We start from the raw sequence: 115,343 nt of genomic DNA, 5'->3' as shown, positions 1-115,343 counted from the left end.
CGGGGCGGCGGCCATGGGTAACCGCGGACGGCCCCGCGCGAGCCACCGCGCCGACACCCGGCTGCCCACCGGCACCCGCCCGACGGACGGCGGCCGGTCCCTCCCGGGGCGCGCCGAGCGCCGACGGCTGGCCCTGAAGGTCAAGCGCAAGCGCCGGCGCTCGGCGGTCAAGGAGGTGCCCCTCCTGGTCACCGTCGCCCTGGGCATAGCCCTGGTGCTCAAGACCTTCCTGGTCCAGGCGTTCGTGATCCCCTCCGGCTCCATGGAACAGACCATCCGCGTCCAGGACCGGGTGCTGGTGGACAAGCTCACCCCGTGGTTCGGCTCCCGCCCCCAGCGCGGCGACGTGGTCGTCTTCAAGGACCCCGGCGGCTGGCTGCCCCAGGAGGAGCAGCAGCAGGGCGAGGACCCGGTCGTCGTCAAGCAGGTCAAGCAGGTACTCACCTTCATCGGCCTGCTGCCCTCGGACGACGAACGGGACCTGATCAAGCGGGTCGTCGCGGTCGGCGGCGACCGGGTGGTCTGCTGCGACCAGCAGGGCCGGGTCACCGTCAACGGCATGCCGCTGAACGAGACCTACCTCTTCCCCGGGGACGCCCCCTCGACGATCGACTTCGAGGTCACCGTCCCCGAGGGCCGCCTCTTCGTGCTCGGCGACCACCGCTCCGACTCCGCCGACTCCCGTTTCCACCTGACCGAGGAGGGGCAGGGGACGGTGGCCGAGGACTTGGTCGTCGGCCGGGCCGTCTACATCGCCTGGCCGCTCGACCACTGGAGCCGGCTGGGGGACGAGGAGCCCTTCGCCGCGGTCCCGCCCGGGAATGGCGCCCGGGCGGCCGCGGAGGCATCGTCGAATAGTGTGTCCTCCCAGGATCTGAACGGAATGGTCCTGCTCCCGACCCCTGCGGAACTCCCGCTCGTTATGGGAGTGGTGGGCCTGTTCCTTGTATGGAGCAGGCGGTTCGCACGGAGTGAGGAGTGGATGTGGGGGACGTGGCGGTCGGCGCGCGGTCCGGGCACGGCGATCCCGAGGAGAGGCCCGGGGCGTTCCCCGAGCAATCCTCGGACGGCGGTGGCAGGACGGCTCCGCCGGACAGCGGCGACGACGAGCCGGAGGGCAGCGGCACGGGACAGCACGGTGGTACGGGACAGCACGGTGGTACGGGACAGAAGAAGCAGCGATCCTTCTGGAAGGAACTGCCGCTTCTGATCGGTATCGCGCTGCTCCTCGCGTTGCTGATCAAGACCTTCCTGCTCCAGGCGTTCTCCATCCCCTCGGATTCGATGATGAACACCCTCCAGCGCGGCGACCGCGTGCTGGTGGACAAGCTCACGCCCTGGTTCGGATCGGAGCCGGAGCGCGGTGAGGTCGTCGTCTTCCACGACCCGGGCGGCTGGCTGGTGGGTGAGCCCACCCCCGAGCAGAACGTGTTCCAGCAGTTCCTGTCCTTCATCGGCCTGATGCCCTCGGCCGAGGACAAGGACCTGATCAAGCGCACCATCGCGATCGCCGGCGACACGGTGGAGTGCAAGAAGGGCGGGCCGGTCAAGGTCAACGGCAAGGCCCTGGACGAGCCGTACCTCTACCCCGGCAGCTCCGCCTGCGACGACGCGCCCTTCGGCCCGTTCAAGGTCCCCGAGGACCGGATCTGGGTCATGGGCGACAACCGCCAGAACTCCCAGGACTCCCGGTACCACATGGAGGACGCCAACCGGGGCTTCGTGCCCGTGGACGAGGTCGTCGGCCGGGCGGTCGTGGTGGCGTGGCCGCTGAACCGCTGGGCGACCCTGCCCGTCCCGGCCACCTACGACCAGCCGGGGATCAACGCGGCCGCCGCCCTGGCGCCGCCGGTGCTCGGTCTCGCGGGCGCGGTGCCGCTGGTGCTGTGGCGCCGCCGGTGCCAGGCAGCGGGCTGAGGCGCTTCCGCAGGTCCCCGGCCGGGCCCGGGCCCGGCCGGGGCGGCCCGCGTTCAGGGCGAGGGCCGGTCGGCCCGGTTCCCGGCGGGCCGGGGCCGGGGCCGGCGGACGACTGCCGGGCGGGGCCTCTCCTGAGCTGATCGAGGGGCTGACCGTTCGCGTACCGCCGGGTAGGGTGCGATGCCGGACCGCACTTCCTCCGGGCCCGTCCCGGGGTGACATCGGAGCTGGGGAGCGCTGGTGAGCCGTACACAACAGGACGCCGAGGCCCGGGGCCGGCTGGGCAACGCGCTCTCCGGTATCGCCGTGGCGGTCGGCTGTGTCCTCTTCCTCGGCGGCTTCGTCTGGGGCGCGGTCGTGTACCAGCCCTACACGGTGCCCACCGACTCCATGGTCCCCACGGTGAACGTGGGCGACCGCGTGCTCGCCCAGCGGATGGACGGCGCCGACGTCCGCCGCGGTGACGTGGTGATCTTCCGCGACGAGGAGTGGGGCGACCTCCCCATGATCAAGCGGGTCGTCGGGGTCGGCGGCGACGAGGTCGCCTGCTGCGGCGACGGAGGCCGCCTGACGGTCAACGGCGAGCCGGTCGACGAGCCCTATCTGCGGGCCGAGGGCCCGGCGGCCGAGACGTTCACGGCCAAGGTCCCCGAAGGCCATCTGTTCCTCCTCGGCGACGACCGCCGCACCTCGCTGGACTCCCGCTCCCATCTGGAGCAGGCGGGCGACGGCTCGGTCCCGCGCTCGGCCGTCGACGGCCGCGTGGACGCCATCGCCTGGCCCCTCGGGGGCGGCGCGATCGACCGGCCCGCGGCCTTCGCCGAGCTGCCGGGCGGGGTGTCGCAGCCCGGCCCGGTCCGCCTGGTCGTGGCGACGATCGCGGTCGGGGTGGTGCTCATCCTGGGCGGGTCCGCCTACGGGCCGATCGCGGCCCGTGCGGCCCGGAAACGGAGCCGCAGGACGGGGCCGGCACGTGCCGCCTGAGACCCCGCAGGCGCCGGTGGTGCGCCGGGTCGCCCGGGTCGTCCTGCTGGACCCGGCGGACCGCATCCTGCTGATCCACGGCTTCGACCCCGCGGACCCGGCAAGCGACTGGTGGTTCACCCCCGGCGGCGGCCTGGAGGGGGACGAGTCCCGCAAGGAGGCGGCGCTGCGCGAACTGGCCGAGGAGACCGGGATCACCGAGGTCGACCTCGGGCCCGTGCTGTGGCGGCGGCAGTGCTCCTTCCCGTTCGACGGGCGGCGCTGGAACCAGGACGAATGGTACTTCCTGGCCCGTACGACCCGCACCGAGGCCGCCCCGGCCGGGCTGACGGAGCTGGAGCGCCGCAGTGTCGCGGGCCTGAGGTGGTGGACCTCCGCCGAACTGCTGGCGGCGCGTGAGACGGTGTACCCGACCGGACTCGCCGAGCTGCTCCGCACGCTGCTCGACGAGGGGCCTCCGAGTGAGCCCGTGGTCCTCGCCCCGGAAATCGCCTAGGGGCGCGGGGCGCTGGAGCACAATAGGGAGACGCAAGGCTGAAGGGGAACATGCCATGAGCGCCGAGGACCTCGAGAAGTACGAGACCGAGATGGAGCTGAAGCTCTACCGGGAGTACCGAGATGTCGTCGGGCTGTTCAAATACGTGATCGAGACCGAGCGCCGCTTCTACCTCACCAACGACTACGAGATGCAGGTGCACTCGGTCCAGGGCGAGGTCTTCTTCGAGGTCTCGATGGCGGACGCCTGGGTCTGGGACATGTACCGGCCCGCTCGTTTCGTGAAGCAGGTCCGGGTCCTCACGTTCAAGGACGTGAACATCGAGGAGCTCAACAAGAGCGACCTGGAGCTGCCGGGCAGCTAGGAGGTGTCCGGCCCGGTCCTGCTCGGCGGCCGGCCCGGCCCGGTCGTGCCCGCTGCTGGTCCGGGCGGGTCGTGCCCGCTGCTGGTCCGGGCCGGTCGTGTCTGTTGCCGGTCCGGCCAGGTCCTGTCCGCTGCCGGGCCGGACCATCGCCGGTTCCGGTCGCACGTTCCGGTCGCCGGTTCACTCGTCCGGGTGGCGGAGTTCTCCACAGGGGCCGGGTTGTCCACGGGTTTGGACCAAGATCCACTCGGTGGGCGGCGGGCGGTCAGAGTCGGTGCCGGAGGTGGTGCCGACATGAACGCCACGAGGGCACTGGGACGGTACGGCGAGGACCGGGCGGCACGGCTGCTGTCCGGATCGGGAATGCGGCTGCTCGCGAGAAACTGGCGGTGCGGCCGCGCCGGTGAGATCGACATCGTCGCCCGGGACGGCGACACACTCGTCGTCTGCGAGGTCAAGACCCGCAGAGAGAGCGCGTACGAGCATCCGATGGCCGCGGTCACCCCGGCCAAGGTCCGGCGGCTGCGGCGGCTCGCCGACTGCTGGCTGGCGCGCCACGGGGACGCGCCACCGGGTGGGGTCCGCATCGATCTGGTGGGCGTCGTCCTGCCGCGTCGCGGGGCCGCCGTCGTAGAGCACGCCAGGGGGGTGGCGTGATGGGCTTCGCACGCGCCTGCTCGGTGGCCCTCGTCGGGGTCGAGGGCGTGGTCGTCGAGGTACAGGCCGACCTGGAACCGGGCGTCGCCGCGTTCACCCTCGTCGGGCTGCCGGACAAGAGCCTGGTGGAGAGCCGGGACCGGGTGCGGGCCGCGGTGGTGAACTCGGGCGCGGACTGGCCGCAGAAGAAGCTCACCGTGGGGCTCAGCCCGGCGTCCGTTCCCAAGAGCGGCTCCGGTTTCGATCTCGCGGTCGCCGCCGCCGTGCTCGCCGCCGCCGAGCGGATCGACCCGCGGCAGATCGCCGACCTGGTCCTCATCGGGGAACTGGGGCTGGACGGCCGCGTCCGGCCGGTGCGCGGGGTGCTGCCCGCCGTCCTCGCGGCGGCGGAGGCGGGATACGACCAGGTCGTGGTGCCGGAGCAGACCGCGGGCGAGGCCGCCCTCGTGCCCGGGGTCTCGGTGCTCGGCGTCCGCAGCCTGCGCCAGCTGATCGCCATCCTCTCCGACGAACCGGTGCCCGACGAGGAGCCGGTCGAGCCGGGGCGGCCCGACCCCGCCCTGGCGGGCCTGCTGGTCCCCGGCGCGGGAGTGGGCACGGGAGTGTCCCCGATGGACCGGGCCACCGGCCCCGACCTGGCCGATGTCGCCGGCCAGCACGCGGCACGCACCGCGCTGGAGGCCGCGGCCGCCGGCGGGCACCATCTGCTGCTCTCCGGGCCGCCCGGCGCGGGCAAGACCATGCTGGCCGAACGCCTGCCCGGGATTCTGCCGCCGCTCGGCAGACAGGAGTCCCTGGAGGTCACGGCCGTCCACTCGGTCGCCGGACTCCTCCCGCCCGGGGAGCCCCTGGTCCGTGCCGCGCCCTACTGCGCACCGCACCACTCGGCCACCATGCAGGCCCTGGTCGGCGGCGGGCACGGGCTGCCGAGACCGGGGGCCGTCTCCCTGGCGCACCGGGGCGTCCTCTTCCTCGACGAAGCCCCGGAGTTCACCGGCAAGGCACTGGACGCGCTCCGGCAGCCCCTGGAGGCGGGCCATGTGGTGGTGGCCCGGAGCGGGGGAGTGGTGCGGCTGCCCGCGCGCTTCCTGCTGGTCCTCGCGGCGAACCCCTGCCCCTGCGGGCGGCACACGCTGGTCGGCGCGGGCTGCGAGTGCCTGCCCTCGATCGTCCGGCGCTATCAGGCGCGGCTCTCCGGCCCGTTGCTGGACCGGGTGGACCTGCGCATCGAGGTGGAACCGGTGAGCCGGGCCGATCTGCTCGGCCCCGGCGGGCGCGGGGAGTCCTCGGCGGAGGTCGCCGGCCGGGTGCGGGAGGCCAGGGAGCGGGCGTCCGCCCGCCTCGCGGACACCGGCTGGACGATGAACGCCGAGGTCCCGGGCCATGTCCTGCGGACCCGGTGGACGGTCGCGCCCGGAGCCCTCGCGGCCGCCGAGCGGGATGTCGAGCGGGGGCTGCTCACGGCCCGGGGGCTGGACCGCGTCCTGCGGGTCGCCTGGACGCTCGCGGACCTCGCCGGGCGGGACCGGCCCGACGCACGGGACGTGGCCCACGCCCTCCAGTTGCGCACCGGGATCGCCCGGGGTGTCCCCGACCTGGCCGGGGCCCCGCGATGATCCGCCGGAGGGGTGCGGGGCCGGGGGTTCGTCGCGGGCGCCGGAGGGGTCCGGCGGCGGCGTGCCCGGCGGCGTGGCTCGCGAAGCCGGGCCCGGGCGTCGGTCCCGGTGCCGCTTCCGGTTCCGGCGGGGCTTCCCGTGCCGGTGCCGGTGCCGGTGCCGGCCCCGGCGCGGCTTCCGGCCCGGGAGGGGGTCCGCCATGACCGCCGAGGCCCACGGGCCGCCTCCCCCCGGACCGGGCACGGAGCACGTCGCCCGGGCGGCCGTCCCACCCGGACCGGCCTTCGGGGCGGACGAGGAAGGCGCCGACCGGGCGCACGCGCCGGCGCACTCCCCACCCGACGCGGAGCGGGTCGCCAGATCAGCTCTGACGGAGATCCTGGAGCCCGGCGACGCGCGAGCAGGCCGCTGGCTCAGGGACCTCGGCGCGGAGGAACTGCTCGCCCGGCTGCTGCCCGGCCGCGCGGGGGAAGGGGCCGGGCTGCCGGGGCTTACCCGGGAGCGGTCCGCCGGGCTGCGGGCACGCGCCGCCGGGGTCGTCCCCGGCCGGAGCCTCGCCACCGCCCGCGCCTTCGGCGGCCGGTTCCTCGTCCCCGGCGACCCCGAGTGGCCGACCCAGCTCGACGACCTCGGCGACGCCCGCCCGATCGGGCTCTGGGTGCGCGGGAGCCCCGACCTGCGCAGATGGGCGCTGCGGTCCGTCGCACTGGTCGGCGCGCGGGCCTGCACCCCGTACGGCGCGCACATCGCCGCGGAGCTGGCCGGCGGACTGGCCGAGCGGGGGTGGGTCGTGGTGTCCGGTGCCGCGTACGGGGTCGACGGCGCGGCGCACCGGGGCGCGCTCGCCGCCGGGGGTGTCACGGCCGCGGTCCTGGCGTGCGGGGTCGACGTCGCCTATCCCCGGGGCCACGGGGAGCTGATCGACCGGATCGTGCGCCAGGGCCTGGTCCTCGGGGAGCTGCCGCCCGGGCAGCACCCCACACCCAGCAGGTTCGTCCTGCGCAACCGGGTGATCGCCGCCCTGACCAGGGGCACGGTGGTCGTCGAGGCCGCGCGCCGCAGCGGCTCGCTGGTCACCGCGCGCAGCGCGCAGCGACTGGGCCGCTTCACCATGGGCGTCCCCGGCCCGGTCACCAGCGCGCTCTCCGCCGGGGTGCACGAGCTGCTGCGTGGCGAGGCGGTCCTCGTCGGGGGCGCGGCGGAGGTGGTCGAGCTGGTGGGGGAGATCGGCGAGCTGGCCCCGGAGCACACCGGTCCCGTGCTGCCCCGGGACCTGCTGGACCCGGTGAGCCGGAGCGTGCTGGAGGCCCTTCCCGGCCGGGGTGGGGCCGGGGCCGAGGAGGTCGCGCGGGCGGCCGGGACAGGGCCCGACGAGGCGCTGGCCCGGCTGTACGAACTGCACTCCCTGGGGTTCGTCGAGCGCAGCGGGCGGGCGTGGCGGCTGGCACCCCGGGCGGATCGGTGCTCGAACACCCGGCGAGGCGGTGCTTGACCTGGAGCATTCGGGTGAAAAGGTGAGGGGCGATGGCCCTCCCAGTCGTGCGTGTGACGCCGCGGGGGCCGGTGCGCGGCGCATCGGCCCCTATTCGAAGGTGTGGGCGAGGGCGCATACCCCCATCGGTCCGATCCGCGCCCGCTCGCCCACCGCGACGGCGCAGTCACGCTACGCTCGCGATTTCCGGCCTCGGCCGCCTCACCCGATTTACCGTCCACAGCAGAACGGCTCAAGGCAACGCATGCCCCAGCACACGTCCGGGTCCGACCGCGCGGTAGTGCCCGCTGCTGCCCGTGCCGCCGTGCGGCCCTCGGCTCCCTCGTCGCTGGAGGAGCTGTGGCGGTCGTACAAGGCCACCGGCGACGAGCGGCTGCGGGAGCAGCTGATCCTGCACTACTCCCCGCTGGTCAAGTACGTGGCCGGCCGCGTCAGCGTGGGGCTCCCCTCCAACGTCGAGCAGGCGGACTTCGTGTCCTCCGGGGTCTTCGGGCTCATCGACGCCATCGAGAAGTTCGACGTCGACCGGTCGATCAAGTTCGAGACGTACGCGATCACCCGTATCCGCGGTGCCATGATCGACGAACTCCGGGCGCTGGACTGGATTCCGCGCTCGGTACGGCAGAAGGCCCGCGCGGTCGAGCGCGCCTACGCCACGCTCGAAGCGCAGCTGCGGCGCACCCCGTCGGAGGCCGAGGTCGCGGCCGAGATGGACGTGACGGTCGAGGAACTGCACTCGGTTTTCAGTCAGTTGTCGCTGGCCAACGTGGTCGCGCTGGAGGAGCTGCTCCATGCAGGCGGCGAGGGCGGCGACCGGCTCAGCCTCATGGACACCCTGGAGGACACGGCCGCTGACAACCCGGTGGAGGTGGCCGAGGACCGCGAACTGCGCAGGCTGCTCGCCAGGGCGATCAACACCCTGCCCGACCGGGAGAAGACCGTGGTCACGCTCTACTACTACGAGGGCCTGACCCTCGCCGAGATCGGCCATGTGCTGGGCGTCACCGAGAGCCGGGTGAGCCAGATCCACACCAAGTCGGTCCTCCAGCTGCGGGCGAAGCTGGCCGACGTCGGACGCTGAGCCCCACGGAGGCGGCGGCATCCGTAAAGTGGAGGGGTGCCCAGGATTCGAGCGGCCTCCGTGGCCGAGCACCGGACGATGCAGCGAGGCGCCCTGCTGGACGCCGCGCGCTCCCTCCTGTCCGAAGGTGGTACCGAGGCGCTGACCTTCCCCGCGCTGGCCGAGCGCACGGGTCTCGCGCGGTCCTCCGTCTACGAGTACTTCCGCTCCCGCGCGGCGGTCGTCGAGGAACTCTGCGCCGTCGACTTCCCCGTCTGGGCGGCCGAGGTGGAGGACGCGATGGCCCGGGCGAGCACGCCCGAGGACAAGGTCGAGGCGTATGTGCGGCGCCAGTTGGAGCTGGTCGGGGACCGGCAGCACCGTGCGGTCGTCGCGATCTCCGCGAGTGAACTGGACGCTGGGGCGCGGGAGAAGATCCGCGCCGCGCACGGCGGCCTGATCGCCATGATCGTCGAGGCGCTCGGCGAACTCGGGCAGCGCGAGCCGCGCCTGGCCGCGATGCTCCTCCAGGGCGTGGTGGACGCGGCGGTCCGCCGGATCGAGCTCGGCGCGGCGGAGGACCCGTCCACCATCGCGGACGCGGCGGTCGCGATGGCCCTGCGGGGCGTCCGGGGCTGACGGCCTCCGCCCCGCCGCCCCGGGACTCAGCCCACGGTGAGCACCGGCAGCAGACGGGACGGGGCACGGCGCAGCATCCACGGCGGCAGCAGGGACAGCGGGTCCAGATACGCGTCCCCGCGCAGCAGGCCCCAGTGCAGACAGCTCACGGGGCAGTGGGTGCCGCCCGGCTCCAGCGTGGCGACGGCCTGTCCGGCGACCACCTCGTCGCCGGCGGCGACGAGCGGGCGCACCGGTTCGTAGGTGATCCGCAGTGGCGGGTCCCCCGTACCGGTGAGCGCGATGCTCAGGACGCCGCGCCCCGCGACCCGGCCCGCGAACACGACCCGCCCCCGGGCGGCGGCGCGCACCGCCGTGCCCGGCCCGGCGGCGAGATCCACGCCCCGGTGCCCGGCCGCGTACGGCGACGAGGGCGGGTCCCACCCCCGCACCACCACGGGCCTCGGCGCCCCGACGGGCCAGCTCCGCCCCGTCCCGCCGTCCGCGCGGCCCGCCGCCGGGGCCGACCGCTCCCGGACCGTGCCCGGCGGGCGCGTCGCGGAGTGTGCCAACGCCTCGCCCGCGTCCGGACGATGCCCGGCGGCGGGCCGTACCCGCCCCTCGGCCGGACCGGGGCCGTACCGGATGCCCGCCCCGTCCGGGCCCGGTACCGGCGGCTCGCCCCGGCCCACCGCATGAGCCGCGCCCGGCTTCCCCGGCGCGAGCGGTCCCGTCCGCGCCCGCTCCGCGTCCGCGCGCGGGACCTGCCCGGCGGCGGGCCGCGCGGCAGGGGCCGCCTGCCGGGGGAGCCACCCGTCCGTGCGGGTGCCGTACCGGGTGTCCGCCCCGGCCGGAGCCGCCACGGCCGGCGGGCCGTCCCCGCCCATCGCGGGAGCGGGCCCCCGCGCCGGCGGCCCGGTCACCCCCGCTCCCACCACCAGCAGCCCCAGAGCCACGGCCACGGCCGCCGCACACGCCCGCCGCACGGCGACCCCGTGCCGACTGCGGCTCCGGGCCCGGGCACCCGCCCCGTCCAGCCGCCGCCCGGCCCGCGCCCCGCGCGCACCCCCGACGCGCGGGTCCAGGGCGTCATCGGCTCCCGCTCCAGGGGCGCCCCCGCACGCGTCTTCGGCCGGGGCGCCCGTCCCGCACGCCCACCGGCAGGCCCGCGCCCCGCGCGCGGCCAGGGCTGCGACCCCGCGCGCACCCCGCGCTCGAGCGCCCGCGACGCGCGCACGCCGCCCCACGGGGGCGGCCCCGCGCGTAACCGGGGCGCGGGCGCCCGGTCCAGGAACAGGGCGTCCGTCAGGGCGATCCGGCGGCGCAGCGCAGCAGTTCATGCCTCCACCGTGGCGGAACCCGCCCCCGCACCAGCCCGGGCTGTGGACAAGGGGAGCGTTGTGGACAGCGGCGTCACCCGGGGGTCTTCGGGTCCCGTACACTTCTTACGGCGATCCGGGTCACCGGGTCGACTTCGCACGCCCCGCCACCGGTCCCTTCGCGGACGGTGGCCGCGCTCCTCGGTCCTTCTGTGGCACGGCGCGTTGGGGCGTCAGGACACAACCGAGAATCCAAGGAGATACGGCCATGGCCGTCGTCACGATGCGGGAGCTGCTGGAAAGCGGCGTCCACTTCGGTCACCAGACCCGTCGCTGGAACCCGAAGATGAAGCGCTTCATCTTCACCGAGCGCAACGGCATCTACATCATCGACCTGCTTCAGTCGCTGTCGTACATCGACCGCGCCTACGAGTTCGTCAAGGAGACCGTCGCGCACGGCGGCTCCATCATGTTCGTCGGCACGAAGAAGCAGGCCCAGGAGGCCATCGCCGAGCAGGCGACGCGCGTCGGCATGCCGTACGTCAACCAGCGCTGGCTGGGCGGCATGCTCACCAACTTCTCGACCGTCTACAAGCGTCTGCAGCGCCTCAAGGAGCTGGAGCAGATCGACTTCGACGACGTCGCCGCCTCCGGTCTCACCAAGAAGGAGCTCCTGGTCCTCTCGCGTGAGAAGGCCAAGCTGGAGAAGACCCTCGGTGGTATCCGCGAGATGCAGAAGGTGCCGAGCGCCGTCTGGATCGTCGACACCAAGAAGGAGCACATCGCCGTCGGTGAGGCGCGCAAGCTCCACATCCCGGTCGTCGCGATCCTCGACACCAACTGCGACCCCGACGAGGTCGACTACAAGATCCCGGGCAACGACGACGCGATCCGCTCCGTCACCCTGCTCACCCGCGTGATCGCCGACGCCGTCGCCGAGGGCCTCATCGCCCGCTCCGGCGCCGCCACCGGCGACTCCAAGCCGGGCGAGAAGGCCCAGGGCGAGCCGCTCGCCGAGTGGGAGCGCGACCTGCTCGAGGGTGAGAAGAAGGCCGACGACGCCGAGGCCCCCGCCGCGGAGAAGCCGGCCGAGGCCGCCGCCGAGGCTCCGGCCGCCGAGGCCCCCGCCGCCGAGGCCGAGCAGGCCTGACCCGCGGGACCGGCCCGCACGGACCGGTCGACGACGGCGGGGGCACACGATGCCCCCGCCGTCCACCCGTAGATCCGCCCGGTCCGCACGATCCACCGGGCCCGGGTCTTTCGCAGATCTCAGACCGATCTCACAGACTTCGAGAGAGAAACCCAGACTCATGGCGAACTACACCGCCGCTGACGTCAAGAAGCTCCGCGAGCTCACCGGCGCCGGCATGATGGACTGCAAGAAGGCCCTGGACGAGGCCGACGGCAACGTCGACAAGGCCGTCGAGGCGCTGCGCATCAAGGGCCAGAAGGGCGTCGCCAAGCGTGAGGGCCGCTCCGCCGAGAACGGCGCCGTGGTCTCCCTCATCGCCGACGACAACACCTCCGGTGTCATCGTCGAGCTGAAGTGCGAGACGGACTTCGTCGCCAAGGGCGAGAAGTTCCAGGCCGTGGCGAACTCCCTGGCCGCTCACGTCGCCAAGACGGCCCCGGCCGACCTGGAGGCCCTGCTCGCCTCCGAGATCGAGCCCGGCAAGACCGTCCAGGCGTACGTGGACGAGGCCAACGCCAACCTCGGCGAGAAGATCGTCCTGGACCGCTTCGCGCAGTTCACCGGCGGCTACGTGACCGCGTACATGCACCGCACCATGCCCGACCTGCCCCCGCAGATCGGTGTCCTCGTCGAGCTCGACAAGGAGAACGCCGAGGTCGCCAAGGGCGTCGCGCAGCACATCGCCGCCTTCGCGCCGAAGTACCTGTCCCGTGAGGACGTCCCGGCCGAGGTCGTCGAGTCCGAGCGCCGCGTCGCCGAGGAGACCACCCGCGCCGAGGGCAAGCCCGAGGCCGCCCTCCCGAAGATCGTCGAGGGTCGCGTCAACGGCTTCTTCAAGGAGGCCACCCTCCTCGGCCAGCCCTACGCCCTGGACAACAAGAAGACCGTCCAGCAGATCCTGGACGAGGCCGGCGTCAGCCTGAAGCGCTTCAGCCGCATCAAGGTCGGCATCTGAGTCCGTACACGACGGACACCGGACCCCGGTAGGGTCTGAGGCAGTCGTCCGCGCCCGCGCCGGACGACCGCAGATCTGACGAGGAGGCCATTGCCGTACGGGAAGCCGCAAGGACCCCAGGGCAATGGCCTTCTTCGTATGTGCACGAGGAGATCCCCATGAATCAGGGCGCCGCTACAGGCGACGACAACCACGGCAAAAAGGCCGGCCGCTTCATGCTGAAGCTGTCCGGAGAGGCGTTCTCCGGCGGCACCGGCCTGGGCGTCGACCCCGACGTCGTGCACGCCATCGCACGCGAGATCGCCGCGGTCGTCCGCGACGGCGCGGAGATCGCGATCGTGATCGGCGGCGGAAACTTCTTCCGCGGCGCCGAGCTCCAGCAGCGCGGCATGGACCGGGCGCGCTCCGACTACATGGGCATGCTGGGCACCGTCATGAACTGCCTCGCCCTCCAGGACTTCCTGGAGAAGGAGGGCATCGACTCCCGCGTCCAGACCGCCATCACCATGGGCCAGGTCGCCGAGCCGTACATCCCGCTGCGCGCCGTGCGCCACCTGGAGAAGGGCCGCGTCGTCATCTTCGGCGCCGGTATGGGCATGCCCTACTTCTCCACCGACACCACGGCCGCCCAGCGCGCCCTGGAGATCGACGCCGAGGCCCTGCTCATGGGCAAGAACGGCGTCGACGGCGTCTACGACTCCGACCCCAAGGCGAACCCCGACGCGGTCCGCTTCGACGCCCTGGAGTACGGCGAGGTCCTCTCCCGCGACCTCAAGGTCGCCGACGCCACGGCCATCACGCTCTGCCGTGACAACGCCCTGCCGATCCTCGTCTTCGAACTCCTCGCCGAGGGCAATATCGCCCGCGCGGTGAAGGGTGAGAAGATCGGCACGCTCGTGAGCGACCGCGACACCCGGGTCTGATCCCCGGGCCCCGGGGGGCGACTTCCGGGGATGGACAAAGTCCTGCCGGTCGGACACCGTGCAGGGAACACGCGACGCAGGTTCCGACGGCCCAGTGGGATGCCGGGCCCAACTCAAGACACGCAGGAGCAAGTGGTGATCGAAGAGACCCTCCTCGAGGCCGAGGAGAAGATGGAGAAGGCCGTCCTGGTCGCCAAGGACGACTTCGCCGCGATCCGTACCGGACGTGCGCACCCGGCGATGTTCAACAAGATCGTGGCGGACTACTACGGTGCCCTGACCCCGATCAACCAGCTCGCCTCGTTCTCGGTGCCCGAGCCGCGGATGGCGGTCGTCACGCCGTTCGACAAGTCCGCGCTGCGCAACATCGAGCAGGCCATCCGCGACTCCGACCTCGGCGTCAACCCGAGCAACGACGGCAACATCATCCGTGTGGTCTTCCCGGAGCTCACGCAGGACCGCCGCAAGGAGTTCATCAAGGTCGCCAAGACCAAGAGCGAGGACGCGAAGATCTCGATCCGCGCCGTCCGCCGCAAGGCCAAGGAGACCATCGACAAGTTCGTCAAGGACGGCGAGGTCGGCGAGGACGAGGGCCGGCGTGCGGAGAAGGAGCTCGACGACACCACCGCGAAGTACGTGACGCAGGTGGACGAGCTGCTCAAGCACAAGGAAGCCGAGCTGCTCGAGGTCTGATGAACGACTCTTCCTGGGGGGCCTCCGCCGGCGCGGGATACGCCGGTGCCTGGCCACCGCCCGACCAGGGGCCCCTCCCGGCGGGTCCTGCCCGCGATGGGCACGACGCACAGCAGACTCGGCCCATGCCCATCGTGCCGGACTTTCCCGACGCAGGGAGAGACGCCCAGTCCGCAAACCGCCCCGGCGGCCGTCACGGCCGCCGCGGGGGCCCCGAGGAGGGAGCCGCCCGGCTCGGCGGCCCCCTGTTCCGTGACGACGATCCGCAGGAGCCCATGTCCACCCCGCCGCCGGCCGCGCACCCGTCCCCGCCGGCCGCGCCGCGGCCCTCCGGGGGTCCGTCGCAGCCGCCGCAGGACGAGGCCCGGCAGCACGCTCAGCAGCCGCCGCCCCCGATGCCCGCGCACCCGACGGGCAAGAAGCGGGCCGGCCGGGACCTGCGGGCGGCCATAGGGGTCGGCGTCGGGCTCGGCGCCGTGATCGTGGCCTCGCTCTTCTTCGTCAAGGCCGTGTTCATCGGCGTGATAGCGGTCGCCGTCGTCGTCGGGCTGTGGGAGCTCACCACCCGCCTGGAGGAGCGCAAGCAGATCAGGGCGCCGCTGGTGCCCCTCGCCGTCGGTGGCGCGGCCATGGTGGTGGCCGGCTACCTCCGGGGGGCGGAGGGCGCCTGGGTGGCCATGGCGCTCACCGCGCTCGCCGTCCTCGTGTGGCGGATGACCCAACCGCCCGAGGGCTACCTCAAGGACGTCACGGCCGGCGTCTTCGCCGCCTTCTACGTCCCGTTCCTGGCCACCTTCGTGGCGATGATGCTCGCCGCCGACGACGGCCCGCAGCGGGTGCTCACCTTCCTGGTGCTCACCATCGTCAGCGACACCGGCGCGTACGCGGTCGGCTGGCGCTTCGGCAGGCACAAGCTCGCCCCGCGCATCAGCCCCGGGAAGACCCGCGAGGGGCTGCTCGGTGCCGTCGGCTTCGCGATGGCGGCGGGCGCGCTGTGCATGCAGTTCCTGGTGGACGGCGGCGCCTGGTGGCAGGGCCTGCTGCTGGGTCTCGCGGTGGCGGCCAGCGCGACGCTGGGCGACCTCGGCGAGTCGATGATCAAGCGCGACCTGGGCATCAAGGACATGGGCACCCTCCTCCCGGGCCACGGCGGCATCATGGACCGCCTCGACTCCCTCCTGCCGACCGCGCCCGTGGTCTGGCTGCTCCTGGTGATCTTCGTCGGCACGGGGTGACCTGCGCTTCTTCGGCTGGGGGCCCGCCGCCCACAGGGCGGCGGGCCCCCATTCTCATCTCTGCGACACTGGATGAACCATGCCTAAGCCCGGAGAACTCACTTTCGTCGCGCCCCGCGGAGCCAAGAAGCCGCCGCGGCACCTCGCCGACCTCACGCCCGCGGAGCGGAAGGAGGCCGTCGCCGCGATCGGCGAGAAGCCGTTCCGCGCCAAGCAGTTGTCGACGCACTACTTCGCCCGGTACGTGCACGACCCCGCGCAGTGGACCGACATCCCCGCCGCCGCCCGCGAAAAGCTCGCCGGGGAGCTGCTGCCCGATCTGATGTCGGTCGTCCGCCACATCTCCTGCGACGACGACACCACCCGCAAGACCCTCTGGCGGCTGCACGACGGCACGCTCGTCGAGTCCGTGCTGATGCGCTACCCGGACCGGGTCACCATGTGCATCTCCTCGCAGGCCGGCTGCGGGATGAACTGCCCGTTCTGCGCCACCGGCCAGGCCGGGCTGGACCGCAACCTGTCCACGGCCGAGATCGTGCACCAGATCGTCGACGGCATGCGTGCCCTGCGGGACGGGGAGGTCCCCGGCGGCCCCGCCCGGCTGTCGAACATCGTCTTCATGGGCATGGGCGAGCCGCTTGCCAACTACAAGCGGGTCGTCGGAGCCATCCGCCGGCTCACCGACCCCGAGCCGGACGGCCTCGGCCTCTCCCAGCGCGGGATCACCGTCTCCACCGTGGGTCTGGTGCCGGCCATGCTGCGCTTCGCCGACGAGGGCTTCAAGTGCCGTCTCGCCGTCTCCCTGCACGCCCCCGACGACGAGCTGCGCGACACCCTGGTGCCGGTGAACACCCGCTGGAAGGTCCGTGAGGTCCTCGACGCGGCCTGGGAGTACGCGGAGAAGTCCGGCCGCCGCATCTCCATCGAGTACGCGCTGATCCGGGACATCAACGACCAGGCCTGGCGCGGCGACCTCCTCGGGCGCCTCCTCAAGGGCAAGCGGGTGCACGTCAACCTGATCCCGCTCAACCCGACCCCGGGCTCCAAGTGGACCGCGTCCCGTCCCGAGGACGAGCGCGCCTTCGTCGAGGCGATCGCCGCGCACGGCGTCCCGGTCACCGTCCGGGACACCCGCGGGCAGGAGATCGACGGGGCGTGCGGGCAGCTCGCCGCCCAGGAGCGCTGAGGCCCCCGGCCGGCCGGGGCCCGGCGGAGGTGGCTGATACTGTGCGCCCTGTACGTTCGCACAGATGAACAGTGGCTGAGCGGACGACCCCGTCCGCGCCGAGCACGGTGCGGACGGCCGACAACGAAACATTCCGACAGGGGAGCGCACCACAGCGCTGAGAGTGCGGCACGGCCGCAGACCCTCGGACCTGATCCGGGTCATACCGGCGTAGGGAGTCAGCACACCATGAACAGCCAGCTTCGCCGTGCCGTCGGCACGGCCCTCGCCGCCGCCCTCGGCATCACCTCCCTCGCGGCCTGCGGCAGCGGCTCCGAGGACAGGGGCGGCGGCAACGGCGACGGGGCCGGGTCCAAGACCGTCACCCTGGTCACCCACGAGTCCTTCGCGGCCTCCGAGGCCGTCCTCGAGGAGTTCACGGAGCGGACCGGCTACACCGTGAAGATCCTCAAGAGCGGGGACGCCGGCACCGCGCTCAACAAGGAGATCCTCACCAAGGGCTCCCCGCAGGGCGACGTCTTCTTCGGCGTCGACAACACCCTGCTCTCCCGCGCCCTCGACAACGACCTGTTCACGCCCTACGAGGCGAAGGGCCTGGACCGTGTCGCGCCCGAGGTGCGGCTCGACGGGGACGAGCACCGCGTCACGCCCGTCGACACCGGTGACGTCTGCGTCAACTACGACAAGAAGTACTTCGCGGACAGGAAGCTCGCCCCGCCGAAGACCTTCGCCGACCTCGCGAAGCCCGCGTACAGGAACCTCCTGGTGGTCGAGAACGCCGCCACCTCCTCGCCCGGCCTCGGCTTCCTCCTCGGCACCGTCGGCGCCTTCGGCGAGGACGGCTGGCAGGACTACTGGAAGAAGCTGAAGGCCAACGGCGTGAAGGTCGTCGACGGCTGGGAGCAGGCGTACAACGAGGAGTTCTCCGGCTCCGCCGGCGGCAAGAAGGCTGGCGCCGACCGTCCCCTCGTCGTCTCCTACGCCTCCAGCCCGCCCGTCGAGGTCCTGTACGCGGAGCCGCAGCCGAAGGAGGCGCCCACTGGCGTCGCGACCGGGACCTGCTTCCGGCAGATCGAGTTCGCGGGCCTGCTCGACGGCGCGAAGAACGAGCAGGGCGGCAAGGCGCTCCTGGACTTCCTGGTCTCCACGACCTTCCAGGAGGACATGCCGCTCAACATGTTCGTCCACCCGGTCGTCTCCGACGCGAAGCTGCCCGAGCTGTTCACCGAGCACGGCGTGGTCGTGGACGAGCCCGAGACCGTCGCGCCCGCCACGATCGCCGGCAAGCGCGAGCAGTGGGTCCGGTCGTGGTCCTCGCTCGTCCTGAAGTAGACCCCGCCAGGGACCCGGGCCGGGGCCCGGTCCGCGAGCCCGGACCCGGGCCGGGCTCGCTCCGGGGGAGCGCGGCCCGGCTCGCGCTGATGGCCGGGCCGGTCGCGTTCTTCGCGGTCTTCTTCGCCTACCCGGTCACCGCCATCGTCGGCCGTGGCCTGCGCGCGGACGGGGCCTGGCACCTGGACCGGATCGGCGAGGTGGTCACCCGCCCGGACATCCTGTCCGTGCTGTGGTTCACCACCTGGCAGGCCCTCGCCTCCACCGCGCTCACCCTGCTGATCGCCCTCCCCGGCGCCTACGCCGTCGCCCGGCTCGACTTCCCCGGCAGACGACTGCTGCGGGCGGTGATCACCGTGCCGTTCGTGCTGCCGACGGTGGTCGTCGGCACCGCCTTCCTCGCCCTCGTCGGGCGTGGCGGGTTGCTGGACGAGCTGGCGGGCGTCCGCCTGGACACCACGGTCTGGGCGATCCTGCTGGCGCACGTCTTCTTCAACTACGCCGTCGTGGTGCGCACGGTCGGCGGGCTGTGGGCCCAGCTCGACCCCCGGCAGGAAGAGGCCGCGCGGATGCTGGGCGCCGGGCGGCTCCGGGCCTGGCGGACGGTCACGCTGCCCGCGCTGGCCCCCTCGCTGGCGGCGGCCGCGCTGATGGTCTTCCTGTTCACCTTCACCTCCTTCGGCATCGTGCAGATCCTCGGCGGGCCCACCTTCGCCACCCTGGAGGTGGAGATCTACCGGCAGACCGCCGACCTCCTCGACCTGCCGACCGCGGCCGTCCTGACCCTGGTGCAGTTCGCCGCCGTGGGCGTGGTCCTCGCCGTGCACGCGTGGACCGTCCGCCGCCGGGAGAGCGCCCTGCGGCTGGTGGACCCCGCGCGCACCGCGCACCGGCCGCGCGGCGCGGCGCAGTGGGCGCTGCTGGGGGGCGTGCTGGCGACCGTGCTGGTGCTCCTCCTCGCCCCGCTCGCCGTGCTGGTCGAGCGGTCCTTCGACACCCCCGCCGGCTACGGCCTGGACTACTACCGGGCGCTGACCGAGGTCGACTCCCGGGGCGGTGTCTTCCTCGTCCCGCCGATCGAGGCGGTCGCCAACTCCCTCTGGTACGCGCTGGCCGCGACCGCGATCTCCGTCACGGTCGGCGGGCTGGCCGCCGCCGCGCTCACCCGGCGGGCCGGACGGCTGGTTCGCGGCTTCGACGCGCTGCTGATGCTGCCCCTCGGCGTCTCCGCGGTGACCGTCGGCTTCGGCTTCCTCATCGCCCTCGACGAACCGCCGCTGGACCTGCGCGCCTCCTGGATCCTGGTGCCGCTGGCCCAGGCCCTGGTCGGGGTGCCGTTCGTGGTGCGGATCATGCTGCCGGTGCTGCGGGCCGTGGACACGCGGCTGCGGGAGGCGGCGGCGGTGCTGGGGGCGTCCCCGCTGCGCGCCTGGCGGGAGGTGGATCTGCCGCTGGTGCGGCGGGCGCTGCTGGTCGCCGCCGGCTTCGCGTTCGCCGTCTCGCTGGGCGAGTTCGGGGCGACGGTGTTCATCGCCCGCCCCGACAACCCGACCCTGCCCGTCGCCGTCGCCCGGCTGCTGGGGCGTCCCGGGGAGCTCAACTACGGGCAGGCGATGGCCCTGTCGGTGATCCTGATGGTGGTCTGCGCCGTCGCCCTGCTCCTCCTCGAACGCATCCGTTCCGACAAGACCTCCGGGGAGTTCTGATGGCGCTGCTGGAACTGGCGGACGTGACCGTGCGGTTCGGCGGGCGGACCGCGCTCGACGCGGTGGACCTGGAGGTCGCCGAGCACGAGACCGTGTGCGTCCTCGGGCCGAGCGGCAGCGGCAAGTCGACACTGCTGCGGGTGGTCGCGGGCCTCCAGCGGGCGGACGCGGGGCGGGTGCTGCTCGCCGGGGCGGACCAGGCCGGGGTCCCGGCGCACCGGCGCGGGGTGGGCCTGATGTTCCAGGACCACCAGCTCTTCCCGCAGCGGGACGTGGCCGGCAACGTGGCCTTCGGGCTGCGGATGCACGGTGTCCCCCGGGCCGAACGGGCCCGCCGGGTGGGGGAGTTGCTGGAGCTGGTGGGGCTGCCCGGTGCGCAGGGGCGGGCGGTGGCCGCGCTGTCCGGGGGCGAGCAGCAGCGGGTGGCGCTGGCGCGGGCGCTGGCCCCGGAGCCCAGGCTGCTGATGCTGGACGAGCCGCTGGGGCAGCTCGACCGGGGGCTGCGGGAGCGGCTCGTCGTCGAACTGCGCGGTCTGTTCGGGCGGCTGGGCACCACGGTGCTGGCGGTCACGCACGACCAGGGCGAGGCGTTCGCGCTCGCGGACCGGGTGGTGGTGATGCGGGACGGGCGGATCGCCCAGGCCGGGACGCCGACCGAGGTGTGGCAGCGGCCCGCCTCCGCGTTCGTGGCCCGGTTCCTCGGCTTCGACAACGTGGTGGCCGCGCGGGTGACGGGCGCGGCGGCGGCCACGCCCTGGGGCGAGGTCCCGGTCCCGAAGGAGGCGCCGCAGGGGGAGCGGACGCTGCTGGTGCGTCCCTCGGGTGTCCGGCTGACCGGTCCGGCGGCCGGGCTCCCGGCCGCGGTCGAGGCACGGACCTTCCGCGGCAGCCGCGTCGCCGTCCGCCTCCGCCCGGAGACCGGTCCCGTGCTGGAGGCCGAGTGCACCCTGCGCGACGCCCCGGCGGAGGGCGCGGTGGTGGGGGTCCGTTTCGACCCGGAGGACGTGGTGGTCCTCGACCACGGGTGAGCCGGCCCGAGCCCCGGCACACACGCGCCCCGGCCGCCGGTGGCGAGACCGGGGCCGGGGCGCGGGATCGGGGGGCGAGGACGAGCGCGGGCGGTCAGCCCGTCAACGGCGCCGCGGCGAGGGCGGCGACCGCCCAGGTCAGAGGGACGAACAGCAGGAGCAGCGCGCCCACCCGGACCGCCGCCGCACGGCGCAGCGCCGTCGGGGAGGCGCCCATCCGCAGCAGCGCGGCGTTGGTCGCCTCCCGTGACCGGCGCGCTTCGAGGGCCGCCGTGAGCAGCGTCGCGCCGGTGCAGGCGGCGACGAGGACCGCGCCGAGGACGGTCAGCGGCCCCCAGGGACTCCCGGGCCCGCCGTAGACCGTCGCCGCGGCCAGCCCCGCCGAGGCCACCGCGCACACCACGCCCAGCGGGCGGCCGATGCGGCGGGCCTCCGACATCAGGATCCTGCCCGCGAGCAGCCGGGTCGCACCGGGCCGGAAGGCCTGGAGGAACCGCCCGCACAGATGGGTCAGGGCCGGCCCGGCGAGCCAGAGCCCGAGCGCGGTCAGGCACCAGCCGCCCAGGACCGCTGCGGGCAGGTTCTCGGCCTGTCCGGGCAGCGGAACGGTCCGCCCGCCCGGCCGCCCGCCCGCGTACGCCTCGACGGCGAGCCCGGCGGCGACCAGCGCCACACCCCAGGGCAGCCCGGCCGGCGCGGTCGGCGGCGCCTCCCGGACCGCGTCCCCGGTGTCCTCGGCCTCCCCGGGGGCCGACGCGCCCCCGCCGCCGGGCCGCAGGGCGAGCGCCGCCGCGCCCGAGGCGGTCAGCGGGACGAGCGCCAGCAGGAGCAGCGCGGCCCCCAGCGGAAGCGATTCGCCCGCGGCGAGCAGGTCGGCGGCCGCCCCGTCGAACGGCAGCCCCGTCAGATCGCCCCGCAGATGCAGGAAGAAGAGCAGGGCCACCGCGCTGCCGAGGGTCGCGGCCACGGCGGTGGTCGCCGCCGCGACCGCCGTGAGCCGTGCCGGGCCCAGCCCGACCGAGGAGAGTCCGGGCCGCGGCCGGGTCCCCGGGTCGGTGCGGGCGACGGCGACGGCGAAGTACACCGTCGCGGCGAGCGGGACGAGGCACCACAGCAGGCGCAGGGCCGCCCCCGGGTCGCCGGGGTGGGCGAGGGCGTACGCCAGCGCGCACAGCAGCAGGAAGCCCACGCCCGCCGACGCGGCGGCGACCATCAGCCGCCGCAGCTGGACGAGGGCGTGCGCGCCCCGGGCTAGACGGAGAGCGAGCACGCGGCCCGGCCCTCCGCCTCGTCGGCCGGGGTGAGGCCGGCGCGCCGCCCGTCGGCCAGGGTGATCACCCGGTCCGCGAGCCCGGCCGTCTCCGCGTCGTGGGTGGCGAGCACCATGGTGATGCCGTGCGACCGGGCGGCGGCGGTGACGGTCCGCAGGACATGGGCGGCGTCGGCGGAGTGCAGCGCCGCGGCCGGCTCGTCGGCGAAGAGCACGGCGGGTGTGGCCACCAGGGCCCGGGCCACCGCGACCCGCTGCTGCTCGGCCCGGACCAGGGCGTGCGGGCGCTTCTTGGCGACGGCGCCGATGTCGAGCCGGTCCATCCACTCCAGGGCGGCCGCCCGGGCTGCCCGACGGGAGTCGCCGCGCAGCAGCAGCGGCAGGGCCGCGTTCTCCCATGCCTTCAGTTCGGGGACGAGGACCGGTTCGGGGTCGATCCAGCCGAAGCGGTCGCGGCGCAGCCGCTCCCGGTGGAGCGGGGCCATGGTGTGCACGGGGGAGCTGTTGAACCACACCTCGCCCTGCTGCGGGACGAGTTGGCCGGACAGGCACTTCAGCAGGGTCGTCTTGCCGCTGCCGCGAGCGCCGTGCACGGCGAGGATCTCGCTCTCGCGCACCCCGAGCGAGACGCCGACGAGCGCCGGCGAGCCGCGGTGGGCGTGGTGCAGGGAGCGAGCCCAGATCACATCGTTGTCCGGCGGGGCCACCATCGCGTACTCCTCGGTTCTCATCAGATTTCCGGCCCCCCGTACGGGGGAACGAAGACAGGTCCGATGGGTCACTGGGCACGCTAGGGAGTCGCCGCCGGGGTCCGGGGAAGCACGCGGCCCGGGGGCCGTCCATCTCACTCGGATGGACGGCCCCCGGGCCGTGGCGGGGCGCCGGAGCCGGGGAGGGTGTGCTCCGGGCCCGGGTCCCCGGGGAGACCGGGAAGGTCTTGAGGGGGACCGGGGGGTGGTCCGCCCGCGCCGGCGGGGCCGCGCCGGCGCGGGCGGACGCCGTGGTGGGCGTGGTCGGCCGGGCGCGGGGCCCGGGCCGCGGCCGGGTCAGAGCTTGGTCCACGCCTCCGTCAGGACCCCGCGCAGGATCTGCTCGATCTCGTCGAAGGTCGACTGGTCGGAGATCAGGGGCGGGGCGAGCTGGATCACCGGGTCGCCGCGGTCGTCGGCGCGGCAGTACAGGCCGGCGTCGAAGAGGGCCTTGGAGAGGAAGCCGTACAGGACGCGCTCGGTCTCCTCGTCGGTGAAGGACTCCTTGGTGGTCTTGTCCTTGACCAGTTCGATGCCGTAGAAGTACCCGTTGCCGCGGACGTCGCCGACGATCGGGAGGTCGTACAGCTTCTCCAGGGTGGCCCGGAAGGCGTCCTCGTTGTCGAGGACGTGCTGGTTGAGGCCCTCCTTCTCGAACAGGTCGAGGTTGGCCAGGCCGACGGCGGCGGAGACGGGGTGGCCGCCGAAGGTGTAGCCGTGCAGGAAGGTGTTGTCGCCCTTGTAGAACGGCTCGGCGAGGCGGTCGGAGATGATGCAGGCGCCGATCGGGGAGTAGCCCGAGGTCATGCCCTTGGCGCAGGTGATCATGTCCGGTACGTAGCCGAACTTCTGGCAGCCGAAGACGGTGCCGAGGCGGCCGAAGGCGCAGATGACCTCGTCGGAGACGAGGAGCACGTCGTACTCGTCGCAGATCTCGCGGACCCGCTGGAAGTAGCCGGGCGGGGGCGGGAAGCAGCCGCCCGCGTTCTGCACGGGCTCCAGGAAGACCGCTGCGACGGTCTCGGGGCCCTCGAAGAGGATCTGCTGCTCGATCTGGTCGGCGGCCCAGCGGCCGAAGGCCTCGGGGTCGTCGCCGAAGAGCGGGGCGCGGTAGATGTTGGTGTTCGGCACCTTGTGCGCGCCGGGGACCAGCGGCTCGAAGGGGGCCTTCAGGCCGGGGAGGCCGGTGATGGAGAGGGCGCCCTGCGGGGTGCCGTGGTAGGCGACCGCGCGGGAGATGACCTTGTACTTGGTCGGCTTGCCCTTGAGCTTGAAGTACTGCTTGGCAAGCTTCCAGGCGGTCTCGACCGCCTCGCCGCCGCCGGTGGTGAAGAAGACCTTGTTGAGGTCGCCCGGCGCGTGGTGGGCGAGGCGCTCGGCCAGCTCGACGGCCTTGGGGTGGGCGTAGGACCAGACCGGGAAGAAGGCCAGCTCCTGGGCCTGCTTGTAGGCCGTCTCGGCGAGCTCGTGGCGGCCGTGGCCGGCCTGGACGACGAAGAGGCCGGCGAGGCCGTCGAGGTAGCGCTTGCCCTTGTCGTCGAAGATGTAGGTGCCCTCACCGCGCACGATGGTGGGGACGGGGGCGTTCTCGTACGACGACATGCGGGTGAAGTGCATCCACAGGTGGTCGTAGGCGGACTTTGAGAGGTCGCTGAGGTCCTGGCTCACGGCTATCGGGTTCCCCACATGTAGGTCTGCTTCTTGAGCTTGAGGTAGACGAAGCTCTGGGTGGAGCGCACGCCGGGGAGCGCGCGGATCCGCTTGTTGATCACTTCGAGCAGGTGGTCGTCGTCCTCGCAGACGATCTCGACCATCAGATCGAACGAGCCCGCGGTCATCACCACGTACTCGCATTCGGCCATGGCCGTGAGCGCGTCGGCGACCGGGTCGAGGTCTCCCTCGACGGTGATGCCGACCATCGCCTGCCGTCGCAGACCCACGGTGAGAGGGTCGGTGACGGCGACGATCTGCATCACGCCCTGGTCGAGCAGCTTCTGGACGCGCTGCCGGACGGCCGCCTCGGAAAGGCCCACGGCCTTGCCTATCGCGGCGTACGGACGGCGACCGTCCTCCTGGAGCTGTTCGATGATCGCGAGGGAGACGGCGTCGATCGTCGGCGACGATCCGCTGCCGGTCCCGTTCCTGGAGTCTGCGCTACGGCTGGCCACGACCTCACTCTGCACCGGGACTCGTCGGTCTCGCAACCCCGAACCGATGAAATTCGTTGAATCGTGCTCTCGATCTGACTGAATCCGAAGTCGGGGAGGGGTGGGCCTGTTGAAAACGTCGGGACTCGGATTAGGGTGGGTGTGTCTCACCCATCGGACATCTCACAGGAGGGGTGGCAACAGTGACCACCGAGCTGCGTCGTCTGCGCAACTACATCAACGGGGAGTTCAAGGACGCCGCCGACGGCCGGACCATCGACGTCGTCAACCCCGTCACCGGGGAGGCGTACGCCACCTCGCCGCTGTCCGGTCAGGCCGACGTGGACGCGGCCATGGAGGCCGCCGCCGCCGCCTTCCCCGCGTGGCGCGACACGACCCCCGCCGAGCGCCAGAAGGTCCTGCTGAAGATCGCGGACGCCTTCGAGGAGCGCGCCGAGGACCTGATCGCGGCCGAGTCGGAGAACACCGGCAAGCCGCTGGAGCTGACCCGCACCGAGGAGATCCCTCCGATGGTGGACCAGATCCGGTTCTTCGCGGGTGCCGCGCGGATGCTGGAGGGCCGCTCGGCGGGCGAGTACATGGAGGGCCTGACCTCGATCGTCCGCCGTGAGCCGGTGGGCGTCTGCGCGCAGGTCGCGCCGTGGAACTACCCGATGATGATGGCCGTGTGGAAGTTCGCGCCGGCGCTGGCGGCGGGCAACACCGTCGTGCTGAAGCCGTCCGACACCACCCCGGCCTCCACCGTGCTGATCGCCGAGATCATCGGCGCCATCGCGCCCAAGGGCGTCTTCAACGTGGTCTGCGGCGACCGCGACACCGGCCGCCTGATGGTCGAGCACCCGACCCCGGCGATGGCCTCCATCACCGGTTCGGTACGCGCCGGCATCCAGGTCGCCGCCTCGGCCGCCAAGGACGTCAAGCGCGTCCACCTGGAGCTGGGCGGCAAGGCCCCGGTCGTCGTCTTCGAGGACACCGACATCCCCAAGGCCGTCGAGGACATCTCGGTGGCGGGCTTCTTCAACGCCGGCCAGGACTGTACGGCTGCCACCCGGGTCCTGGTGCAGGAGTCCATCCACGACGAGTTCGTGGCCGCCCTCGCCAAGGCCGCCGCCGAGACCAAGACCGGCGCCCCGGACGACGAGGACGTGCTCTACGGCCCGCTGAACAACGCCAACCAGCTCGACCAGGTCTCCGGCTTCGTGGACCGCCTCCCGGCCCACGCCAAGGTCGAGGCGGGCGGCCACCGGGTCGGCGACAAGGGCTACTTCTACGCCCCGACCGTCGTCTCCGGCCTCAAGCAGGACGACGAGATCATCCAGAACGAGGTCTTCGGCCCGGTCATCACCGTCCAGTCCTTCACGGACGAGGCGCAGGCCCTGGAGTGGGCGAACGGCGTCGAGTACGCGCTCGCCTCGTCCGTGTGGACGAAGGACCACGCGCGGGCGATGCGGATGTCGAAGGCGCTGGACTTCGGCTGCGTCTGGATCAACACGCACATCCCGCTGGTCGCGGAGATGCCGCACGGCGGCTTCAAGAAGTCCGGCTACGGCAAGGACCTCTCCGCGTACGGCTTCGACGACTACACGCGCGTCAAGCACGTGATGACGTCCCTGGACGCGTGAGCCGCCGGCCGGCGGCGGTGTGAGGGGCCCGGGGAGCACGCTTGCTCCCCGGGCCTCTTCGCGCGGGGCGGGCCGGCCCGGCGCGCGCGCCCGCGCCGACCACGCGGCCCGGGAGCAACACCCGCACCCGGTGTGCCGTGGGGCCCGGCGGCGACCGGTTCCCGTCCGGCTCGACAGGCTGTCGCCCGGCGCCCGCAGGGGTCGACGCAGCGTCCATTGCCGCGCCCCCGCGCCCGGCGACATCCTGCGGGCGTGACGGTGATCCGGAAGCACCCCCTGCCCGCTCCCTCCCGCCGGTCCCTGCTCCGCGCCCTCGGCGCGGGCGGCGCCGGTCTCGCGCTCGCCGGCTGCGGGGTCCCGCCCGCACGGGTGGCGCCCGCGGACCGCGCCCGCGCCGACCTCTCGGGGCGGGAGCGCCGGGTGGACTTCGCCAACTGGCCGCTCTACATCGACACCGACGAGGAGACCTCCCGCCGGCCCACCCTGGAGGCGTTCAGCCGCCGCACCGGGATCGCGGTCCGCTACTCGGAGGAGATCAACGACAACGACGAGTTCTTCGGCAAGATCAGCCCGTCCCTGATCAACCGTCAGGAGACCGGCCGGGACCTCGTCGTCGTCAGCGACTGGATGGCCGCGCGCTTCGTCCGGCTCGGCTGGGTGCAGGAGATGGACCGCGCACGCCAGCCGAACGTCGCCGCCCACCTCGACCCGCAGCTGCTCTCCCCGGCGTTCGACCCGGGCCGCCGTTCCACCGTGCCCTGGCAGAGCGGTATCACCGGCATCGCCTACGACCGCCGCCGCCTCGGCCGGGAGATCCGCGCCACGGCCGACCTGTGGGCGGCCGACCTGCGCGGCCGGGTGACCTTGCTCTCCGGCCTCGACGAGGCGTTCGCCCTGCTGATGCGCGGGGACGGGGTCGACATCACGCGCTGGCGCGCCGAGGACTTCCACCGGATGTGCGAGCGCGTCGAGAAGCTGGTGAGGGCCCGTCACATCCGCCGCTTCACCGGCAACGACTACATCAAGGACCTCTCCACCGGCGACGTCCTCGCCTGCCAGGCGTACTCCGGCGACGTCATCCAACTCCAGGCCGACAACCCGGACATCGAGTTCGTCGTCCCCGAGGAGGGCGGCGAACTCTGGGCCGAGAGCCTGATGATCCCGAACCTCGCCCGCCACAAGCGCAACGCCGAGGCGCTGATCGACCACTACTACGACCCCGAGGTCGCCGCCGGACTCGCCGCCTGGGTCAACTACGTCTGCCCCGTCCCGGCCGCACGCGACGTCCTCGCCGCCTCCAGGGACCCCGACACCGCCGCCCTCGCCGAGGACCCCCTGATCTTCCCCGACTCCGCGATGCGCTCCCGTCTCGCCATCGCCCGCGACATCACGGCCGACGAACGCGCGGAACTGGCGGGGCGCTGGAACGCGATCGTGGGGTTGTGACCGGCGGGTGCCGGCCGGTCAGGCCCTCCGGCCGCCCCGGTCCAGCAGGTTCCCCAGGACGTCCACCCGGTTCGTCGTGATCGAGTCGGCACCCGCGGCGAGCATCCGGCGGAGGGTGCGGCGGGTGTCGGGGGTCCAGACGGAGAGGAGGAGGCCCCGATCGTGGACGCGGGCGGCGAGGCCGGGGCGGACCAGGCCGAAGCGGTAGTTGAGCCACCTGGGGCGGACCGCGTCCAGCAGGACCGGGCGGGGCGGGGCCAGGGTGGTCCAGGTCAGGGAGATCTCGGCGGCGGGGTCCGCGGCGCGGACGGAGAGCATCGTGGAGGTGCCCGCGCAGTACGCGACCCGCTCCGCCGCCCCGCACTCGCGCACGGTCCCCAGGACCGTGCGCGCCGACGCCGGGGTCGCGCCCGGCAGGTCGATCAGCAGCCGGCGGCCCTCCGTCGCGGCGAGCGCCTCCCGCAGGGTCGGCACCCCGCCCCCGGTCAGCTCCCGGACCTCCCCGGCGGTGAGCCGGGCGAGCGGGCGGTCGTGCTCCCACAGCCGCTTCAGCGAGTCGTCGTGCAGCAGGACCGGCACGCCGTCCCGGGTGAGGCGGACGTCGATCTCGACGACGTCCGCCCCGCGTTCGTAGGCGGACCGCAGCGACGGCAGGGTGTTCTCCCGCACCCGGAACGGGTCGCCGCGGTGGCCGACGACCGTGACGCGGCGCGGCCCGTGGACCGGCCGGGCCTCGGCGGCGGCGCTCACCGGGCGAGCCAGGCGGTGGTGTACGCGTCGATCTCGCCGGCGATCCGGGCCTTGCCCGCCGGGTCCAGGAAGGACGCCTCCACCGCGTTCTTCGCCAGTTGGGCCACGCCCCGCTCGTCCAGGTCCAGGAGCCGGGCGGCGACCGCGTACTCGTTGTTGAGGTCGGTGCCGAACATCGGCGGGTCGTCGCTGTTGACGGTGACCAGGACCCCGGCCGCGACCATCTCCCGGACCGGGTGCCGTTCGATGTCGGCGACCGCGCGGGTGGCGATGTTGGAGGTCGGGCAGACCTCCAGCGCGATCCGGTGCTCGGCGAGGTGCGCCAGCAGGGCCGGGTCCCGGACGGAACTGGTGCCGTGGCCGATGCGTTCGGCGCCCAGCTCGTTGAGGGCGTCCCACACGGTCTGAGGGCCGGTGGTCTCGCCCGCGTGCGGCACGGAGCGCAGACCGGCGGCGCGGGCGCGGTCGAAGTAGGGCTTGAACTGCGGGCGGGGCACGCCGATCTCGGGGCCGCCGAGCCCGAAGGAGACCAGCCCCTCGGGGCGCAGGTCCACCGCGAGCCGCGTGGTCTCCTCGGCCGCCTCCAGTCCGGCCTCGCCCGGGATGTCGAAGCACCAGCGCAGGACCACGCCCAACTCCCGTTCGGCCGCCGTCCGCGCGCCCTCGATCGCGGCCATGAACGCCTTCTCCTCGATCCCGCGCCGGGTCGAGGAGAACGGGGTGACGGTCAGCTCCGCGTACCGGATGTTCTGCCGGGCCATGTCCCGTGCCACCTCGAAGGTGAGCAGGCGTACGTCCTCCGGGGTGCGGATCAGGTCGACGACCGACAGATAGACCTCGATGAAGTGCGCGAAGTCGGTGAAGACGAAGTAGTCGGCCAGCGCCTCGGGGTCGGTCGGAACCCTGGAGTCCGGGTGCCGCGCGGCGAGTTCGGCGACGATCCGCGGTGACGCGGAGCCCACGTGGTGGACATGCAGCTCGGCTTTGGGAAGACCTGCGATGAAGGGATGCAGATCGGTCATCGGGTACCTCCGTGTGCGATGCGCCGCTCCTGGCCGGGGGATCATCGTAGGCGGACCCGGGGGCCGGAGGCCGAGGCCGTAGCATGGCCGGACCACCGATGGGGGAGATGAATGTCCGACAATCAGGAGCCCGCGGGGGCGCAGCAGCCGAACGACCCGTGGGCACCGCCGGCCGGCGGCGCTCCGCAGGACCGGGTGCCCCTGGACAAGCAGGCGTCGCAGCCGCCGTCCGGGCCGACCCCGCCGAGCGTGCACGACCAGCCGACGATCATCGGGATGCCCGGAGCGCCGGGCGGCCACCCCGGGTCCGTCCCGCCGCCCCCGGTCGCACCGGGCGGCCCCGCCACGGGCGGCTACGGCTACCCCGGCGCCGCGGCAGCACCGGGCTACGGCTACCCGGACGCCTCGTCCACCCCCGGGTACGGCTACCCGGCCGCGAGCATGCCGCCGCCCCCGGCCACCGGCACCTCGGGCGGCTTCGGTGTCCCGGGCGACCCGTACGGCGCGGGCTACCCGGCGCCCTACGCGGGTCCGGCCGGAGGCTGGGCACCGCAGCCCGCCAACGGCATGGGCATCGCCGCGATGGTCCTCGGCATCCTGTCCGTGTGCCTGTTCTGCCTGTACGGCGTCGTCGGGATCATCCTCGGCGCACTGGGCCTGATCTTCGGCATCCTCGGCCGCAAGCGTGCCCAGCGGGGCGAGGCGACCAACGGCGGCATGGCGCTGGCGGGCATCATCACCGGCTCGATCGGGATCGTGTTCGGGATCGTCTTCATCCTGCTGATCGCATGGGGCGTCACCACGGCGATCAACGAGGAGCAGAAGCGGCAGGACCGCTACGAGTCCGACTACGACCCGTACGCGAACAGCCTGGTGATCGACACCCGCCGCTGACCCGGGAGGGCCGGCCCGGAACCACCGGGCCGGCCCCGGGTCGCCGCGCCCCGAAGCAGCCGGCCCCCTAAGCAGCCGGCCCCCGGGGCACGCAGGCCCCCGGGCCCAGGCGCGGCTCCCGGTTCACACCGGCCCCGGGGCACGCGGGCGGGGTCAGACCGACGCCCGCAGTTCCTCCCGCGCGTCCATCAGCGCGAAGCCCAGCAGGTTCAGCCCCCGCCACCGCAGCGGGTCCGCCGCGCGCTCGTCGTCCGCGGCCAGGCCGATGCCCCAGATGCGGTCCACCGGACTCGCCTCCACCAGCACCCGGTCCCCGGTGCCCAGCAGGAACGCCCGCAGCTGCGGGTCCTGCCCGAACTTGTGGACGCTGCCCTCGCGCACGATCGCGAACCGCTCCCGCTTCCAGACCCCCTCGTCGAAGCCGCGCACCAGCCGCCCCGCCTTCTTCGCCTCCGCCGGGCCGGCCGCCGCGAGCGCCCGGCGCTCCGCCTCCGCGTCCCCGAAGAGGCGTGCCTTGGCGGCCATCATCCAGTGCTCCGCGGTCGCGTAGCGCACCCCGCCGACCTCGAAGGGCGACGGCCACCACTGGCTGAGGCAGCTCGCGCCGATCCCGCCGTCGCGGCGTGGCGCGTGACCCCAGAAGTGCAGGTACTTGATTCGCTGTCCCGCGGCTGCCTGCTCGATCAACCCGTCCCTACCGGTGTTCCCCATGCACGGGAGTCTCGCAGCAGCCACGGACACTGCGTACGGGTATTCCGCCGCGGAATCGACACATGGTCGACCGATTCCGTCGCGTAACCAAAAGGCAACAACGGAATCCCTTGTTGCGTGGGTCACCCTCTGTCAGGATCGGCACTCACATCGAGCTGGAACAACGGAGAGCGTCATGGGCAACCCCGACCCGGTCCAGGAACGGTTCGCGGCCGGCGCGCAGTACGTCGGCGGACGGCTGCGCCCCGGCACCTCGGGACGGACACAGGACATCGTCGACCCGGCCACCGGCAAGACCCTCCACACCTACGAACTCGCCGGCCCCGCCGACGTCGACGCGGCCGTCTCCGCCGCCCGCGAGGCCCTGCCCGGCTGGGCGGGCGCCACCCCGGGCGAGCGCTCGGACGCCCTGCACCGCTTCGCCGGGGTCCTCGCCGAGCGGGCCGAGGAGTTCGCGCGCACGGAGAGCGTCCAGTGCGGGAAGCCGATCCGGCTCACCACCGAGTTCGACGTCCCCGGCACCGTGGACAACACCGCCTTCTTCGCCGGTGCCGCCCGCCACCTCCAGGGCCAGTCGGCCGGCGAGTACAGCGCGGACCACACCTCCTACGTACGCCGGGAACCGATCGGCGCCGTCGGCTCGATCGCGCCCTGGAACTATCCGCTCCAGATGGCCGCCTGGAAGGTCCTCCCGGCCGTCGCCGCCGGTAACACCATCGTTCTGAAGCCCGCCGAGATCACCCCCCTGACCTCGCTCCTCTTCGCCGAGGCCGCCACCGCGGCGGGAATCCCGGACGGCGTCGTCAACATCGTCAGCGGCGCCGGGCGGGACGCGGGTGAACACCTCGTCGGACACCCGGACATCGCCATGACGTCGTTCACCGGATCCACCGCCGTCGGCCGGCGCGTCGCCGAGATCGCGACCGCCACCGTCAAGCGCCTCCACCTCGAACTGGGCGGCAAGGCCCCCTTCGTCGTGTTCGACGACGCCGACGTGGAGGCCGCCGCGCACGGCGCCGTCGCCGGATCCCTGATCAACTCCGGGCAGGACTGCACCGCGGCCACCCGCGCCTACGTCCAGCGCCCGCTCTTCGACGCCTTCGTCGCCGCCGTCGCCGACCTGATGGCCGGCGTCCGCCTCGGCGACCCGCTCGACCCCGCCACCGACCTCGGCCCCCTGGTCTCCCACGCCCAGCGCGACCGCGTCGCCGGCTTCGTCGACCGCGCCCGCGGCTACGCGAGTGTCGTCACCGGCGGCGAGGCCCCCGGCGGCGACCTCGCGGCCGGCGCCTACTACCGGCCCACCCTCATCACCGGCGCCGCCCAGGACAGCGAGGTCGTCCAGTCCGAGATCTTCGGCCCGGTCCTCGTGGTCCTCCCCTTCGACACCGACGACGAGGGCATCGCCCTCGCCAACGACACCCCCTACGGCCTCGCCGCCTCCGCCTGGAGCCGCGACGTCTACCGCACCGGCCGCGCCACCCGCGAGATCCAGGCCGGCTGCGTGTGGATCAACGACCACATCCCGATCATCAGCGAGATGCCGCACGGCGGCTACCAGGCATCGGGCTACGGCAAGGACATGTCGGCGTACTCCTTCGAGGAGTACACGCAGGTCAAGCATGTGATGTACGACAACACCGCGGTCGCCCGGAAGGACTGGCACCGCACGATCTTCGGGGACCGACCGTAACGACCCACGGCCGCCCGCCGCGCGGGGACCAGCCCGCACGGCGGCGGCCGCAGCACCCGAAAGGGCAGAGCGACATGGAGCAGTACGAGCCCGAACGCCTCTCGGCGGCCCAGCTCGCCGCGATGCGACGCAGCATGACCAGCGGCCGGGGCGCCCTCTCCCGCCGTTCCCTGCTGCGCGCCTCGGGCATCGGCGCGCTCACGGCCGGCGGCGCCGGCGTGCTGAGCGCGTGCGGCATCCCGCCCGCCAAGCGCGAGGCGGGCGCCGCCGAGTCGGACGACCGCTCGGACCAGGAGAAGCGGCTCAGCTTCTCCAACTGGACCGAGTACATGGACATCAGCGAGGACGGCAAGACCCGCCCCACCCTCGCGGCGTTCACCAAACGCACCGGCATCGCCGTCAAGTACACCGAGGACATCAACGACAACGTCGAGTTCTTCGGCAAGATCCAGCCCCAGCTCGCCGCGGGCCAGGACACCGGCCGCGACCTGATCAACGTCACCGACTGGCTCGCCGCCCGGATGATCCGCCTCGGCTGGGTGCAGAAGCTCGACCCCGCTCTGCTCCCGCACGCCTACGCCAACCTCGCCCCGCAGTTCCGCAGCCCCGACTGGGACCCGGGCCGGGCCTACAGCTACCCCTGGACCGGCATCCCGGCCGTCATCGCCTACAACATCAGGGCGACCGGCGGCCGCAAGGTCACCTCCATGACCCAGCTCCTGGACGACCCCCGCCTCAAGGGCCGGGTCAGCCTGCTCACCGAGATGCGCGACACCGTCGGGCTCACCCTCCTCGACATGGGCAAGGACCCGGAGAAGGTCACCGACGCCGACTACGACGCGGCCCTCGGCCGCCTCCAGAAGGCCGTCGACAAGAAGCAGATCCGACGCTTCACCGGCAACGACTACACCTCGGACCTCGACAAGGGCGACATCGCCGCCTGCGTCGCCTGGGCCGGCGACCTGATCCAGCTCCAGGTGGACAACCCGGACATCCGCTATGCCATCCCGACGGCGGGCTACATGACCGCCACCGACAACCTGCTGGTGCCCGCCCAGGCCCGGCACAAGAAGAACGCCACCCGGCTCATCGACTACTACTACGAACTCCCGGTCGCGGCCCAGCTCGCCGCCTACATCAACTACGTCACCCCGGTCGCCGGCGTCGGCCCCGAGCTGGCGAAGATCGATCCCGAGCTCGCGAAGAACCCGCTGATCCTCCCGGACGAGGCCATGGCCGCGAAGTCCCACTCCTTCCGCTCGCTCAGCGCCGACGAGGAGACCGCGTACGAGGAGAAGTTCGCCGGGCTCATCGGAGCCTGACCTCCGCCCACGCGGAGCCTGACCTCCGCCCATCCGGAGCCTGCCCCTCCGCTGCCGGCGCCCGCCCCGAGCCACCCGGGGCCGGGCCCGCCACCGGACCGACCGACACACCAGGACGCGACGCATGACTGACACCACCGCGGGCGGGGACGTCCGCCTCGCCGGGCTCGGCAAGACCTACGGCTCCTTCACGGCCGTGCACCCCCTGGACCTGACCATCCCGCAGGGCTCCTTCTTCGCCCTGCTCGGCGCGTCCGGCTGCGGCAAGACCACCACCCTGCGCATGATCGCCGGCCTGGAGGAGCCCAGCACCGGCACCGTCTCGCTGGGCGGGCGGGACGTCACCGACCTGCCGCCGCACAAGCGCCCGGTGAACACGGTCTTCCAGAGCTACGCCCTCTTCCCGCACCTGAGCATCTACGAGAACGTCGCCTTCGGCCTGCGCCGCCGGGGCGTGAAGTCGGTGAAGAAGCAGGTCGCCGAGATGCTCGACCTGGTCCAGCTCGGCGACTTCGCCCAGCGCAGACCGCACCAGCTCTCCGGCGGCCAGCAGCAGCGCGTCGCCGTGGCCCGCGCCCTGATCAACCACCCCCAGGTCCTGCTCCTCGACGAGCCGCTCGGCGCCCTCGACCTCAAGCTGCGCCGCCAGATGCAGCTGGAGCTCAAGCGCATCCAGACCGAGGTCGGCATCACCTTCGTCCATGTCACCCACGACCAGGAGGAGGCCATGACCATGGCCGACAGGGTCGCGGTCATGAACGGCGGCCGGGTCGAGCAACTGGGCGCGCCCCAGGAGCTGTACGAGAACCCGCGCACCACCTTCGTCGCCAACTTCCTCGGCACCTCCAACCTCATCGAGGCCGAGGTGGTCGGCACCGCGGGCGAGGAGATCACGGTGAGCGCCGGCGGCGGGAAGCTGCGGCTGCCGAAGAGCCGGTGTCCGGACGGCGCCCGAACCGGCGGGCGGCTCCTCGTCGGCATCCGCCCGGAGAAGATCTCCCTGGTACCGGCCGACGCGGCCGAGTCCGTGGCCGCCGGACGCAACACCGTCACCGGCCGGATCTCCGACTCCTCGTTCATCGGCGTCTCCACCCAGTACGTCGTGGAGAGCCCCGCGGGCAAGGGACTCGAGGTGTACGCGCAGAACGTGGAGCGGCAGGCCGGGCTGGTCCCGGGCGCCGAAGTCGTCCTGCACTGGAACCCGGAGCACACCTTCGGGCTCGACGCCGACCAGGACATCTCGGCGGGCGTGGAGTCGGTGGAGGAGACGCCGTGACCGTTACCGAGGCGCCGCCCGTGTCCCCGCCCCCGGCCCCCGGCGCACCCGTCGTGCACAAGCGGTCCGTGCGCCGCCGGCTGGTCCCGTACTGGCTGCTGCTGCCGGGCATCCTGTGGCTGCTCGTCTTCTTCGCCCTGCCGCTGGTCTACCAGGCGTCCACCTCGGTGCAGACCGGCTCCCTGGAGCAGGGCTACGAGGTCACCTGGCACTTCGCGACCTACTGGGAGGCCCTGACCGACTACTGGCCCCAGTTCCTGCGCTCGCTCCTGTACGCCGGCACCGCGACGCTGCTCTGCCTGCTGCTGGGCTACCCGCTCGCCTATCTGATCGCCTTCAAGGCCGGCCGGTGGCGCAACCTGCTGCTGGTGCTGGTGATCGCCCCCTTCTTCACCAGCTTCCTGATCCGCACCCTGGCGTGGAAGACGATCCTCGCCGACGGCGGCCCGGTCGTGGACTTCCTCAACACCGTCCACCTCCTGGACGTCACCGCCTGGCTCGGCCTGACCGAGGGCGAACGGGTGCTCGCCACCCCGCTCGCGGTCGTCACCGGTCTGACGTACAACTTCCTGCCGTTCATGATCCTGCCGCTCTACACCTCGCTGGAGCGGATCGACCCGCGGCTGCACGAGGCGGCCGGCGACCTCTACGCGAGCCCCTCGACGGTCTTCAGGAAGGTCACCTTCCCGCTGTCGATGCCCGGCGTGGTCTCCGGCACCCTGCTGACCTTCATCCCGGCCAGCGGCGACTACGTCAACGCCGAACTCCTCGGCTCCACCGACACCCGCATGATCGGCAACGTGATCCAGTCGCAGTTCCTGCGGGTGCTCGACTATCCGACGGCCGCGGCGCTGTCGTTCATCCTCATGGCGGTCGTGCTGATCACGGTCACCGTCTACATCCGCCGGGCGGGAACGGAGGACCTGGTCTGATGCGTTGGCTCAAGCGGAACCTCGTGGTCCTGGCGGGCGTGCTCACGCTGGCCTATCTGATCGTGCCGAACATCGTCGTGATGGTGTTCTCGTTCAACAAGCCGGCCGGCCGGTTCAACTACTCCTGGCAGGAGTTCTCCACCGACGCCTGGACCGACCCCTGCGGTGTCGCCGACATGTGCGGCTCCCTGGCGCTGTCCCTCCAGATCGCCTTCTGGGCCACCGCCGGCGCGACCCTGCTCGGCGCGATGATCGCCTTCGCCCTGGTGCGCTACCGCTTCCGGGCGCGGGGCACCGTCAACTCGCTGATCTTCCTGCCGATGGCCATGCCCGAGGTCGTCATGGCCGCCTCGCTGCTCACCCTCTTCCTCAACCTCGGTGTGCAGCTCGGCTTCTGGACCATCCTCATCGCGCACACCATGTTCTGCCTCAGCTTCGTGGTGGTCGCGGTCAAGGCCCGCGTGATGTCGATGGACCCCCGGCTGGAGGAGGCCGCCCGCGATCTGTACGCGGGGCCGTTCCAGACCTTCTGGCGCGTCACCCTGCCGATCGCCGCGCCCGGTATCGCGGCCGGCGCGATGCTCGCCTTCGCGCTGTCCTTCGACGACTTCATCATCACCAACTTCAACTCCGGCTCCACCGTCACCTTCCCCATGTTCGTGTGGGGCTCGGCGCAGCGCGGTACCCCCGTGCAGATCAATGTGATCGGCACCGCGATGTTCGTGATCGCGGTCCTGGTCGTGGTCGCCGCGCAGATGATCGGCAACCGCCGGAAGAAGACCGCGCTGTAACCGCCCTGAGCAGCAGGCCGGTGCACCAGGAGGCCGCCCCCGGGCGGCCGACGAAGGAGTGGAAACCATGGCCCCAGCAGCCATGACCTTTGCCTCATCGCTCGCGGACGCCCAGCCCGTCCCCTTCTGGCTGGAGGACCCCGGCAAGCCGGGCGCCCTGCCCGCCCTGACCGGCACCGAGCGCTGCGACCTGCTGGTCGTCGGCGGCGGCTACAGCGGACTGTGGACCGCCCTGCTCGCCAAGGAGCGCGACCCCGGGCGGGACGTCGTCCTGATCGAGGGCCGGGAGGCGGGCTGGGCCGCCTCCGGCCGCAACGGCGGCTTCTGCGCCGCCTCCCTCACCCACGGCCTCGGCAACGGACTCGCCCGCTGGCCGGGGGAGCTGCCCGTGCTGGAGGAGCTGGGGCTGCGCAACCTGGACGCCATCGGGGAGACCGTCGCCCGCTACGGCATCGACTGCGACTTCGAGCGCACCGGCGAGATCGACGTCGCCACCGAACCCCACCAGCTGCGCGAACTGGAGGAGATGCACCAGGAGGCGGCCCGGCTCGGCTTCACCGGGCTGGAGCTGCTGGACCGGGAGGCGGTGCGCGCCGAGGTCGACTCGCCGACCTTCCTCGGCGGCATCTGGGACCGCGAGGGCGTCGCGATGCTGCACCCCGCGAAACTCGCCTGGGGCCTGAAGCGGGTCTGCGAGGAGAAGGGCGTACGGATCTTCGAGAACACCCCCGGCCTCGAACTCGCCCGCGCCGGGGCGGGGATGGCCGTACGCACCCCGTACGGCCGGGTGTTCGCCCGGCAGGTGGCCCTGGGCACCAACGTCTTCCCGTCCCTGGTGCGACGGGTGCGCCCGTACACCGTCCCGGTCTACGACTACGCGCTGATGACCGAGCCGCTCAGCCCGGAGCAGCTGAAGTCGGTGGGCTGGCAGCGGCGGCAGGGCCTCGGCGACAGCGCCAACCAGTTCCACTACTTCCGCATCACCGCCGACCACCGCATCCTCTGGGGCGGCTACGACGCGATCTACCCCTGGGGCGGCCGGCTGAGCGAGGCGAGGGACCACCGGCCCGAGACGTACCTCAAGCTGGCCGGGCACTTCTTCCGCTGCTTCCCGCAGCTCGAAGGGCTGCGCTTCTCGCACGCCTGGGGCGGGGCGATCGACACCTGCTCCCGTTTCTCCGCCTTCTTCGGCACCGCCCACGGCGGCCGGGTCGCCTACGCGGCCGGGTACACCGGCCTCGGTGTCGGCGCGACCCGGTTCGGCGCGGACGTGATGCTCGACCTCCTCGGCGGCGAGGACACCGAGCGGACCCGGCTGGAGATGGTGCGCAGCAAGCCGCTGCCGTTCCCGCCGGAGCCGGTGGCCTGGGCGGGCATCGGGATCACCAAGTGGTCCCTGGCCCGCGCGGACGCCAACGGCGGCCGGCGCAATCTGTGGCTGCGGACGCTGGACCGGCTGGGGCTCGGCTTCGACAGCTAGGACCTCCCAGGGCCTGTGGCGGGGCAGGGGCCGACCCCTCCCGGCCGGCCGGAGGCTCCGCCGGTGCGGCCGCATTTCCGCTGGTGCGGGCGGGTTCGCGCCGCCCGCACCACCGCCGTGACCCGGTTCACTCCGACGAGATCGCCGAAGTCGCGTAATGCACACCGCTCCGGGCTCTCTCTGTGGGGGACAGCACCGTCCCCACACGGAAGGGAGACCACGATGAGCGGCTCGGGGGCCAGGAACGCGGTGGAATGGCTGGTGTCGGCGGCACCGGATCCCGGCGCCTGCCGGTGGGCGTGGGAGCGCAACCCGCACGGGGTCGCGCTGCTGCCGGCCGGCCGGCGCTGGGACGTCCTGATCCTCCCCGGTGAGCTGGGGTATCCCACGCTGGACGTGCTCAACCGCCTGGTCGGCAGGCCCGGTCCGGTGCTCGCCGACTTCGGCGAGGAGCGGATGGGGTTCTTCGTGCCGCCCGGCACGGCGGGCCGCTGGATCGGCACCGGTGTCCGCACGGCGGGCAGTGGCACCTGGATCGTGGTCCCCTACCCCGGGCGCGCGGCGGGCAAGGTGCGCTGGCTCGTCGTCCCGGACGGCTCGGGCACCCTCAACGACCCGCAGTTGCTGGAACTGGCGATGCACGAGGCGGCGGCGGGGATCGCGCGGGCGCGGCCGGGGGAGTGAGCGGCCGGCGCGTGCCACAGGTCTTGACAACATGATTGGTCTGGACCATGTTGTGCGCGCCGCACCTCTCCACCACCCCCCTGTCCGGAGGCAGTTGTGCACCGCACCAGACCCGCCGCCGTTCTCGCCGCCACCGCCCTGGCCGCTTCCCTGCTCGTCGCCCTCGCCCCGGCCGCCACCGCCGCGGACACCGAACTCGCCCGCAACGGCGGCTTCGAGGCCGGGCTGACCGGCTGGAGCTGCACCGCGGACAGCGGCCGGACCGTCACCTCGCCCGTCCGCAGCGGGACGTCGGCCCTGCGCGCCACCCCGGCCGGCTCCGACAACGCCCGCTGCTCCCAGACCGTCACCGTGCAGCCCGACTCCGCCTACACCCTCAGCGGCTGGGTCCAGGGCTCCTACGTCTACCTGGGCGCCTCCGGCACCGGCACCACCGACGTGTCCACCTGGACCGCTTCCGCCCCCACCTGGCAGAAGCTCACCACCACCTTCCGCACCGGCCCCGCCACCCGGTCCGTCACCCTCTACACCCACGGCTGGTACGGCACCCCCGCCTACCTCGCCGACGACCTCTCCCTCATCGGCCCCGGCGGTGACCCGGTCACCGTCCCCGCCGCCCCCGGGAATCTGCGCGCGGGCGCCCCCGGCGCCACCTCCGTGCCGCTGAGCTGGAACGCCTCGGCGGGCGCGAGCGGCTACCACGTCTACCGGGGCGCCCAGCGGGTCGCCACGGTCACCGGCACCTCGGCCACCGTCACCGGGCTGACCCCCGCGACCGCCTACAGCTTCCAGGTCGCCGCGTACAACGAGGCGGGGGAGTCGGCGAAGTCCGCCGCCGTCTCCGCGACCACCGCGGAGAGCGGCGGGGGCGGCGGGGACGGACTCCCGGCCCACGCCCTGGTCGGCTATCTGCACGCCAGCTTCGCCAACGGCTCCGGCTACACGCGGATGGCGGACGTGCCGGACTCCTGGGACGTCGTCAACCTCGCCTTCGGGGAGCCGACCACCGCCACCTCCGGCGACATCCGCTTCTCCCTCTGCCCGAAGGCCGAGTGCCCGAACGTCGAGTCGGAGGCCGAGTTCAAGGCGGCGATCAAGGCCAAGCAGGCCGCGGGCAAGAAGGTCCTCATCTCCATCGGCGGTGCCAACGGCCAGGTGCAGCTCGCCTCCACGGGCGCCCGGGACGCCTTCGTCACCTCCGTCTCGAAGATCATCGACGAGTACGGCCTGGACGGCCTGGACATCGACTTCGAGGGCCACTCGCTGTCCCTCGACAAGGGCGACACCGACTTCCGCAACCCCACCTCACCCGTGATCGTCAACCTGATCTCGGCCGTGAAGACCATCAAGGCCAGGTACGGCCAGGACTTCGTGCTGACCATGGCCCCGGAGACCTTCTTCGTCCAGCTCGGGTACCAGTTCTACGGCTCCGGGCCCTGGGGCGGCCAGGACCCGCGCGCCGGCGCCTATCTGCCGGTCATCCACGCCCTGCGCGACGACCTGACCCTGCTGCACGTCCAGGACTACAACTCCGGCCCGATCATGGGCCTGGACAACCAGTACCACTCCATGGGCGGCGCGGACTTCCACATCGCCATGACCGACATGCTGCTCGCCGGCTTCCCCGTCGCGGGCGACCAGAACCGCTTCTTCCCCGCCCTGCGCCCCGAGCAGGTCGCGATCGGCCTGCCCGCCTCCACCCAGGCGGGCAACGGGCACACCACCCCGGCCGAGGTGAACAAGGCGCTCAACTGCCTCACCCGCGGCACCGACTGCGGCTCCTACCGCACCCACGGCACCTGGCCCGCCCTGCGCGGACTGATGACCTGGTCGATCAACTGGGACCGCTTCAACGGCTGGGAGTTCTCCCGGAACTTCGACGCCTACGCCTGGCGCTGACCCCGGCGCGGTACAGCGGTTCGACCGGGAGCCCGCGGACCACGGCCGGGAGCAGCAGCACCGCGCCGAACAGGCACCAGCTCCCGAGCACGTCCAGCGGCCAGTGGTAGCCGCGCAGCACCAGCCCGATGCCCGTCGCCACCGTGAGCACCACGGCGACGGGCATCGCCCATCGGCGGCGCAGATACGGGGTGAGAAGCAGGGCCGCGCACAGGTAGGCCACCATCGCGGTCGCCGTGTGCCCGGAGGGGTACCAGCCCGTGCCCGGCTCCAGCGGTCCCGGCCGCGCGATCAGCGCCTTCAGCGGCGCGACGAGCGCGGGCACGGCCAGCAGCGCGAGGACGGCGGACGCGGCGGGCCGCCACGGCGTCCGGCCCGTGTCCCGCCGGCCCCGCCACAGCGACCAGGCCAGTGCGACGGCGAGCACCAGGGGCGCGACCGTCATGTTGCCGAGGTCGGCCAGGGGTTCGGTGACGGCGTCCGGCACGTGCCGGAAGACCGCCCGCCCCAGTCGCTCGTCCGCCACCCGCAGCGGTCCGTCCGCCGCCACCTGCCAGGTGACCAGGGCGAAGAGGGCGCAGCAGAGCGCGAACACCGCGTACGCGGCGGCCGGCCCCGAACGCCGAGAGGCCGGCCGTATCGGAACAGGGGGGATTGTTCCGTCACGGCCGGCCTGATCGGCTCGCCGCGCGCCCCGGGGGGTGTGGGGCGGGCGGCCGTCCGATCGGTGAGGAGATCCGGAGCCCAGGGCTCCGGCGGTGTGCGCGGTGGCACGACCGGGTCGGGGCTGGGGAGGCTCCGTCCCGGAGTCGCCCGGGGTCGCCCCCGGTGCGGGTGTTTCTCTCATCTGCGACGACCGTACGGCAGAGGGCGGGGGGACCGACAGACGGATTCCCATCCCGCCATCGGCCCCCCACAGCTTCTTCACAGGCGGGGGGCTCCCCTCCTGGCCGGCCCGGGCGGGCCAGGGATCAGATGCCCGCGAACGCCTGCTCCAGGATGTCCAGGCCCTCGTTCAGCAGGTCCTCGCCGATCACCAGCGGGGGCAGGAAGCGCAGCACGTTGCCGTAGGTCCCGCAGGTGAGGACGAGCAGGCCCTCGGCGTGGCAGGCCTTGGCGAGGGCGCCGGCCGCCTCCGGGTGGGGCTCCTTGCCCGCCGGGTCCTTCACCAGCTCGACGGCGATCATCGCGCCCCGGCCCCGGATGTCGCCGATGACGTCGAACTTCTCCTGCATCGCGGCGAGGCGGCCCTTCATGACCTCCTCGATCCGCTTCGCCTTCGCGTTGAGGTCCAGCTCCTTCATCGTCTCGATGGAGCCGAGCGCACCGGCGCAGGCGACCGGGTTGCCGCCGTAGGTGCCGCCGAGGCCGCCCGCGTGCGGGGCGTCCATGATCTCGGCGCGGCCGGTCACGGCGGCGAGCGGCAGACCGCCCGCGATGCCCTTGGCGGTGGTGATCAGGTCCGGGACCACGCCCTCGTCCTCGCAGGCGAACCACTGGCCGGTGCGGCAGAAGCCGGACTGGATCTCGTCCGCGACGAAGACGATGCCGTTGTCCTTGGCGAACTGCGCGATCGCGGGCAGGAAGCCCTTCGCGGGCTCGATGAAGCCGCCCTCTCCGAGCACCGGCTCGATGATGATCGCGGCGACGTTGTCCGCGCCGACCTGCTTGGAGATCTGGTCGATCGCCTGGGCGGCGGCCTCCGGGCCGCAGTTCTCCGGGCCGGTCGGCCAGCGGTAGCCGTACGCCACCGGCACCCGGTACACCTCGGGCGCGAACGGGCCGAAGCCGTTCTTGTACGGCATGTTCTTCGCCGTCAGCGCCATCGTCAGGTTGGTGCGGCCGTGGTAGCCGTGGTCGAAGACGACGACGGCCTGGCGGCCCGTGTACGAGCGGGCGATCTTGACCGCGTTCTCGACGGCCTCGGCGCCCGAGTTGAACAGCGCGGACTTCTTCTCGTGGTCGCCCGGGGTCAGCTCGGCCAGCGCCTCGCAGACCTCCACGTAGCCCTCGTAAGGAGTGACCATGAAACAGGTGTGGGTGAAGTCGGCGAGCTGCGCGGAGGCGCGGCGGACCACGGCCTCCGCGGAGGCGCCGACCGAGGTCACGGCGATGCCGGAACCGAAGTCGATCAGACGGTTGCCGTCCACGTCCTCGATGATCCCGCCGCCCGCACGGGCCGTGAACACGGGAAGCACGGACCCCACACCGCCGGCGACCGTGGCCGTGCGGCGGGCCTGAAGCTCCTGCGACTTCGGGCCGGGGATGGCGGTGACGACGCGGCGCTCCTGCGGGATAGCGGTCATGCGGGGCTCCTGGGGGTGTACGGGGGTACGGAGAGGTGTGTCCGGACGCTGGATGTCTTTCTTCGCAGGCTAGGTCCGGGGGCGGGGTGCGGGCATGCGCCGATCGGGAGTGTTGAGGGGTGTGTCGTTGTCCGTGACGGCCATAGGAGGCACCGGACGCCGCGCACGGGCGTCCGGCACCGGGCCCGGAACGCGCGGCCGGCGGCCCGACACCCGCCCGAGTCGCTGAACTCCCCAGCGCCTGGCACTAGATTGACCGTGCACACGGCGGGCCTGGCTGGTCAGGGGGCAGCGGTTTCATGGAATCCGAAGGCACATTCGACGCACGCGGCACACACGCCAAACCCGTGCCCCGTCCGGCCGGACCGCCACCCGAGGCACCCCTCGTGCCCCCGGGCGCACCCCGGCGGCCCGCCCACGCCCCGGTCACCCGGCCCGCCCTCGTCGAGTGGCTGCGCACCGCACGGCCCGCCGCCGCCCCCGGCGTCTGGCGCTTCGGCCATGTCGAGCGCCCCGACCAGGCGCCCGACCCGGTCCCCGCCCGCCAGCTCCTGAGCGGCGCGTTCATCGCCTACCTCTGCGGCTGGCTGCTCTGGTCGCTGCTCTGGAACGGCTACCTCGAAGGCTGGTGGATCTTCGTCGACGACTGGTGGCTGCTGCCGATGCTGTGGCTCGTCCCCGAGGACTGGCGCTCGGGCACCAGCTCCTACACCGAGCTGTACGTCGTCGTCGCCTACCTCTACTACGCCCTGATCCTCTCCCTGCTCGCCCGCGGTTTCGGCCGGGTCGGCAACTGGGGCGAGGTGTGGCAGCGCTTCGGGGTGCCCGTCTGGCCGCTGTTCGTGCTGCTGCCCGGGGTGTGGCGGGAGATGCCCCGCACCAGCTGGCTGCTGTGGGTGTCCAACGTCTACTGGGTGCTGCTCGCCGTCGCCCTGGTCGCCGCCGTCGGCCGGGCCGGCCGCCGGCCCGCCGTACGGCGCCGGCTGGAGGCCCGGCGGGGCGGCCTCGCGGCACCGCCCCCGCCCGGGGCCGACCCCGCCGAATGGCCCGAGATCCAGCGCGCCGGACTGCCCGAGGCCGCCGCCCGGCTCGCCGAGGCCACCCGCTCCGGGACCCTCGGCGACGTCGACGTCGCCCGTATCCGGCGCGCCTGGCAGAGCGTGCACGCCCGCCCCGAACGGCTCGCCGCCTTCGCCGACACCGTCCGCCGGGACGGCCCCGCCGCCTGCGCCCACCCGTCCGGACTGCGCGACCTGCCGGTGCGCACCGCCCGCCACGATCTCGCCACCGCCCAGGTGCGCATCGGCACCGTCGTCGACGACGACCGCAACCCGTACGCGCGCCGCACCACCGGCCTCGCCCTGGAGCCCGCCCTGCTCGGCACCTCCCTCGTCGCCGTCGGGCCCTCCGGCTCCGGCAAGAGCGTGCGCCTGGTCCGCCCGGTCGTCGAGTCGCTGTGCCTGCTGGCCCTCGCCAACCGGGCCGCCGTCGTCGCCGTCACCGCCCAGGGCTCCGGCATCGCCCCCGACGACGCCTTCGACCTGGTCGTCTCCGTCGGCCGCCCCGACTCGACCCACGACCTGGACCTCTACGGCGGTGCCGACGACCCCGACGAGGCCGCCCGCACTCTCGCGGAGGCACTGGTCGGGGATCTCGCCGCCGCACTGCCCGGCGGCGACAGCCGGCGGGCCGCCACCGCCCTCGCCCAGCTCATCGGCCCCTACCGCGCCGTCCACGGGCACTTCCCCGGCATCCCCGAACTCCGCGAACTCCTCGGCGGAGCACCCGAGGCGACCGGCGCCCTGCGCGCCGCGCTGCGGGCCGCGGGGGAGGCCTCCCAGCTCCGTGAACTCGACGCCCGCGAACGCCAGTCGGCCCGCGCCGACGACATCGGCGTTCTCCTCGCGGAACGCGTCGCCTACCTGGACCGGCCCGCGTTCGCCGGTTCCTTCCGCACCGACGGCGGTGGACGCCCCTTCTCCCTGCGGGCGATCGAGCACCCCCTGCGGGTCCGCGTCGACCTCCCCGAACGCGGTCACGCCGAGGCGTCCCGGATCCTCGCCCGCCTCGTCCTCGCCCAGTTCACCGACGCGGCCCTCACCCGCGACGACCGGTCCCTCTTCGCCTGCCTCGTCCTGGACGACGCCTCCTCCACGGTGACCGCCGATGCGGTCCGTGCCGTCCAGCGCCTGCGCAGCGCCAACGCCGGGGTGGTGTTCGCCCTGCGCAGCCTGGAGGACGTCCCCGAGACCCTGCGCGGTCCGCTGCTGGGGGCCGTCGGCTGCCGGATGGCCTTCGCCGGGCTCGCCCCCTGGGACGGCAACCGCTTCGCCGAGACCTGGGGCACCGAGTGGGTCCAGACCCGGGACGTCACCAACCGGCAGATCATCTCCGACGAGCCCCTGACCAAGGCCCTGCACCTGATGCGCCGCCTGGTCACCGGCAAGGCGGCCACCGCCGAGGCGGTGACCGTGCGCGAGGTGGAACGGGCCCGCTGGTCCGCCTCCGACCTGGCGCACGCCGTGCCGGCCGGACACGCCGTGCTCTCCCTCACCAGCGTCGGCGGGGACCACGCTCCGCCGCTCCTGGTGGACCTGCGGACCTGACGGGAGCGCGCGTGTCCGACGGGGGCGCGTGAGGGGCGCACGGGCGGAGCGGGCGTTCCCGGCGGGGGCGCGTGAGGGGGCGGGCGCGTGGGCGGCCACTCCCGGTCGTCCCCCCGCTTTGGTACTCCCTGGCAGAATCGAGGGTGGCCGTTCATACGGGACGGCGTAAACCCGTGGCGGTGCGTGCCGCCGCGGCCCGCCCGCGAAGCCCCCGAGGACCCATGCCGCCCACTCTCGCCTCGCTCGTGCAGCACTCGGCGCTCAAGCTCACCGTGCGCGCCGGGGCGGACCGGCTGGAGACACCGGTGCGCTGGGCCCACGTCAGCGAGCTCGCCGACCCCGTCCCCTACATGGAGGGCGGCGAACTCCTGCTCGTCACCGCCATGACCCTCGACGCCGAGGACCCCGACGCGATGCGCCGCTATGTGCGCCGCCTGGTCGGCGCGGGCGTCGTGGGGCTCGGCTTCGCCGTCGGCGTCTACTACGAGGACGTGCCGGACGCCCTCGTCCGGGCCGCCGAGGAGGAGGGGCTGCCGCTGCTCGCCGTACCCCGGCGCACCCCCTTCCTCGCCATCGCCAAGGCGGTCTCGGCCGCCATCGCCGCCGAGCAGTACCGGTCCGTGACGGCGGGCTTCGAGGCGCAGCGCGAGCTGACCCGCGCCGCCCTCGCCGAGGGCCCCGCCGCGGTCGTCGCCCGGCTCGCCGCCCATGTCGACGGCTGGGCGGCCCTGTACGACGCCTCCGGCGCGGTCGTCGCCTCCGCACCCGAATGGGCCGCCCGCCGGGCCGCCCGCCACACCGCCGACGTGGTGCGCCTGCGCGAGCGGGCGGCCCCGGCCAGCGCCGTGGTGGGGGACGCCGACGGCGACGACCGCGTGGAGCTCCAGTCCCTGGGCACCGGGCGCCGGGTCCGGGGCGCGCTCGCGGTCGGGACCGGGGCCCCGCTCGGCACGGGCGAGCGGTACGCCGTCCACTCGGCCGTCGCCCTCCTCACCCTCGCCACGGCCCGCTCGCGCACCCTCCAGGCGGCGGAGCAGCGACTCGGCGCGGCCGTCGTCCGGATGCTGCTCGCGGGACAGCCCGACCACGCCCGGGCCGTCGCGGGCGACCTGTACGGCGACCTGCTCGACGCGCCCTTCAGGCTGCTGGTCGCGGAGCCCGCGGCCGACCGGGGCGAGGGCGACGGACGCGAGGGCGGCGGACGCGAGGGCCGCGGACGCGAGGGCCGCGGGGCGGAGGGCGCCGGGGCCCGCCCGCTGCCCGCCCTGGCCGAGACCCTGGAGGCCGCGGCGGCCCAGGCGGGCGAGCCCGTCCTCGTCGTCCCCGGGCCCGGCGACCGGCTGACCGTCCTGGCCGCCGACGGCGGCACGGTCGCGGCGCACTGCGCGGCCGCGTACGGGGACGCGGAGGCGGAGGAGGCCGGGCTCTTCCTCGGCCTCTCCGCCCCGACCGGGCCCACCGCTGCGGCGGGCGCGTACAAACAGGCCGAACAGGCCCTGTCGGTGGCCCGCCGCCGGGGCCGCGCCTTCGTCGAACACGAGGAACTGGCGACCGGTTCCATCGTTCCCCTCCTCGCCGACGACGCGGTCCGCGCCTTCGCCGACGGCCTCCTCCGCGCCCTTCGCGAACACGACGCCACCGGCCGCGGCGACCTCGTCGCCTCCCTGCGCGCCTGGCTCTCCCGCCACGGCCAGTGGGACGCGGCCGCCGCCGACCTCGGCGTGCACCGCCACACCCTGCGCTACCGCATGCGCCGCGTCGAGGAGATCCTCGGCCGCTCCCTCGACGACCCGGACGTCCGCATGGAACTCTGGCTCGCGCTGAAGTACTGAGGCTCGGTTCGCCTCCAGGGCCCCTTCTCGGGCCGCGGCGCCTCGGGCGCTTTCGGCGGATGCCGACCGCCGGCCGTGCTCGGTCCCTCGTCCTCGGGTCTGCGCGCGGCCTCCCTTTCGGCCCCCGCGCGTCCCTCCGGCTCACTCGCCGGCCCGGAACGGGGCGCACGCCCGGCCCGGGCCGGGGTGGAAGTGCCCCGAGGGGCGGGCGCTCGGCGCCGGCCCTTCCCGGATGGGCGCCGGCACTTCCCGGAGCGGAGTCGCCCCCGGCGCGCGAGCGCTTGGGTCGGCTCTTCCCGGCCCGGGCGCCGGGCCCAGGTCGGGGCGGAAGTGCTCCGAGGCGCGGGCGCCGGGCCCGGGTCGGGGCGGAAGTACTCCGAGGCGCGGGCGCCGGGCCGGGCCGGAGTGGAGTCGCCCCCGGGGCGCGCGAGCGCCTGGTGCCGTCCGTTCCCGGCCCGGGCGGGGGTGGAAGTGTGCCCGGGCGGAAGCACCCCCGAGGCGCGAGCGCTCGGTATCCGCCCCTCCCGGCGCGGGCGCCCGGCTCCGGGGGCGCCCTCGGCCCCTCGGGACCCGGCGCCCACGGCGCGAAGGCATGCGCCCCGCCAAAGCGGCGAGGGCAGCCGCGCCACCACTCCACCACGGACAAACGACCAACCGCTCCCGCGGCCCTACCGTGTGGGCAGAGGCAGTAACCCCCACCACTTCGGAAGGGCCGGACCCCCGCTATGACTTCCACCCACGCCTTCTGGCTCGCCGGCCGCCAGGCCACCGGCGAGACCGCGTTCGACGTCACCTCCCCCTGGGACGGCAGCCTCGTCGGCCAGGTGTCCGTGCCCACCGAGGCGCAGGTCGAGGAGGCCGTCGCCGCCGCGTACGCCGTGGTGGACGAGTTCGCCGCCACCCCCGCCCACGTCCGCGCCGCCGCCCTGGACCACGTGTCGCGGCGGCTCGTCGAGCGGACCGAGGAGATCGCGCGGCTGATCTCCGCCGAGAACGGCAAGCCGGTCAAGTGGGCCCGGGGCGAGGTCGGCCGGGCCGTGTCCGTGTTCCGGTTCGCGGCCGAGGAGGCCCGCCGCTTCAACGGCGGCGAGGCGCAGCGCCTCGACACCGACCCCGGCGGCCAGGGCCGCCTCGCGCTGACCCGCCGCATCCCCAAGGGCGTCGTCCTCGGCATCGCCCCGTTCAACTTCCCGCTGAACCTCAGCGCCCACAAGGTCGCCCCGGCCATCGCCGTCGGCGCGCCGATCATCCTCAAGCCGGCCCCGGCCACCCCGGTCTCCGCCCTGATCCTCGGTGAGCTGCTCGCCGAGACCGAGCTCCCGGCCGGCTCCTGGTCCGTGCTGCCCGTGCCGAACGACCGGATGCCCGCCCTCGTCCAGGACGAGCGCCTGCCGGTCATCTCCTTCACCGGCTCCGGCCCGGTCGGCTACGCGATCATGGACTCGGTCCCGCGCAAGCACTGCACCCTGGAGCTCGGCGGCAACGGCGCGGCGGTCGTCCTCGCCGACTGGTCGAGCGAGCAGGACCTGGACTGGGCGGCGAGCCGTATCGCCACCTTCTCCAACTACCAGGGCGGCCAGTCCTGCATCTCCGTACAGCGCGTGATCGCGGACGCGAGCGTCTACGACCGCCTGCTGCCGAAGATCGTCGCCGCGGTCGGGGCCCAGGTCACCGGCGACCCGGCCGACGACGCCACCGACGTCGGCCCGCTGGTCAGCGAGGACGCCGCCAAGCGCGTGGAGTCCTGGGTCGACGAGGCTGTGGCCGCGGGCGCGAAGCTGCTCGCCGGCGGCAAGCGCGACGGCGCCTCCTACGCGCCGACCGTCCTTACCGACCTGCCCGACGGCGTCACCCTCGCCGGCGAGGAGGTCTTCGGCCCGGTCCTCAGCGTCACCCGCGCCGACGGCGAGGCCGAGGCGTTCGCCGCCGTCAACGACTCCAAGTACGGCCTCCAGGCGGGCGTGTTCACCCACGACCTGCAGACCGCCTTCCGCGCCCACCGCGCCCTGGAGGTCGGCGGCGTGATCATCGGTGACGTCCCGTCCTACCGCGCCGACCAGATGCCCTACGGCGGAGCCAAGCAGTCCGGCGTCGGCCGCGAGGGCGTCGCCTACGCCATGGCGGACTACACCTACGAGCGCGTCATGGTCCTCACCGGACTGGCCCTGTAGCCGACGCGCCCGCGAGACCGCGGCCGGAGCCCACTGTGCGGGGGCTCCGGCCGCTTCGCGTGTCCGGAACATCCCGTTGCAGGGCTGGTGCGGGCCGCCTTTATCGGGTACCAGGGGACGAGTGGCAGTGCCGGCCGGCAGTCCTTCCGTCCGGCCCCTACCCGTGGCGAGGTGAGCTGTATGTCCGCCCCACCCGACAAGCCGGTCGACCCGGCTGCCGACCCCACCCGTGCCCGGCCCAAGGTCACCGAGCGCGAGGCGCGCCAGGTGGCCGAGGCGGCGCGTGAACAGGACTGGCGCAAGCCCAGCTTCGCCAAGGAGCTCTTCCTCGGCCGCTTCCGGCTCGACCTGATCCACCCGCACCCCATGCCCACCGGCGAGGCCACCCGCCGCGGCGAGGAGTTCCTCAACAGGCTCCGCCGCTTCTGCGAGGAACACATCGACGGCGCGCGGATCGAGCGGGACGCCCGTATCCCCGACGAGGTGATCAACGGCCTGCGCGAACTGGGCGCCCTCGGTATGAAGATCGACCCCAAGTACGGGGGCCTCGGCCTCACCCAGGTCTACTACAACAAGGCGCTCGCGCTGGTCGGCTCGGCCAGCCCCGCGATCGGCGCGCTGCTCTCCGCGCACCAGTCCATCGGCGTGCCGCAGCCCCTCAAGCAGTTCGGCACCGAGGAGCAGAAGGAGCGGTTCCTGCCCCGTCTGGCGCGCTCCGACATCTCCGCCTTCCTGCTCACCGAGCCGGACGTGGGCTCCGACCCGGCCCGCCTCGCCACCACCGCCGTCCCGGACGGGGACGACTACGTCCTCGACGGCGTGAAGCTGTGGACCACCAACGGCGTCGTCGCGGACCTCCTCGTCGTCATGGCCCGGGTCCCGAAGAGCGAGGGCCACAAGGGCGGCATCACCGCCTTCGTCGTCGAGGCGGACAGCGAGGGCATCACCGTCGAGAACCGCAACGCCTTCATGGGCCTGCGCGGCCTGGAGAACGGCGTCACCCGCTTCCACCGCGTCCGGGTGCCCGCGGCCAACCGGATCGGCCCCGAGGGCGCCGGGCTGAAGATCGCGCTGACCACGCTCAACACCGGGCGCCTCTCGCTGCCCGCGATGTGCGTGGGCGCGGGCAAGTGGTGTCTGAAGATCGCCCGCGAGTGGTCGGCCGTCCGCGAGCAGTGGGGCAGGCCGGTCGCCCGCCACGAGGCCGTCGGGGCGAAGATCTCCTTCATCGCCGCCACCACCTTCGCCCTGGAGGCGGTGCTCGACCTCTCCTCCCAGATGGCGGACGAGGACCGCAACGACATCCGCATCGAGGCCGCCCTCGCCAAGCTCTACGGCTCCGAGATGGCCTGGCTGATGGCCGACGAGACGGTCCAGATCCGCGGCGGCCGCGGCTTCGAGACCGCCGACTCCCTCACCGCGCGCGGCGAGAAGGGCGTCCCGGCCGAGCAGTTGCTGCGCGACCTGCGGATCAACCGCATCTTCGAGGGCTCCACCGAGATCATGCACCTGCTGATCGCCCGGGAGGCGGTCGACGCCCACCTGGCCGTCGCCGGGGACATCATCGACCCGGACAAGACCGCCGGGGACAAGGCCCGGGCGGGCGCCAACGCGGCCGCCTTCTACGCCCGCTGGCTGCCCAGGCTGGTCACCGGCGCCGGGCAGGTCCCCGTCGCCTTCCGCGAGTTCCACCCGGCCGGCCACCCGGACCTCGCCGCCCACCTGCGGTACGTGGAGCGCACCTCCCGCAAGCTCGCACGTTCCACGTTCTACGCGATGTCCCGCTGGCAGGGCCGGATGGAGACCAAGCAGGGCTTCCTCGGCCGGATCGTGGACATCGGCGCGGAGCTGTTCGCGATGAGCGCCGCCTGTGTGCGGGCGGAGCACCTGCGGGCCTCGGGCGAGCACGGCCGCGAGGCGTACCAGCTCGCCGACGTGTTCTGCCGGCAGGCCCGGCTGCGCGTCGAGGAGCTGTTCGGCCGGCTGTGGTCCAACACCGACGACATCGACACCACCGTCGTCAAGGGCGTGCTGTCGGGGACGTACACCTGGCTGGAGGACGGCATCGTCGACCCGAGCGGCGAGGGCCCCTGGATCGCCGACCAGACCCCCGGGCCGTCCACCCGGGAGAACGTCCACCGCCCCATCCGCTGACCCGCCTCCCGCGCACGGCCCCGCCCGCGTCCCCCACGGGTGGGGCCGTGCCCGGAGCGACGGATTCAGCGGCCACAATGGGGGGATGAGCGACAGCCCAGCACCCCTCGCCGATCCGCATCTGACGTTCGATCCCGCACCGGGACGCCGTGACGTCGTGGTCCTCGGCTCGACCGGGTCCATCGGCACGCAGGCGATCGACCTCGTCCTGCGCAACCCCGACCGCTTCCGCGTGACCGCGCTCTCCGCCGCCGGCGGGCGCGTCGGCCTGCTCGCCGAGCAGGCGCGCGAGCTGGGCGTCGACACCGTCGCGGTCGCCCGCGAGGAGGCCGTGCCCGCCCTGCGCGAGGCGCTGGCCGCGCGTTACGGCACCGAGCCGCTGCCCGAGATCCTGGCGGGCCCGCAGGCGGCGACCGAGCTGGCCGCCTCGCCCTGCCACACGGTCCTCAACGGCATCACCGGCTCCATCGGCCTGGCGCCGACCCTCGCCGCGCTGGAGGCGGGTCGCACCCTCGCCCTGGCCAACAAGGAGTCCCTGATCGTCGGCGGGCCGCTGGTCAAGGCCCTCGCCAAGCCGGGGCAGATCATCCCCGTCGACTCCGAGCACGCGGCCCTCTTCCAGGCGCTCGCCGCCGGCACCCGCGCCGATGTGCGCAAGCTGGTGGTGACCGCCTCCGGCGGCCCGTTCCGCGGCCGCACCCGCGCCGAGCTGGAGGGGGTCACCCGCGAGGACGCCCTCGCGCACCCCACCTGGGCGATGGGCCCGGTGATCACCGTCAACAGCGCGACCCTGGTGAACAAGGGGCTGGAGGTGATCGAGGCGCATCTGCTCTACGACATCCCCTTCGACCGCATCGAGGTCGTCGTCCACCCGCAGTCCTACGTCCACTCGATGGTGGAGTTCACGGACGGCTCGACCCTCGCCCAGGCCACCCCGCCGGACATGCGCGGCCCCATCGCCGTCGGCATCGGCTGGCCCGAGCGGGTGCCCGACGCGGCCCCCGCCTTCGACTGGTCCACCGCCTCCACCTGGGAGTTCTTCCCCCTCGACAACGAGGCTTTCCCCTCCGTGGGGCTCGCCCGCCACGTGGGGGAGCTGGGCGGCACCGCGCCCGCCGTGTTCAATGCGGCGAACGAGGAGTGCGTGGAGGCTTTCCTCGCCGGAAGGCTGCCGTTCAACGCCATCATGGATACGGTCACCGAGGTGGTCTCCGAGCACGGCACGCCCGCGCCCGGAACCTCCCTCACGGTGGCGGACGTCCTCGAGGCGGACGCCTGGGCCCGCACCCGGGCCCGTGAGACGGCAGCGAAGTACGCCCACAGCGGCGGTGAACGGCCCGCGGAGGCTCGCGCATGACGATTCTGTTGACGGTCCTCGGCATAGTGCTGTTCGGCGTGGGGCTGCTGATCTCCATCGCCTGGCACGAGCTGGGCCATCTGTCGACGGCGAAGCTGTTCGGCATCCGGGTGCCGCAGTACATGGTCGGCTTCGGCCCGACCCTGTTCTCCCGCCAGAAGGGGGAGACCGAGTACGGCATCAAGGCCATCCCCATGGGCGGCTACATCCGGATGATCGGCATGTTCCCGCCCGGCGACGACGGCAGGATCGAGGCACGCTCGACCTCCCCCTGGCGGGGCATGATCGAGGACGCCCGCACCGCCGCCTACGAGGAGCTCCAGCCGGGCGACGAGACGCGCCTCTTCTACACGCGCAAGCCGTGGAAGCGCGTGATCGTGATGTTCGCCGGGCCGTTCATGAACCTGGTCCTCGCGGTGGCGATCTTCCTCGGCGTGATGATGAGCTTCGGCACGCCCACCCAGACCACCGAGGTCGCCGGCGTCCAGAAGTGCGTCATCGAGCAGAGCGAGAAGCGCGACACCTGCACCGCCGCGGACGACCCCTCGCCCGCCCTGGAGGCGGGCCTGAAGGAGGGCGACCGGATCGTCGCCTTCAACGGGCAGCCGGTCGCCGACTGGCCCACCCTCTCCGAGCGCATCCGCGAGACCATCGGCCCGGCCGCCATCACCGTCGAGCGGAACGGGGCCGAGCAGACCCTGAACGCCACCCTCCGCGAGAACGTCGTGGTCAAGAAGGACGCCGACGGCGAGGTGGTCGAGGGGTACGAGAAGGCCGGCTACCTGGGCTTCGCCGCCCGGACGGAGATCCTGCCGCTCTCCTTCGGGGACTCCGTCGACCGCATGGGCGACATGATCCAGAACGGCGCCGAGTCCATCGTCGCCCTGCCGACCAAGATCCCCGCCCTCTGGGACGCGGCCTTCGGCGACGGCGAACGCGCGGAGGACTCGCCCGTCGGCGTGGTCGGCGCGGCCCGGCTCAGCGGCGAGGTCCTCAACCTGGACATGCCCACGCAGAACATCATCGCGACCTTCCTGATGCTCCTCGCGGGCTTCAACCTCTCGCTCTTCCTGTTCAACATGCTCCCGCTGCTCCCGCTCGACGGCGGTCATATCGCGGGCGCCCTGTGGGAGTCCGTCCGGCGCGGCTTCGCCAAGCTGTTCCGGCGCCCCGACCCGGGTCCGTTCGACGTGGCGAAGCTGATGCCCGTGGCCTACGTGGTGGCCGGCATCTTCATCTGCTTCACCCTGCTCGTCCTCGTCGCGGACATCGTCAACCCGGTGCGCATCAGCTAGGAGGCGTCCGGGGCACCCCGGCGGCGGACAGGAACACGCCATCGACGGCCGGACACTCCTGGTGTCCGGCCGTCCCCTTTGGGTGGACTTCCCGTGTGCGATGTGCTCCGCCGAACGCCAGTGCCGTAATCTCGGGTGCTGGAGCCCGCCGATCTCGGGACCTCGATCCACACCTTGGGGTTGCACAGCAGATGACTGCAATTTCTCTCGGAATGCCGTCCGTTCCGACCAAGCTCGCCGACCGCCGGGTCAGCCGGAAGATCCAGGTCGGCTCGGTCGCGGTCGGCGGCGACGCACCCGTGTCGGTGCAGTCGATGACGACGACCAGGACCTCCGACATCGGCGCCACCCTCCAGCAGATCGCCGAGCTCACCGCCTCCGGCTGCCAGATCGTCCGGGTCGCCTGCCCCACCCAGGACGACGCCGACGCCCTCGCGACGATCGCCCGGAAGTCCCAGATCCCGGTGATCGCCGACATCCACTTCCAGCCGAAGTACGTCTTCGCCGCGATCGACGCCGGGTGCGCCGCGGTCCGGGTCAACCCGGGCAACATCAAGCAGTTCGACGACAAGGTCAAGGAGATCGCCAAGGCCGCGGGCGAGGCCGGCACCCCCATCCGGATCGGCGTCAACGCGGGCTCCCTCGACCGCCGCCTGCTGGAGAAGTACGGCAAGGCCACCCCCGAGGCCCTGGTCGAGTCCGCCCTGTGGGAGGCGTCCCTCTTCGAGGAGCACGGCTTCCGGGACATCAAGATCTCGGTCAAGCACAACGACCCGGTCGTCATGGTCAACGCCTACCGGCAGCTCGCCGCCCAGTGCGACTACCCGCTCCACCTCGGCGTCACCGAGGCCGGCCCGGCCTTCCAGGGCACCATCAAGTCCGCGGTCGCCTTCGGCGCCCTGCTCTCCGAGGGCATCGGCGACACCATCCGGGTCTCCCTCTCCGCCCCGCCCGCGGAGGAGATCAAGGTCGGGATCCAGATCCTGGAGTCCCTCAACCTGCGCCAGCGCCGGCTGGAGATCGTCTCCTGCCCCTCCTGCGGCCGCGCCCAGGTCGACGTCTACAAGCTGGCCGAGGAGGTGACCGCCGGCCTGGAGGGCATGGAGGTCCCGCTCCGCGTCGCCGTGATGGGCTGTGTCGTCAACGGCCCCGGCGAGGCCCGCGAGGCCGACCTCGGGGTCGCCTCCGGCAACGGCAAGGGCCAGATCTTCGTCAAGGGCGAGGTCATCAAGACCGTGCCCGAGTCCAAGATCGTGGAGACCCTGATCGACGAGGCCATGAAGATCGCCGAGCAGATGGAGAAGGACGGCGTCGCCTCCGGAGAACCGCAGGTCTCCGTCGCCGGCTGACCGAGCCGCGCACCGCACCGCACTCCCGTGAAGGCTCCGCAGCGCCGCCCGTCGGCGGCGGCGGGGCCTTCGCCGTGCCGGGCTCCGCGCCGGGGTGCGGGTCCGGCCATCGGATCGGCACGGCACGGGGGTGGCGGGTACAGTGCCAGAACCAGCAAACCGTATGGTGAGGCCCCTTGTGTTGACGCAGACCACCACGCGGGTCCTCGACCCCGGCGAACTCGGCGCCGCGCTCGCCCTCCTGGAGAGCGACCCCGTGGCGAATGCTTTCGTCACCGCGCGCGTGCAGGTCGCCGGCCTGGACCCCTGGCGGCTCGGCGGCGAGCTCTGGGGCTGGTACGAGCACGGCCGGCTCCGCTCCCTGTGCTACTCCGGCGCCAACCTCGTCCCGGTCTGCGCCACCCCCGACGCCATCCGCGCCTTCGCCGACCGGGCCCGCAGGACCGGCCGCCGCTGCTCCTCCATCGTCGGCCCCGCCGAGCCCACCGCCGCCCTGTGGCGGCTCCTCGAACCGAGCTGGGGGCCGGCCCGCGACGTACGCGCCAACCAGCCGCTGATGGTCACCGAGAAGGTCCCGGACGACATCGAGCCCGACCCCTACGTCCGCCGCATCCGCAAGGACGAGATGGACCTGATCATGCCGGCGTGCGTGGCCATGTTCACCGAGGAGGTCGGCGTCTCCCCGCTGGCCGGCGACGGCGGCCTCCTGTACCAGGCCCGGGTCGCCGAACTCGTCGGCACCGGGCGGTCGTTCGCCCGCATCGAGGACGGCAAGGTCGTCTTCAAGGCCGAGATCGGCGCCGCGACCGCCCGGGCGTGCCAGATCCAGGGCGTCTGGGTGGCGCCCGAGTACCGCGGCCGGGGCCTCTCCGAGACCGGCATGGCCGCCGTCCTGCGCTACGCCCTCGCCGACGTCTCCCCGGTCGTCAGCCTCTACGTGAACGACTACAACACCCCCGCGCGGGCCTCCTACCGCCGGGTCGGCTTCCGTGAGGTCGGCGCGTTCATGAGCGTCCTGTTCTGAGGGCCGCGCGCCTGCGTCCGGGCGGCCAGTAGGGTGCGGCCATGGCACCAGACCCCGATGTCGCGACCGGCCCGCTCGACCTCGCGGCCCGGGTCGACGAGGCCCTCGCCGTCCAGGCGCTCGCCTTCGGGCTGAGCGAGGAGGAGATCGACATCCGCCGCTGGATCGTCCTGCGGCACCTCACCAACCCCGGCGCCCGGGCGCTGGGCGCGACCACCCCCGACGGCCGCCTCGTCGGTTTCGTCTACGGGATGCCCAACGACCGCTCCCACTGGTGGTCCACCGTCGTCGAACCCCATCTGCGGGCGGACGGCGCGGACGGCTGGCTCGACGACGCCTTCGTCATCACCGAACTCCACGTCCACCCCGCCCACCAGGCCCGGGGCATCGGCCGGGAGCTGATCACCGCCCTCACCGACGGCGCCGAGGAGCCGCGGTCCATCCTCTCCGCCGTCGACACCGAGAGCCCCGCCCGCCGCCTCTACCGCAGCCTCGGCTACCGGGACCTGGCCCGCCGGGTCGTCTTCCCCAGCGCCCCCAGCCCCTACGCCGTGATGGGCGCGCCGCTGCCGCTGCTGCGGGGCGGCCCGCGGCAGGTGCGGGGCGGGACCGCGGTGAACTGATTTCCGCCAGCGCGCGCCGCCCGGCTAACCTCCTGGACATCACACGTTCCGAGCAGGAGTTCACCATGGCCCAGGTCCAGCGCATGTCCCGTCTGATGGTCAAGACACTGCGTGACGACCCGGCGGACGCCGAGACGCTCAGCCACAAGCTCCTCGTCCGCGCCGCCTACGTCCGCCGCAACGCCGCGGGCATCTGGACCTGGCTGCCGCTGGGCAAGCGCGTCCTGGAGAACGTCACCCGGGTCGTGCGCGAGGAGATGGACGCCATCGGCGCCCAGGAGGTGCTGCTGCCCGCCCTGCTGCCCAAGGAGCCCTACGAGGCGTCCGGCCGCTGGGACGAATACGGTGACCTGCTCTTCCGCCTCAAGGACCGCAAGGGCGGCGACTACCTCCTCGGCCCGACCCACGAGGAGATCTTCACCCAGACCGTCAAGGACCAGTGCACGTCCTACAAGGACCTGCCGGTGATGCTCTACCAGATCCAGACGAAGTACCGCGACGAGGCCCGCCCCCGCTCGGGCATCCTGCGCGGCCGCGAGTTCCAGATGAAGGACTCCTACTCCTTCGACACCACCGACGAGGGCCTCGCCGAGTCCTACGCCCTGCACCGCGCGGCGTACGTGAAGATCTTCGAGCGCCTCGGCCTGGACCACCGCATCGTCTCCGCGGTCTCCGGGGCGATGGGCGGCTCCGCCTCCGAGGAGTTCCTCGCCCCCGCCGCCGCCGGCGAGGACACCTTCGCGGACTGCCCGAACTGCGACTACGCCGCCAACACCGAGGCGGTCACCCTCGCCCTCACCCCGGTCGACGGCTCGGCGCACGGCCCCGTGGAGGAGCTGGACACCCCCGACACCCCCACCATCGAGACCCTCGCGGAGCACCTGGGCGTCCCCGCCTCGGCCACCCTGAAGAACCTGCTGGTCAAGGTGGACGGCGAGATCGTGGCGGTCGGCGTGCCCGGCCACCGGGAGGTCGACCTCGGCAAGCTCGCCGAGCACCTGGCGCCCGCCGTCGTGGAACTGGTCACCGCCGAGGACTTCACCGGCCGCCCGGACCTGGTGCGCGGCTACGTCGGCCCCCAGGGCCTGGAGAAGGTCCGCTACCTCGCCGACCCGCGCGTCGCCCCCGGCACCGCCTGGATCACCGGCGCCAACAAGGACGGCAAGCACGCGCGGAACGTCGTCGCGGGCCGTGACTTCGAGGTCGACCAGTACCTGGACGTCGTGGTGGTCGAGGACGGCGACCCCTGCCCCAGGTGCGGCACCGGCCTGAAGCTGGACCGCGCCATCGAGATCGGCCACATCTTCCAGCTGGGCCGCAAGTACGCCGACGCCTTCCAGCTCGACGTCCTCGGCCAGAACGGCAAGCCCGTCCGCGTCACCATGGGCTCCTACGGCATCGGCGTCTCCCGCGCGGTCGCCGCCCTCGCCGAGCAGCACGCCGACGAGCAGGGCCTGTGCTGGCCCGCCGAGGTCGCCCCCGCCGATGTGCACGTGGTCGCCGCGGGCAAGGCGGCGCAGACCGAACTCGCCCTCGACGTGGCCGAGCAGCTCGGCGCGGCCGGGCTGCGGGTCCTCGTCGACGACCGGGCCGGTGTCTCGCCGGGCGTGAAGTTCACCGACGCGGAGCTGATCGGCGTCCCGAAGATCCTCGTCGCGGGCCGCCGCACCGCCGAGGGCGTCGTCGAACTCAAGGACCGCCGCACGGGCGAGCGCGAGGAACTCCCGGTCGCGGAGGCCGTCGCGCGCCTTTCGCGCTGACGCGCGCCTGTTCAACGCCTTGGGGCGCGCCACCGCGGGTGGCGCGCCCCAAGGCGTTGCCCTCCGGGCTGCGCCCTGCCCCGAGCGGGCTGTTCTCAGCCCGCGCCGTGCGTCGGCGGACGCGGCGCCGGGGGCTTTTCAGCCCGTCGGGTGTCGAGGATGTGGTGCGCAGCCCGGTGCCGCGTGCTTTTTCAGCCCGTCCGGCGATTGAGGACACCGTGCGCAGCGGGGTGCCGCGACGACCGGCGGGCGGGGGCCAGGGCCGGGTGCCCACCCACCGTGCCGTGCCCCGCGCCGTCCACAACCACGCCCCCTACAACCAGCCCGCGAACTCCAGGGCCGCCTCGCCCTGGGCCCGCCGCCCCTCCGCCAGCGCCCGCGTGCCCGACTCCACCGCGCGGAACAGCGTCCACCCCCGCAGGCGCTCGCGGTCGACCTCCAGGGAGTCCGCGAGCCGCTTCACCCGGCGACGGGCCGCCGCCGATCCGCCCGAGGCGGCGACCAGGTCCTCGACCCGGTCGCGGACCAACCGCGCCAGGTCGTAGGCGCGTTCGCCGACCACCGGCTCCGGACCCACCGTCAGCCACGGCGAGCGCTCGCCCGCGAGTACCTTCCCCTGCCGGAAGTTGCCGTGCAGCAGCAGGAGTTCGGGCGTCCCACCGGCCACCAGCTCCGCCCGCGCGTCGAGCGCCGCCGCCACCAGCGGCCCGCCCGCCGCCCGCATCACGTCCGCCTGCCGCGCCGTGCGCTCGGCGACCGACTCCCAGCCGTGACCGGCCGGGGGCTCCACCCACAGCCGCCGCACCGTCCCGGCCGCCTCCAGCAGCGCCTTCGCCTCCGGCAGCGAGCGCAACGAGACATCCGGCTGGAGCCGTTCGAGCAGCAGGCCGCCGTCCCCGTCGTCGTCCAGCACCCGGACCGCGCCCCAGCCGTCCCACGCCGCCAGCGCCGTCCGCTCCGCGTCGGGGGCCGCTTGAGGCGGGGCGAGCTTCAGCACCGCCGGGGTGCCGTCCGGCAGCCGGACGAGCAGGACCACGCTGCTGCGGCCGCCCGGCACCACCACCCGTTCGACGTCCAGCTTCCGCCGGTCCACCGCCTCGCGGACGATCCCGGGCAGCTGCCCGAGCCACTCGGTGGTCCCGTCGAGAGCACGGACCAGCCGCTGGGGCGGTTCGAAAGCCATACGTCGTGTGATCCCTTGTCCGTTCAGCGGCTGCGGTCGTCGGCGGCCCGCTCGGCGAGCCCAGGAAAGGCTACGCCGCTGCCGCGCCAGCGCACCGCACGCACGGCCGCCTCCCGCAGCGCCACGGCCGCCTCCCTCCGCAGCCTCCCCCGGGAGGCCCGCACCAGGTCCGCCCAGGCGCCCGCCACCCGGTCCTCGAGCTCGGCGGCCAGCCGCTGCGCCGCCTCGGCGTCCGGCACCGCGAAGGGCAGCGCGTAGGCCGGTGCGGCGGCGGCCGGTTCGGCGCCGAGGTCGCGCACCGCGCGGACCAGGGTGTCCCGGCGCGCCCGGTGCGCGGCATGCGCGGACGCGGCTTCCTGCCGCCGCTCGTCGCCGATCCGTCCGCCGACCACGCCGTAGCCGTAGACCACCGCGTGCTCGGCGGCCAGGGCGGCCTGAGCGGCCCGCAGCGTACCCGCCGCGTCCACCTCGGTCACGGCGTCTCACCCTTCGTCAGCAGGTACGCGTGCGCGGCCCCCGCGGCGGCCACCGAGGCCAGCAGCCGGGCCAGTTCGGGCTCCGCGTCCAGCAGGGCCTCGGTGTGCGCGTCGGCGGTGCGGCGCTCCGCGGCGGCCAACTCCGTCAGGGCGGCGCGCGGGTCGTCCGGGACGGAGCCCCCCGCCACCGGGGTCGCGGACGCCGCCGGGGGAGCGGCCGTCGACGGCGAGGCCGGGCCGGACGGCGAGGCAGGGCCGGACGGAACTGCGGACGGTGGGGCCGGGGGCTCCGTCGCCGCCCTGCCCCCCAGCGCCTCGGCGTGGGCCCCGACCGCCGCCCGCAGCGGCCCGAGCCGTTCCGCCAGCGAGGGATGCCGGGCGAGGACCGCGTCGTAGGTGCCGGCCAGGGCCTCGCTCCGCGCGGCCAGCCGCGCCCGCAGGGCCTTCTCGGCCCGCGCCGGGTCCGCCCCGGCGACGGTGGCGGCGCCCCGCACCCCGGGCCTCCCGTCCGAACAGCCGGTCAGGGCCCCGGCCGCGGCCGCCCCCGAGGCCAGCAACGCACGTCTTCGTGTCCATCCCGTGCGCCCCACGCCTGTTCTCCTCGGACCTCGCGGTGATCATCGCCGCAGGCGAGCGTACCCGCGGGTGCGGCGGTGGTGGACGGCAACACCCCTCGGGACCGGATACCCTTTCCCTCGACACGCGACGATCCCACAACAGCACACGCGGCCGAGGAGTCACCCGGATGAGCACCACCCAGAACGAGAGGCTGCGCGGGCTGCTGGAACCGCTCGTCGGCGCCGCCGGACTGGATCTGGAGGAGATCGAGGTCTCCCGGGCGGGCAGGCGCCGCACCCTGCGGATCGTGGTCGATTCCGACGAGGGCGTGGAACTGGACGCGTGCGCGGAGCTGAGCCGCGCGATCTCCCAGAAGCTGGACGAGACCGACGCCATGGGCGAGGACGAGTACGTCCTGGAGGTCACCTCCCCGGGCGCCGACCGCCCTCTCACCGAACACCGCCACTACCGGCGCGCCACCGGCCGGCTCGTCCGCTTCCAGCTGCACGAGGACGGCGAGGTCGTCGCGCGGATCCTCGCCGTCGACGAGGACGGGATCGACGCCGAGGTGCCGGGTGTGAAGGGGCGCAGGCCGACCGCCCGCCGGATCGCGTTCGGCGACATCGCCAGGGCGCGCGTCGAGATCGAGTTCAACCGCAAGGACAAGAAGGAAGAGGAGGCGTAGCCGTGGACATCGACGTGAAGCTGCTGAAGGGCTTGGCGCAGGAGAAGGAGATCGCCTTCGACCTGCTGGTCGAGGCCATCGAGTCGGCCCTCCTCATCGCCTACCACCGCACCGACGGCAGCCGCCGGCACGCCCGGGTGGAGCTGAGTCGGGAGACCGGGCACGTCACGGTCTGGGCCAAGGAGGACCCCTCCGAGCTGGAGGAGGGCCAGGAGCCCAAGGAGTTCGACGACACGCCCTCCGACTTCGGCCGGATCGCGGCGACCACCGCACGCCAGGTCATCCAGCAGCGGCTGCGCGACGCCGAGAACGACGTCACCTTCGGCGAGTACGCACGCCGCGAGGGCGATGTGGTGGCCGGCCAGGTCCAGCAGGGGAAGGACCCGAAGAACGTCCTGGTCAGGCTGGACGACAAGCTGGAGGCCATCCTGCCGGTGCAGGAGCAGGTCCCCGGCGAGGAGTACACCCACGGTCTGCGGCTGCGCACCTATGTGGTGCGGGTGGCCAGGGGGGTGCGCGGTCCGTCCGTGACCCTCTCGCGCACCCACCCCAACCTGGTGAAGAAGCTCTTCGCGCTGGAGGTCCCGGAGATCGCGGACGGCAGTGTGGAGATCGCGGCCATCGCCCGCGAGGCCGGTCACCGCACCAAGATCGCCGTACGGTCCACCCGCTCCGGCCTGAACGCCAAGGGCGCCTGCATCGGCCCGATGGGCGGCCGGGTGCGCAACGTCATGGCCGAGCTGCACGGCGAGAAGATCGACATCGTGGACTGGTCGGACGACCCGGCGGAGATGGTGGCCAACGCGCTGTCCCCGGCCCGGGTGAGCAAGGTCGAGGTCGTGGACCTCGGCGCCCGTTCGGCCCGGGTCACCGTGCCGGACTACCAGCTCTCGCTGGCGATCGGCAAGGAGGGCCAGAACGCCCGCCTGGCCGCCCGCCTCACCGGCTGGCGCATCGACATCCGCCCGGACACCGAGGGTGCCGAGGAGGGCTCCGGGCAGGGCTGAGCCCGCGGCCCGGAGTGGATCAGGACAACAACCGTTCGATTTTTGCCCCAAAGGGGTGAGGTCGGTGCGGGGAGGTAGACTTAAGCGTGTCTGGCCGGACGCATGCCCGCGCGTGCCCTGAGCGAACCTGTGTGGGATGCCGGGAGCGGGCGGCCAAGAGCGATCTGCTGCGCATCGTGGTGATCGAGGGCGAGTGTGCCCCCGATGATCGCGGTACGCTGCCCGGCCGGGGTGCGTATCTGCACCCCGCCGTGGTCTGTCTCGATCTGGCGGTTCGCCGACGGGCGTTCCCACGGGCCTTCCGGGTTCCGGGACCGCTGGACACCGCCGGTCTCCGGCGGCACGTCGAGCAGACGGCACAGTGAGACGAAAGAAGTACGGCACGGGAACCCCCGTGCGGTCAGGTACCTCGCGAGTTGGAAGTAGGTCGAGATTGCGATGAGCACTCGATGAGTACGCGATGAGTACGCCCATGAAGTAGCGACGGTCCGGCGGTAACCCGGACCTCAAAGGAGCGAAGTGGCTAAGGTCCGGGTATACGAACTCGCCAAGGAGTTCGGTGTGGAGAGCAAGGTCGTCATGGCCAAGCTCCAGGAACTCGGTGAATTCGTCCGTTCGGCGTCCTCGACGATCGAGGCGCCGGTTGTACGCAAGCTGACTGACGCGCTGCAGGGGCCCGGCGGTACCGCCGGCAAGTCCGCAGCCAAGCCCGGCGCGCCCCGCAAGGCCGCGCCCAAGCCCGCCCCCGCGGCCCCCGGCCGCCCGGGCGGTCCTGCCGCGCCCTCCCCGGCGCAGGCACGTCCCGCCGCCCCGAAGCCCGGCGCACCGGCCCCCAAGCCGGCCCAGGCGGGCGGCACCCCCTCCGCGACCCCGGGTCCGCGTCCGACGCCCGGCCCCAAGCCGGCGCCGGCGAAGCCCGCGAGCCCGGTGCCCGCGGCCGAGTTCTCGGCCCCGGCTCCGGCGCAGCCCGCCGCCCCGCAGGCCCCCCGCTCCGGCGGTGGGCAGGGCGGTGCGACCCCCGGTCCCCGTCCGGCCGGCGGTCAGCGTCCGGCGGCCGGTGGCGGCCAGCGCGGCGGCGACCGTCCGTCGCGTCCGGCTCCCGGTCAGGGCGCCCCGCGCCCCGGCGGCCAGCGTCCGGCCGGTCCCCGTCCGGGCAACAACCCCTTCACCTCCGGCGGCTCCACCGGTATGGCGCGCCCCCAGGCGCCCCGTCCCGGCGGTGCCCGGCCCGGTCCCGGTGGACCCGGCGGCGCCCCCGGCGCCCCGCGCCCGCAGGGCGGTCCCGGTGGTGCTCCCCGTCCGCAGGGTCAGGGCGGCGCCCGTCCGACCCCCGGCGGCATGCCCCGTCCGCAGGCGCCCCGTGGTGCCGGCGGCCCCGGCGGCGCGCCCGGCGGCAACCGTCCCAACCCGGGCATGATGCCGCAGCGTCCCGCTGCCGGCCCGCGTCCGGGCGGCGGTCCCGGTGGCGGCGGTCGCGGTCCCGGCGGTGCCGGTCGTCCCGGCGGTGCCGGTCGTCCCGGTGGCGGCGGCTTCGCGGGCCGTCCCGGTGGCGGTGGCGGCGGTCGTCCCGGTGGCGGCGGCGGTTTCGCCGGCCGTCCCGGTGGCGGTGGCCCCGGTGGTGGCGGCGGCTTCGGCGGCCGTCCCGGCTTCGGCGGCCGTCCGGGCGGTCCCGGCGGCCGTGGTGGCACGCAGGGTGCGTTCGGCCGTCCCGGCGGTCCGGCGCGCCGTGGCCGCAAGTCGAAGCGGCAGAGGCGCCAGGAGTACGAGGCCATGCAGGCCCCGTCGGTCGGCGGTGTGATGCTGCCTCGCGGCAACGGCGAGACCATTCGCCTGTCGCGCGGTGCCTCGCTCACCGACTTCGCGGAGAAGATCAACGCCAACCCGGCGTCGCTCGTCGCGGTCATGATGAACCTCGGCGAGATGGTCACCGCGACGCAGTCCGTCTCCGACGAGACGCTGCAGCTCCTCGGTGACGAGATGAACTACAGCGTCCAGATCGTCAGCCCGGAGGAGGAGGACCGCGAGCTCCTCGAGTCCTTCGACATCGAGTTCGGCGAGGACGAGGGCGGCGACGAGGCCCTGGTCTCCCGTCCGCCGGTGGTGACCGTCATGGGTCACGTCGACCACGGTAAGACCCGGCTCCTCGACGCCATCCGCAAGACGAACGTCATCGCGGGCGAGGCCGGCGGTATCACCCAGCACATCGGTGCGTACCAGGTCACGACCGAGGTCAACGGCGAGGACCGCGCGATCACCTTCATCGACACCCCGGGTCACGAGGCGTTCACCGCCATGCGTGCCCGTGGTGCGAAGTCCACCGACATCGCGATCCTCGTGGTCGCGGCCAACGACGGTGTGATGCCGCAGACGATCGAGGCGCTGAACCACGCCAAGGCGGCCGACGTGCCGATCGTGGTCGCGGTCAACAAGATCGACGTCGAGGGCGCCGACCCGACCAAGGTGCGCGGCCAGCTCACCGAGTTCGGTCTGGTGGCCGAGGAGTACGGCGGCGAGACCATGTTCGTCGACATCTCCGCCAAGCAGGGTCTGAACATCGACTCCCTGCTGGAGGCCGTGGTCCTCACCGCGGACGCCTCGCTCGACCTGCGGGCCAACCCCGGTCAGGACGCGCAGGGCATCGCGATCGAGTCCCACCTCGACCGCGGGCGCGGTGCGGTCTCGACCGTCCTCGTCCAGCGCGGCACGCTGCGCATCGGCGACACGATGGTCGTGGGCGACGCCTACGGCCGCGTGCGGGCCATGCTCGACGACAAGGGCAACAACGTCGAGGAGGCGACCCCGTCGACTCCGGTCCTGGTCCTGGGTCTCACCAACGTCCCGGGCGCCGGCGACAACTTCCTCGTCGTCGACGAGGACCGCACGGCACGCCAGATCGCCGAGAAGCGCGCGGCGCGCGAGCGCAACGCGGCCTTCGCCAAGCGCACCCGCCGGGTGTCGCTCGAGGACCTCGACAAGGTCCTCAAGGCCGGTCAGATCCAGGAGCTCAACCTCATCATCAAGGGTGACGCTTCCGGTTCCGTCGAGGCGCTCGAGTCGTCCCTGCTCCAGCTCGACGTGGGCGAGGAGGTCGACATCCGCGTGCTGCACCGCGGCGTGGGTGCGGTCACCGAGTCCGACATCGACCTGGCCATGGGCTCGGACGCGATCGTCATCGGCTTCAACGTCCGCGCGGCCGGCCGTGCCGCGCAGATGGCGGAGCGCGAGGGCGTGGACGTCCGGTACTACTCGGTGATCTACCAGGCCATCGAGGAGATCGAGGCGGCCCTCAAGGGCATGCTCAAGCCGGAGTACGAAGAGGTCGAGCTCGGCACGGCGGAGATCCGCGAGGTCTTCCGCTCGTCCAAGCTGGGCAACATCGCCGGTGTCCTCATCCGGTCCGGCGAGGTCAAGCGCAACACCAAGGCCCGCCTCATCCGCGACGGCAAGGTCGTGGCGGAGAACCTCAACATCGAGGGCCTGCGCCGCTTCAAGGACGACGTCACCGAGATCCGCGAAGGCTTCGAGGGCGGTATCAACCTCGGAAACTTCAACGACATCAAGATCGACGACGTCATCGCGACGTACGAGATGCGCGAGAAGCCCCGCGGCTGACGCGCCAGGCGACCGGGGCCGGTCGGCGGAAGATTTTCCGTCGATCGGCCCCGGCCGTTGCGTGTACGGTTCTCGGAGGTGTCCGGCGCTGATCCCCCGGACACGTCCCTCTGCCGGGTGCCGGCAGAACCCTGAACCCGTACCGGCGGGACATCCGGACACACATGTACGTGGGGACACTGTCCTTCGATCTGCTTCTCGGCGACGTACGGTCGCTGAAGGAGAAGCGTTCCGTGGTCCGCCCGATCGTCGCCGAGCTGCAGCGGAAGTACGCGGTGAGCGTGGCGGAGACCGGCGGACAGGATCTCCACCGGCGGGCCGAGATCGGCCTCGCGGTGGTCTCCGGCGACACCGGGCACATCACGGAGGTGCTGGACCGGTGCGAGCGCCTCGTCGCCGCCCGGCCGGAGGTGGAGCTGCTGTCGGTTCGACGCAGGCTCCACAGCGACGAAGACTGAATGAGCAGCACCCAGCACCACGAGCAGCACCCAGCACCACGAGCAGCACCCCGCACCACGAGCAGCACCCGGCACCACGAGCACCAACCCAGCACGGCACAGCAGTACGCAGCAGGAACAGCAGCACACGCAGCACAAGGGAGAAGGACCAGTGGCCGACAATGCGCGGGCGAAGAAACTGGCAGACCTCATCCGGGAGGTGGTCGCCGAGAAGCTTCAGCGCGGCATCAAGGACCCTCGACTCGGGACGCACGTGACCATCACGGACACCCGCGTCACCGGTGACCTGCGGGAGGCCACGGTCTTCTACACGGTCTACGGCGACGACGAGGACCGGGCCAGCGCCGCGGCGGGGCTCCAGAGCGCCAAGGGCATCCTGCGGTCGGCGGTCGGTGCCGCGGCGGGCACCAAGTTCACGCCCACCCTGACGTTCGTCCCCGACGCGCTCCCGGAGAACGCGCGGACCATCGAGGACCTCCTCGACAAGGCGCGGGCCTCCGACGCCAAGGTGCGCGAGGCGTCCTCGGGCGCCGCGTACGCCGGCGAGGCCGACCCGTACCGCAAGCCCGAGGACGAAGCCTCGGAATGACGGACCGCACCCCTGTGCCCGACGGCCTTGTCATCGTCGACAAGCCGTCGGGCTTCACTTCGCACGACGTCGTCGCCAAGATGCGCGGGATCGCCAGGACCCGCCGCGTCGGACACGCGGGGACGCTCGATCCCATGGCCACCGGAGTCCTCGTCCTCGGCGTCGAGCGGGCGACCAAGCTCCTCGGGCACCTGGCGCTCACCGAGAAGGAGTACCTGGGCACCATCCGGCTCGGCCAGAACACGGTCACCGACGACGCGGAGGGCGAGGTCACCTCGTCCACCGACGCCTCCGGGGTCACCCGGGAGGCCGTCGACGCCGGGGTCGCCGCCCTGACCGGCGACATCATGCAGGTGCCGTCGAAGGTCAGCGCCATCAAGATCGACGGCAAGCGGTCGTACGCGCGGGTGCGCGGCGGCGAGGAGTTCGAGATCCCGGCCCGGCCGGTGACCGTCTCCTCCTTCCGGGTCTACGACGTACGGGAGGCGGTGACCGACGACGGACTGCCCGTGGTCGACCTCGTCGTCTCCGTGGTCTGCTCCTCCGGCACCTACATCCGGGCCCTCGCCCGCGATCTGGGCGCCGGTCTCGGGGTGGGCGGCCATCTGACCGCGCTGCGGCGCACCCGCGTCGGCCCCTACGGGCTGGACGCGGCCCGCACCCTCGACCAGCTCCAGGAGGAGCTGACCGTGATGCCGATCGCGCAGGCGGCGGCCGCGGCCTTCCCGCGCTGGGACGTCGACGCACGGCGGGCCAAGCTGCTCGCCAACGGTGTGCGCCTGGACATGCCCGCGTACGACCGCGCGCCGGTGGCGGTCTTCGGACCCGAGGAACGCTTCCTGGCACTCGTCGAGGAGCAGAAGGGCAAGGCGAAGAGCCTGGCGGTCTTCGTCTGAGTTCGTGAGACCGTGAGTTCGTGAGTCCCGAGCTCTCGCGTGGAACGGGCGGCACCGCCGCCCGTTCCACGACCCCCCTCGGTTTCCCCCACCCACAGATCTGTCCGCACGACGCCCCCGATTCACCTCATCGTGCAGGCGCTCGGAGTACCAGCGGGGCGCACAGGGGGCGCTTTCCTCCGCGGCGCCCCCTCGGTGATCATCCCCGGCCTACCGTCGGACCATGGAACGCGGCACCACGGCACAGCTCGTACGGATCTGCGACGCGGCCGGCCGGCCGCTGGGCACCGGCTTCACCGCCGACGGACAGGGCACCGTCGTCACCGGCATCGAGGTGATCGGCGCGCTGGAGGCGTCCGGGGGCCCCGGGAGCCGTACGGCGGTGACCGTGCGCGCCGCCGACGGCGAGCGCCCCCGCCCCCTCGCCCCCGGCGGCCTCGTCCTGCTCCCCGCGTCCGGGCTCGCCCTGCTGCGCACCGACGGGTCCGCGCCGGGGACCCTTCCGCCGCCGCTGCCGGTCTCGGCGCGGGCCGGTATTCCGCCGGGCACCTATGTCCGGATCCGCGCCCACGGTGCCTGGCGCGAGGCCCGGGTCCTCGGGGCCCGGGGCACCGGCGGCACAGTCCTGGAGCTGGTGATGGGGGCCGACGCACGGGACGCGCTGCGGATCGGCGGCGAGGCGGGCGGGCCCGTGCTCGACGCCGTCACCGGGGCGGTGCTCGCCGTCCTCGGCCCGCCGCCGTCCGACCCCGACGGCGGCTCGGTGCCGGCGTACCGGCTGCTGCCGCCGGCAGACGCGGCCGGTGCGGGGACGCTGGCCGGGCTGCTGCGGCGCAATGCGGCGTGCGCGCCGGCCCACGGGGCGGACCTCAACCTGGCGGGGGTGGTGGAGCTGACCAGGGCACTGGGGGCGGTCCCGCCCGGGGCGGGGTGCGGGGGCGCGGCGCCGGGCGCACCGGGCTCCACGCCGGTGACCGTGGCCCCGGCGGTGGCCGCCGGGGGGTCGGCCGCCGCCTGGGCCGAGCCCGTCGAACGCCCCGAGGTGGCACGGCAGTTGCCCGCGTTCCCGGACCGGCCGCCGGTGGTCCGCGCACTGGTGGGGGACCCCGGCACCGGCCGCACCACGGAGCTGGCCGCCCTGGCCGCGCGTCGCGCACAGGACCCCGCCCCGGGGCCCACGCTCTGGCTGCGCGGCGCGGATCTGCGCCGCGAGGACGCCTCGGTCGAGGACGCCCTGGCCCGCGCGCTGGGGCGCGCGTCCCGCGTCCGCGCGGCATCGCGGGGGCGGGCGCCCGGCGGCCCGGCGGGGGGCGGGGGCGCCGGACGGCCACAGGCCGCTCCTGCCGGGGCCGCCGGATGGGCGGGCGGCCCCGGGGGCGGTGGGCTGGTGCACGCCGGGGTTCCCGCTGCCGACGCTCCCCCGCCTGCGGAGGCCGGGGTGGTCGGTCCCGGCCGGGCCGCCCGGGTCGCCGAGGCCGCCGGGCGTCCGCTGCTCGTCGTCCTGGACGGGCCCGAGGAGATGCCCCTGACCGGGGAACGCTTCGCCTCCTGGGCAGCCCGTACCCGCGACTGGCTCACCCGCCACGGCGCCCAGCTCGTCATCGGCTGCGGCCCCGCCCACTGGGAGGAGGCCGCCGCCCTCTACGGCGCGGCCGCCGCGCCCGTCCCCATCGGCCTCCTGACGGCCGCGCAGGCGGCGACGGCCCGCGCCCGCCACGGGCTCCCCGACAACGCACTCGCCGGGCCCGACGCCCGCCACCCGCTCACCCTGCGCCTGCTCGCCGAAGTGCGGGCGGCGCAGGCAGGACACGGCGCTGAGCCGGTCGGGCCGGGTCCCGACCGGGCCGAGGTGTTCGCGGCCTGGCTGGACCTGTTCGCGCTCCGGGTCGCCGGGCGGGTGGCCGCCGCCGGGGCCGCCCCGGTGCGGGGGACCGCCGTCCGGCGGCTCGCCGCCCGGGCCGCCGGGCGGGTCCACGAGCTGGGCCGCCACTGCCTCGGCTCGGGCGGGCACATCACCCGCGAGGCGTTCGAGACCCACTTCCCCTGGCGGGACGGCTGGGCCGCGGCCGTGCTCAGCGAGGGGCTGGTCGTGCCCGCCGGAGGTGGCTACCGCTTCGCCCACGGGGAGTTCGCGGACTGGATCCAGGGCGTCCACCTGGATCTCGACGCGGCCCTGCGCAAGCTGGTCCACCGGGCCCCGGCCGGCCCGCCGGTGCCCCGCCACCGGCACGGGCCGGTGCGTCACGCGCTCCTCCTCGCCGAGCGGCGCCACGGGCCCGCCGCCCTCGCCGCGCACCTCGCCGCCCTGGTCCGGGCCCTCGCCCCGGCCCCCGGGGACGCGCCGCCCGCGCCACACCCGCACGCGGAGCCGCGCTGGTGGGCCGCGCGGCTGCTCGGGGAGGTGCTGCCGCGGCTGCGCGACGCCGAGCCGTACGCCGCCGTCCTGCGGGACCTCGCCGCCCGGGTCGCCGCGGACGGGCGGGAGCGGGACGTCTTCGGTCCCGCGTTCTGGGCGGCCCTCGCCCTCGGTGACCGGACCCTGCTCGACCTGCTGCGCCGGCTGCTGCCCGCCGACCCCGCTCCCGACGGCACCGCCGGGGCCCAGGGGGCGCCGCGTCATCTGGATCTGGCGGCCGAGCGGCTGGCCGCCGACCCCGAGGCGGTCCAGCCGCTGCTGTGCGCCTGGTTCGCCGACGACACGCCCCTCGACCCCCCGTTCGCCACCGGCCGGGCCGCCGGGGTGCGGCCCACGGTCGCCGCCGCCGCGCAGGCCCTGCTCTACGCCCGCCGCGACCGCGCCCCCGACTCCCTCGCCGAAGCGCTCCTCGCCACCGAGCACCCGCGCGCCCGCGACCTGCTGGGCGCCCTCGCCGACGACCACCCCTCCGCGTACTGCCGGGCCGTGCACCGCCGGGCCGCCGACCACCGGCCCGAGCGCCGGGCCGTCGCCGCCCTGCACCTGCCGGCCGCCGACGCCCGCGCCGGGGCCGGTGCCGACCGCGCCCTGCTGCGGAGCGCCGCCCGGGCGCTGCTCGCCGACGGCGCCCACGCGCCCGTCGCGCTCGCCCTCCTCGTCCGGGACCCGGCCGGCCGGGACGACCACCTGGACGCGGCACTCGCCCTGTTCCGGGCCGGCGGGCTGCCGCCCGAGACCTTCACCGACGCCCTGCGCTCCCATCCCGGCCCGGTCCTCGCCGCCTTCCGGAGCCGGCTGATGGCCCCGGGCGCCGAGGACGGGGGAGTGCTCACGGCCGTCCTCGCCGAGGCGACCACCCCGTGCACCGCACGCCCGGTCGCCGCCCTGATCTGCGAGTACGTCGACCAGCGGCCCGAAGCGGGCGCCCACGCGGCCGCATACGTCGACATCCGGCTGGAACGTCCGCCCGTCGACCGGGCCGTCCTCGTCCCTCTCGTCACCCGCCTGATCCGGGCCCGGCCCGTGCGGGTGCGCAGCGCGCTCGCGCCCGTCCTCGCCGCCCCGGGCAGCCCGCACTCCCGCGCGCTGCGGGCCGAACTCCTCGACGCCCTGCTCGGCTACGAGCAGTACGCGGCCCGGGACCTGGAGGTGCTGGAGGCGGTGCTGCGCACGGCCGCCCTGACCTGCGAGGCGCCCGCCCGGCCGGAGACCCGGGAGGTGGTGCACCGCGCCGGACTCGTCCTGGTCCGCACGCCCCTGGGCGCGTCCCGGCTGGACCTGCTGCTCGTGGACCTGGCACACCGGTCGGGGGCCTTCGCCGCCGCGCTGGCACGGTGGACGGCCGAGGCCCCAGATGCCTGGGACCTGGTCGCCGGGCCCCGCACCTGGCGGATGCTCGCCGAGGCCGCCGCCCGGCCCCCGCAGGAGCCGATGCCGGGCGGAGGGCCCGGGCATGGCAGTCTTAGACCTGCGCAGTCGGTCATCACACACACAGGTTCGGGCGAGGAGCGGTCACAGTGCAGCGCTGGCGTGGCTTGGAGGACATCCCCCAGGACTGGGGACGCAGCGTCGTCACCATCGGCTCCTACGACGGGGTGCACCGCGGCCACCAGCTGATCATCGGCCGGGCCGTGGCCAAGGCCCGCGAACTGGGCGTCCCTGCCGTCGTCGTCACCTTCGACCCCCACCCCAGTGAGGTCGTCCGCCCCGGCAGCCATCCGCCGCTGCTCGCCCCGCACCACCGGCGCGCGGAGCTGATGGCGGAGCTGGGCGTGGACGCGGTGCTGGTGCTGCCGTTCACCGTCGAGTTCTCCACGCTGTCCCCGGCCGACTTCATCGTGAAGGTCCTCGTCGACAAGCTGCACGCCACCCTCGTGGTCGAGGGCCCCAACTTCCGCTTCGGACACCGGGCGGCGGGCGATGTGGCGTATCTGACGGAGCTGGGCGCCACCTACGACTACGGGGTGGAGGTCGTCGACCTCTATGTGCGCGGGGCGGCGGGCGGCGGGGAGCCGTTCTCGTCCACCCTGACCCGGCGGCTCGTCGCCGAGGGCGATGTGACGGGCGCGGCGGAGATCCTGGGCCGGCCCCACCGCGTCGAGGGGATCGTGGTCCGCGGCGCCCAGCGCGGGCGCGAGCTGGGCTACCCGACGGCCAACGTCGAGACCCTGCCGCACACGGCGATCCCCGCCGACGGCGTGTACGCCGGCTGGCTCACGGCGGACGGCGAGCGGATGCCGGCGGCCATCTCCGTCGGCACCAACCCGCAGTTCGACGGGACGGAGCGCACGGTCGAGGCGTACGCGATCGACCGGGTCGGGCTGGACCTGTACGGCATGCACGTCGCCGTGGACTTCTTCGCCTATGTGCGCGGGCAGATGAAGTTCGACTCGGTGGACGAGCTGCTGGTCGCGATGGCGGCCGACGTCAGGAAGTGCCGTGAGCTGACGGCGTAGCCACCTCCAGGGGCCCGGCCACCCAGTGGCAGGCCGCCCGCGCGGCAGGTGCCGCGGGCAGGACCGGGAGGTCCGTGGTGCGGCAGGCGCTCGCCACGGCGTCCGCCTCGCCGGAGGCGAGGACCTGGCAGCGCGGATGGAACCGGCAGCCGGCCGGGGTGCGGGTGGGGTCCGGGGGCTCGCCCGCGAGGACCACCGGCGGGGTCCCGGACTCGGGGAGCACCGAGAGCAGGGCCCGGGTGTACGGGTGCCGGGGCGCGGTCAGGATCTCCTCCACCGGGCCCGACTCCACGATCCGGCCCAGGTACATCACCGCCACCCGGTCCGCGATGTTCCACGCGAGGCCCAGATCATGGGTCACCACCAGGGCGGAGAGCCCCAGCTCGTCCCGCAGGCGCAGCAGCAGGGCCAGGATCTCGCCGCGCACGGAGGCGTCCAGGGAGGCCACCGGCTCGTCGGCGACGATCAGTTCGGGCTCCAGGACGAGTGCCCCGGCGATGACCACCCGCTGCCGCTGGCCGCCGGACAGCTCGTGCGGATAGCGGAGGAAGAAGCGCTCCGGCGGGCGGAGCCCGGCCCGGGACAGGGCCCCGGCTACGGCGGCGCGCTCGTCACCGGTGTGGCCGTGGATGCGCAGGCCCTCGGCGACCGCGTCGTAGACCGTGTGGCGGGGATTGAGGGAGCCGCTCGGGTCCTGGAGGACGAGCTGCACCCGTTTGCGGTACTGCTTCAGGGAACGGTAGCCGTAGGAAAGGGGCTTGCCGTCGAAGGAGACCCGGCCGGCCGTCGGCTCGACGAGGCCGAGCAGGGCACGGGCGAGGGTGGTCTTGCCGCAGCCGGACTCCCCGACGAGGGCGACGATCTCACCCGGGCCGACCGCGAGGTCCACCCCGTCGACCGCGCGGGCCGCCGGCGCGCCGCGACGGCCGGGGAAGGTGACGTACAGGCGTTCGGCGGCCAGCAGGGCGGGCGGGGCCGTGGTCTCGGTCACGGGTGCGTAACCTCCGTCCGGGTCACGAGCAGGCAGGCGGCCCGGCGCAGCTCGCCCGCCGGGGCGAGGACCTGGTCCTCGTGGGCGCAGGCGTCCAGCGCGGACGGGCAGCGGGGGTGGAAGGCACAGCCGGCGGGGAGCGCCGCCGGGTCCGGCGGGTCGCCCGGCAGACCGCGCGGGGCGCGCCGGGAGGCAGGGTCACCGATCCGGGGGAAGGCCGCGGACAGGGCCTTGCCGTACGGGTGGCGGGCTGCCTCGTGGACGGCGCGGGCCGGGCCCTCCTCGACGACCCGGCCCGCGTACATCACGGCCAGTTCGTCGCAGGTGTCGGCGAGGACGCCCAGGTCGTGGCTGATCATCAGCAGGCCGATGTCCTGCTCGGCGACGAGCTGCCCGATCAGCCGGAGGATCTGCGCCTGGATCATCACGTCGAGCGCGGTGGTCGGTTCGTCGGCGACGATCAGCCGCGGGTCGCAGGCGAGCGCCATGGCGATCATGACGCGTTGGCGCTGGCCGCCGGACAGCTCGTGCGGATAGGCGTCGGCGCGGCTCACCGGCAGGCCGACGTGCTGGAGGAGTTCGCCGACCCGGCGGCGGGCCTCGGCGGTGGTGGCGGCTCGGCGGTGCAGCAGGACCGGCTCCGCGATCTGGTCCCCGATCCGGTGCACGGCGTTGAGAGAGTGCATCGCGCCCTGGAACACGATCGACGCCCCCGCCCAGCGCACCGCGCGCAGCCGCCCCCACTTCATCGTGAGCACGTCCTCGCCGTCGAGCAGGATCTCGCCCCGCAGCCGCGCCGGCGGGGGCAGCAGCCGCAGCAGGGCGAGGGCCAGGGTCGACTTGCCGCAGCCGGACTCCCCGGCGACGCCCAGCTTCCGCCCGGCGGCCAGGGTCAGGTCCACCCCGCGCACGGCGGGCACCGCGTCCGGCCCGGAACCATAGGTGACATGCAGGTCGTTGACCTGGAGAAGACTCAACGCGACACCCCCAGCTTCGGGTTGAGCACCGACTCGACGGCCCGTCCGCACAGGGTGAACGCCAGGGCCACCAGGGCGATGGCGATTCCCGGCGGTGCCAGGTACCACCAGTGCCCGGAGGAGACCGCGCCCGCCTCCCGCGCGTCCTGGAGCATCCCGCCCCAGGAGACCACCGTCGGATCGCCGAGTCCGAGGAAGGCGAGGGTCGCCTCGGTGAGGATGGCGCTGGAGATACCGAGGGTGGTCTGCGCGAGGACCAGGGGAATCACATTGGGCAGCACATGGCGGTTCATGATGTGCCCGTGCCCGCCGCCGAGGGCCCTGGCCCGCTCGATGTAGGGGCGGGACTCCACCGCGATGGTCTGCGCCCGCACCAGCCGGGCGGTGGTCGGCCAGCTCGTCACCCCGATGGCGACGATCACCGTCCACATGCTGCGGGACATCACGGTGGCGAGCACGATCGCCAGCACCAGCGTCGGCATCACCAGGAACCAGTCGGTGACGCGCATCATGACGGTGGCGAACCAGCCGCCGTAGTGCCCGGCGACGATGCCGGCCAGGGTGCCGATGGCCACCGACAGGACGGCCGCCAGCAGCCCGACGACCAGGGAGATCCGCGCGCCCCACACCAGCAGACCGAGCAGGGAGCGCCCGAACTGATCGGTGCCGAGTGGGAACTCGCCGCTCGGGGACTCCAGGGCGGTGCCCGGGGCGCTCGTCACGCTCTGCACATCGGAGCCCACGAGCAGGGGCGCGGCCAGGGCGGTCAGCGAGATGGCGGCGAGCACCCCGAGGCCGAACAGCCCGGCCCGGTGGGAGCGGTATGCCGTCCAGAAGCGGACCGCCGAACGGCGGCGGCGCGCCCGGGCGAGGGCGCGCGCGGACCGCGGGGCGCCGGTCCCGGTCGGCTTCACGGGGGACGTGGGAGTCGTGGTCATCGGCCCACCCGGGGGTCGAGCAGCGGATACAGCAGGTCGGCGAGGAGGTTCATCAGAATCATGGCGCCCGCGAAGACGACGAACAGGCCCTGGACGAGCGGCAGATCGGGCACGCTCAGCGCCTGGTAGAACAGGCCGCCGAGGCCGGGCCAGGAGAACACCGTCTCGACCAGGATCGAGCCGGCCGCGACGTGGCCGAGGTTGATGAACACCATGGTCACGGTCGGCAGCAGGGCGTTCGGCACGGCGTGGCCGCGCCGCACGGCGTCGTCCCGCAGGCCCTTGGCCCGGGCGGTGGTCAGGTAGTCGCTGCCCATCTCGTCCAGCAGCGAGGAACGCATCACCAGCAGGGTCTGGGCGTAGCCGACGGCGACCAGGGTGAGCACCGGGAGGACCATGTGGTGGGCGATGTCGACCACACGGGCGAAGCCCTCGGTGTCGCCGGACTCCATGCCCCCGGTGGGGAAGAGGCCCGGAACCGGGCCGACGCCCACCGAGAAGATGATGATCAGCAGCAGCCCCAGCCAGAAGGACGGCACCGACCAGAGGGTGAGCGCCACCCCGGTGTTCAGCCGGTCCCCGAAGCTGCCGTGCCGCCAGGCGGAGCGGGTGCCCAGCCACAGCCCGAGGGCCGAGTAGAGGAGGACGGCGACGCCGGTCAGCAGCAGCGTCGCCGGCACCTTCTCGGCGATCAGCTCGCCGACCGGCGCGCGGAACTGGTACGACATGCCGAGATCGCCGGTGAGCGCCTTGGCGCAGTAGTCGGTGAACTGCTGCCACAGCGGCTGGTCCAGCCCGAACTGCCGCCGCAGGGTCGCCATCTGCTCGGCGGACGTCGGCATGCCGTGCGTCATCGCCTTCACCGGGTCGCCCGGGATGATCCGGAACAGGAAGAAGCTGGTGACCAGCACGGCCAGCAGGGAGACCGCCGCCCCGCCGAGCTTCCCCGCCGCATGAACGAGATAGGCGGGGGCGCCGCCCCCGCCGCCCATGGCGCGGGCCTCGGGGGCCCGCGCCACGTCGGCCGGTGTGCCGGTGGTGCTCGTCGTGCTCATCGACTATTCACGGTCTTCCACGGTGGAACGGCGCCGGATCGCGACGAGGACGCCGGCGGCGGCGACCAGGGCGACGGCCGCGCCGACTGAGACGACCACCCCGGTGGAGAGGCCCGGACCCGAGCCCCCACCCGCCGCGGCGGGCTCGGCCGACCACCAGCTCCAGTAACCGTCCTGCCCGTAGATGTTGCCCGCGGACTCCGGCATCGTCGTGATCGACTTGATGTGGTCGGTACGGTACGCCTCCAGCGCGTTCGGATAGGCGAGGACATTCATGTAGCCCGTGTCATACAGCCGGGATTCCATCTCCTTGACCAGTGCCGCCCGCTTCGCCGGGTCGTACTCGGCGGCCTGCCGCGCGTACAGCTCGTCGAAGCGCTTGTCGCAGATGAAGTTGTCCGTGGCGCCGGTGTCCTTCGGGGTGGCGGGCAGGGCGGCGCAGGTGTGGATGGAGAGCACGAAGTCCGGGTCGGGGTTGACCGACCAGCCGTCGAAGGCCAGGTCGTAGTCGCCCTTGAGCCACGGATCGGAGACGTTGTCCAGGCACTCGACCTTCAGGCCGATGCCGAGCTCGCCCCACCACTCCTGGAGGTACTTGCCGATGGCCTTGTCGTTGGGGTCGGTGGCGTGGCACAGGATGCGGAAGTCGAGCGGCTTGCCGTCCTTGCCGGTCCGCTTGCCGCCGCCGTTCTTGCGGTAGCCGGCCTCGTCCAGCAGCCGTGCCGCCTTCGCCGGGTCGTAGGCGATCTTCTGGGCCGCGCCGGGCTTCCAGAAGTAGGAGGGGAAGCGCGGCGGGATGTAGCCCTCGCCCTCGACCGCGTGGCCCTGGAAGACCTTGTCGACGATGGTGGTGCGGTCCGTGGCGTGGAAGAGGGCCTTGCGGACGGCCGGGTCCTGGAGGGCCTTGTGGCCGTTGCCGAACCTCCTGCCGTCCTTGGACCGCGCGCCCGGATTGGTGGCGAGGGCGAGGAAGCGCCGCCCGGGGGCGTCGTTGACCTTGATGTTCTCGGTCTTCCCGAGGGCCGTGGCCTGGGCGGGGGTGAGACCCTGGACGAAGGAGACCTCGCCCTTGCGCAGGGCCGCGACCGCGGCGTCACCGTCCTTGTAGTACTTGAAGACCAGCTCGTCGAACTTGGGCGCGCCCCGCCAGAAGTCCTTGTTGGGGGCGAGCCGCACGTACTGGTCGACCTTGAAGTCGGTGATGACGAAGGGGCCGTTGCCGACGATCGGGAACTGCTTGTCGTTGTTGAAGGCGGAGAAGTCCCCGACCTTCTCCCACACGTGCTTGGGCACGATCGGGACGTCCAGCGCGGTCATCGTGGCCTGCGGCTTCTTCAGCTCGATGACGAGGGTCCGGGCGTCGGGCGCGGTGACCTTCTCGAAGTTGGCGGTGAAGCTGCCGTTGGCGGTCGCCGCGTCCGGGTCGCTCATCATCGTGTTGAACGTCCAGGCCGCGTCCTCGGCGGTGGCCGGTTCGCCGTCGGACCACTTCGAGTCGTCCCGGATGGTGTACGTCCAGGTCAGCTTGTCCGCGGACGGCTTCCACTCGGTGGCGAACCCGGGGATCGTACGGCCGTCGGCGGGGTCGTAGTTGGTGAGGTACTCGTAGGCCAGCCGGTGGATGGAGGTGCTCACCAGACGGGCGGCCAGGAACGGGCTCAGGGAGTCCACGCTCTGCGAGACCGCGACCGTCAGCACCTTCTTGCCGTCGGCGGCGGCGGGGGCTTGCGCCGCGGGCTGGGCCGGGGGCCGGGCGTGGGCCGTGGGGGCCACCGCGCCGGCCAGGAGCACCGCGGTGGCGGCGAGGGAGGCGGCGAGGGCGCGCCGCGGTCGGGGGCGTGGCCGGACGGTGCGGTGCGGAACCTTGTGGACCATGGGGCGGTGACCTCACGTCATGACTCGCGCGGAGAGGGCAGGTTGGTGATCTCGGGTTCGCCAATGGGTGAAGCGAAGGTTTATCAGTGAGGTGATGCCGCGTCAACGGCCGCCCAAACCCCGTGTGGTCTGCGGGAATACGCAGAGGACCCGCATCGTCGAGCCGATGCGGGTCCTCATTGGTCCAGTCCTCTGCCGCCTTACTGCTGAGGGGCCGGCGGCGCCTGCGGGGGCCCCTGCTGTCCCCATCCCGGGGGCGGCGGCGGGGAGTTCGGATCCGGCTGGGCGTGGTGCGGATCCGGCTGCCCGGGTGCGCCCGGCGCGCCCGGTGCGCCGGACGGCGGGGGTGCGGCGGGAGCCGCGGCGGACTGCTGCCGGCCCTGCGGCGGGTAACCCTGCTGGGGGACGCCGTATGCCTGCTGCTGCGGGTGCTGCGGGTGCGGCGGCTGCTGGTGGTGCGGCGGGGGCTGGGGGCCGCCGTGCTGGGGGTACGGGGGCTGGGGCTGCTGCGGGTGCTGGGGGTATGCCTGCGGCTGCTGGGGCGGGTACGGCTGGGCGCCGCCGCCCTGCCACGGCTGTCCGGGCATCTGCTGGCCCGGGACCTGCTGGCCCGGCATCGGCGGGGCGGCCTGCGGCGGCGGGTTGCCGTCGGCCGTCCACAGCCCCTGCTGCTGCTGGGCGCGGACGAAGTCCTCCGCGATCAGGGCCGAGAGGTTGAAGTACGCCTCACGGGTCTTGGGCCGCATCATGTCCAGGTCGACCTCGGCGCCGGCCGCCAGATGCTCGTCGAACGGCACCACGACCACCCCGCGGCAGCGGGTCTGGAAGTGCGCCACGATGTCGTCCACCTTGATCATCTTTCCGGTCTCGCGAACTCCGGAGATCACGGTGATCGAACGCTGCACCAGGTCCGCGTAACCGTGCGCGGACAGCCAGTCCAGCGTGGTCGAGGCGCTGCTCGCCCCGTCGACGGAGGGTGTCGAGATGATGATCAGCTGGTCGGCCAGGTCCAGCACCCCGCGCATCGCGCTGTAGAGCAGGCCCGTGCCGGAGTCCGTGAGGATGATCGGGTACTGCTTGCCGAGGACGTCGATCGCCCGGCGGTAGTCCTCGTCGTTGAACGTGGTGGACACGGCCGGGTCCACGTCGTTCGCGATGATCTCCAGCCCGGACGGCGCCTGCGAGGTGAACCGGCGGATGTCCATGTAGGAGTTGAGGTACGGGATCGCCTGCACCAGGTCGCGGATGGTCGCCCCGGTCTCCCGGCGGACCCGGCGGCCGAGGGTGCCGGCGTCCGGGTTGGCGTCGATGGCGAGGATCTTGTCCTGCCGCTCGGTGGCGAGTGTGGAGCCGAGGGCGGTGGTGGTCGTCGTCTTGCCGACACCGCCCTTGAGGGAGATGACCGCGATCCGGTAGCAGGAGAGCACCGGCGTGCGGATCAGGTCGAGCTTCCGCTGCCGCTCGGCCTCCTCCTTCTTGCCGCCCAGCTTGAAGCGGTTGGCCGCGGACGGGCCCCGGCTCGACTTGGGCTTGGGCTTGTTGTTGCGCAGCAGCCGGTCCGAGGACAGCTCCACGGCGGCCGTGTAGCCGAGGGGAGCACCGGGGACCGAGCGCTCACGCTGGTCGTGCGCGACGGGGCTGGGCCAGGCGGCCCCGGTACGCGGGTCGACGGCACCGGGGGCGGCGGCGTGGCCGCCCGGGGCGGGGTTGGCGGCGGGGCCGCCGGGACCGGGCTGCGGCGGGGTGCCGGGCGCGTGCGGGCCGGGCGCGTGTGCGCCCGGGGCCTGCGCGGGGAGCCCGCCCGGCGGGGCTGCCTGCTGCTGCGGGAAGCCGTAACCGCCGGGCTGCGGGGTGCCGGGCTGGGGGAAGCCGTAGCCGCCGTGGCCGCCGCCGGGGGCGGGTGGCAGGTCCGCGGGCGCCTGGGCGCCCGGGGGCTGCTGTCCGTGGGCGCCGGGCTGTCCGTGCGGGCCGGGCTGCGGGAAGCCGTAGCCACCGCCGCGGGGCGCGGGTGCGGGTGTGGCGGGGGTGGTGCCCTGCTGCGGGAAGCCGTAACCGCCGGGTCCCGCGGGAGCCGGGGGCGCGGCCGCGTTCTGCTGCGGGAATCCGTAGCCGCCCGGGGGCTGGGCCTGGGCCTGGGCCTGGTCCGGGGCCCACGGCGCTCCCGCGCCGGGGCCCGGGGCGGGCTGCTGCGGAACCGGCGGGCCCTGCGGGGGAGCGGACTGGTCGGCCGAGGGCGCGGTGCCGGGCCACTGCTGCGCGGCGGCCGGGGCCGCAGGCTGGTAGGCGGGCGGGAGCGGCGGCAGCCCGGGCTGCGGGGCGGCACCGGGCGCGGGCGCCCAGGGCTGCGGTGCGGCGGGCGGCGCGTCCTGCGGACCGGCGGCCGGAACACCGCCCTGCGCGGAGGGCGCGGAGGGCGTGGGGACGGCGGACGGCGGCGAGTCCTGCGGCTCGGCGGGAGGCGTCGCGTCGGACGCCGGGCTCGCGGCGGGCACGGAGTCCTGCGGCCCGTCGGCGTCGGAGCCGGGTTCCTCGTCGGGGGCGGCCGAGTCGTCGGCGGCCGGGGCCCTGTCCGGAGCGCTGTCAGCGCCGGCGGGGGGCGTGGAGTCCGGTACGTCGTGGCCCGGCCCCGCGCCGGTCGTGGGCGCGGTCTCGTCCTCGGCGCCCGCCGTACCCGTCGCCGCCTTGGCGCCCGCGTTCCCGGTCTCGTCCTCGGCGCCCGCGTTCCCGGTCGCCGCCTCGGCGCCGTCGTCGGCCCCGGCCTCGTCCGCCTCCTGCGGCGCGGGCCCGGCCGGCCGGCCGGTCTGCGCGTCCACGGCCTCGTCCGCGTCCGCCGCGCCGGCCGGGCGTTCCGCGTCGTCGGGTGCGGGCGGGGACGCGACGGCGTCGGGCGACGCTCCGTCGCCCGCGCGCTCGGCCATCTCACGCCGGAGCGCGGCCGGGGAGAAGCGCATGGTGGAGCCGCTCTCCAGGTCGCCGTTGTCGAACCCGTCGGACGAAGGCGTGGCGGCAGCGGACGGCGGAGCCGGGGGAGTCGGAGAAGCCGGGGGCGGCGCGGGGACGGGCGCGTACGGCCCCTGCTCCTGCGCGGCGGCGGACGGCGGCTGCTGCGGGAGACCCGGCGCGACGGGCCCCGGGTCCTGCGCCGCAGAAGCGGCGGGCGCGGCGGGCGTCGCGGGCGGCGTCGGCGGCGAGGCGGGCGGCTGGGGCGGCGTCGGGGACCAGTGGGGCTCGAAACCGCTGTCCGCCGGCAGCCCCGGCACCTGGACCGGTGCGCCCTGCGGCGGCGGAGGCGGGGTCGACTGGGACCCGGCGCCACCCGAGGCGTCCCCGGACGCGTTCTGCGTGTACCAGGCGGGCGGGGTGTAGTCGATGGTGAACTCGCCCGTCAGCTCCGCGGGCTCCGCGTCGGACTCGTCGACGGGAAGGTTCCACTCCCCGTGGATGTCGTCCCGATCGCTGTTCACTGTGCCTCCTGGTGTCGTCGAGCACCCTTGTGCCGTCATGGGTGGGAGCGACCGCTGACGTCCGATCGGCCCGGCTCTCCCCCTGGGCCGTGTCCGGCCCGGGGTACGCGGTGGGCATGCCCGAAGGCTCTTCTGCCGCGCCCTCACCCACCCTAATCGCCAACGACACCGCACCGGCAGGCCCGTCCGCCCCTCGTGACAAGTCCCGCACGTCACTTTCTGCCCGGGTGTGACACGGACGGTCCGGAGCGTGAGAACGGCCCGGTGCCTATCGGGGTGAACTCGGCATTCGGGACCCGCGGGTCCTGCCCCCGACACGTCACCGGGCCCCGGTGGGACTCGTCAGCTCAGGTCGAACTCGCCGTCCCGCGCACCGAGCACGAAGGCCCGCCACTCCGCCTCCGTGTACCGCAGCACCGTGTCCGGATCGAGCGAGGAGCGCATGGCGACCGCCCCGTTCGGCAGGTGGGCGATCTCGACGCGCTCCTCGTCCGGGCTGGTCCCGGGCGGGCCCTCCCATTCGACGCCGGAGATGTCCAAGGCGTACAGCTCGTCCTTTTCCTGTGCGCTGCCCATCGGGGTTCCTTTCGTCGAGGCCGGATGAACGGCCCAAAAGCCTCATGACGTCGCGTAGTTGATGCTCGCGCAGCGTCACCGACCGGCATCCTAGTGTGCCCGGCCGCCCACCCGGGCGGCCGCGTACGCGTCCCCGCCCGCGTCCGGTGCGCCGTCAGTCCATCCGCCGGGGCATGCCGAGCAGCCCGGACTCCGCGTCCGTCGCGCCCGTCATCACCCACTGGCGCTCCCGGCCCGCGCACCACAGGGTCACGCCGTCCGCCAGGGTCGGCAGGGCGTCGACCTCCTGCTGCGTCAGGCCGAGTATCCGCCCGGTCTGCTGGGCCTCCTGCGGGGACACCCGCTGCACCCCGACCAGCGTCGAGGAGCGCATCAGGCGGGGCGCCACCGGGCTCAGATAGGGGAGCAGCGTCAGCACCGACTGCCAGGGCGCCGAGACCACCCGCCCGCGCGGCGGCCGCATCCCGCAGTCCCGGACCACCACCACCGGGCTGCCCACGCTCGCGCCCGTCGGCGGGACCCGCCCCACGTCGTGCAGCGTGATGCACTCCAGGCCCGCGCCGGCCGCCTGCGCCAGCGTCGTCCAGGCGTGGGCGCGTCCGGTCTCCACCGACACCCGCGCACCCGTGCCCGCCGCGCGCAGTGCCAGCACCTGTGCCGTCCACAGACCGCCGATCAGCAGCACCTCGTAGGGAACGGACCGGTGGAAGCCCACCATCTGGGTCCGGCCCTCGGCGTCCTCGCCGATGACCACGCCGTCGTCGCCCACCGGCAGGGAGAGCGCGCCGAGATGGTCCGCCGGGATCGAGTGCCCCCGGTGCCGGGGGCCGACCAGGCCCCGCAGGGCGCCCCTCGGCCCGGTCGTCGTCGCGCCGCGGCCCGTCATCGCGTTCCTCCCAGAGGCATCGTCGCCAGTGCGCCCGGCAGTTGCTCGCGGTCCAGACGGAGCAGCCCGACCTTCGCGCCGCGCGCCGCCTGCTCCAGGGCCCGCCGCACACCGACAAGTTCGGTGTCCGAGCCGCCGGTGATACGGACGTGCCCGCTGATGTCCATCGCGCCCTGCCGCGCCCCGCGCCGGACCGCGAGGCTGATCGTCGTCGCATGCGCCGGGACGGCGGTCAGCAGGGCGACGAGCCGGGGCAACGGGGTCGCCTCACGGCCCAGTTCGGGCCACCGGCCGACCGCGTACGTGGTGTGCCAGCGGTCGTCGCAGCGCCAGACCCGGGAGGTCTCGGTGGTGCGCCGCTGCGGCGCGGTGTCCGGCCGCCCGGCGCGGGCGGCGGCGCGCGGCGAGGCGCAGGCGGCCGTGGCGACCGCCGAGTTGAGCTCGTCCTGGTCGAGGACGGCCGCCTGGAAGCCGGCGCCCGTGACCCGGCTGGCCACATGGTCCGCCACCCGGGCCAGGCAGCGCTGCGCACCACCGAGCCCGCCGCCGCGCGCCTCGACGGCCTCCCGGCACAGCTCCGGGTCCAGCTTCACGGCGATCCACGTCATCCGCAGCGCCGGGGCGCCCGTCTTCTCCTGGAGCGGGGCGTACGAGAGGCGGGCCACCGACTGCTGCGGCAGATGCGGCGCCGGAGCCGGGCGCACCTGCTGGACCAACTGCACCGAGTCCGCCTCGATGTCGTCGACCCGCAGGGCGTCGCCGAGCAGGGCGAGCGGCAGGGCCCGCGCCCCGGACGCCGGGCGCAGCGCCGCGCTGCTCGCCTCCACGCGCACCACGGCAGTGAGGAAGGAGCCGTCCCCCAGCATCCCGACGGTGCGGCGGTCCCGGTCGACGTAGGGGGAGGCGTGGAAGCCGGGGACGCTCTCGGTGACCGGCGCGAGCGAGGGGTCGCCGTCCGCGGGCGCGGGCCCGGTGTTGCGGGTGCGTGCGCGCAACGCGGCGGCCGAGGCCAGCCACTCCTGGATCGCCTGCCCCCGGCGGCGGACCACGGCCAGCAGCACCAGCAGCGCGGCCACGGCCCCGGCCGGCACCAGCCACATCCCGCCGAGCACGAAGCCGACCGCCACGAGGGCCAGCGCCGATTCCACCAGCACCAGTTGACGCACCTGGAACGGCCCGACCCGGCCGGCCCGCGACAGCGGCCGCAGGGTCGTCCGCGACGGGGGGACCGGTCGCGCGCCCGGGCTCGCGCCCTCCGGGCCCCGGCGGTCGTTGCTGCGTTGCCGTCGGGAACTCCCGGAGCCCTGAGCGATGGTGCGCCTGTTCCGCGTGCGCGTCGCCGTAGCCATCGCCGCGTTGCCCCCTCGTGTCCGTATTGACCGTGTTCTGCCGGGCGTTCACCGGGGCGACGAGCCTACCTGAGCAGGAATGTGCCGGTGCCGCCAGGCATAGTAGGGGCGGCACGGCCGCGGGCCGCCCGTGCGGCGTGTGGGAACCTGGTCGCCCGACGGGGGAGAGGGACTGCGAACAGATGGCATCACGACGGGACGAACTGAACGCCTACACCTTCGCGAAGCGAAGGCTCGTCGCCCAGTTCCTGCAGCCGAACTCCACCGGCTCCGAGGAGGCCGCCCCCCGGCCCCTGCGCGCGGTCGTCCCCGGCGCCATCGTCGGCGTGGTCGTCCTCGCGGTCTTCGCGGCCTGGGGCATGTTCAAGCCCGTCGCGCCGAAGGGCTGGGACAAGGCCGGCGAGAACGTCATCATCGCCAGCAAGTCCACGACCCGGTACGTCGTCCTGAGGACCGACGGCAAGGCGCAGCTCCACCCCGTCCTCAACATGTCCTCCGCCAAGCTCCTCCTCAACGACGGCACCGGCAAGGTCATCAACGTCGACGAGTCCGTCCTCGACAACGGGAAGATCCCGCACGGCCCGACCCTCGGCATCCCCTACGCCCCGGACCGGCTGCCCGACGCCAAGGACGCCGGCGAGGCGAAGCGCTGGGCCGTGTGCGAGCGGCCCGGCGAGGGCGGCCGGACGATCCAGAAGGCCGCGTTCGTCCTCGCCGAGCGGGAGGAGAAGCTGACGGAGGGCCCGAACCGGCTCACCGGCGGTGAACTCCTCTATGTGGAGGGGCCCGACGGCAAGCGCCATGTGGTGGACGCGCGCGGACGCGCGTACCCGGTGGCGGACGACCCGCTCCTCCTCCAGCTCGTCGTCGGCCAGAACCGGGCGCCGCAGCGGGTGTCCGCCGCCTGGCTGGCCACCCTCCACCGGGGCGACCCGGTCGCCATCCCCACCGTCCCCGGCACCCCCGGCGCACCGGCCGGCATCGCGGGCCTGCCCGAGGAGGCGGACAGGGTCGGCATGGTGCTCCTCGCCACCGACGGCAACCGCAAGCGCCAGTTCGTCGTCCTGGAGGACCGGGTGGCGCCCGTCTCCGACTTCACGGCGAAGCTGCTGCTCGACAGCAAGCAGCTCTCCGACCTCGGCCAGGGCGGCCAGGCGACGCCGGTGAGCGCCGGCGACTTCCGCCCGGGCACCCCGTTCAACGGCGACGTGACCTGGCCGACGGAGAGCCCCGAGGCGGTCAACGACGCCGGCACCGCGTCCGGCAGCCGCAACACCGTCTGCAACGTCCTGCGCTCGGTGGACCGCGACAACGGCGCGACCACCCTCAGCACCTGGTCCGGCAAGGGCTTCCCGGCCACCCTGCCGACGGGCTCCACCAGCGCGTACGTCACCCCGGGCTCCGGGCTGCTCTTCCGTCAGATCAAGGGTTCGGCCACGAAGACCGGCTTCCTCTTCCTCGCCACGGACACCGGGCTGCGGTACGCGATGCAGTCCAACGGCGACAGCGCCACCGAGGACTCCGGCATCGGCTCCGACTCGGGGGCGTCCGGCGGGAAGAAGGAGCAGGTCGCCACCGAGGCCCTGCAGGCGCAGAAGAAGCTGGGCTACGAGAACGTCGCCCCGCTCCCGATCCCGGCCGAGTGGTCGGCCTTCCTGCCCACGGGCCCCCGGCTCTCGGCGGGCGCCGCGAACCAGCCGCAGGGTTCCTGAGGACGGCCGCCGATGACCTCCCTTCTCCTTGAGCGTGCCGGCACGGCACGCCCGGCGGCGCTCGCGGCGGCCGCCGCCCTCACCCTCGCCGGACTCCCGCTGCTGTCCGCCACGGACGCCGCGGCCGACAGCGCCCAGTGCCGCTTCGACGGCAAGGTCTACACCGGCCGCCCGTGGGCACTCCAGCGGGTGCTGCTGGACGAGGTGTGGAAGCAGTCCACGGGCAAGAACGTGCGCGTCGCGGTCATCGACACCGGCGTCGACGTCCGCCACCCCCAGCTCAGGAAGGCCGTGGACACCAGGAGCGGCGTCAACCTCATCCCGAAGAACGCCAAGGACTCCCAGGGCAACAAACTGGAGCGCGGCAAGGCCAACGGCACCACGGACACCGTCGGCCACGGCACCAAGGTCGCCGGAATCATCGCCGCCCGCCCGGTCGAGGGCACCGGCTTCACGGGCCTCGCGCCCGACGCGACGATCATCCCCATCCAGCAGAACGACGCGTTCGGCAACGGCACCGCCAAGACCCTCGCCGCGGCCATCCGGCACGCCATGGCCGAGGACGCCGACGTGATCAACATCTCCCAGGACACGGCGGCCGCGGCCGAACCGGACCCCGCCCTCAAGGCCGTCGTGGACGAGGCACTGGCCCAGGACATCGTGATCGTCGCCTCGGCCGGCAACGACGGACTCGGCGGCAACGTCAAGAAGACCTACCCGGCGTCCTACGAGGGCGTGCTCGCCGTGGCCGCCTCGGACCGCAACAACGAGCGCGCGCTGTTCTCCCAGTCCGGCGACTTCGTGGGCGTCGCGGCGCCGGGCGTCGACATCGTGACGACCGTCCCGGGCGGCGGCCACTGCGCCGACAACGGCACCAGCTTCTCCGCCCCCTACGTCGCGGGAGTCGCCGCTCTGATCAAGAGCAAACACCCCGACTGGGAACAGGAGGAGATCGTCGCCCAGATCCAGCAGACCGCGGAACGCTCGGTCGCGGGCCACGACCGCCTGGTCGGCTGGGGCGTCGTGGACCCGGTGCGCGCCCTGACGGAGGACGACGAACCCCTCAGGAAGCCCGTCGCCCGCGAGGGCGTCACCCGCGCCGAGGCCCCGACGGTGAAGGCGGCCCACCTCGGTGAGACCCCCCAGGAACGCAGGGCGCGCCTGGCGACCTACGTGGTGGTGGGCGGCGGCATCCTCGTCGCCGCCGCCACCGGAACCGCCATCGCCCTGCGTGACTCCCGCCGGCGGCGGGGCGCGGGGGGCGGGAACCGCACGGCCGGTGAGGGCGTGTGAACAGAAGTCGCGTGACGGACAAGACACTTGGGACTGTCGTACCCGGTGGTTAAGGTGGTGGGCAGTGCGCTCGGACGGACGATGATTGCGAACGCACACCGGTCGGGCGGTACGGAGCAGTACAGGCAGTACAGGTAGTACCAACGGGGAGGAATGGCTCGTGCGTGAGCTGTGGACGGACGGGGGCGGCCGTGGCTGACCTGTCCAAGGGCGTCGACGCTCTGACGACGTTCCGCAATCGTGTCAACGACGTGCTGGCGAAACTCGAGAGCAGCGCGGGCGGCAAGGCCAAGGTGGCGGCCGAGCGCGTGTCCCGCGGCTCGTTCGGCACGGGCATCCCGTTCACCGAGGCGGACGGCTTCTACGCGGAGTACGCCCGGGTGCACCAGGCGCTCGTCGGGCTGTCCAAGTCCCTGAGCGCCCAGATCGAACTCCTCACCATCGGCGTGCACGCGGCGAACGTGGGCTACAACAACGTCGACGAGGAGAAGCGCAGGCGCTTCCACGAGATCCAGGCGAGCCTCGATCTCGAGCGGGACGAGGCAATCGCGCGCCAGAAGGCGCAGGGCGAACTGGAGCAGCCGGCGGCGCCTCGTGACCAGGACAAGGGTGTTACGAAGGACATGGGGTGACGCGCGATGAGTGACGAGAAGGGCCAGGCTGCCGACCCGAAGCCCGAGCTGACTCCCCAGGAGAAGGAGCAACTCGCAGACGCCGCCGACATCAAGGGCCGCTTCGCGGCCACGGACATGATCGAGCGCCTGCCGGACTTCCTGAACTTCTTCGGCACCCCCGCTCCCGGCGTCAGCTTCTTCGGTTCCACCAGCTTCGAGAACCGCAAGCTCAACGAGATGCTCGACCTCCTCGACAGCGCCAACCCCGCGGACCTGACCGGTGCCGGCAACGGCCTCAAGGCGGCCAACACGGCCATCAACGAGGCGGCCAAGGACCTTCAGGACTTCATCAGCAGGACCTCCTGGGAGGGGAAGGGCGCGGAGGAGTTCCGCCGCTACGGCGAGGACGTCGTCAAGTACGCGTGGGGCATCGCCAAGGTGGCCAACGCCGTCGGCACCCAGATGAACGAGGCCAGCGAAGGTCTCATCTCCGTCCGCAACTCCAAGCCGCCGCGTGACGACCGCCTCGTCCAGAAGGACGTCAAGGCGTTCACCGTCATCGAGCAGACGGACGACAACCCCGAGTACCAGAAGGCCCTCCAGGTCGAGAGGAACCGCCAGGAGGCCATCAACCAGATGAACCGCCTGGCGTCCTTCTACGCGGTCTCGCAGACCACGCTGCAGGCGCAGGAGATCCCGGTGCCGCCGCGGGCGTATGGGGCGGCGGTGCCGAAGCCACGCCCGATCGAATTCGGTTCGGGCGGCGACGCCGCCCGCTCGGCTGGCACGTTCGATGCGGCTCGAGCTAGCGCTGTGGGTCCCGCAGAGCCAGCTCTTGATGGTCGTACGACTCCCGATGCCGATAACGGTCTGAGGCCCGTCTCACCTGCTGTTCCACAGAGCACTCAGATGCAAATCGACAGCGTGCAGGCTCCCCCCGCGCCGACGGCTGCAACGCAGACACCCACCGGCAGTGGGCCCGCCCCCACCGGAGGACAGCCCTCTCCGCTGCCGAACGTCCTTGGTGGCCCGCCTCCTCTGGCAAGGTCCGTCGGCACGTCCGGCGTCCCAAGGACCGGTGGCCCCGGCAGGTCCGGCCCCCTGGGGCGTGCCGGTGGGCCGGGCGCGTCCCAGCAGCCCCTGGGGCGCGCGACCGGCCCGCTCGGCCAGCAGCCGACTGCGGCAGGCCGGGCCCCGATCGGTACGTCCGGCCAGCAGCCGCCTGTCGGCCGTGCAAACGGCGTGGGTACGCCTGCCGCCGGACAGCCCGGACGCCCGGGCGTCGTCGGCGGCACCGGTCAGGGCCCGATGGCGGGACGTGCGATGTCCACCGGGCAGCCGATGGCCGGTGGCCGGCCGGCCACGGGTGCTGCCCGCGGTACCGGCCGCGCGGACGGCATCGTGGGAGGAACCGCCCAGCAGCGCACCACGGGTGCCACGAACTCCGGGATCCCGCGAGGCACGGTCATCGGGGGAGCGGAGTCGAGGACCGGCGGTCAGGGCACGGCCCGCCCCGGTCAGTCCGGCGTTGTCGGCGGTCCGCAGAGCCAGCAGGCCCGTCCGACCGGACGCACCACGCAGAGCAGGAACGGTGTCGTTGGTGCCCCCTCGGCAGGACCTTCTCCCGCCCAGCGCGGCCAGGTTGCGGGTGCGGGGACCCCGATCGTCGGAGGGAAGGCGCGGAAGTCCGGGCGTCCCGAGGACCGTGAGGGAACCACGCGTCCGGACTACGTGACGGAAGACGAAGAGACCTGGGCGAGTCGCCGGCGCGACCCCGTGCCGCCGGTGATCGACTGACCCCCCATTCGGAAGGCTCGGAAAGTCAGGATGAAGGCAAAGGCGTTCGCGTTCCTCGGCCTGCGGCGTGGTGTTCTCGCGACCGTCACTGCGGCAACCATCTCGTTCGGCACCATCGGGTTCGCCCCGTCGGCGGCAGCCATCGACGTGCGGTCGAAGCAGTGGTACCTGGATGCCATGCACGTCGACAAGATCTGGAAGAAGACCAAGGGCGAGGGCATGACCGTCGCCGTGATCGACTCCGGGGTCAATCGCAACACGGCGTCGCTGAAGGGTCAGGTCCTCAAGGGCAAGGACCTGACCGGGTCCGACGGCGATGAGTTCAATGACTTCAACGGCCACGGGACCACCATGGCCGAACTCATCGCTGGTACGGGAGCGGGAGGCGGCCTGCAAGGGCTGGCTCCGGAGGCAAAGATCATTCCCTATCGTGTGAGCGAGCATCTCAAGCCGAGCGAGGAGAGGAACCCAAACGCGTTCGACTTCGAGCACGCGCTTGAAGCCGCCGCCAACAGTGACGCTCAGATCATCAGCATCTCGTCCGGTAATGAGTACTACAGCAGTGCTGAGCGACGGCTCATCCGAGATGCCCACGAGAAGGGGAAACTGGTCTTCGCCTCCGCGGGCAATGACGGCGATGGAAAAAACAAGCGCCACTATCCTGCGGCGTATCCCGAGGCAGTCGCTGTCGCGGCCACCAACCCCGATGGAAAGGTCGAGGAGTACTCCCAGCACGGCGACTACATCGACCTCGCCGCCCCCTCGGGCGACTTGCCACGCTGGTGCGACAACACTTTCAAGCGCTACTGCATGGGTGAGGGCGGCACCAGTTCCTCCGCCGCCATCGCCTCCGCCTCCGCCGCCCTGATCTGGTCCGCCAACCCCGACTGGACCGCCAACCAGGTGCTGCGCGTCATGCTGGAGTCCGCAGGGCGCAGCGAGGACGCGAAGCCCGGTTCGGTGAGCAACTACGTCGGTCACGGTGTCGTCCGCCCCGGCGCCCACATCAACCGCGGCATCGGCAAGCCCGGCGACCCGAACATCAACCCCCTCACCAACCTCCCCACCAACGAAACCGACGCGCCCGACTCCGACAACTCCCCTGCCGCCGAAGGCGCCGAAGGGGCAGGCTCCTCCGGCGACAAGTCGTCCACGCCACCCGACGGCAAGGACACCCCGCCCAAGGACGGCTCCGCGCCGGACGCGGCGGCATCGGCGTCCGATGCGGGATCCTCGTCGAGCAACGGCGCGCTCTGGGGGATCGGAGCCGTCGGCGTGCTCGCCGTGGTCGCGGGCGCCGGCTACGCCGTCGCACGCAAGCGCCGCAGCGCCTGAGATCCGAGACGGTCGTGCCGCTGCCGCAGCACGACCACACAGCCAGTCACACCAGGCAGTTCAGTAGTCCAGAGTCCAGAAGGGAACACGACTGTGTCACAGGGCCAGAAGCTCTCCGATGAGCAACTCATCAAGCTCGAGCGGGAGATCTTCAGCAAGTTCACCTCGCTCAAGGGCCAGCTCCAGCAGATCCAGGGCACGATCGACAGCCTTGAGGGTCAGTGGAAGGGCATCGGCGCCGGCGCCTTCGACGAGAAGCAGCGCGAGATCAACACCTCCATGGTGCGGATCGGCAACATCCTCGCCAAGTACCTCGAAGCCATGAGCGCCTCGCGCAAGATCAAGGGCGGCACGGAAGACGACATCCGCGCCGCGGTGCAGAGCATCAACGTGAACCTCGGGGCCAGCACGCCGGCCCCGTCCAACCTCAGCAACCTCTAGCAGGACGCCCGACGCGGCTCCCGGGCGCCCCGGGCCGAGGCCGCGTTCGACGAGAGACGAGATGAGCGAATCATGGCAATGAACTCTTACGACGAGCTGGTCGTCAGGTACGGCGCCCTCGACGCGACCGCGACCATTCTCGGCAACCAGGCGAAGAAGCTGGAGCAGGACCTCCAGGACATCAAGACCGCGGTCGCGACCGTGGCCGCCGGCTGGGAGGGTGAGGCGCACACCTTCTACACGGAGCAGCAGGCCATCTGGGACAAGGAAGCGCAGGACATCCACCAGGCCCTGACGCAGATCACGGCCATCGTCGCCCGCGCCGGCGGTGACTACATGGGCGGCGACAAGAAGGCCGCCAGCTACTTCGCCTGAGCCGCAGAGCGACTGGCAGTAGCAGCACGACGATCCGGGGTGGGCACGCGCGAGGGGTGCCCACCCCGCGCTACGCTCCGCCGCCGAGCCGCGGCGACGCCGACGGCAGCCGTGACGGCACGTCGCACCCCGCCGCCCGGTGCGCGTACCGCGCGGCGCCCACGGCCAGGTCGGCCAGCCCCTGCCGTACCCGCTCCGCCGCCGAGGCGTCCTGCTGCTTGAGGTCGACCACGACGCTCAGGCTGTAGCTGCCCCCGATCACGCTGCCGGGCGCGGAGCAGGGCACCAGCACCGCGGCCCTGCCGCCCGCCAACACGCCCATGGAGCCCGCCTCGAAGGAGTCGGCCCGCTCGGCGGCGGAGTAGTCTCCGAGGGCTTCGGCCGCCCAGTCCCGGTCCGGATCGGCGACCATCATCTGGGTCCGGGCACTGAGCAGCACACTCCCGCCTCCCCGGACCAGGCAGTCGGCGGTGAAGCTCGAACCTCCCTGCGTCACCGTCCGGCCGTCGATCCGGTCCTCGAAGGAGTACTCCGGCTCGTCCGGCAGGACCTCCGCCAGCTCCGAGGCCGCTGCCTCGCCGTCCCCCAGCGTTTCGCACACGCTCTCGGCGCTGATGTCTCCACGCCTCTCGAAGGGCGGGAACCCACCGACGTAGGCGACGGCCGAGGCCGCGCCGACGACGGCGATCACCGCGATGAGGAGGACCAGCTTCCTGGACAAGCCGTTCACCGGTCTAGCCCTCCTTGTCCAGTGCCTTGGGGACTCCCTGACCGTCGCAGAAGTCCGCGACATTGGTCTTGGCGTTGTTGAACCCCTGTTCGGCGGCGGTCGCGGCCGAGGACACGATGTGCGGGGACGGGTTCTTCGCGGCCTCTCCGGCCTTCTGGGCCGCCGACTCGATCAGTGTGTACGTGGACTCGCGGGTGTCGTTGATCTCCTTGCCGTTCCGGTAGATCACCTCGCCCGAACTGTCCTTCACCAGCCCCTCGGAGATGGACCCGAGGATCTCACTGGCGGCGGTACCGGCGAGGCCGCCGGCCACGATGCCGCCCGGGCCCGCGACCGGCGCCGTGGCCAGGCCGATACCGATGCCCACACCACTGCTCACCCAGGTGCTCGCGTTCGTGAGGGAGTCGTTGAACTCCGCGTCCTTCGCGCCGCCTTCGACCTCGTTCGCGTACGCGCGCCCGGTGCCGATGGTGCCCTCGATCTCGCCCGCGACCCTGGCGATGTCCTCGATCGACTTCTTGAGGTTGTCCGCCTCGGAGTAGTGGGGATCCGCCAGGTACGCCCCGGGGTTGGCGAAGTGGTACTCCATCACCGAGGTGGTGTAGCCGTGCTGCCCGGCGTTGACGGCGGCGTAGCCGTCGGGGTTCTGGCCCACGGTGTAGAGGAAACGCGTGATGTCCTGCTCGCTCAGCGAGGCCGAGGCTCCCGCCTGTGGGAAGAGCGCCGCCTCGTTCTCCTTCCCCGGGTGCAGCCCCCGGTGGACGTCCGGCATGTACTCGGCGGCGATCTGGCCCATGCTGTCCGACATGTGCGCGTGGTCGGTCAGGCGCTTCGGGTCCTCCGACACGGCGCCGAAGATGCTCTCGACCAGTTTCGCCTGGTCCTCGTTGTGGGCGGGCGTGTCGATCGTCGGCATCTCGCCCGCCCGGTGCCCGGTCGTCGCCGCCTCGAGCGCCATGGCGAGGTTGTTGCGCCCGGTGATGCTCTCGTCGCCTTTGCTGTCCCTGTCCTGGGGCCAGTCCCGCTCCGTGAAGAGGTAGTCGAAGTTGGACAGCTCGCGCTTCTCGTTCTTGCCGTTGCCGTCGGCGTCCTCTTCGAACTCGTGGTCCTCGTCCTTGGTCACGAAGTCCCCGTTGAAGAACTCGGTCGCCGCGTCCGGGCTGTTGGCCAGTGCCCGGAGGAATCCCGTCATCGGGTCGGATCCCGAATCCGTGCCCGTCCGGTTGAGCAGAGGGTCCATCCCCAGGTGCTGCCAGACCATGGGAGCGTGACGACCGTTGTCGGTCATCTTCTTCTCGGTCTCGATCAACTTGCTCCCGTAACTGTTCAGGAAGCCGTCGTCGTAGCCGCCCCAGCGCATCAGGTTGCTCATGACCTGGAAGCCCATGGTGGTGCTGTTCCTGGAGATCGGCTGGTCGCCGAGGGCGACCATGTCCGACTTCCACCGCCACATCTCCGGCGAGTCAGCCTGGGTCGCCGTGGCGAGGGTCAGGCTCAGATGCTTCTGGAGGTCGTCGTACTGGTCGACGCGCTCGCTGCCGACCTTGTACGCCGCGTGGGGGTCGTTGAGGCCCGCCCAGAAGCTCAGCACCCCCTCCGGCCCCAGGGTGGTGGCGAAGTGCTCGGCGAAGATCTGGTCGCCCGAGTGCTTGTCCAGGCCCGCGTCGAGCGCGTCGAAGTCCGCCGGTGTCATGTCCTGCGGCTTCTTCTTCGCCAGGTCCGCGAGCCGCTCCGCCTCCTTGACGGCGTCGGCCGCCTGGTCGCGGTCGCGGTACTTGGCGTCCGAGAAGCCGTAGTCAGCGAGGTCGACCAGCGCCTTGAGGGAGATGGACGCGGTCGTGTCGATCTCGGTCGCCCTGTCGAGGATCCCCTGGAGTTCGTCCCGCAGGGCGTCGACGTCCTTCTGCCCGCCGGGCGCCTTGTCGTCCGGGTTCTCCCGCACGGTGAAGCCCCCGCCGTTCGCGGTCACCGAGAGCTTTCTTGCCCGGCCGCGCTCGATGGCCTCCTTGAGGAGCCGCTGCTGCGTCTTCAGCTCGTCGCGGGTGTCCCGCATGATGTTCCGGACGGAGGTCGCCTGGGTGACGGCGTCGCCGAACTCCCCGGTCGTCCTGCCGATGAACTCACGGGAGACGGTGGCGTTGTAGCCGGACCAGTCGGAGGAGTTGGCCTGGCCGCGCAGACCGTCCTCGGCGTCCTTCCGCAACGTCTCCAACTTGGTGATCATGCTGGTCCAGTCCCCGACGGTGTCGTCGAGGAGCGTGAAGTTGGCCGAGTGCAGGGCGTCGAAATCCATCAGGAGTCAGTCCTTGTCCTTCGCGTCCTTCGTTCCGTAGATCCCGTTCTTCTCACCCGGCTTCGCCCAGTTCTCGTCGAACCCGGCGTCCAGGGTGTGGATGCTGCTCACGTGCCGCTGGATGTGGACCTCGTCGCCGGCGTGCGCGTTCTTGGTGAAGTCCATGTGGTTGGAGATCAGAGCGCACGCGTCCATGACCGAGCCGAGCTGCTTGTCCCAGCGCGTCGAGACGTGCCTCAGGGCCTTGCCGAGGGCGAACCCCTGGCCGTCCAGGTCGGTGGCCGCGGCATCGGTGCTGGTGACCCGGGCTTCCTTCCAGAGGCGGTTGTAGAGCTTGAAGGCGTTGTCACCGATCTTCGCCAGGTCCCGCTGCCGGACGTTCAGTTCGCCGTTGGGGCCACCGGCATTGGGCGCGTCGTCGGGCAGCACCGGCCCGTTGAGCCGCATCCGCGTCGAGTCGTTCCCGCCCGCCGACGCCTTGAGCTGTTCCCACTCGTCCCATGCCATCTGCCCCACCCTTCCCGACCGTCACGCGGCGCCACAAGGTCCCTCGGCGAGGGGTGTCCGGAGTTCCTGTGCGGACTTGGTGCAGGTCCGTTCCGTCCCCCGCCGCTGCCGGCCACGGCTCACTCCGGCTCTCCCAGCCACCCCGTCTGCACCAGCGGATTCCCCCGCTGGCGCGACATGAAGATGCCCCGCCCCGGCGGCATCGGGCGCATGCGGGTGCCGAGGACGTCGCCCTCCTGCGGGTCGCCCGACAGGAGCAGGCCCTGCGCGCCCAGTTCCATCATCCGCTGCATGAACGGTTCGTACGTCGACCTGCTCGCGCCCGCCGCGCTCCGCGCGATGATGAAGCGGACGCCCACGTCCCGGGCGAACGGCAGGTGCTCCGTCAGCTTCGCCAGCGGGTTGCCGCTGGACGTGGACACCAGGTCGTAGTCGTCGACGACCACGTACACGTACGGGCCCTGCCACCAACTCCGGTCCCGCAGCTGCTGCGCGGTCACGTCCGCCGACGGTGTGCGGCGCTGCATCAGGTCCGCCATCGCGTCCACGTGGTGGTCCATGTTGTTGGACATCGGCACGTATTCGGCCAGGTGCGAGGCGGGCGTGACGTCCAGCAGCGCGCGCCGGTTGTCGATGACGAAGAACTTGGCCTCGCTGCCGTCGTAGCGCTCGGTGATCTGCTTGATCAGCAGCCGCAGCAGGTTCGACTTGCCCGACTCGCTCTCGCCGAAGACCAGGAAGAACGGGTCCCGGTCGAAGTCCACGAAGACCGGCGCCAGGTTGTTCTCGTCGATGCCGAACGCCAGCCCGCGCCGGGGCTCGGCGGACCCGGCGGGCAGGCTGTGCGCGGGCAGTTCGCGCGGCAGCAGCCGCACCTGCGGCGCGGGCGGGGCCGTCCAGTGCCGGGCGACCTCCTGCGTCATCGCCGCCGTCGCCTCGGCCAGGTCACTGTCCGAGTGGATGCCGTCGATCCGCGGCACCGCGGCCATGAAGTGCAGCTTCTCCGGTACCAGACCGCGTCCCGGCACACCCGGCGGCACATTGACGGCGATCTTGCGGTCCACCTCGGAGTCCATGACGTCACCGAGCCGCAGCTCCAGCCGGTTCATCAGGTGGTCCTTGACGTTGGAGCGCACCTCCATCGACCGGGACGCCGTGAGGATCACATGGATGCCGTAGCCGAGCCCGCGCGCCGCGATGTCGACGACCGCGTTCTCCAGCCCCTCGTAGTCGGTGCGGAAGTTGCCCCAGCCGTCGATCACCAGGAAGACGTCGCCCCACGGCTGGTCCGCCACCGAGATGTCGCCCCGGGCGCGCAGCCGCCGGTAGGTGGCGATGGAGTCGATGCCCGCGCTGCGGAAGTACTCCTCGCGCCGGGCCATCACCCCGTACACCTCGGCCACCGTGCGCCGGACCCGCTCCGGGTCGAGCCGGGAGGCGATCGAGCCGACGTGGGGGAGACCGGACACCGAGGAGAGGCTGCCGCCACCGAAGTCGAGGCCGTAGAACTGCACCTCGTGCGGGGTGTGGGTGAGGGCGAAGGCCGCGATCAGGCTCCGCAGCAGGGTCGACTTGCCGGACTGCGGGCCGCCGATGATCTGCATATGGCCGGCCGCGCCGGAGAAGTCGCGGTACAGGGTGTCGCGCCGCTGCTCGAACGGCTTGTCCACGACGCCCAGCGGGACGACGAGCTTGCCCGCCCCCTCGTACCCGGGCTGGGTCAGCCCCCGGCCCTCCACCTGCGCGAGGCCGGGCAGGATCTCGTCCAGGGACGGCGGGTTGTCCAGCGGCGGCAGCCACACCTGGTGCGCCTCCGCCCCCCGCCCCTCGAGGCGGCGCACGATGACGTCGAGCACCGTGTCGGCGAGCGCGTCGTCCTCGGAGCGCGCGTCCGGTACCTGCGGCTGCTGCGCGGCCTGCACATACCGGACCGGGACGGGGGCGGCCGTGAACAGCGCGGGCCGGCGGTCCACGGGCAGCGGCCCGCCGGGGACGGCGGCGTGCTGGTTGGTGCGGTAGACACCGGAGACGTACGCGGCCTTGAAGCGCACCATCTCGTCGGTGCCGAACTTCAGGAAGCCCGAACCCGGCACATTGGGCAGCTGGTACGCGTCCGGCACGCCGATCGCCGCGCGGGACTCGGCCGCCGAGAAGGTCCGCAGACCGATCCGGTACGAGAGATAGGTCTCCAGGCCCCGCAGCCGCCCCTCCTCCAGCCGCTGGGACGCCAGCAGCAGATGCACGCCCAGGGACCGGCCGATACGGCCGATCTGGACGAACATCTCGATGAAGTCCGGCTTGGCGGTGAGCAGTTCGCTGAACTCGTCGATGACGAGGACGAGCGAGGGGATCGGCTGGAGGGCGGCGCCGGCGGCGCGCGCCTTCTCGTAGTCGTGGATGTTGGCGTAGTTGCCGGCGTCCCGCAGCATCTCCTGACGGCGGTTGAGCTCACCGCGGATGGAGTCGCCCATGCGGTCGACCAGGGTCAGGTCGTCGGCCAGGTTGGTGATCACCGCGGCGACGTGCGGCATCTGCGACATGCCCGCGAAGGTCGCGCCGCCCTTGAAGTCGGCGAGGACGAAGTTCAGGGTCTCCGACGAGTGGGTGACCGCGAGGCCGAGGACCAGGGTGCGCAGCAGCTCGGACTTGCCGGAGCCGGTGGCGCCGACGCACAGCCCGTGCGGGCCCATGCCCTCCTGCGCGGCCTCCTTGAGGTCCAGCATCACGGGGGAGCCGTCCTCGCCGACGCCGATCGGCACCCGCAGCCGCTCGGACTGCGAGCGCGGCCGCCAGGTGCGGGTGACGTCGACGGAGGCCGCGTCGCCGAGGTTGAGCAGATCGGTGAAGTCCAGGTTGGCGAGCAGCGGTTCGTCGTCGTCCGAGCCCGCACCGGCGCGCAGCGGCGCCAGTTGCCGGGCCAGCGCCTCCGCGGCCTCGGGCCCGAGCAGGTCCGGGGTGCCGTCGTAGACGAGGCCGTGGCCGGACTCCAGCCGCAGGGCGTCGGGGCGGACGGTGACGGAGAGCCCGCCGCGCGCCCCGGACGGCTCGCCGGGGACGAGCTCGATGATGGTCACGCCCTGGAGCCCTTCGGGCGCTGCAAGCGCGGAGGTCCCCGGCACCGGGACGCCGTCGAGGACGACGACGATGTGCGGCTGGTCCAGCAGCGGGTGGCCGCTGCCCTGGAAGCGGGGGCGGCCCTCCAGCGGGACGGTCAGCAGGTCCTGGAGGTCCCGGGGGTCGGAGGTGATCAGCCGCCGGGTGCCGGCGCCGTCCCCGGGGCCGGACGCCTGGCAGTGGGGGAGCCACTTGGCCCACTCCCAGTGCCGGGCGGACCCGGCACCCGCCCCCACGGCGACCACCAGGTCCTCGGGGGAGTGCAGCGCGGCCAACGAGCCGACCATCGCCCGCACGGCCGCGCGCGCGGACTCCGCGTCCCCGCTCACGGTCAGGTGGTAGAAGGCCCGCAGGGACACCGCCATCGGCAGGTTGTCCAGGGTGCCGTGCGCGTCGAGGAACTGCCGCATGGCGCCCGCCGCCAGGGGCTCCAGGTCGTCGACGGGGGCCGTCTCGGGGGCGATCAGCGGGGTCGCCAGCTGCTGGCTGCCCAGCCCGATGCGGACCTGGGCGAAGTCGTCGTCGCCGATGCGCCGTTCCCACACCCGGCTGCCCTCGGCCACCAGGGCCCACAGCTGTTCGGGGGAGGGGTGCAGGTAGTACTGGGCGTCCCGCTGGAGCCGGGCCGTGCGGAGCACCGCGCGGCGGGTGGTGTTGAGGTACTTGAGGTAGTCCCGCCGGATGTCGGCCAACTGCCCCTGGGTGCCGCGCCGGTAGCGCACCAGCATCGCGATCGCCATCGCCACCGTGGACGCGATCATCACCATGCCCATGATGCGCATGATCGGGTTCGGCGTCATGAAGAAGAAGACGACCGAACCGCCCATGCCCAGCATCGGCAGGAGCTGCATCAGCGCGCCCTCCTGCTGCCCCCGGGGCAGTTCCGGCGGGGGTTGCAGATGCACCGCCTCGCCCGGAACTTCGGACGGCAGGGCCCGCGGTGGGCGCTTGACGACGATCTGGCTCACAGCTCACCCAATCCCTTGCCGGACGGAATCTCTCGGTCGGCGCCCCCGTGGCGACGGGTTCCATCCGCGGGGAGGGATCCTACTTGCGTAGCACCGGGAGGGTGGGCGGTAGGGTGGCGCGACGTGTTTGCGCACCCGTGAACTACCGCAAAAAACGGGTCATTCGCAGTGCATGCCGGGCCAGCCGGCCCAGACCACCACGAGGGGGATCAGACAGGTGAGTATGACGGCCCCAGCGACGGCCGCCGGAGCCGGTCGGCCCGCACCCGCGACCGTGTCCGCCGGCACCGGATTCTGCCGGGTCACGGTCGTGGCGCCGGACGGCCGCGTGGACGTCGCCCTGCCCGAGGACATCGCGGTCGCGGACCTCTACCCGGAGATCCTGCGCCTGTCCGGCCAGACGCCCGCCCAGGGCGCCCCCGTCGGCTACCACCTCGTCCGCCGCGACGGAACCGTCCTCGACGGCGGCCGCTCACTGGCCGCGCAGCGCATCCTCGACGGCGAACTGCTCTCCCTGCGGCCCTTCGCCGAGTCGCTGCCGCCCGCGGTCTTCGACGACGTCTCCGACGCCGTCGCCCAGGCCGTGGCCCGCGACCGCACCCTGTGGACCGACGCCCTGATGCGCGGCGCGGGCCTGGTCGCCGGCTCGGTGCTGCTGGTCCTGCTCGCCTTCGTCCTCTGGTCGGCCGACCCCCGGCACGACATGCACGGCCTGCCCGGCATCCTCGCCACCGTGGGCGCCGTCCTCCTCCTCGCCCTCGCCGGCGTCCGCGTCCGGGTGTACGAGGACCGCGGCTCGGCCGTCGCGATCGGCCTCGGCGCGATGGCCAACGCGGCCGTCGCGGGCTCCGGGCTGCTGCCGCTCGCCCGGGGCGAGGGCATCGGCAAGCTCCAGTTCCTGCTGGCCTGCGCCGCCGTCCTGCTCTGCTCGGTGATCCTGATGCTGGTGGCCCCGGCGGGCGACGGACCGTTCGTCGCCTTCGTCTTCGCCTCCGCCGTCGGCCTGGTCGTCACCTTCGTCGCCGTACTGACCGACCTCACCCCCTCGGAGACCGCGGCGGTCTGCGCGCCGCTCGCCGTCGGCTCCCTCGCCTTCCTGCCCGGCCTCTCCACCCGCTTCGCCCGGCTGCCGATCGGCTTCGAACCGCCCCGCACCCCGGTCGGCGGCTACGACGACGAGCCGGAGCCGCAGGGTCCGGTGGACGCGGCCCGTATCGCCGCCCAGGCCCGCCGGGGCCACGAGCTGCTGGTCGGCCTGGTCGGCGGCTGCGCCCTGGTCGCGGTCGGCGCCTCGGCCGTCCTCGGCTTCTCCGGCAGTGTCTGGGCGCAGCTCCTGGCCCTCGCCACCGGCATCGCGATGCTGATGCGCGCCCATCTGTTCCGCTACACCGCCCAGGTCGGCTGCGCGCTGGCGGCCGGTCTCGCCGCCCTGGTCCTCCTCGGCCTCGGCCTCTGCCTGAACCCGCCCGCCGGGATGATCCAGGACGCGCTGCGCGGCCAGGGCACCGCCCTGGACGTCCGCACCATCTGGCTCTCCGCGGCCGTCGCCGGCGTCGCCGCCGTCCTCACCGCGATCGGACTGGTGGTGCCGCGCACCGGGGTGACCCCGTTCTGGGGCCGCTTCCTGGAGGTCGCCGAGACGTTTGTGCTGCTCACGCTGATCCCGCTGTGCCTCGCGGTCTTCGGCGTGTACCACTCCATCCGGGCACTGACCTCCTGAACCGCCTGGTACTCTGACTGCGGCCGTTTGTGTACGCGCTCCCGGAATCCTTCCCGGAAACCTGGGAGCAGCGCTCATCGGACCCCGCCCTCCGAGTCACGGAAGCTCCCCTGAGACAGAGACCAGGGGCACTCGCGGGCGCATCGAACACCATGAGGAGTACCGAGTGTCTCTCGACGCCGCTACGAAGAAGCAGATCATCAGCGAGTTCGGCACCAAGGAGGGCGACACCGGCTCCCCCGAGGTCCAGGTCGCGATGCTGTCCCGCCGCATCTCGGACCTGACCGAGCACCTCAAGACCCACAAGCACGACCACCACTCCCGTCGTGGTCTGCTGATCCTGGTCGGCCAGCGCCGCCGCCTGCTGCAGTACCTGGCCAAGAAGGACATCCAGCGCTTCCGTACGCTGGTCGACCGCCTCGGCATCCGCCGCGGCGCGGCCGGCGGCGCCAAGTAAGGCGCGTCGAAGGGAGCGGTTCCCACTGCCGGGGGCCGCTCCCTTCGCCGTACCGGCAGCCTCCGGCCGCCGGTCGCTGACCAGGCAGGACACCCCCACCACCGCCGCGCACACCGCCGGACCCGCGCCGTTGTACGTGCGCGACCGGTGGCGTGGCAACTAGTCTGGTCACCAGTGCACCCATCAGAGTGCGCCGGCTGAATACAGACGAGAGGGAAGCCGCCTCCTCGCCGCCGGTCCTCGGTAGTGGCCCCCGGACGCACCGCCTCAGGTGCCCCGATCCGGGTGCTTCGATCGAAGACCGGCCCGCATCCAAGGCGCGCTTCTCCGTACACCGCCCGGCACCACACGGGAGCCGGGCGCAAAGACGATACGTAGGAGACACCGCTAGTGGAGAACGAGACCCACTACGCCGAGGCCGTCATCGACAACGGCTCCTTCGGCACCCGCACCATCCGCTTCGAGACGGGCCGCCTGGCCCGTCAGGCCGCCGGCTCCGCCGTGGCCTACCTGGACGACGACACCATGGTGCTGTCGGCCACCACCGCTTCCAAGAAGCCCAAGGACCAGCTCGACTTCTTCCCCCTCACGGTGGACGTCGAGGAGCGGATGTACGCGGCCGGCAAGATCCCCGGCTCCTTCTTCCGCCGGGAGGGCCGCCCCTCCGAGGACGCGGTCCTCACCTGCCGCCTGATCGACCGCCCGCTGCGCCCCTCCTTCAAGAAGGGCCTGCGCAACGAGATCCAGATCGTCGAGACGATCATGGCGCTCAACCCCGATCACCTCTACGACGTGATCGCCATCAACGCCGCCTCCTGCTCCACGCAGCTGGCCGGCCTGCCCTTCTCCGGCCCGATCGGCGGCACCCGGGTCGCCCTGATCAAGGGCCAGTGGGTCGCCTTCCCGACGCACACCGAGCTCGAGGACGCCGTCTTCGACATGGTCGTCGCGGGCCGCGTCCTGGAGGACGGCGACGTCGCGATCATGATGGTCGAGGCCGAGGCCACCGAGAGGACCATCGAGCTCGTCAAGGGCGGCGCCGAGGCGCCGACCGAGGAGGTCGTGGCCGCGGGCCTCGAGGCCGCGAAGCCGTTCATCAAGGTCCTGTGCAAGGCGCAGTCGGACCTCGCCGCCAAGGCCGCCAAGCCCGAGGGCGAGTTCCCCGTCTTCCTCGACTACGAGGACGACGTCTACGCCGCCCTGTCCGACGCGGTCAAGGGCGAGCTCGCCCAGGCACTGACGATCGCCGGCAAGCAGGAGCGCGAGGCCGAGCTGGACCGCGTCAAGGCGCTGGCCGGCGAGAAGCTCCTCCCGGCCTTCGAGGGCCGCGAGAAGGAGATCTCCGCCGCCTACCGCAGCCTCACCAAGGCCCTGGTCCGCGAGCGCGTCATCAAGGACAAGGTCCGCATCGACGGCCGCGGGATCACGGACATCCGTACCCTGGCCGCCGAGGTCGAGGCCATCCCGCGCGTGCACGGCTCGGCACTGTTCGAGCGCGGCGAGACCCAGATCCTGGGCGTCACCACGCTGAACATGCTGCGCATGGAGCAGCAGCTCGACACCCTCTCCCCGGTGACGCGCAAGCGCTACATGCACAACTACAACTTCCCGCCGTACTCCGTCGGCGAGACCGGCCGCGTCGGCTCGCCGAAGCGCCGCGAGATCGGCCACGGCGCGCTCGCCGAGCGCGCGATCGTGCCGGTCCTGCCGACCCGCGAGGAGTTCCCCTACGCGATCCGCCAGGTGTCCGAGGCCCTCGGCTCCAACGGTTCGACGTCCATGGGCTCGGTCTGCGCCTCCACCATGTCGCTGCTGAACGCCGGTGTGCCCCTCAAGGCCCCCGTCGCGGGTATCGCCATGGGCCTGATCTCCCAGGAGATCGACGGCAAGACGCACTACGTCGCCCTCACCGACATCCTCGGTGCGGAGGACGCCTTCGGCGACATGGACTTCAAGGTCGCCGGCACCAAGCAGTTCGTCACCGCCCTCCAGCTCGACACCAAGCTGGACGGCATCCCGGCCTCCGTCCTGGCCGCGGCCCTCAAGCAGGCCCGCGACGCCCGCCTCCACATCCTCGACGTGATGATGGAAGCGATCGACACCCCGGACGAGATGTCCCCCAACGCCCCGCGGATCATCACCGTCAAGATCCCCGTGGACAAGATCGGTGAGGTCATCGGCCCCAAGGGCAAGATGATCAACCAGATCCAGGAGGACACCGGCGCCGAGATCACGATCGAGGACGACGGCACCATCTACATCGGTGCCGCCGACGGCCCGGCCGCCGAGGCCGCCCGCGCCACGATCAACGGCATCGCCAACCCGACCATGCCGGAGGTCGGCGAGCGCTACCTGGGCACGGTCGTCAAGACGACCACGTTCGGCGCGTTCGTCTCCCTGCTCCCGGGCAAGGACGGCCTGCTGCACATCTCCCAGATCCGCAAGCTGGCCGGCGGCAAGCGCGTCGAGAACGTCGAGGACGTGCTCGGTGTGGGCTCCAAGGTCCAGGTCGAGATCGCCGAGATCGACTCGCGCGGCAAGCTCTCCCTGATCCCCGTGATCGAGGGCGAAGAGGACGAGAAGAAGGACGACGCCCAGCAGTGACGTCCCGTAGTTCGCAGACGACGGCCCGCACCTCCCCGGAGGCGCGGGCCGTCGCCCGTACCCAAACCCTGCTCAAGGGCCGCGACGGCATCGGCACCGTACGGCGCACCGTGCTCCCCGGCGGGCTGCGCGTGGTCACCGAGACGCTGCCCTCCGTCCGCTCCGCCACCTTCGGGATCTGGGCCAACGTCGGCTCCCGCGACGAGACCCCCTCCCTCGGCGGCGCCACGCACTACCTCGAACACCTGCTGTTCAAGGGCACGCACCGGCGCTCGGCGCTCGACATCTCCTCCGCGATCGACGCGGTCGGCGGCGAGATGAACGCCTTCACCGCCAAGGAGTACACCTGCTACTACGCGCGGGTCCTCGACACGGACCTGCCGCTCGCCATCGACGTGGTCTGCGACATGCTGACCGGCTCGCTGATCCGCCAGGAGGACGTGGACGCCGAACGCGGCGTCATCCTGGAGGAGATCGCGATGACCGAGGACGACCCCGGCGACTGCGTGCACGACCTGTTCGCGCACACCATGTTCGGCGACTCCCCGCTCGGCCGGCCGGTCCTCGGCACGGTCGACACGGTCAACGCCCTCACCGCGGACCGGGTGCGACGCTTCTACCGCAAGCACTACGACCCGACCCGCCTGGTCGTCGCCGCGGCCGGCAACGTCGACCACGCGACTGTCGTCCGCCAGGTCCGCCGCGCCTTCGAGAAGGCCGGCGCCCTCGGCGACCCGGCGGCCGCGCCCACCCCGCCGCGCGACGGCAGCCGCGCCCTGCGCACCGCGGGCCGGGTCGAGCACCTCAACCGGCGCACCGAGCAGGCGCACGTCGTCCTCGGCATGCCCGGCCTCGCCCGCACCGACGACCGCCGCTGGGCGCTGGGCGTGCTCAACACCGCCCTCGGCGGCGGGATGTCCTCCCGGCTCTTCCAGGAGGTCCGGGAGAAGCGCGGCCTGGCCTACAGCGTGTACTCGTACACCTCGGGCTTCGCCGACACCGGCCTCTTCGGCGTCTACGCGGGCTGCCGGCCCGGCCAGGTGCACGACGTGCTGAAGATCTGCCGCGGCGAACTCGACCGGGTCGCCTCCGAGGGCCTGCCGGACGACGAGATCTCCCGGGCGATCGGGCAGCTCTCCGGCTCCACGGTCCTCGGCCTGGAGGACACCGGCGCGCTGATGAACCGCATCGGCAAGAGCGAACTGTGCTGGGGCTCCCAGATGTCGGTCGACGACATGCTCGCCGAGATAGCCGCCGTCACACCCGACCAGGTGCGCGCGGTGGCCGCCGACGTCCTCGGCGGCCGCCCGTCCCTGGCCGTCATCGGCCCGCTGCGGGACAAGCAGGCGGACCGCCTGCAGGAAGCCGTCGCCTGAGCCGCGGGGTCCGGGTGCCCGCGGGCACCCGGACCCCGCACCCGCCCCCGGACGTGCGGGCCCCGCACGCGAACCCCCCGAACCCGTGAGGAAGCAACCCATGAGCAAGCTGCGCGTGGCCGTTCTCGGAGCCAAGGGCCGTATCGGCTCGGAGGCCGTACAGGCCGTGGAGGGGGCCGAGGACCTGGAGCTGGTCGGCGCCCTCGGCCGGGGCGACAAGCTGGAGTCCCTGGTGGACTCGGGCGCCCAGGTCGTCGTCGAGCTCACCACCCCCGCCTCGGTGATGGGGAACCTCGACTTCTGCGTCCGCCACGGCATCCACGCGGTCGTCGGCACCACCGGCTGGACCGAGGAGCGGCTCGCGCAGCTCGGCACCTCGCTCGCGGCCTCCCCGGAGACCGGTGTGCTCATCGCACCGAACTTCTCCATCGGCGCGGTGCTCACCATGAAGTTCGCCCAGCAGGCGGCGCGCTGGTTCGAGTCCGCCGAGGTCGTCGAGCTGCACCACCCGAACAAGGCCGACGCACCCTCCGGCACCGCCACGCGCACCGCGCAGCTCATCGCGGCCGCGCGCGCCGAGGCCGGGTGCCCCCCGCAGCCGGACGCCACGGTGAGCGCCCTGGACGGCGCCCGGGGCGCCGACGTGGACGGCGTCCCGGTGCACGCCGTGCGACTGCGCGGACTCCTGGCCCACCAGGAGGTCCTCCTCGGCGGCGAGGGCGAGACCCTGACCATCCGGCACGACTCGCTGCACCACAGCAGCTTCATGCCGGGCATCCTCCTCGGCGTGCGCCGCGTCGTCTCCGCTCCCGGCCTCACCATCGGCCTGGAGCACTTCCTGGACCTCGGCTGAGGGTGTCCGCGATGCGCGCACGGATCACGTACTTCGTCACGGCGGCCGTCCTGGTCGTCTACTTCGTCCTGGTCGGAGGCCGGGGCGTCGTCCTCCTCCGCCACGGCACCCTGCTGACGGTCACCTTCGGCGTGGCCGTGCTCGTGCTGCCGCTGATCGGCGTCTGGTTCCTCTGGAAGAACACCCAGTTCGTGACCAGGGCCAACCGCCTGGCCGCCGAACTGGAGGCCGAGGGCGGCCTGCCCGTCGACGAACTGGTGCGCACCCCGGGCGGACGCATCGACCGCGACTCCGCCGACGAGGTCTTCGCCCGCCGCCGCGCGGAGACGGAGGACACGCCGGACGACTGGCGCTGCTGGTTCCGGCTGGCCGTCGCGTACCACGACGCCCGGGACACCCCGCGGGCCCGCAAGGCCATGCAGCGCGCGATCGCCCTGCACGACGGCCGGCCCGTCGCGCACTGACTCCCCGGGCCGCACCGCCCGTCATGGTGCTCTGCTCCCCGGACCGCACGGTCCGGGGCAGCAGAGCACCACGCGAGGTGCGGCGGGCGCGCGCCTACGCGTCGCGGTACTCCGCGCCCCATGCCTCGACCGTGTCGGCCGCGCGGTCGAACGCCTCCAGGCGGGACAGGAAGTCGGCGTTGTGGTCGGTGAGCAGCGGGATCTGCTCGCCGCCCTGCGTCACGAGCATCAGGGCCTGCCCCTGCACCGTCCGCGGCAGCCCCAGCCAGCGCACCGGCTGCTGCACGGTCCGCAGGGCCGTCGTCCGGTTCCACGGGAGGGTCGCGGTGCGGAGGAAGCCGACCCGGCGCACACCGTGCCGGCTCACCCACGCGCCCATGCGCAGCAGCCGGAGCGCGGCGGCGACGATCAGCCCGCCCAGCCCCATGCACACCGCCGCGCCGGACAGAGCGCCCGCGAAGGCGATGATCATCGCGGCGATGAAGACGAACGACGCGAGGAGCAGCAGCACGGCCGCCACGCCGACCCGCCACGGGCCCGGGCGGTACGGCCGGCGCCATGCGTCGTGGTCGTCGAAGGGCAGTGCGACGTCGTCCTCTTGCGTGTCAAAAGCACGATCGGCCGTCAGAAAGGGCAGGGGCACGACGGATCCTCACTCACCAGCACGCTCACGGGGGCGGTGCACGCTCAATTGGGGCTGTGCCCGGTGAGGCTACCGAGGCGCGGGAGGAGGAACCACCCCCGGGGTCCGGGGCGCGCCGCGCACGCCCCGGAACGACCCTCCTCAGCGCCCCTGGGACGCCTCGGAGGTCTGGGAGTGGCCCGGGTCCGCCGGGGACTCCAGGGCCGGTATGCCGAAGAGGAGCGAGCCCACCAGGCCGCCGACGAGTGTCAGCCCGATCATCACGCGCCCCAGCACCTGCGACGCGCTCGGGCGCTGTCTGGGCGGGGGCGCGACATTGCTGCGGAAGGCGTCCGCCTCGGCGACGAACGTGAACGGGACGGCCTCGCGCCTGCGGGCACCGCCGAGAGGTCGGCGGACGGTGGACATAGCGGGGTCTCCTCGGGGACGTGACGGACGGTCGTGGGGCGGAGGCGCCGGACCCTGGGGGCCGCCGCTTTCCGCTGCTATCCGTACAGACGTGCGCAGGGCGCATTTGGTGCCCGATTCGGGATCTTTTCTCGCGACCCCGGGAAACGGGCCGGTCCACGCGCTCGTTAAGGTGAGCGCCGCCGTTGCCCTCACTGGGCCGCTGTTGCCCTCACTGGAAGGACCCCTCCGTGGCCGACACCCCCGCCGACGTCAAGCCGAGCTTCCGCAGCGACGTCACGGTCGAGCTGGTGAAGCACACCGCCGGCGACTCGGACGTGCTGTGGGCGGCACGCGTCTCCACCGCGGGCGAGCAGTCCCTCGACGAGCTCTCCAAGGACCCGGAGCGCTCCAAGGGGCTCATCAACTACCTGATGCGCGACCGCCACGGCAGCCCGTTCGAGCACAACTCGATGACCTTCTTCATCAGCGCCCCGATCTTCGTCTTCCGCGAGTTCATGCGCCACCGGGTGGGCTGGTGCCTGCCGGGGGATGCCATGATCCGCGTCGGCACCGGCAAGAACGGCAAGGCCAAGCGCATCGCGGACATCTACCGGGACTGGAAGGTCGGCGTACCCGATTCCCTGGGCCGGACGCGCCAGCTGAAGTCCTGCCAGAACCTTCTGGCCGACACCATCGACCTGGAGACCGGGCTGGCGGAGAAGGCACCCATGGTCGATGTCTTCGAGTCCGGCGTGAAGCCGATCCTCAAGGTGTCGACGACGAACGGCAAGGCTCTGAGGTGCACCGCGGACCACCGGGTGTGGACGCCCGACGGCTGGGTTCGCGCCGGCGATCTCCGCCCGGGCGACCGGGTCGGGCGGTTGGGCCGCGTGGGCGTCGGGGAGCGGGTGGGTATCCCGAAGCGCCTGCGCGAGGGCATCCAGATCTGGACCACCGAGCAGCGTGCGGAACTGATCGCTCCGGTGGACCTCTGCTATCTCTGCGACGAGAAATTCGAGGCGCCGGACCTGGAGCTGGATCACGTCGTCCCGGTGGACGCCGATCTGACCAAGGCGCTCGACCCCTCGAATCTGAGGCCGGCCTGCAGGTCGTGCCACCAGCGGAAGAGCAACAGCGAAGGCGTACCGATCGGGGAGCGCCGCCGCGCCCTGCAGAACGGCGTGCGCTGGGAAGCCGTGCTCTCCGTCATGCCCGACGGGGAGGAGATGACCTACGACATCTCCATGCCGCCGCCGCACCACAACTTCATCGCGGACGGATTCGTCGTACACAATTCCTACAACGAGGAGTCCGGCCGCTACCGGCAGCTCGAACCGGTCTTCTACGTCCCGGACGCCGAGCGCAAGCTGGTCCAGGAGGGCCGCCCCGGCAAGTACGTCTTCGTCGAGGGCACGCAGGCGCAGCAGGAGCTGACCGGCCGCGTCATGGAGGACACCTATCTGCACGCCTACGAGGCCTACCAGGAGATGCTGGCGGCCGGCGTGGCCCGCGAGGTGGCCCGCGCCGTCCTCCCCGTCGGCCTGTTCTCGTCGATGTACGCGACCTGCAACGCGCGGTCGCTGATGCACTTCCTCGGCCTGCGCACCCAGCACGAGGACGCCCGGGTGCCGTCCTTCCCCCAGCGGGAGATCGAGATGGTCGGCGAGAAGATGGAGGAGCACTGGGCGCGGCTCATGCCCCTGACGTACGCGGCCTTCAACGCGAACGGCCGCGTCGCCCCCTGAGCCGGGGCCCCCGGCCGGAGGGGCACAGATGTACGTAACCCCTGGCGAAGTGTCCGTATTGCGGCGTTTCGTGAAGTTCATCTAGGCTGATCAAACGGACCCGGCACTGCTTGAACCCCCGAGCAGGCAGTGCCGGGTTCCGCATGCCACGTCGTACGTCACGTCCCCCGAGGGGACACCCTGCACAGAGCAGCGAGTAGCGTGTTACCCATGGCTCCGATCTCCACTCCGCAGATCCCCTTCGGGCGGGTCCTCACCGCCATGGTCACGCCCTTCACGGCGGACGGCGCACTCGACATCGCGGGCGCCCAGCGCCTCGCCGCCCACCTTGTGGACGCCGGCAACGACGGTCTGGTCATCAACGGGACCACCGGCGAGTCGCCCACCACCAGCGACGCGGAGAAAGACCAGCTCGTACGGGCCGTGCTGGAGGCGGTCGGAGACCGTGCCCATGTCGTCGCCGGCATCGGCACCAACGACACCCGTCACAGCATCGACCTCGCCCGCGCCGCGGAGCGCGCCGGCGCCCACGGCCTGCTGGCGGTCACCCCGTACTACAACAAGCCGCCGCAGGAGGGCCTGCTCCGCCACTTCACGGCGATCGCCGATTCCACCGGCCTGCCCGTGATGCTCTACGACATCCCCGGCCGCAGCGGCGTCCCCATCGACACCGAGACGATCGTCCGCCTCGCGAGCCACCCGCGGATCGTCGCCAACAAGGACGCCAAGGGCGACCTCGGCCGTGCCAGCTGGGCCATCGCCCGCAGCGGCCTCGCCTGGTACTCCGGCGACGACATGCTCAACCTGCCGCTCCTGTCCGTGGGCGCGATCGGCTTCGTCTCCGTCGTCGGCCACGTCGTCACACCCGAGCTGCGGGCCCTGATCGACGCGCACCGGGGCGGTGACGTGCAGAAGGCCACCGAGATCCACCAGAAGCTGCTGCCCGTCTTCACGGGTATGTTCCGCACCCAGGGCGTGATCACCACCAAGGCGGCACTGGCTCTCCAGGGCCTGCCCGCCGGCCCGCTGCGGCTGCCGCTCGTCGAGCTCTCCCCCGAAGAGACGCGCCAGCTCGAGCTCGACCTGGCCGCCGGCGGGGTACAGCTCTGACATCCGACTTCACAACTGAATAGCAGCACCCCGGCCGACGAGACCGACCAGGCGCGCAGCCTGCCCCCGGACCCGGCCGGAACAGACGACAGACAGCACATGTACGAATGTCATGTACGCCACGTAGCCGACAGCGCGTGGCGTGCGTGGTGAGGAGAGTCTTTTGAGTCATCCGCATCCTGAACTCGGCGCGCCCCCGAAGCTGCCCAAGGGCGGCCTGCGCGTCACACCGCTCGGCGGTCTCGGCGAGATCGGCCGCAACATGACGGTCTTCGAGTACGACGGCCGCCTGCTGATCGTCGACTGCGGCGTGCTGTTCCCCGAGGAGGAGCAGCCCGGCATCGACCTGATCCTCCCGGACTTCACCACCCTCCGGGACCGCCTCGACGACATCGAGGGCATCGTCCTCACGCACGGTCACGAGGACCACATCGGCGCCGTGCCCTTCCTGCTCCGTCTGAAGCCCGACATCCCGCTGATCGGCTCCAAGCTGACCCTGGCCCTCATCGAGGCCAAGCTCCAGGAGCACCGGATCCGCCCGTACACGCTGGAGGTCTCCGAAGGCCACCGCGAGCGCATCGGGCCCTTCGACTGCGAGTTCATCGCGGTCAACCACTCCATCCCGGACGCGCTGGCCGTCGCCATCCGCACCCCCGCGGGCCTGGTCGTGCACACCGGCGACTTCAAGATGGACCAGCTCCCGCTGGACCGCCGGCTCACCGACCTGCACGCCTTCGCGCGGCTCAGCGAGGAGGGCATCGACCTCCTGCTGTCCGACTCCACCAACGCCGAGGTGCCGGGCTTCGTCCCGCCGGAGCGGGACATCTCCAACGTCCTGCGCCAGGTCTTCGCCAACGCGCAGAAGCGCATCATCGTGGCCAGCTTCGCCAGCCATGTGCACCGCATCCAGCAGATCCTGGACGCGGCCCACGAGTACGGACGCCGGGTCGCCTTCGTCGGTCGCTCGATGGTCCGCAACATGGGCATCGCCCGGGACCTCGGCTACCTGCGGGTGCCCGCGGGCCTCGTGGTGGACGTCAAGACGCTGGACGACCTGCCGGACGACGAGGTCGTGCTCGTCTGCACGGGCTCCCAGGGCGAGCCGATGGCGGCCCTGTCCCGTATGGCCAACCGCGACCACCAGATCCGCATCGTCCCGGGCGACACCGTCATCCTGGCCTCGTCCCTGATCCCGGGGAACGAGAACGCGGTCTACCGGGTCATCAACGGCCTGACCCGCTGGGGCGCCAACGTCGTCCACAAGGGCAACGCCAAGGTGCACGTCTCGGGTCACGCCTCGGCCGGTGAGCTGCTGTACTTCTACAACATCTGCCGCCCGAAGAACCTGATGCCGGTCCACGGCGAATGGCGCCACCTGCGCGCGAACGCCGAACTCGGCGCGCTCACCGGTGTCCCCAAGGACCACATCGTCATCGCCGAGGACGGAGTCGTCGTCGACCTCGTCGACGGCCGCGCCCGCATCGTCGGCAAGGTCCAGGCCGGATACGTGTACGTCGACGGCCTCTCGGTCGGCGACGTCACGGAGCCCGCGCTGAAGGACCGCCGCATCCTCGGCGAGGAGGGCATCATCTCCGTCTTCGTCGTCGTGGACAGCACCACCGGCAAGGTGGTGGGCGGACCGAACATCCACGCCCGGGGATCCGGCATCGACGACGCCGCCTTCACCGCGGTGATGCCCAAGATCGAGGAGGCGATCGCCAAGTCGGCCGCCGACGGGGTCGCCGAGCCGCACCAGCTCCAGCAGCTGGTGCGCCGCTCGCTGGGCAAGTGGGTGTCCGACACCTACCGCCGGCGCCCGATGATCCTGCCTGTGGTCGTCGAGGTCTGACCGGCCGAGGACGGCAACGGGCCGCCACGTAGCACGTTCTGAGGAGCGGAGCACCCCGGATTTGCATCGGGGCGCTCCGCTCCAGTACGTTGGCGTCTCCGCCTCAACGGGAAGCCGCTCACTCATGTGTGCAGCAGGCTGCGCCCGGAGGGGGCGGGAATTCCGACTCAGAATCTCTGATAAAGTCGGAGCCGCCGAAAGGGAAACGCGAAAGCGATTCCCTTGAAGCATTCCCGCCGACCGGGAATCGGACGCGAAAGAGTCTGATAGAGTCGGAAACGCAAGACCGAAGGGAAGCGCCCGGAGGAAAGCCCACAGAAGTTCTGGGGGTGAGTACAAAGGAAGCGTCCGTTCCTTGAGAACTCAACAGCGTGCCAAAAATCAACGCCAGATTAGTTGATACCCCGTCCAGCCGACGTGAGTTGTTGGTTGGTCGAGGTTCCTTTGAAGAAACACAACAGCGAGGACGCTGTGAACCGTCGGGTATTTTCCGCCCGGCTGGTTCCGCTCCCTGTGATGTGTCGACCCGATCACGGGTAAACATTCA

General features: G+C 72.9%; 93 protein-coding genes, 2 pseudogenes and 1 riboswitch (1 of these 96 running past the window's edge). Of the genes and pseudogenes, 67 read left to right on the top strand and 28 right to left on the bottom strand.

What is annotated here, in order from left to right; genetic code table 11:
• The 11 genes and pseudogenes from lepB (C593_RS0124705) to C593_RS0124655 all read left to right on the top strand — a co-directional run.
• A protein-coding gene (lepB, locus tag C593_RS0124705) for a signal peptidase I (RefSeq protein ID WP_018850013.1) crosses the window boundary here: on the top strand, positions 1–21 show its 3' portion. 795 nt of this gene lie to the left of the window's left edge; only the last 21 of its 816 coding nucleotides appear in the window; its start codon lies off the left edge, out of view; its stop codon occupies positions 19–21.
• Positions 14–1,070, top strand: a pseudogene (gene lepB, locus C593_RS30450) (signal peptidase I); the annotation flags it as partial. The gene lepB (C593_RS0124705) and the pseudogene lepB (C593_RS30450), both read left to right, overlap by 8 nt.
• A complete protein-coding gene (gene lepB / locus C593_RS0124695; RefSeq protein WP_486591178.1) occupies positions 994–1,917 on the top strand; it encodes a signal peptidase I in 924 nt (307 codons plus the stop codon). The pseudogene lepB (C593_RS30450) and the gene lepB (C593_RS0124695), both read left to right, overlap by 77 nt.
• 240 nt (positions 1,918–2,157) lie before the next feature.
• Positions 2,158–2,901 carry a signal peptidase I gene (lepB, locus tag C593_RS0124690; protein WP_018850011.1) on the top strand — a complete coding sequence of 248 codons (744 nt, stop codon included), beginning with the start codon at positions 2,158–2,160 and terminating at the stop codon, positions 2,899–2,901.
• Entirely contained in the window at positions 2,891–3,397 is a 507-nt protein-coding gene (locus tag C593_RS0124685) for an NUDIX hydrolase (RefSeq protein ID WP_018850010.1), read from the top strand. Before lepB (C593_RS0124690) ends, C593_RS0124685 begins: the two co-directional genes overlap by 11 nt.
• Before the next feature lie 55 nt (positions 3,398–3,452).
• The gene (locus C593_RS0124680; protein ID WP_005311352.1) at positions 3,453–3,761 is read left to right on the top strand and encodes a DUF2469 domain-containing protein; all 309 of its coding nucleotides are present in this window, start codon (positions 3,453–3,455) and stop codon (positions 3,759–3,761) included.
• A 294-nt stretch (positions 3,762–4,055) separates the two neighbouring features.
• Entirely contained in the window at positions 4,056–4,418 is a 363-nt protein-coding gene (locus tag C593_RS0124675; RefSeq protein WP_018850009.1) for a YraN family protein, read from the top strand.
• Positions 4,418–6,034 (top strand): YifB family Mg chelatase-like AAA ATPase, encoded by a 1,617-nt coding sequence (locus C593_RS0124670; RefSeq protein ID WP_018850008.1) that lies wholly within the window; start codon positions 4,418–4,420, stop codon positions 6,032–6,034. The genes C593_RS0124675 and C593_RS0124670 overlap by 1 nt, the downstream gene beginning before the upstream one ends.
• A gap of 199 nt (positions 6,035–6,233) precedes the next feature.
• Positions 6,234–7,526 carry a DNA-processing protein DprA gene (gene dprA / locus C593_RS0124665; RefSeq protein ID WP_018850007.1) on the top strand — a complete coding sequence of 431 codons (1,293 nt, stop codon included), beginning with the start codon at positions 6,234–6,236 and terminating at the stop codon, positions 7,524–7,526.
• 244 nt (positions 7,527–7,770) lie between these two features.
• Positions 7,771–8,607, top strand: a complete 837-nt coding sequence (gene whiG, locus C593_RS0124660; protein ID WP_026278045.1) for an RNA polymerase sigma factor WhiG — start codon at positions 7,771–7,773, stop codon at positions 8,605–8,607.
• A 60-nt stretch (positions 8,608–8,667) separates the two neighbouring features.
• On the top strand, positions 8,668–9,225 hold the full coding sequence (locus C593_RS0124655; RefSeq protein ID WP_018850005.1) for a TetR/AcrR family transcriptional regulator: 558 nt from the start codon (positions 8,668–8,670) through the stop codon (positions 9,223–9,225).
• A gap of 26 nt (positions 9,226–9,251) precedes the next feature.
• Here C593_RS0124655 and C593_RS32010 read toward each other — a convergent pair whose 3' ends face one another.
• A complete protein-coding gene (locus tag C593_RS32010; RefSeq protein WP_486591177.1) occupies positions 9,252–10,166 on the bottom strand; it encodes a murein hydrolase activator EnvC family protein in 915 nt (304 codons plus the stop codon).
• A gap of 625 nt (positions 10,167–10,791) precedes the next feature.
• Here C593_RS32010 and rpsB point away from each other — a divergent pair.
• The 9 genes from rpsB to C593_RS0124605 all read left to right on the top strand — a co-directional run bounded on the left by rpsB (position 10,792) and on the right by C593_RS0124605 (position 20,773).
• Positions 10,792–11,673: a 30S ribosomal protein S2 gene (gene rpsB / locus C593_RS0124645; RefSeq protein ID WP_018850003.1), complete on the top strand. Its 882-nt coding sequence runs from the start codon at positions 10,792–10,794 to the stop codon at positions 11,671–11,673.
• 160 nt (positions 11,674–11,833) lie between these two features.
• Positions 11,834–12,670 (top strand): translation elongation factor Ts, encoded by an 837-nt coding sequence (gene tsf / locus C593_RS0124640; protein WP_018850002.1) that lies wholly within the window; start codon positions 11,834–11,836, stop codon positions 12,668–12,670.
• 158 nt (positions 12,671–12,828) lie between these two features.
• Positions 12,829–13,593, top strand: a complete 765-nt coding sequence (gene pyrH / locus C593_RS0124635; protein ID WP_026278044.1) for a UMP kinase — start codon at positions 12,829–12,831, stop codon at positions 13,591–13,593.
• 135 nt (positions 13,594–13,728) lie between these two features.
• Positions 13,729–14,286, top strand: a complete 558-nt coding sequence (frr, locus tag C593_RS0124630; RefSeq protein WP_018850000.1) for a ribosome recycling factor — start codon at positions 13,729–13,731, stop codon at positions 14,284–14,286.
• Complete coding sequence (locus tag C593_RS0124625) at positions 14,286–15,521, top strand: phosphatidate cytidylyltransferase (protein ID WP_026278043.1); 1,236 nt, start codon at positions 14,286–14,288, stop codon at positions 15,519–15,521. Before frr ends, C593_RS0124625 begins: the two co-directional genes overlap by 1 nt.
• Positions 15,522–15,600: 79 nt before the next feature.
• Positions 15,601–16,707 (top strand): dual-specificity RNA methyltransferase RlmN, encoded by a 1,107-nt coding sequence (rlmN, locus tag C593_RS0124620; protein ID WP_018849998.1) that lies wholly within the window; start codon positions 15,601–15,603, stop codon positions 16,705–16,707.
• 128 nt (positions 16,708–16,835) lie between these two features.
• A riboswitch (TPP riboswitch) is annotated at positions 16,836–16,941 on the top strand.
• Positions 16,936–18,039, top strand: a complete 1,104-nt coding sequence (locus C593_RS0124615) for a thiamine ABC transporter substrate-binding protein (RefSeq protein ID WP_018849997.1) — start codon at positions 16,936–16,938, stop codon at positions 18,037–18,039. Its footprint overlaps the riboswitch before it by 6 nt.
• 89 nt (positions 18,040–18,128) lie before the next feature.
• Entirely contained in the window at positions 18,129–19,745 is a 1,617-nt protein-coding gene (locus C593_RS0124610; RefSeq protein WP_018849996.1) for an ABC transporter permease, read from the top strand.
• A complete protein-coding gene (locus C593_RS0124605) occupies positions 19,745–20,773 on the top strand; it encodes an ABC transporter ATP-binding protein (protein ID WP_018849995.1) in 1,029 nt (342 codons plus the stop codon). The genes C593_RS0124610 and C593_RS0124605 overlap by 1 nt, the downstream gene beginning before the upstream one ends.
• Before the next feature lie 94 nt (positions 20,774–20,867).
• Here the strand turns inward: C593_RS0124605 and C593_RS0124600 are convergent, their stop codons facing one another.
• The 4 genes from C593_RS0124600 to C593_RS0124585 all read right to left on the bottom strand — a co-directional run bounded on the left by C593_RS0124600 (position 20,868) and on the right by C593_RS0124585 (position 24,960).
• Entirely contained in the window at positions 20,868–22,043 is a 1,176-nt protein-coding gene (locus C593_RS0124600; RefSeq protein WP_018849994.1) for a hypothetical protein, read from the bottom strand.
• Positions 22,025–22,774 (bottom strand): ATP-binding cassette domain-containing protein, encoded by a 750-nt coding sequence (locus tag C593_RS0124595; protein ID WP_018849993.1) that lies wholly within the window; start codon positions 22,772–22,774, stop codon positions 22,025–22,027. The genes C593_RS0124600 and C593_RS0124595 overlap by 19 nt, the downstream gene beginning before the upstream one ends.
• 315 nt (positions 22,775–23,089) lie before the next feature.
• Positions 23,090–24,478 carry an aspartate aminotransferase family protein gene (locus C593_RS0124590; protein WP_078521857.1) on the bottom strand — a complete coding sequence of 463 codons (1,389 nt, stop codon included), beginning with the start codon at positions 24,476–24,478 and terminating at the stop codon, positions 23,090–23,092.
• Positions 24,463–24,960, bottom strand: coding sequence for an Lrp/AsnC family transcriptional regulator (locus tag C593_RS0124585; RefSeq protein WP_026278041.1), 498 nt, complete (start codon positions 24,958–24,960; stop codon positions 24,463–24,465). Before C593_RS0124585 ends, C593_RS0124590 begins: the two co-directional genes overlap by 16 nt.
• A gap of 182 nt (positions 24,961–25,142) precedes the next feature.
• Between C593_RS0124585 and C593_RS0124580 the strand changes: the two genes are divergently transcribed.
• Together C593_RS0124580 and C593_RS0124575 are read left to right on the top strand one after the other, a co-directional pair.
• Positions 25,143–26,582 carry a gamma-aminobutyraldehyde dehydrogenase gene (locus C593_RS0124580; protein WP_018849990.1) on the top strand — a complete coding sequence of 480 codons (1,440 nt, stop codon included), beginning with the start codon at positions 25,143–25,145 and terminating at the stop codon, positions 26,580–26,582.
• 252 nt (positions 26,583–26,834) lie between these two features.
• Positions 26,835–28,028 (top strand): polyamine ABC transporter substrate-binding protein, encoded by a 1,194-nt coding sequence (locus C593_RS0124575; RefSeq protein WP_018849989.1) that lies wholly within the window; start codon positions 26,835–26,837, stop codon positions 28,026–28,028.
• Positions 28,029–28,046: 18 nt separating this feature from the next.
• Here C593_RS0124575 and C593_RS0124570 read toward each other — a convergent pair whose 3' ends face one another.
• Positions 28,047–28,778, bottom strand: coding sequence for a glycerophosphodiester phosphodiesterase (locus tag C593_RS0124570; protein ID WP_018849988.1), 732 nt, complete (start codon positions 28,776–28,778; stop codon positions 28,047–28,049).
• Positions 28,775–29,800, bottom strand: coding sequence for an adenosine deaminase (locus C593_RS0124565; RefSeq protein ID WP_018849987.1), 1,026 nt, complete (start codon positions 29,798–29,800; stop codon positions 28,775–28,777). Before C593_RS0124565 ends, C593_RS0124570 begins: the two co-directional genes overlap by 4 nt.
• Positions 29,801–29,911: 111 nt before the next feature.
• On the opposite strand from C593_RS0124565, the gene C593_RS0124560 reads away from it, so the two are divergent.
• Entirely contained in the window at positions 29,912–30,694 is a 783-nt protein-coding gene (locus C593_RS0124560; protein ID WP_018849986.1) for a DUF4190 domain-containing protein, read from the top strand.
• A gap of 153 nt (positions 30,695–30,847) precedes the next feature.
• On the opposite strand, the gene ybiA is transcribed toward C593_RS0124560, so the two are convergent.
• The gene (gene ybiA / locus C593_RS0124555) at positions 30,848–31,405 is read right to left on the bottom strand and encodes a riboflavin biosynthesis intermediates N-glycosidase (protein WP_026278039.1); all 558 of its coding nucleotides are present in this window, start codon (positions 31,403–31,405) and stop codon (positions 30,848–30,850) included.
• A gap of 175 nt (positions 31,406–31,580) precedes the next feature.
• Between ybiA and C593_RS0124550 the strand changes: the two genes are divergently transcribed.
• From C593_RS0124550 to C593_RS0124515, 8 genes are all read left to right on the top strand, one after another.
• Positions 31,581–33,098: a gamma-aminobutyraldehyde dehydrogenase gene (locus tag C593_RS0124550; RefSeq protein WP_018849984.1), complete on the top strand. Its 1,518-nt coding sequence runs from the start codon at positions 31,581–31,583 to the stop codon at positions 33,096–33,098.
• Positions 33,099–33,172: 74 nt separating this feature from the next.
• Positions 33,173–34,420: a polyamine ABC transporter substrate-binding protein gene (locus C593_RS0124545; RefSeq protein ID WP_018849983.1), complete on the top strand. Its 1,248-nt coding sequence runs from the start codon at positions 33,173–33,175 to the stop codon at positions 34,418–34,420.
• A 124-nt stretch (positions 34,421–34,544) separates the two neighbouring features.
• On the top strand, positions 34,545–35,696 hold the full coding sequence (locus C593_RS0124540; protein ID WP_018849982.1) for an ABC transporter ATP-binding protein: 1,152 nt from the start codon (positions 34,545–34,547) through the stop codon (positions 35,694–35,696).
• On the top strand, positions 35,693–36,628 hold the full coding sequence (locus tag C593_RS0124535) for an ABC transporter permease (protein ID WP_018849981.1): 936 nt from the start codon (positions 35,693–35,695) through the stop codon (positions 36,626–36,628). Before C593_RS0124540 ends, C593_RS0124535 begins: the two co-directional genes overlap by 4 nt.
• A complete protein-coding gene (locus C593_RS0124530) occupies positions 36,628–37,419 on the top strand; it encodes an ABC transporter permease (protein ID WP_018849980.1) in 792 nt (263 codons plus the stop codon). The genes C593_RS0124535 and C593_RS0124530 overlap by 1 nt, the downstream gene beginning before the upstream one ends.
• 67 nt (positions 37,420–37,486) lie before the next feature.
• Entirely contained in the window at positions 37,487–38,899 is a 1,413-nt protein-coding gene (locus tag C593_RS0124525) for an FAD-dependent oxidoreductase (protein ID WP_026278038.1), read from the top strand.
• Between the two features lie 222 nt (positions 38,900–39,121).
• A complete protein-coding gene (locus C593_RS0124520; protein ID WP_018849978.1) occupies positions 39,122–39,583 on the top strand; it encodes a hypothetical protein in 462 nt (153 codons plus the stop codon).
• Positions 39,584–39,679: 96 nt separating this feature from the next.
• Complete coding sequence (locus C593_RS0124515) at positions 39,680–41,482, top strand: glycoside hydrolase family 18 protein (protein WP_018849977.1); 1,803 nt, start codon at positions 39,680–39,682, stop codon at positions 41,480–41,482.
• On the opposite strand, the gene C593_RS0124510 is transcribed toward C593_RS0124515, so the two are convergent.
• The gene (locus C593_RS0124510; RefSeq protein WP_018849976.1) at positions 41,433–42,077 is read right to left on the bottom strand and encodes a phosphatase PAP2 family protein; all 645 of its coding nucleotides are present in this window, start codon (positions 42,075–42,077) and stop codon (positions 41,433–41,435) included. The genes C593_RS0124515 and C593_RS0124510 overlap by 50 nt on opposite strands.
• Before the next feature lie 376 nt (positions 42,078–42,453).
• The gene (gene gabT / locus C593_RS0124505; RefSeq protein WP_018849975.1) at positions 42,454–43,788 is read right to left on the bottom strand and encodes a 4-aminobutyrate--2-oxoglutarate transaminase; all 1,335 of its coding nucleotides are present in this window, start codon (positions 43,786–43,788) and stop codon (positions 42,454–42,456) included.
• A gap of 386 nt (positions 43,789–44,174) precedes the next feature.
• On the opposite strand from gabT, the gene C593_RS0124500 reads away from it, so the two are divergent.
• The 10 genes from C593_RS0124500 to C593_RS0124455 all read left to right on the top strand — a co-directional run bounded on the left by C593_RS0124500 (position 44,175) and on the right by C593_RS0124455 (position 59,959).
• The gene (locus C593_RS0124500; RefSeq protein ID WP_018849974.1) at positions 44,175–46,394 is read left to right on the top strand and encodes an ATP-binding protein; all 2,220 of its coding nucleotides are present in this window, start codon (positions 44,175–44,177) and stop codon (positions 46,392–46,394) included.
• Between the two features lie 221 nt (positions 46,395–46,615).
• Positions 46,616–48,226 carry a PucR family transcriptional regulator gene (locus C593_RS0124495; protein WP_018849973.1) on the top strand — a complete coding sequence of 537 codons (1,611 nt, stop codon included), beginning with the start codon at positions 46,616–46,618 and terminating at the stop codon, positions 48,224–48,226.
• Between the two features lie 725 nt (positions 48,227–48,951).
• Positions 48,952–50,397 carry an aldehyde dehydrogenase family protein gene (locus tag C593_RS0124490; protein WP_018849972.1) on the top strand — a complete coding sequence of 482 codons (1,446 nt, stop codon included), beginning with the start codon at positions 48,952–48,954 and terminating at the stop codon, positions 50,395–50,397.
• 180 nt (positions 50,398–50,577) lie between these two features.
• A complete protein-coding gene (locus C593_RS0124485; protein ID WP_018849971.1) occupies positions 50,578–52,551 on the top strand; it encodes an acyl-CoA dehydrogenase family protein in 1,974 nt (657 codons plus the stop codon).
• A gap of 85 nt (positions 52,552–52,636) precedes the next feature.
• Positions 52,637–53,908, top strand: a complete 1,272-nt coding sequence (dxr, locus tag C593_RS0124480) for a 1-deoxy-D-xylulose-5-phosphate reductoisomerase (RefSeq protein WP_026278036.1) — start codon at positions 52,637–52,639, stop codon at positions 53,906–53,908.
• A complete protein-coding gene (locus tag C593_RS0124475) occupies positions 53,905–55,203 on the top strand; it encodes a site-2 protease family protein (RefSeq protein ID WP_018849969.1) in 1,299 nt (432 codons plus the stop codon). The genes dxr and C593_RS0124475 overlap by 4 nt, the downstream gene beginning before the upstream one ends.
• Positions 55,204–55,394: 191 nt before the next feature.
• Positions 55,395–56,552: a flavodoxin-dependent (E)-4-hydroxy-3-methylbut-2-enyl-diphosphate synthase gene (gene ispG, locus C593_RS0124470; RefSeq protein WP_078521851.1), complete on the top strand. Its 1,158-nt coding sequence runs from the start codon at positions 55,395–55,397 to the stop codon at positions 56,550–56,552.
• A gap of 163 nt (positions 56,553–56,715) precedes the next feature.
• Positions 56,716–57,576, top strand: a complete 861-nt coding sequence (locus tag C593_RS0124465) for a GNAT family N-acetyltransferase (RefSeq protein ID WP_078521848.1) — start codon at positions 56,716–56,718, stop codon at positions 57,574–57,576.
• 41 nt (positions 57,577–57,617) lie between these two features.
• The gene (locus C593_RS0124460) at positions 57,618–58,199 is read left to right on the top strand and encodes a GNAT family N-acetyltransferase (RefSeq protein WP_018849966.1); all 582 of its coding nucleotides are present in this window, start codon (positions 57,618–57,620) and stop codon (positions 58,197–58,199) included.
• Positions 58,200–58,264: 65 nt separating this feature from the next.
• Positions 58,265–59,959 carry a proline--tRNA ligase gene (locus C593_RS0124455; protein ID WP_018849965.1) on the top strand — a complete coding sequence of 565 codons (1,695 nt, stop codon included), beginning with the start codon at positions 58,265–58,267 and terminating at the stop codon, positions 59,957–59,959.
• Between the two features lie 313 nt (positions 59,960–60,272).
• On the opposite strand, the gene C593_RS0124450 is transcribed toward C593_RS0124455, so the two are convergent.
• Genes C593_RS0124450 through C593_RS0124440 form a run of 3 tightly spaced genes read right to left on the bottom strand, consistent with a single transcriptional unit; the run spans position 60,273 to position 62,208 of the window.
• Entirely contained in the window at positions 60,273–61,142 is an 870-nt protein-coding gene (locus C593_RS0124450; protein ID WP_018849964.1) for an aminoglycoside phosphotransferase family protein, read from the bottom strand.
• 23 nt (positions 61,143–61,165) lie between these two features.
• A complete protein-coding gene (locus C593_RS0124445) occupies positions 61,166–61,618 on the bottom strand; it encodes a DUF4439 domain-containing protein (RefSeq protein ID WP_018849963.1) in 453 nt (150 codons plus the stop codon).
• Complete coding sequence (locus C593_RS0124440) at positions 61,615–62,208, bottom strand: hypothetical protein (protein WP_026278035.1); 594 nt, start codon at positions 62,206–62,208, stop codon at positions 61,615–61,617. The genes C593_RS0124445 and C593_RS0124440 overlap by 4 nt, the downstream gene beginning before the upstream one ends.
• A gap of 155 nt (positions 62,209–62,363) precedes the next feature.
• Here C593_RS0124440 and rimP point away from each other — a divergent pair, with 155 nt between their 5' ends.
• From rimP to C593_RS0124395, 9 genes are all read left to right on the top strand, one after another.
• Positions 62,364–62,861, top strand: a complete 498-nt coding sequence (gene rimP, locus C593_RS0124435) for a ribosome maturation factor RimP (RefSeq protein WP_018849961.1) — start codon at positions 62,364–62,366, stop codon at positions 62,859–62,861.
• A 2-nt stretch (positions 62,862–62,863) separates the two neighbouring features.
• The gene (gene nusA / locus C593_RS0124430; RefSeq protein WP_018849960.1) at positions 62,864–63,868 is read left to right on the top strand and encodes a transcription termination factor NusA; all 1,005 of its coding nucleotides are present in this window, start codon (positions 62,864–62,866) and stop codon (positions 63,866–63,868) included.
• An 86-nt stretch (positions 63,869–63,954) separates the two neighbouring features.
• Entirely contained in the window at positions 63,955–64,233 is a 279-nt protein-coding gene (locus tag C593_RS0124425) for a YlxR family protein (RefSeq protein ID WP_078521846.1), read from the top strand.
• Between the two features lie 154 nt (positions 64,234–64,387).
• Entirely contained in the window at positions 64,388–67,480 is a 3,093-nt protein-coding gene (infB, locus tag C593_RS0124420; RefSeq protein WP_018849958.1) for a translation initiation factor IF-2, read from the top strand.
• Between the two features lie 164 nt (positions 67,481–67,644).
• Entirely contained in the window at positions 67,645–67,938 is a 294-nt protein-coding gene (locus C593_RS0124415) for a DUF503 domain-containing protein (protein ID WP_018849957.1), read from the top strand.
• Positions 67,939–68,089: 151 nt separating this feature from the next.
• On the top strand, positions 68,090–68,527 hold the full coding sequence (gene rbfA / locus C593_RS0124410; RefSeq protein ID WP_018849956.1) for a 30S ribosome-binding factor RbfA: 438 nt from the start codon (positions 68,090–68,092) through the stop codon (positions 68,525–68,527).
• Positions 68,524–69,423, top strand: a complete 900-nt coding sequence (gene truB, locus C593_RS0124405) for a tRNA pseudouridine(55) synthase TruB (RefSeq protein WP_018849955.1) — start codon at positions 68,524–68,526, stop codon at positions 69,421–69,423. The genes rbfA and truB overlap by 4 nt, the downstream gene beginning before the upstream one ends.
• A 223-nt stretch (positions 69,424–69,646) precedes the next feature.
• Entirely contained in the window at positions 69,647–73,456 is a 3,810-nt protein-coding gene (locus C593_RS30440; protein WP_018849954.1) for a trypsin-like peptidase domain-containing protein, read from the top strand.
• The gene (locus C593_RS0124395; protein ID WP_078521844.1) at positions 73,357–74,295 is read left to right on the top strand and encodes a bifunctional riboflavin kinase/FAD synthetase; all 939 of its coding nucleotides are present in this window, start codon (positions 73,357–73,359) and stop codon (positions 74,293–74,295) included. The genes C593_RS30440 and C593_RS0124395 overlap by 100 nt, the downstream gene beginning before the upstream one ends.
• Here C593_RS0124395 and C593_RS0124390 read toward each other — a convergent pair.
• The 9 genes from C593_RS0124390 to eccE form a co-directional block, all read right to left on the bottom strand.
• Positions 74,267–75,322: an ABC transporter ATP-binding protein gene (locus C593_RS0124390; protein WP_486591181.1), complete on the bottom strand. Its 1,056-nt coding sequence runs from the start codon at positions 75,320–75,322 to the stop codon at positions 74,267–74,269. The genes C593_RS0124395 and C593_RS0124390 overlap by 29 nt on opposite strands.
• Entirely contained in the window at positions 75,283–76,263 is a 981-nt protein-coding gene (locus tag C593_RS30435; protein WP_018849951.1) for an oligopeptide/dipeptide ABC transporter ATP-binding protein, read from the bottom strand. The genes C593_RS0124390 and C593_RS30435 overlap by 40 nt, the downstream gene beginning before the upstream one ends.
• Positions 76,260–77,201 (bottom strand): ABC transporter permease, encoded by a 942-nt coding sequence (locus C593_RS0124380; protein WP_037747013.1) that lies wholly within the window; start codon positions 77,199–77,201, stop codon positions 76,260–76,262. Before C593_RS0124380 ends, C593_RS30435 begins: the two co-directional genes overlap by 4 nt.
• Positions 77,198–78,256 (bottom strand): ABC transporter permease, encoded by a 1,059-nt coding sequence (locus tag C593_RS0124375; RefSeq protein ID WP_018849949.1) that lies wholly within the window; start codon positions 78,254–78,256, stop codon positions 77,198–77,200. The genes C593_RS0124380 and C593_RS0124375 overlap by 4 nt, the downstream gene beginning before the upstream one ends.
• A 3-nt stretch (positions 78,257–78,259) precedes the next feature.
• Complete coding sequence (locus C593_RS0124370) at positions 78,260–80,131, bottom strand: ABC transporter substrate-binding protein (protein WP_018849948.1); 1,872 nt, start codon at positions 80,129–80,131, stop codon at positions 78,260–78,262.
• Between the two features lie 200 nt (positions 80,132–80,331).
• Positions 80,332–83,595 (bottom strand): SCO5717 family growth-regulating ATPase, encoded by a 3,264-nt coding sequence (locus tag C593_RS0124365; RefSeq protein ID WP_018849947.1) that lies wholly within the window; start codon positions 83,593–83,595, stop codon positions 80,332–80,334.
• 342 nt (positions 83,596–83,937) lie between these two features.
• Positions 83,938–84,171: a DUF397 domain-containing protein gene (locus tag C593_RS0124360; RefSeq protein WP_018849946.1), complete on the bottom strand. Its 234-nt coding sequence runs from the start codon at positions 84,169–84,171 to the stop codon at positions 83,938–83,940.
• Between the two features lie 154 nt (positions 84,172–84,325).
• Positions 84,326–85,057, bottom strand: coding sequence for a hypothetical protein (locus C593_RS0124355; protein ID WP_018849945.1), 732 nt, complete (start codon positions 85,055–85,057; stop codon positions 84,326–84,328).
• Positions 85,054–86,406, bottom strand: coding sequence for a type VII secretion protein EccE (gene eccE, locus C593_RS0124350; protein ID WP_199790082.1), 1,353 nt, complete (start codon positions 86,404–86,406; stop codon positions 85,054–85,056). The genes C593_RS0124355 and eccE overlap by 4 nt, the downstream gene beginning before the upstream one ends.
• A gap of 182 nt (positions 86,407–86,588) precedes the next feature.
• Here eccE and eccB point away from each other — a divergent pair, with 182 nt between their 5' ends.
• The 7 genes from eccB (at position 86,589) to C593_RS0124315 (ending at position 93,973) form a co-directional block, all read left to right on the top strand.
• Entirely contained in the window at positions 86,589–88,118 is a 1,530-nt protein-coding gene (gene eccB / locus C593_RS0124345) for a type VII secretion protein EccB (RefSeq protein WP_018849943.1), read from the top strand.
• A 12-nt stretch (positions 88,119–88,130) separates the two neighbouring features.
• Complete coding sequence (gene mycP, locus C593_RS0124340) at positions 88,131–89,411, top strand: type VII secretion-associated serine protease mycosin (RefSeq protein ID WP_018849942.1); 1,281 nt, start codon at positions 88,131–88,133, stop codon at positions 89,409–89,411.
• Positions 89,412–89,575: 164 nt separating this feature from the next.
• Positions 89,576–90,043: a hypothetical protein gene (locus C593_RS0124335; protein WP_026278033.1), complete on the top strand. Its 468-nt coding sequence runs from the start codon at positions 89,576–89,578 to the stop codon at positions 90,041–90,043.
• A gap of 6 nt (positions 90,044–90,049) precedes the next feature.
• Positions 90,050–91,822 carry a hypothetical protein gene (locus C593_RS0124330; protein ID WP_018849940.1) on the top strand — a complete coding sequence of 591 codons (1,773 nt, stop codon included), beginning with the start codon at positions 90,050–90,052 and terminating at the stop codon, positions 91,820–91,822.
• Positions 91,823–91,852: 30 nt separating this feature from the next.
• Positions 91,853–93,157, top strand: a complete 1,305-nt coding sequence (locus tag C593_RS0124325) for a S8 family serine peptidase (RefSeq protein ID WP_018849939.1) — start codon at positions 91,853–91,855, stop codon at positions 93,155–93,157.
• A gap of 93 nt (positions 93,158–93,250) precedes the next feature.
• Positions 93,251–93,598, top strand: a complete 348-nt coding sequence (locus C593_RS0124320; RefSeq protein WP_018849938.1) for a WXG100 family type VII secretion target — start codon at positions 93,251–93,253, stop codon at positions 93,596–93,598.
• Between the two features lie 72 nt (positions 93,599–93,670).
• Entirely contained in the window at positions 93,671–93,973 is a 303-nt protein-coding gene (locus C593_RS0124315) for a WXG100 family type VII secretion target (protein ID WP_026278032.1), read from the top strand.
• A 70-nt stretch (positions 93,974–94,043) separates the two neighbouring features.
• Here the strand turns inward: C593_RS0124315 and C593_RS0124310 are convergent, their stop codons facing one another.
• The 4 genes from C593_RS0124310 to C593_RS0124295 all read right to left on the bottom strand — a co-directional run bounded on the left by C593_RS0124310 (position 94,044) and on the right by C593_RS0124295 (position 101,585).
• The gene (locus C593_RS0124310; RefSeq protein ID WP_018849936.1) at positions 94,044–94,703 is read right to left on the bottom strand and encodes a hypothetical protein; all 660 of its coding nucleotides are present in this window, start codon (positions 94,701–94,703) and stop codon (positions 94,044–94,046) included.
• Positions 94,704–94,707: 4 nt separating this feature from the next.
• A complete protein-coding gene (locus C593_RS0124305; protein ID WP_018849935.1) occupies positions 94,708–96,996 on the bottom strand; it encodes a DUF6571 family protein in 2,289 nt (762 codons plus the stop codon).
• Positions 96,997–97,002: 6 nt separating this feature from the next.
• Positions 97,003–97,503 carry a hypothetical protein gene (locus tag C593_RS0124300; protein ID WP_018849934.1) on the bottom strand — a complete coding sequence of 167 codons (501 nt, stop codon included), beginning with the start codon at positions 97,501–97,503 and terminating at the stop codon, positions 97,003–97,005.
• A 119-nt stretch (positions 97,504–97,622) separates the two neighbouring features.
• Positions 97,623–101,585, bottom strand: a complete 3,963-nt coding sequence (locus C593_RS0124295) for a type VII secretion protein EccC (protein WP_018849933.1) — start codon at positions 101,583–101,585, stop codon at positions 97,623–97,625.
• A 223-nt stretch (positions 101,586–101,808) separates the two neighbouring features.
• Between C593_RS0124295 and eccD the strand changes: the two genes are divergently transcribed.
• From eccD to C593_RS0124265, 6 genes are all read left to right on the top strand, one after another.
• Positions 101,809–103,305, top strand: coding sequence for a type VII secretion integral membrane protein EccD (eccD, locus tag C593_RS0124290; RefSeq protein WP_026278031.1), 1,497 nt, complete (start codon positions 101,809–101,811; stop codon positions 103,303–103,305).
• A 166-nt stretch (positions 103,306–103,471) separates the two neighbouring features.
• The gene (gene rpsO, locus C593_RS0124285; RefSeq protein WP_018849931.1) at positions 103,472–103,762 is read left to right on the top strand and encodes a 30S ribosomal protein S15; all 291 of its coding nucleotides are present in this window, start codon (positions 103,472–103,474) and stop codon (positions 103,760–103,762) included.
• Between the two features lie 390 nt (positions 103,763–104,152).
• Positions 104,153–106,366, top strand: a complete 2,214-nt coding sequence (locus C593_RS0124280) for a polyribonucleotide nucleotidyltransferase (protein WP_018849930.1) — start codon at positions 104,153–104,155, stop codon at positions 106,364–106,366.
• Positions 106,363–107,742 carry a M16 family metallopeptidase gene (locus C593_RS0124275; RefSeq protein WP_018849929.1) on the top strand — a complete coding sequence of 460 codons (1,380 nt, stop codon included), beginning with the start codon at positions 106,363–106,365 and terminating at the stop codon, positions 107,740–107,742. Before C593_RS0124280 ends, C593_RS0124275 begins: the two co-directional genes overlap by 4 nt.
• Positions 107,743–107,842: 100 nt before the next feature.
• The gene (gene dapB / locus C593_RS0124270) at positions 107,843–108,595 is read left to right on the top strand and encodes a 4-hydroxy-tetrahydrodipicolinate reductase (RefSeq protein ID WP_018849928.1); all 753 of its coding nucleotides are present in this window, start codon (positions 107,843–107,845) and stop codon (positions 108,593–108,595) included.
• A gap of 11 nt (positions 108,596–108,606) precedes the next feature.
• Complete coding sequence (locus C593_RS0124265; protein ID WP_018849927.1) at positions 108,607–109,059, top strand: tetratricopeptide repeat protein; 453 nt, start codon at positions 108,607–108,609, stop codon at positions 109,057–109,059.
• Positions 109,060–109,153: 94 nt separating this feature from the next.
• Here the strand turns inward: C593_RS0124265 and C593_RS0124260 are convergent, their stop codons facing one another.
• A complete protein-coding gene (locus C593_RS0124260) occupies positions 109,154–109,702 on the bottom strand; it encodes a hypothetical protein (RefSeq protein WP_018849926.1) in 549 nt (182 codons plus the stop codon).
• A 141-nt stretch (positions 109,703–109,843) separates the two neighbouring features.
• On the bottom strand, positions 109,844–110,110 hold the full coding sequence (locus C593_RS0124255) for a hypothetical protein (protein WP_018849925.1): 267 nt from the start codon (positions 110,108–110,110) through the stop codon (positions 109,844–109,846).
• 230 nt (positions 110,111–110,340) lie between these two features.
• Here C593_RS0124255 and C593_RS33935 point away from each other — a divergent pair.
• The 4 genes and pseudogenes from C593_RS33935 to C593_RS0124240 form a co-directional block, all read left to right on the top strand.
• Positions 110,341–110,610, top strand: a pseudogene (locus C593_RS33935) (FAD-dependent thymidylate synthase); the annotation flags it as partial.
• Positions 110,608–111,837, top strand: a complete 1,230-nt coding sequence (gene thyX / locus C593_RS0124250) for an FAD-dependent thymidylate synthase (RefSeq protein ID WP_486591180.1) — start codon at positions 110,608–110,610, stop codon at positions 111,835–111,837. The pseudogene C593_RS33935 and the gene thyX, both read left to right, overlap by 3 nt.
• Before the next feature lie 210 nt (positions 111,838–112,047).
• Complete coding sequence (dapA, locus tag C593_RS0124245; protein WP_018849923.1) at positions 112,048–112,947, top strand: 4-hydroxy-tetrahydrodipicolinate synthase; 900 nt, start codon at positions 112,048–112,050, stop codon at positions 112,945–112,947.
• A 163-nt stretch (positions 112,948–113,110) separates the two neighbouring features.
• Positions 113,111–114,796, top strand: a complete 1,686-nt coding sequence (locus tag C593_RS0124240) for a ribonuclease J (protein ID WP_018849922.1) — start codon at positions 113,111–113,113, stop codon at positions 114,794–114,796.
• Positions 114,797–115,343: the final 547 nt, after the last annotated feature.

Source organism: Streptomyces sp. CNT372, from assembly GCF_000377145.1.
The sequence above is the reverse complement of the archived record's forward strand: the minus strand, read 5'-3'. Positions and strand labels throughout refer to the sequence as shown.

Excerpts from the sequence above, each read along its gene's own strand:
- C593_RS0124680 (WP_005311352.1), top strand. The coding sequence starts at position 3,453 with ATGAGCGCCGAGGACCTCGAGAAGTACGAGACCGAGATGGAGCTGAAG.
- C593_RS0124675 (WP_018850009.1), top strand. The coding sequence starts at position 4,056 with ATGAACGCCACGAGGGCACTGGGACGGTACGGCGAGGACCGGGCGGCA.
- C593_RS0124670 (WP_018850008.1), top strand. The coding sequence starts at position 4,418 with ATGGGCTTCGCACGCGCCTGCTCGGTGGCCCTCGTCGGGGTCGAGGGC.
- dprA (WP_018850007.1), top strand. The coding sequence starts at position 6,234 with ATGACCGCCGAGGCCCACGGGCCGCCTCCCCCCGGACCGGGCACGGAG.
- whiG (WP_026278045.1), top strand. The coding sequence starts at position 7,771 with ATGCCCCAGCACACGTCCGGGTCCGACCGCGCGGTAGTGCCCGCTGCT.
- rpsB (WP_018850003.1), top strand. The coding sequence starts at position 10,792 with ATGGCCGTCGTCACGATGCGGGAGCTGCTGGAAAGCGGCGTCCACTTC.
- tsf (WP_018850002.1), top strand. The coding sequence starts at position 11,834 with ATGGCGAACTACACCGCCGCTGACGTCAAGAAGCTCCGCGAGCTCACC.
- pyrH (WP_026278044.1), top strand. The coding sequence starts at position 12,829 with ATGAATCAGGGCGCCGCTACAGGCGACGACAACCACGGCAAAAAGGCC.
- C593_RS0124625 (WP_026278043.1), top strand. The coding sequence starts at position 14,286 with ATGAACGACTCTTCCTGGGGGGCCTCCGCCGGCGCGGGATACGCCGGT.
- rlmN (WP_018849998.1), top strand. The coding sequence starts at position 15,601 with ATGCCTAAGCCCGGAGAACTCACTTTCGTCGCGCCCCGCGGAGCCAAG.
- C593_RS0124615 (WP_018849997.1), top strand. The coding sequence starts at position 16,936 with ATGAACAGCCAGCTTCGCCGTGCCGTCGGCACGGCCCTCGCCGCCGCC.
- C593_RS0124610 (WP_018849996.1), top strand. The coding sequence starts at position 18,129 with ATGGCCGGGCCGGTCGCGTTCTTCGCGGTCTTCTTCGCCTACCCGGTC.
- C593_RS0124605 (WP_018849995.1), top strand. The coding sequence starts at position 19,745 with ATGGCGCTGCTGGAACTGGCGGACGTGACCGTGCGGTTCGGCGGGCGG.
- C593_RS0124595 (WP_018849993.1), bottom strand. The coding sequence starts at position 22,774 with ATGAGAACCGAGGAGTACGCGATGGTGGCCCCGCCGGACAACGATGTG.
- C593_RS0124565 (WP_018849987.1), bottom strand. The coding sequence starts at position 29,800 with ATGACCGATCTGCATCCCTTCATCGCAGGTCTTCCCAAAGCCGAGCTG.
- C593_RS0124560 (WP_018849986.1), top strand. The coding sequence starts at position 29,912 with ATGTCCGACAATCAGGAGCCCGCGGGGGCGCAGCAGCCGAACGACCCG.
- ybiA (WP_026278039.1), bottom strand. The coding sequence starts at position 31,405 with ATGGGGAACACCGGTAGGGACGGGTTGATCGAGCAGGCAGCCGCGGGA.
- C593_RS0124550 (WP_018849984.1), top strand. The coding sequence starts at position 31,581 with ATGGGCAACCCCGACCCGGTCCAGGAACGGTTCGCGGCCGGCGCGCAG.
- C593_RS0124545 (WP_018849983.1), top strand. The coding sequence starts at position 33,173 with ATGGAGCAGTACGAGCCCGAACGCCTCTCGGCGGCCCAGCTCGCCGCG.
- C593_RS0124540 (WP_018849982.1), top strand. The coding sequence starts at position 34,545 with ATGACTGACACCACCGCGGGCGGGGACGTCCGCCTCGCCGGGCTCGGC.
- C593_RS0124530 (WP_018849980.1), top strand. The coding sequence starts at position 36,628 with ATGCGTTGGCTCAAGCGGAACCTCGTGGTCCTGGCGGGCGTGCTCACG.
- C593_RS0124525 (WP_026278038.1), top strand. The coding sequence starts at position 37,487 with ATGGCCCCAGCAGCCATGACCTTTGCCTCATCGCTCGCGGACGCCCAG.
- C593_RS0124520 (WP_018849978.1), top strand. The coding sequence starts at position 39,122 with ATGAGCGGCTCGGGGGCCAGGAACGCGGTGGAATGGCTGGTGTCGGCG.
- gabT (WP_018849975.1), bottom strand. The coding sequence starts at position 43,788 with ATGACCGCTATCCCGCAGGAGCGCCGCGTCGTCACCGCCATCCCCGGC.
- C593_RS0124495 (WP_018849973.1), top strand. The coding sequence starts at position 46,616 with ATGCCGCCCACTCTCGCCTCGCTCGTGCAGCACTCGGCGCTCAAGCTC.
- C593_RS0124490 (WP_018849972.1), top strand. The coding sequence starts at position 48,952 with ATGACTTCCACCCACGCCTTCTGGCTCGCCGGCCGCCAGGCCACCGGC.
- C593_RS0124485 (WP_018849971.1), top strand. The coding sequence starts at position 50,578 with ATGTCCGCCCCACCCGACAAGCCGGTCGACCCGGCTGCCGACCCCACC.
- dxr (WP_026278036.1), top strand. The coding sequence starts at position 52,637 with ATGAGCGACAGCCCAGCACCCCTCGCCGATCCGCATCTGACGTTCGAT.
- C593_RS0124475 (WP_018849969.1), top strand. The coding sequence starts at position 53,905 with ATGACGATTCTGTTGACGGTCCTCGGCATAGTGCTGTTCGGCGTGGGG.
- ispG (WP_078521851.1), top strand. The coding sequence starts at position 55,395 with ATGACTGCAATTTCTCTCGGAATGCCGTCCGTTCCGACCAAGCTCGCC.
- C593_RS0124465 (WP_078521848.1), top strand. The coding sequence starts at position 56,716 with ATGGTGAGGCCCCTTGTGTTGACGCAGACCACCACGCGGGTCCTCGAC.
- C593_RS0124460 (WP_018849966.1), top strand. The coding sequence starts at position 57,618 with ATGGCACCAGACCCCGATGTCGCGACCGGCCCGCTCGACCTCGCGGCC.
- C593_RS0124455 (WP_018849965.1), top strand. The coding sequence starts at position 58,265 with ATGGCCCAGGTCCAGCGCATGTCCCGTCTGATGGTCAAGACACTGCGT.
- C593_RS0124450 (WP_018849964.1), bottom strand. The coding sequence starts at position 61,142 with ATGGCTTTCGAACCGCCCCAGCGGCTGGTCCGTGCTCTCGACGGGACC.
- rimP (WP_018849961.1), top strand. The coding sequence starts at position 62,364 with ATGAGCACCACCCAGAACGAGAGGCTGCGCGGGCTGCTGGAACCGCTC.
- C593_RS0124415 (WP_018849957.1), top strand. The coding sequence starts at position 67,645 with ATGTACGTGGGGACACTGTCCTTCGATCTGCTTCTCGGCGACGTACGG.
- truB (WP_018849955.1), top strand. The coding sequence starts at position 68,524 with ATGACGGACCGCACCCCTGTGCCCGACGGCCTTGTCATCGTCGACAAG.
- C593_RS30440 (WP_018849954.1), top strand. The coding sequence starts at position 69,647 with ATGGAACGCGGCACCACGGCACAGCTCGTACGGATCTGCGACGCGGCC.
- C593_RS0124380 (WP_037747013.1), bottom strand. The coding sequence starts at position 77,201 with ATGACCACGACTCCCACGTCCCCCGTGAAGCCGACCGGGACCGGCGCC.
- C593_RS0124375 (WP_018849949.1), bottom strand. The coding sequence starts at position 78,256 with ATGAGCACGACGAGCACCACCGGCACACCGGCCGACGTGGCGCGGGCC.
- C593_RS0124370 (WP_018849948.1), bottom strand. The coding sequence starts at position 80,131 with ATGGTCCACAAGGTTCCGCACCGCACCGTCCGGCCACGCCCCCGACCG.
- C593_RS0124360 (WP_018849946.1), bottom strand. The coding sequence starts at position 84,171 with ATGGGCAGCGCACAGGAAAAGGACGAGCTGTACGCCTTGGACATCTCC.
- C593_RS0124355 (WP_018849945.1), bottom strand. The coding sequence starts at position 85,057 with ATGACGGGCCGCGGCGCGACGACGACCGGGCCGAGGGGCGCCCTGCGG.
- eccE (WP_199790082.1), bottom strand. The coding sequence starts at position 86,406 with ATGGCTACGGCGACGCGCACGCGGAACAGGCGCACCATCGCTCAGGGC.
- eccB (WP_018849943.1), top strand. The coding sequence starts at position 86,589 with ATGGCATCACGACGGGACGAACTGAACGCCTACACCTTCGCGAAGCGA.
- mycP (WP_018849942.1), top strand. The coding sequence starts at position 88,131 with ATGACCTCCCTTCTCCTTGAGCGTGCCGGCACGGCACGCCCGGCGGCG.
- C593_RS0124330 (WP_018849940.1), top strand. The coding sequence starts at position 90,050 with ATGAGTGACGAGAAGGGCCAGGCTGCCGACCCGAAGCCCGAGCTGACT.
- C593_RS0124325 (WP_018849939.1), top strand. The coding sequence starts at position 91,853 with ATGAAGGCAAAGGCGTTCGCGTTCCTCGGCCTGCGGCGTGGTGTTCTC.
- C593_RS0124315 (WP_026278032.1), top strand. The coding sequence starts at position 93,671 with ATGGCAATGAACTCTTACGACGAGCTGGTCGTCAGGTACGGCGCCCTC.
- C593_RS0124305 (WP_018849935.1), bottom strand. The coding sequence starts at position 96,996 with ATGGATTTCGACGCCCTGCACTCGGCCAACTTCACGCTCCTCGACGAC.
- C593_RS0124300 (WP_018849934.1), bottom strand. The coding sequence starts at position 97,503 with ATGGCATGGGACGAGTGGGAACAGCTCAAGGCGTCGGCGGGCGGGAAC.
- eccD (WP_026278031.1), top strand. The coding sequence starts at position 101,809 with ATGACGGCCCCAGCGACGGCCGCCGGAGCCGGTCGGCCCGCACCCGCG.
- dapB (WP_018849928.1), top strand. The coding sequence starts at position 107,843 with ATGAGCAAGCTGCGCGTGGCCGTTCTCGGAGCCAAGGGCCGTATCGGC.
- C593_RS0124265 (WP_018849927.1), top strand. The coding sequence starts at position 108,607 with ATGCGCGCACGGATCACGTACTTCGTCACGGCGGCCGTCCTGGTCGTC.
- C593_RS0124255 (WP_018849925.1), bottom strand. The coding sequence starts at position 110,110 with ATGTCCACCGTCCGCCGACCTCTCGGCGGTGCCCGCAGGCGCGAGGCC.
- thyX (WP_486591180.1), top strand. The coding sequence starts at position 110,608 with ATGCGCCACCGGGTGGGCTGGTGCCTGCCGGGGGATGCCATGATCCGC.
- dapA (WP_018849923.1), top strand. The coding sequence starts at position 112,048 with ATGGCTCCGATCTCCACTCCGCAGATCCCCTTCGGGCGGGTCCTCACC.